Source organism: Paenibacillus sp. SZ31, from assembly GCF_012912005.1.
Lineage (GTDB): Bacteria > Bacillota > Bacilli > Paenibacillales > Paenibacillaceae > Paenibacillus.
Map to the genome: position 1 here is coordinate 1 of NZ_JABBEA010000018.1, position 115343 is coordinate 115343.

Consider the following 115343-nt stretch of genomic DNA (forward strand, 5'->3'; position numbering starts at 1 on the left):
ACGAAAATGCTTGGGTTGGAAGACCGCTCACGAATCTTTCGCAGAAGAACTGTCGCACTTGGTTTGACAATCCGTCAAGATTATATAATCACCTTCGGGTATTCCACTAATCTTGTACTCACCTTTGCCATTCACTTTTGCATAATATATACCAACTGAACTAGCTTTTATCTTTTTGTCAGAAATATCAATCATCTGTTGTGTAGTAATTGAAGCTTTCTTTTGTTTTTTTGGAATTAAGTAAACTACTGCTCCAACATCCGATTTAGTTCCAATAAACTTATTATATTGATATGTAACTGCCCCCTCTAATTTACCGACTACTAGTTTTTTTGTAGTCTTTGTGGCTGCATCAACACCTGATGAAAATAATGTAGTTAACATAAAGACTGTGATTACAAGTAACATAACTTTACGCATGCTAAACCCCCGTTAATTTTATTTGACTTTATTATTTAATTAACTTAGCTTCACCAAGAACAATATCGAGTTGTTCCCCTTTATTCAAAGCTGCTTCAAAGAAAATTTGGAGTTTTAGCACACCTGTAACATCAACGTTAATTTTTTCAGGTACATCTCCGCCCTTCATTTCATCTTTTCTAAATAATTCTTCGCCATCGCCTTTTATCACTAATGATCCTAAATTTTTAGAATTACGTGTGTAATCATCAATTCCGATAAATCCGGTTAGCTTTTTATATCCACCATTTAAGTTGTAATCTACAGATACTATTTCATCATCGTTGTAGAACGAATAACTATCTAGTATAGCACCAATCCCATGTAAATATTTTTGATTAGCTATAGTAAATTTCAACCCATCAGGATGCTTCCAATTCTTAAAATATACATTATCTACTCTACCATCGATCCTAGCATAAGAGACCTCGTCCAAATACTTAAATGTTCCAGCTTTAGTACCGAATGAGGCTGTTTTACTCTTTCCGTCATAAGTAAAAGATTCACCCATAGTTTGAGCTGCTGTTTTAGCAGGTACGTACAAATTACCATTATAAACGATTGATTGGGTCGTGCTTTTATGTACTCCGTTGAACATCATCTTAACGTTCTCCATAACTACACTAATCTTAGTATTAGTTCCCGCAAAAGCTGTTGCTCCTGTTAATAATGAACCTATTAATACACCTATAACTAAACCTTTCACTTTGTCTTTCATGTCTTCTCTCCTTTTTGGGTATTATTGAATTCTTGATAAGCATTCCAATAATACCCAAAATGGTGGACGTTGTATATAGTATTGTTGTTAGATGAGACACTAGCTTTAATCGTTCTTCTATTATATCCCCTCCAACATCACCCGATACCGTCCAATCTGCTCCGCCGTCGCCTCTTCCCGCAATGATTCCAACAATGCCGTGCACCTTATAAAATACCGATCCATCCCAAGCTTATCCGCTAACCGAATAGCCTGCAAAATGAACTCCAATGCCTCCTGTGGTCTTCCCATCCACTGTTCATACAAAGCCCGCTGATAACAGTATTGGTACATATCATCGTTGTTTGAAGAATCTATTTCTCTGCCAACACCCTGTATCTGATCCTCAAACACCTGTAAAACCCGATCAATCTGCCACCTATGCCGCACTGCTGCTTCTGTAATCACTTTCAGACCCACCAACCATTCCTCCGGATGCTCAAGCAAAAAGTTCACAAACTCCTCCAGCAGTTGCACCTGCCCGGCTTCAATCTCAAGAACATACCGATTCACCTGTGCCTTATGCCTAAACTCCTGCATCACCTGCATACCTACCTCATCCAGATCCTCCATCCATCTCAGATCTGCATATTGATCGATACATGCCCGCGCCTGATCTACCTGTCCCATCTTCTGGTGAGCCATACCCCGCATTAAGTGACTGAACCCGTAATAGTAGACCAATGGGCGCTCGGTATGTATATACGGAGTAGGTATTCCCTTTGACTGATACTCCTGCCGCTCTTCATGGATAGACTGCACACATTGATATAACATGTCCGCCCTCTCCATCACCTTGTTCCAATTTTCAAAGGCCACAGCCATGTCCAACATTTCAACAATGATGTCCGGTTTGAGTGATTTTAGGATAGAAGATCGCAAAGATATCCTCCTTAATTATCCATTTTCTTATAATTGTATAGATAAATCAAAAGAAGATCAACCTAAATTGTACTTATAAGTACTTTTATTCAACAATACAGTTTGCACATATTAGTCTGTAAGGATTCTATAACCTCTTCTAACCTTAAGTGGAGGTGATAAAATGAGTTTACCAGAGGACGTAGGAAATCGGATACGTGAGTTAAGGAAGGCAAAAGGCTGGACTCAGGAACAACTGGCCGAAGCAGCAGGTCTTCATTACAGCTATATTGGTGGAGTTGAACGGGGAGATCGTAACATTTCTTTGGAGACTCTTGAGAAAATAATCAATGGATTGCAGGTCACTGCTGAACAAATCTTTAAATTCAAAGAAGAATCTGAGTACAAAAGAGCCTTGGACGAACATATAACTTTAATAAGCAGCAAAAGTACAGATACAATCGTATCATTGACCAAAATTAGCAAAGAAGTTTTAAATGCTATCGAAAAATCACATAAAAATTCCGATTAAATATATCTGCAACAAAATCATGCGCTAACACCAAAAAGAGTGGATTAATTCCCCCACTCTTTTTGTTATTCCTTATCAAATAACTCCCCGCTCAAACTCCGCAAACTCAATCCGATTACGCCCATTCTGCTTCGCCTGATACAAGGCCTTATCCACCGCTGCGAATAACTGCGTCAAATACCCCTCCGGATTCTCCGGCACATGCACAACTTCAAAGTCCTCAAAGGATAGAATCCCAATACTAATAGTAATGGACACCTGCATAATCTCGTGATCCACCATAATGTGGTTGGACTCCACAGCTGTTCTCACACGCTCCGCGATTTGGTTCGCCAAGTCATGCTCCGTATGCGGAAGATAGATCATGAACTCTTCCCCGCCATAACGCGTCAAGATATCGGTACTGCGAATCGATTGTTTGACCGCCTCCGCCGTGCGGACGAGCACCTCATCCCCGATGACATGCCCATAGCGATCATTGATCGCTTTGAAGTAGTCGATATCAAGCAGCAGGAGTGAGAATGGTGTTTTGTATTGAATATTGGTAATGACCTCGTGATTCAGATGTTGGGTCAGATAACGACGGTTGTAACAGTTGGTTAAACTGTCCGTCAGCGCGAGTTCCTCCAGTTTGCGATTGGCCTCGGATAACTCCTGACGGATCAAGTCTAGCGCCTGATTCCGCTCCTGAAGCGTTACGTTCTGGCGATTCATCTCTTTCACATAGAAACGCTCCTGCGAGACATCCTGGAACGTGAGAATATGACCGATCGGCACAAGAGCCGAATCCACAATCGGAGACGATTGCAGGATATAGTGCCGGATATTGTTGTCCCGCTCCACGATCACTTCAATGTGGGAGAGGGTATTTTCTTTTTTCTTATAGTGATTCACGAACTCCCGACAGCTGCCCACAACATGAACAGATTCCAGAAAGGCTTCCAGATCAAAAGAATCCCCCACATGCAGATCCATAAAGGATCGTGAGGCTTTGTTTGCTTCAACAATGACTTCATTCTCATCCAGTACCAGGATGCCATATGGAATGGTATTGATTACATCCTCATGGGCGATGGAGACCAGATCGAATACATTGTATCTTTTGATCACATAGACGAAGAAGAGGTCCGACAGAAAGATCCCCAGCGAAGTCATTCCAGGAATGATCGGCAACCAGCGGGCTAGAACGACATTCAGAATCGCATCAATCGTTGCAAAAACAGCCAACACCAAGATGCCCCACAGAGTGATTCTCACCTGTTTTTTGATCATGGCAGACGTCTGCGAAGAATACACCGCCCGGAACAGAATGACGAGGGAAGCCAAGAAATAGCTCACCAGAATAATCATCACAACCCAGAACCAAGGGCCGTAAGCCCGCTCGATATACCCTCCCTCCAGCGGGATGACGAACTCATTCCATGGATTTGCGACCACACCTATAGCCCCGATCACTGCAGGGACAAATAGCAGGAACGTTCCTTTTGCACTCAAACGCTCTGAATAGCCGGTAATGAATATCGTCAATAGAAGCCACCCGCTCCCAAGCAGAGAAACCGCGACGAAAGATAACGTAACGTAGAACAGCTGTAAGCCGGAATCATCCGTGAGCGTACTCGCAAATTGACAGAAAGGCCAGAGCATCATCAACCCGTGGAATAAAAAGTACACCTTATGTAAGTTCGTAATTCTAACCGTAGCAAACACATATACACCTACACCAAACAATAGGACAAATAAAAAGAGATCATACCATACTAATGGGTTCACGAATCTTCTCCTTCTTAGATGCGACAATGACAACATGATCGTTCATATTTCTGAGTGACGCTTATGTAAAACTTCAATAAACACTTATATTCAATACTGCTATGCCAATTTTATTGGTTAATTTAACCATATCTTATCACACCACCAAAAGGGTGAGTAGCCCATACACTGGAAGTCCGACCAACCTCTGATCGAAATGCTGATCTATTTTACTTCTTTTGTGATGGAATCTGACTGTTTAGGAATTGTTGTTTTATTGAGGACCATAGATCCAATTCCAATCCCGAAATCAGCTAAGGTTATCATCAGAGGTAATGCAGAGCGAAATTAAATGATTATTCAAATATTCAAATCACATAATATTATAATTCATTTCACACAACAGCTATAATATCCCACCAGATGTCATTTTTTTGTTTTTACATATTTACAAAATCATTCCAATGGAATATTATTAATTTATTACATAAATATTTCTTTTTTTGATTGTTTTGCTGGCCAGCATTCAATATATCTATTTTATACTAGGAGGAACAATATCATGAATAAAAAGAAAATTGCTATTGTAACACTATTGGGTGTTCTTAGTATCGCATCAGCGGCTTACGCAGGTAGTGGAAAAGCTAGTAATGTATCTATCAGCTACTACCAAACATACTCTGAGGGTAATCTGGTTCCTATGTACGAAACAGTATCTGTATCTGGCTATGTGAATCCAACTCATTCAGATAACTCTGTTTGGTATGAACTCCATAAATCTAGTGGCAGCATCGTCCGCGAAGCTGAAGCACAAGTTGGATTCAGTGGTACTTTATTTAGTACCGATGTTGCGACTGCAGATTATAGACTTGATCTTAACCCTGATGGACCGAACTATTATGGTGTAGTTGCAAACGGTAAAGCACAAAACTAAAAGAATAGACGAAGCTGCAGACTTAGTTCTCTCTGCAGCTTTGTTTTCAATGAGGTGCATGTATGTATAAGCTTATAGATAGTATAAAAAATGAATTACTTCTATTACATCGCAACAGATGGAGTTATCTAATCGTATTGAGTTCACTTTTATACTTTGGATACCGATCTCTAGACTCTATACGATCCTATCAGCCAGGTGAAGCGGTAAATGCCACTGCGTACATAATACAAGCAGCTATATTTATGTTCCTTATCTACGGAATCTTACTCGCAAGGCAAGAAACTACCGATGAATCTGAAGAATTATTCCGGACTATCAATAACGCATATGAAATAAAATTGGTAGGAAAAGTAATACATCTTATTATTATCTCTTTAGCTTTTAGTTCATTGCATATACTAGTTTTATTTTCCTTATTTGCTTTATTTGGCGTTCCATCACAATTTTATTATGCGTCATTAATGTATTTTCTCTTATACTGGGTTCTTAGTTTTATTGTATGCGGTATTTTAGGCATTGTACTTGGTACAACAATTAGATCTAAACTAGTATTCCCAATAATGATTATTGCAGGGATATTTCTCGGTCCACTAAATCAGATTGTATTCATTGCAGCAACTAAAACAATGCCTGTGTGGATGCAAAAATTAATGTTTTTAATAAACTTAGGCCAATCAGACCCTTTCAGGGTATACCATATCGTCTATGGGTTCCCAGTGGAATCCTTTAGATTTATTTCAAAATTATTTATTTTTATAATGGCAATAATTTTAATTACATTCGTGATATTTAATTTGAATTCCCGGAAAAATAATAAAACAGTTAATACTGTTTTATTAACTGTTTTATTATTAAGTGCTGTAGGAAGTTGGAGTGCCATGTCCCCACATCTGGAGGAACTGACCTCCAAGCAGGCGATAAAATCAGATAATGACTATTACAAAAATTTGACTGTAAAAAAATACACCGAGGGCACCCAATTTATTGTTAAAAACTACAATATGGATATTTCAATTAACAACGGTTTAAATAATAAATTAAGTATTCTTCTAGAACCAAAAGCAAACTTAAATCAACTTGTTTTTTCCTTATACCATAACTTCAAGGTAAACAGCATACGTTTTAATGGTGAAAATATTGAATTTAGCCAAGAGGTTGATTATCTTATTGTTCCATTGTCTCAACCTTTAAAACAAAGCGAGGATTACGTTATTGAGATTGATTATAGTGGCTATGGTCCTCAACGATTCTTTTCTAATCAACAGGCAGTTATGTTACCTAGTTTTTTAGCTTGGTACCCCGTTCCAGGCAAACAACCTGTCGCAGAATTTATAGATAATTATATGACCATCTTCCATACCTACACACCTGAAGATCAGGCGAGCTTCTCTTTGAACTATTCAGGTCCAGAACCACTATATACAAACCTAATTTCACGATCAAACGGAAAATGGGAAGGGAACAGCTCTTCAGGAGTGACCTTGATTTCTGGTGACATGGAAGAAATCCAATTTGATAATTTAAGAGTTGTACGTCCATTCGCCCTTTACAATATGTCTGATCATATTTATAGAGATATTTCAAATTTTATTGAAGTTTATAAGGACATCAACCAACAATTCGAATTTACTCCAAATGAATTAAATACACTATTCTTCATTGAAACAAGAATGAATGAAGAAGCCATTTGGTTGGAAGATAACTATGCCATCATAGACATTGATATTCTTTCCAACTCTAACAACGCTTTTCGTAATAGAGAAAGGATGATCCAACGTCTCTTAGTAGGAATAGTTAACAATTACAAATGGGATACACAGGATAAGCTGTTAAAAGACCTCCTGACAAACAGCTATTCGTATTGGTATGAGCAATATATCTATGATGAAGATAAGACAACTACTTCACTTTCTCGCATTTATCCAGACTTAGTATCAAGCTACTATCCGACTCATAGCGAAGAATTTAATGAATTAGTGACTTTCCTAGACCGCTATATTAATAACAAAGATCTGATCATTTCATTCTTTAAAGATTGGATTGCAGGTTTACAAAGCTCCGATAAATTCAGTTGGAATGAATTGCAGAAAATAATAATTAAATATGAAAAGGATTGATCGGAGAATGACCAACCTAATAATCCAGAATATCTCCAAAATGTATGGTTCAAAAACTGTCCTGAATAACATCAATCTCGAAGTTCAACCAGGAATCTTTGGTTTGCTAGGTCCAAATGGCGCAGGGAAATCTACTTTAATGAGAATACTAACAACAGTGGAATCCTATGATGATGGGACTATAGAATTTGGAGTTCTGAACTGGAAGCAAAAGCAAAAAGTTAAGAATTTGATTGGATATCTTCCTCAAAACTTTTCATTATATAAACAGTTAACCGTTATAGAATGCTTGCTTCATATTGCTGGCTTAAAAGGTATCAGAAAAGATCGTGCTGCAAAAGTTTTGAAGGTACTGGAGCAAGTTAATTTATTAGAAGTGAAGGATTCCAAAATCTCTAAGCTATCAGGAGGCATGGTACGTCGTGTAGGGATTGCGCAAGCCATTTTAGGAGATCCAAAAATTATTATAGTAGATGAACCTACAGCTGGATTAGATCCTGAAGAACGAATTAGGTTCAGAAACATCTTGCATAAAATTGGTCAGAAAAATACGGTAGTTATATCCTCTCATATTGTTGAGGATATAGAAACACTATGTACCAAAGCTGCGATATTGCACAAAGGTTCGGTTCTAAGAAATGAAGAAATTAATGCTTTAAGAGAAAGTGTTAATAAATTGATTTGGTCAACTGAGGTTGACCAAAAGGAACTGAATCTTATACAAGATGAATTAAAGGTAATACGTCAACAATCCATAGGAAATAGATTTAAGATCAGATTTCTATCGAAAGAACCGCCAGTAGATAGTGTAGTTGAAATCCCAACACTTGAAGACGCTTATTTTTATTATATGCAGAGGGATGAAGAAAATTGAGAACACGTTCTCCTCTTATCTATACTTGGAAGGCAATGAGCTTTAATGCTTACATGCCTATCTTAACAACACTGCTACTAATTTTGATTCTTATATTTAATGATGGAGATCTAACGCAAACTATGCCTGTTATCGAATTGATTTTCCCCTTATTTGGTAGCTGGTGGAGCATTTTCGTCTTACAAGATTTATTATCAGAACATGGTAATGAGCTGTTATTTTCCCTGCCAGTGAGTAGATTCAAAATCGGAATTTTTAACGTGCTCTTATTCTTTTTCTTGTATGTAATTCTCCTGACAATAATGCTAATTGTCTTAATGAAATGGATTAACTTGAACGCTGCTATCTCCTTGGTGCTTCAACTATCTGCTCAGGCTTTCTTTTATGCAGGGCTGGGATTCTTGGCTATGGTCTTGACCCGAAATACTGGATGGTCTTTGCTTGTTGTAACTTCTTACTTATCCTTTCAGTTACTAACCACCCAAACGAGTGTAGGTTTCATTAATATTTATTTGGGGAATTCAATCCCTATTCCCATTTCAGAACTGAAGTATTTCCTTCGTAAAATTTGGGTACTAAGCCTTATATTGTTTATAAATGCACAATATTGGCTATCTACGACAACTAAGTTTAAGTGATTGTAGTGTAGAGGTTTTAAATATGTAAAGAGAAAGGAAATATTAGCTTCTCTCTTTACATATTTACTTTCAGTAGATGTCGCATTTCATATTACAATCCGTTATTCATATACATCATCCAAAGGCAAATTGTCTGAGAACAACTCCGAATTGTCCTTCAGCATCTCTGTAATTACCTCTGCTGTCTTATTCGCATCACACACTCTAACAACCGCATCACCGAGTTGTCCTTTACGCATCGCACCTTCGCGAACCAGTACCTCGTCTACTTTCCAGAAATGCTCCGACCATGGCAACCCACAATGTCTGCGGGATGGTACTGAAATCTGGCTTCCATCTGGTAAAACCGTATACAGCATCTCATGCTCGTCCGTCATTCTGCCAGGGATGTCCACCCACTCTTCGACCCCATGGATAAATGTATTCCGCTTCAAGTCAACGCCTACTAACAAGATCGTCACTTTCCGATCTAACAGTTTCCCCCATGCTGAGCCTCTCGCACACGGTGTATCGAAGAGATGATCGTCCTTCGTAAATGCCTCTGCGTCCCTTCCCAGTGCCGCTACCGAGTGCGTCGGGTGCCACGAACGAACGACGCCCGGACGTTTACGAAACAGTTCAGGCAGAATGCCCACGCAACAGGTAGAATTTTCCACGTGAAACAATGGGTTATCCGCATTAATGGTAGACCATGTATGGGTGGGAAGCACCAGCAATCCGTCCTTCATATAGTCGCTAAAGGCATCCAACACCGTGTCTGCTCCACCTTCAACCTCGCCTAAACTCTTCATTGAAGAGTGAATAAGCAACGTGCCATGCCTATCAACATTAAGCTGCTCTAATTGCTGCATTAAGCTTTCTTTTGTATACATATCTATCCTCCTCCATTTCTTATCCCATCTCTATGTAAAAGCAAATCCTTGCTCAGCTTCACATCATGCTTCTCAGCACTAGAGTAAAGGGCTGGATTCAAACCAGTCCCTCCTCATCAAACCGTACGTGAGGTTTTCCCTCATACGGCTTTCCGATGTTCGTCATTCATGGGCATGCAGAGACTACAATAGCGTTTTTAATCCATACATATTGGCAATATACTTGACTTCCGATCGTGAACTCATCCAACTCCTACGTTGTCTCTTCTTCGCGTACCACCGTGTTAATCGTTGCAGAATATACCAGTCCAACTTAGCTAATCTCTTTTGGCTGTAGCTCGTGTAGTAATAATTTCTCCATCCTTGAATCTTCGGATTGAGCCAGTTCACATGTTCCGCAAACGATCTAGATCGCATACTCGGTGGAGACAATCGCTCTTTAATGACTCCACGAATACGTTCTTCCGCCTTTTTGGTTAGCCATTGCTGCGTGGTGTGATATACCTTCCCTTGCGACGTTTCTGCTTTCGTTTTTCGGTGGTGCATTCCTAGGAAGTCGAATCCCTCGTCTCCTGTCCATAGACCTACAATGCGAGTTTTGATCGGGTGCAGGGTTAGCTCCAGACGTTCCATAATTTTGCCTATGAGTTCATACGCATGCTCGGCATCCTTTTTGGTTTTACAGATTACTACAAAGTCGTCTGCATACCTTGTCAGTTCTCCCAGACCTCTTCCATGTTTCTCCCATAGTCGGTCAAAATAGTTCAGATAGATATTCGCCAGAAGCGGTGAAATCACACCACCTTGCGGTGTTCCTAAATCGGAGCGCCTTTCGTTTCCTTCTTCCATCACTCCCGCCTGAAGCCACTTCCGTATTAATTTCAGTATCCGCCTGTCGTTGATGCGCATCTGCACCAATTTCATAAGCTTCTCTTGATTAATGTTATCGAAGTAACCTTGGATATCGACGTCGATTACCCAATTCCCTTTGCGGTTGCAGGCTTTCCGAATTCGTTCCAGCGCTCCTTTTGCACTTCGTTTCGGGCGAAATCCGAAGGATACGTCCTCAAAATCCGCTTCAAAGATAGGTTCAATCACCAGTTTCGTTGCCATCTGTATGACACGGTCGCGCACGGTGGGTATGCCCAGCGGTCTTTGCTTCCCATCTTTCTTGGGAATATAGTGCCGCCGTACAGGCTGCGGATGGTAGGTGCCTTCTTTCAATGCTCGTTCGCAGTCCTCGAGGAAGTTCATTTCTCCTTGTTCCTCCACATCCGCAAGCGTCATGGCATCTACACCTGCCGCTCCCTTGTTCGCTTTCACTCGTCTCCAGGCTTCGCACAAGACATCCCACCGGTAGACTTTGTCGTACAAGGCATGGAATTTACGCTTGCTGTTCTCCTTGGCCACATGGCCTAGCTTTTCTTGGAGTTTTTGAACTTTTTCCTTTGGTGTTGTTAGCCGGTTGGCATTCACTCACTCGTACCTCCTCCAAAAGCATAAACAAAGCAGGGCTCCTTCCCTCCCCAAGGTTATGTTGTCCTTGGGTTCTTCGGTACTATGAGCCCCTCGAACTCCCTTCCCACAGACGTTTCACTTCGTCTTTTGGACTTATAGAGCATCTCTTTACGGAATTCCTAAAAAAAAAAAATCCGTGTGGGGGAGGGTCTCCCCAGTTCACTGTATCATCTTTCAAGCCATGCCGTTCCCTTTACGCCGGAGGGTTCTTCACTGTTGTCCCAAGTTCTGCACAGCTTCCTTGGCCTTCGTCCATTGTCACAAGACTCGGCTCCCTCTTTTCCCCTTCGCAGGGCCCTTTTGACGACGCGGCAGGATTCACTTGATGTTGCGGCCTGGATTGTCGCTCGCCCGGTCTCTGACCGGTACTTTTGTCGATGCGCTTTTACACACAGATCTCGCCATGTGCAAGCATCCTAGCTACAAAGGTGGCTTGGCCCCTCCTTTGATTGGACTTTCACCAACTAGATAATGCGTGCCTCTGGGCACACTAACAAACAAAGGGCCGAGGGTTAACCCCCGGCCGCAGAGAAAGAATTTGTATGAGTTCAGGCAGTAGCTGCCAATCCACTTTTACTTAATAATAACGTACTCCAGGTTCACCAGCTTCGCATACGTCACGATCTGGTCTGTGGTCAGGTTCAAGGATACAACCGTATGGTGACCACCACCATTTTCGATCCATGCTTTCACTCCATCTTGGAAGTTCGGCTTAACGCTCCACAGAACACGCGCTACCGGCAGATTAGGTGCTGGGACGGTAGGCTCGAATGCAGAGACTTCATTGATCAGCAGTTTGTAATGTGTACCGAAGTCTGCCATGGATACCACGACACCTTCACCTGCTTTGCCATCGAACACAAGACGTGCCGGATCTTCACGATCGCCAATACCCAGTGGGGACACGATGATTCTTGGTTTCGTGCTAGCCAGTGTAGGATCTACTTCAAGCATGTGGGATTGTAGGATCGCCTCCTGTCCAGCAGCCATCTCGTAGGTGTAATCTTCCATGAAGCCTGTGTTCTCGTTATGAGCCATAATTTTCAGCAAACGATCCAGTGCAGCTGTTTTCCAGTCACCCTCACCGGCAAATCCGTACCCTTGCGCCATCAGGCGTTGCACGGCCAGACCCGGAAGCTGCTTCATGCCATGCAGATCTTCGAAGTTTGTAGTAAAGGCGCTGTAACCACCTTCGTCCAGGAAACGTTTGATCGCAATTTCATAACTCGCTTGCACACGTACGCTAGCTTCCCAAGCTTCCTTGCTGTTCGTGCCATAATCGAATTCGTAGAGGTCTCCATACTGAGCGATCAAATCATCGATTTCCTGCTCTGTTACAGCGTTCACGTATTGCACGAGGTCGCCAATTCCAAAGTAATCAACGGTCCATCCGAATTGGATCTGTGCTTCCACTTTATCACCTTCGGTTACGCCCACGTTGCGCATGTTATCACCGAAGCGAGCTACTTTGATGTTAAAGCTTTCATTATAAGCTACCGCTACGTCCATCCAGTCAGCAACCTGTTGTTGCACTTCTGGGCGCTCCCAGTAACCAACAACGATTTTATTTTGTTTTCTCAGACGGGCATTAATGAAGCCATATTCACGGTCACCGTGTGCCGCTTGGTTCAGGTTCATGAAGTCCATATCGATGGTTGTCCACGGAATGCTTTCATTAAATTGCGTCGCCAAGTGCAGCAAAGGTTTTTGTAGCAATTTCGTACCACGAATCCACATTTTCGCCGGGGAGAATGTATGCATCCATGTGATGACACCTGCTACTTCGTCACGATAGTTCACTTCTTTCATCGTGCTTGTGATTTTATCTGCGCTTACCGCCAAATCCTGCAATACGAGCGGGTACGGCAGTACGCCACTTGCATTAAGAGCATCCGTAATTTTCTGTGCGTTGGCTTTTACTTCGCCCAGTGCTTCTTCTCCGTACAAGTGCTGTGAACCGACCACAAACCAGAATTCTTTTGCTGCTGACATATAATCATCCTCATTTCATTATTTTATAGTTGAATAAATGGGTTACACTGGATCACTGCGCAGCCAGAATAATCTTCCGATCACTGTTATCCCCAGATTTTTTTTGATTCCCTTTTCTAAAGGGAAAATCCGGGGATAAAGGTGAACGCTCCGCTTCTCCAGCTTTCTTCTGTCTTCTCCGTTATCGTGTAAAAGTTTTATACAACTTCGTTGGCAGTAGTAGCACAAGACCTATTCGATTGGATTAGTGTCATCCTATCGATACACAAACTAATTACTTTTGTCCGTAATACGCGTCTTTTCCGTGTTTTCGCAGATAGTGTTTATCCAAAATGCCTTGCGGCAGTTCTTTAGCGAAGTTATTCAACTGCCGCGCGTACAGGTTCATTTTGCATACTTCCTCCAGCACGACGCTGTTCACCACCGCAGACTTGGCATCTTTCCCCCACGTAAACGGTGCGTGACCATGGAGCAACACTGCCGGAACAGCCATAACATCAATCCCACGCTGTTCAAACGTTTCAATAATGACGCGTCCCGTCTCCGCTTCGTATCCGCGATCAACCTCATCCTGGTTCAGGAAACGTGCACAAGGCACTGCTCCATAGAACGTGTCCGCATGTGTTGTTCCCATTACAGGTACGTCCAGTCCAGCTTGCGCCCAGATAGTCGCCCACGTGGAGTGTGTGTGCACAATGCCACCAATCTCCGAGTAATGCTTATATAGTACGGCATGTGTTGCGGTATCCGAGGAAGGTCTCATCTCACCCTCCACCACGTTACCGTCCAGATCAACCACAACCATGTCGCTTGCTTTCATCGTATCGTAGCTGACGCCACTTGGTTTGATCACGAACAGACCGCTTTCCCGATCGATTGCGCTGACGTTACCCCATGTGAATTTTACAAGTCCGTGCTTCGGCAGTTCCAGATTCGCCTGGAATACCTCTTCTTTCAGTTGTTCTAACATGTTATTCCCTCCCGTTCTCTACCAGATGATCTACGGCTGATTGCTCAATTGTGAGTCCATTCCGATAGCGTTCGATAAATGCTTCAAACCCTTTTACATCCGATGCATCCGGTGCCACTTCGACACCCTCCACATCGTTAAAGACTTTCTGCTCCAGGAACACATCCAGGCTTTCCTCTTGATCCTTGTTGATCATGTACGAAGCCAGAAGCGCCATGCCCCATGCGCCGCCTTCACCAGCGGTAGACATTACCGACACCGGTACGTTCATCGCAGCAGCTACAATACGTTGTCCGACGACAGGAGTCTTGAACAGGCCACCGTGAGCCAAAATGCTGTCAATGGCTACATTCTCTTCTTCCGTCAAAATGTCCATACCCAGCTTGAGTGCACCGAAGGCACTGAACAGATGTGTCCGCATGAAGTTTGCCAGATTGAAGTTGCTTTCCGGGGAGCGGACGAACAATGGACGGCCTTTCTCAAGTCCCGTAATGTTCTCACCCGAGTAGTAACCGTAGCTGAGCAAGCCACCACCATCAGAGTCTGCCTCCAAGGCCTTGTTAAACAACACGCTAAACAACTTGCCGTTATCCACTTCATATCCCATCGCTTGAGAGAATTCGCGGAACAATCCAACCCATGCGTTGATATCACTGGAACAGTTGTTGGCATGCACCATCCCTACTGGACTGCCATCCGGCGTGGTGACCATATCGATCTCGGGATACACTTTGGATAATTCCTTCTCCAGTACGATCATCGCAAATACGGATGTTCCGACGGAGATGTTCCCCGTACGTTTTCTCACGCTATTCGTTGCCACCATACCCGTTCCGGCATCGCCCTCTGGCGGGCAGAGCGGAATGCCTGCTTGCAGATCTTGCGAAGGGTCGAGCAACTTGGCTCCCGCTTCCGTCAACTCACCTGCATTCTCACCCGCGAGATATACCTTGGGCAGAAGGTCCTCAACTTTCCACGGATAACCTTTGCCTGCGATCTGTTCGTCGAACTGTTGGATCATGGATGGGTGATAGTTATGTGTAGACTCGTCAATTGGGAAAATCCCTGAAGCATCGCCGATCCCAATCGCCTTATTGCCTGTCAGCAACCAGTGGATGTATCCAGCCAAGGTTGTCAGGTGATCAATCTGTGGCACATGCACCTCTTCGTTCAAAATCGCTTGATACAAGTGGGCGATACTCCAACGTTCAGGAATATTGAATTGCAGAAGATCCGTTAGCTCTCTTGCAGCTGCTCCTGTAGTAGCATTACGCCAGGTGCGGAAAGGTACCAGCAGTTCGCCAGCGCTATCCAACGCAATGTATCCGTGCATCATGGCCGAGAAACCGATAGAACCGACCGTGCGCAGCGTAATTCCGTATTTCTGTTCCACATCTTGCTTCATCTCACGATAAGCCGTTTGCAGACCTGTGATGATATCCTCCTGGTTGTACGTCCAATATCCATCTTTCAGGAGGTTCTCCCATTCATAACTGCCTGACGCGATGGTCTCAAAACGTTCGTCAATCAACACCGCTTTAATCCGCGTTGATCCAAATTCAATTCCAAGCGAAGTAGCGCCCTTGGTAATGGCTTCTTTCAAATCCAATTGACTCATAATCACGTGTATCCCCTCTCCGGTCGCGATTTCACATCCCAAAGGATGTATATATAAATTGATGCTTCTACTCATGGCAGTGACTTATCACGAATTTTGTATAAAAGCTTCCTGTTGTGTTTTCAAAGAATGCGCTTTCCTTTTCTGACAGCCTTAGTATATTTTTTGTACGTACATTTGTCAATAATATATAATAGTTATACTTACAAAGAGCACATATCGTGCTCTATTTGATCAATAAAAGGACTTAAATCGCTATAAATTGGCTATGCTGTAAGGTACACCTCTTTCTAAAAAGACCTGATATGTACGGTTTATTTCAAAAATTGTGCTGTTTTATATGCATTCAAACTGAATCATGCTAAAATATGTACGTACAACTATTTGAACAACAACGTTGATATAGATGAGTAACGATGAAAGAAGTGGACTACGTGAAGCCAAAATACCAGGTCATCATTGATGATATAAAGAGTCATATCCTCTCGGGGACATATAGCATAGGTGAACAGATCCCTACGGAGTCGGCATTACAGGATAGCTACAACGTGAGTCGCCAGACGGTGCGGAAGGCTATTTTGGAGTTATCGAACGAAGGGTTTTTACGAAGCGAAAAGGGTTCAGGAACCTACGTTAGCAATCAGTACCGATCACGCTCAGGCGGCCATACGTCGAAGAAAACGATCGGTGTGATCACGACATACATCTCGGATTACATCTTTCCGTCCATTATCCGCGGTATCGAGAGTCGTCTGAATGAGGACAACTACTCGTTACTGCTGGCCAGCACCAATAATGATGTGGCACAAGAGAAAAAAGCACTCGAAATGATGCTATCCTACGGCGTGGATGGCCTGATTGTCGAACCGACCAAAAGTAATCTCTACAATCCCAACATTGCGTACTACCTGTCGTTCAAAGAGCAGGATGTGCCGTTTACGATGATTAATGCGTTCTATGAAGAGTTGGAGGTTCCGTTCTTCTGTCTGGATGACGTGCAATCCAGCTATCTTGCCACTCGGGAATTGATCGCCAAAGGCCACACCCAGATTGGCATAATTGCCAAAATGGATGACCTACAAGGCAAGTACCGTATGAAGGGGTACATCAAAGCACTGGGTGAAGCGAAGTTAAGGTTCCATCCTGAGCAAGTACTTTCCTTTGATACCGCATCGAAACAAGAACTTTCCTCCAATGTAGCAACGTATCTGGACGAAAATAGGGATTCGCTCACCGCGATCGTCTGTTACAACGACGAGGTAGGACTGGAGGTTGTGCACGCCTGTAGGCATCTCGGCATCTCGATCCCGGATGAGTTATCCATCATTGGACAAGACAATTCGTACATCGCCAAGAACGCCAACATAAGGCTAACAACACTAACCCACCCCCAAGAGCAAATGGGCCGCGATGCTGCTGACTGGGTAATCAAGAACCTGCAAGGCAAAAAGGATCTGCCAACGAACACCTACTATCAGCCCGTGCTGGTTGAGGGAGAGACGGTGAAGGAGATCGAAGTGGAATAATATTGATGCGGAACTGGGCGATAAGGTGTTGCCACGCATTGCTTTCCAGCACATATAAATAAGGCCGTCAGAATATCTGCGGCCTTATTTGTTATTGTTCAATATAATGAGGAATTCGTACATAACATCTACTCTAATAGAAACTACTTAGTCTGATCCGCTTCATCACTCACCAAACTTACAATGACGCCTTTCTTCCCCAAGTTTTTCCGTTAAGAACGGATATTAGAATACCTCCCTAACAAATGTGGCCCTAATATGATATGAACGTTTACAATTTTTTCATTGACACTGCCTTTGAAAAAAAGATATATTTATTGATGTTGATAATCATTATCAGATATATAAAACGTTTTATATATCTACTTTTTACATCCCAATGGATGTAATTGTTCAACCAAGATGTTCAGCACTATCAAATACATTTTAAGATTCAGGAAGGGGAAACACATGAATACAAAGAGAAAGTTTCCATTAACAGCGTTACTGATTTCACTGATCTTTATCCTGGCATTGGTAGGTTGTGGCAACCAAACAGCTGAGCCAGCAGCAACTCCTGCTGCAAGTGATTCGGCCGCTCCAGCTACAGATGAGAATGCCGGATATCCAATTACAATTAAACATGCTTTGGGCGAAACGGTTATTGAGAAAAAACCTGAACGTGTAGCTACAGTACAATGGGCGAACCAAGATGTCGTTCTCGCGCTTGGACAAGTTCCTGTAGGCTTCTCGGCTGCTAACTTTGGTGTTCAGGATGACAGCGGACTGCTGCCTTGGACTGCGAAGAAACTCGATGAACTCGGTGTAACCGACCCGAACGTTTTCCAAGATACAGACGGACTTGATTTTGAAGCGATTTCCGATTCCAATCCGGATGTTATTCTTGCAGCATACTCCGGTATCACTCAGGAAGACTACGATCTTCTTAGTGAAATTGCTCCGGTTGTAGCTTACCCAACGGCTCCATGGGCAACGACATGGCGCGAGCAGGTTACTTTCAATGCGAAGGGTATGGGTATGGAAGCAGAAGGCGAGCAACTGATCAAAGAGACTGAGGCTATGGTCAACGAGAAATTAGCCGCATATCCTCAGATCAAAGACAAAAAAGTAGTTTGGGTTAACTTCTCCGCTGAAGACATGTCCAAACTTCATATCTATACACCTGTAGATTCCCGTGTATCTTTCCTGGGTGAGCTGGGATTGGTTATTCCAGATAGCATCACTAGCCAAATTACAGACCCTAACAGCTACTCCCTGAGCTTAAGTGCAGAGAATGCTGAAGCCCTTAATGATGCAGATATTATTGTTGGATACGGAAATGCCGAGTTGCTGAAAGCCATTCAGGCTGATCCGCTGCTAGGTAAAATCCCTGCGGTTAAACGTGGTTCCGTAGCATTCATTGAAGCAGATACACCTTTGGTTGCTGCTGGAACGCCAAACCCACTTTCCATCTCTTATACTATTGATGATTACCTGAAATTGATTAGTGGAGCAATCGACAAGATCAATGAATAGTACATCGCTTTCGAACGATAATCGAATACGAGCACATGTCCCCAAGAACTTCATCTTGGTGTTAGTCATTTGTTTTATTCTGCTCGGTGCAACTATGATTGCCTCACTGGTCTTTGGCTCTAGACCCGTGAGGTTTCATGAGTTAATCGACGGATTATTTCACCCGGAAGTAGACTCTTATGGGGCAAACATCGTGCGCAAACGGATCTCCCGAACAGTCTTCAGCTTGTTATGCGGGGTAGCACTCGGCGTATCAGGAGCACTTATGCAAGCCGTTACCCGGAACCCACTTGCCGACCCAAGTATATTGGGTGTCAATACAGGGGCATCCCTATTTGTGGTGATCGGTATTGCATTCCTGAACATCAGCAGTGCCAATCAATATATCTGGCTGGCACTGGCCGGGGCTGCAATAACAGCTGTGTTCGTATTCGGAATCGGCTCAATGGGGCGTGGCGGAGCCACGCCCATTAAGCTTGTTTTGGCCGGAGCGGCCATCAGTGCCGCGCTCTCCTCACTCGTCACTGCCATTATGATCCCTCGCTCTTATGTCATGGACCAGTTCAGGTTCTGGCAAGTGGGCAGCGTAGGATCGGCAACCTGGAGTGGAATCAGTACTTTCATCCCGTTCCTGCTCATTGGCATACTCATTGCATTTCTTACGGCCCCGGCACTGAACGCCTTAGCTCTGGGTGACGATGTTGCAACAGGACTCGGTGTTCGAACAGGAACACTTCGATTCATCGCGGCTCTTGCAGGGGTTCTATTGTGCGGTGCAGCTACTGCACTGGCTGGACCTATTGGTTTCATCGGATTGTTATCTACCCACGTCATACGCCTTATACTGGGCCCCGACTTACGTTTTGTCATACCCATGTCAGCCATAGCTGGAGCGATCATTCTAACGATATCCGATGTCGGTGGCAGACTCATCAGCAACCCTGGAGAGCTTGAAGTCGGCGTCGTTACCGCCTTTATAGGTGCTCCAATATTAATCATCCTCGCGATGCGATCGAAAGTGCGTTCATTATGAGAGATCAATCGATTGAATTTATTATGGCGGGCAGACGTCATCGACGTCGCCGCTGGATACTTGTCACCAGTCTCCTTGCCATACTTGCATGTGCTCTTTGCTGCGCCATGCTTTTGCTCGGCAACACAATCTATCCGGTCAAAGATGTGATTAGCTCCCTTTCGGGAGAGAAGATCAAAGGTGTATCTTTTGCCGTGAATACGATACGTTTACCGAGAATGCTTACAGGTCTCTTTGCCGGATTTGCCTTCGGTATTGCAGGTTATACCTTCCAGACCATGTTGCGGAACCCGCTGGCGAATCCTAATGTTATCGGGATCACGTCAGGTTCAAGCGCTGCGGCTGTGTTTTGTATCGTCGTGCTTCATGCAAGCGGAGCCATTGTTTCCCTGGCTTCAGTGATTGCAGGTCTGGCTACGGTGTTGTTCATATATGTACTCTCCAGAGGAAAAGTGTTCTCCATCGGAAGGTTAATACTTATCGGGATCGGTATTCAAGCTATGCTTGATGCGGTCATCTCCTATCTCCTGCTGGTTAGTTCTGAAAAGGATATTCCTGCCGCAATCCGCTGGCTCACAGGTAGTCTGAACGGTTCTCAGATGAGTGCACTACCGCCTCTCGTGATTACCGTACTCATCTGCTCACCCATCATCATGATGCTGGGCAAACACCTCAGTATATTGGAACTCGGAGAACAATCGGCATTTTCACTAGGTGTAGACACGGACAAGACCAGAATTGCACTTATCGTGAGCTCGGTCTGCATGGTTGCCATTGCTACGGCGACTACAGGCCCGATTGCCTTTGTCTCCTTCCTTGCGGGACCTATTGCGAAGAGACTCGTAGGTGTTGGCTCTTCGAACATTCTCCCGGCAGGTCTGGTTGGCGTTAATCTGGTTCTTGCCTCAGATCTCATCGGACAGTTTGCTTTTGAGTACAGATTCCCCGTAGGCGTCATTACCGGATTACTCGGAGCACCGTATCTGATCTTCCTGTTAATCCGAATGAATCGTAAGGGGGAGTTATAATGAAACCGACACATGTATTTGAAGCGAAACAACTCGTTGCCGGATATGAAAATAAAACCATTATCCACGGCGTGGATATCGTTATACCGAGCAACCAAATAAGCGTCATTATTGGCTCTAATGGCTGCGGTAAGTCTACCCTTTTGAAAACGATGGCCAGGCTCATTAAGCCTACATCTGGCAGCATTACGTTGGACGGCAAAGCCATTAGCAAGATCCCACCCAAGCAATTGGCTCGCGTGATCGGGTTACTGCCGCAGTCTCCCATTGTTCCGGAAGGCATTTCAGTAGCCGATCTGGTTGGCCGTGGAAGGTTTCCACACCAATCCTTGTTCAGTGGCTGGACCAAAAAGGATTACGAGGCCGTGGCCGAAGCCATGACCATTATGAACATCACCGAGTTTGCCAATCACAATATAGATGAGCTTTCAGGCGGACAACGTCAGCGTGTGTGGATTGCCATGGCGCTAGCGCAACAGACCGATATCCTTTTTCTCGATGAGCCGACGACTTTCTTGGATATTACGTATCAAGTTGAGATCCTGGACCTGCTTACCGAGCTGAATCGCAAACATGGAACGACCATTGTGATGGTACTGCACGATATCAACTTATCGGCGCGATATGCGGATCATATCTTTGCACTTCACACCGGAAAACTTGTGGCTGAGGGTAAGCCCGCAGAGGTCATAACCGCACCACAGGTCAAAGACATTTTCGGATTGGAATGTACGGTCATTGAAGATCCCGTTTCAGGATCACCGATGGTGGTGCCCAAAGGGCGATATCATGCGAAATAGACAAATAGCGGCAGTTGCGACAAAGATCCTTTGTCCCGACTGTCGCTATCTTATTTTTGACCTAATCCGTTTTAGCTAAAAAACGAATAGTCACCGAGGTCCCCTGACCTTTGGCGCTGTGATATTCGATCGTTCCTTCATACTTTTCCACGATGTTATAACAGATCATTAATCCCAGTCCCGTCCCATTCGTTTTCAATGAATAAAATGGAGTCCCTAGTGACTTTACCTCTTCCTCTGTCATGCCGCTTCCCTGATCCGTTATTCTCATCTCCACCCACTGCTTCACTCGCTTCGCTGTTACTCTAACGGTTGTGCCCGCATCCGAAGCTTCCAGTGCATTTTTGATGAGATTGATCAGCAACTGCTTGAACTCAATCGTATTAATAAGAATTGTACAGCCCTCTTCCACCTGCATATCCATATGTTTGTCCGACAACATCGCATAGGAGCTGAGCAGACCTGTCACACCCTCTAGAACTTCCTTAACATCCACCTTCTCTGGTCTCAGTTCTCTATTAGGTTTGGCAAGGGTCAGAAATTGAGAGGTCACCTGTTCGACGGTATTCAACTCATCAATCATTAAAGCAAACTTATTTCTCACCGGTTGCTCAAAAGAGGTGTCTTCTCGATACAGCTGCAAAAAACCTCGCACAACCGTCACTGGATTTCGAATTTCATGTGCAACGGCAGCCGTTAAATGGGCGATCATTTTCAAACGCTCTGATTGCTGCAATTGTTCAAAATACAGTTGTTGCTTCCTCATCCGAGAAAAGGTCAGGTGGAAAATAAGAAATAGAATGATTTGGCTCGCCATAATATTGATAAAATTGCCGACCACATCCGTATGTATATATGCATACTCTTTCCCTTGGTTATACAGAAGATTGTAACCAAACGTAATGAGGATCAAAATTCCGTTTAGAATCAACGAACAATAGAATAATTTCAGATCATAGAACAGGATCGCGAGGGCTGGAAGAAGACAAATGAGAATATAGGTTGTCCACGACTGGGGATATAGAAAAGCAAGCGTATAGAAGTATGCAAACCCGATCAGAATGATGCTTAATCTAAAGGAAAACGTCTCCACCTTTGGATACAGCAATAAACATACGGCCAGAACGGTTACGCATAGGCAATGGATCACATACCCCACCGTAATCCCGTTCAATTCAGTCGTGGACAGGATTAATCCCGATAACATCAGAGCAATGATCGTAAGCATTGAGATGTAATACGTTTTCCGATTGATCTGATTGTGCAATTCTTTCATGAATTCACCACTTTTAGATGGATTTAGACGCAGGTAGGCGACTTTGTTCTAAAATGTTGGAAATTCCTCTGGTATGCCGCTGTCCGCTTTCTACATTATTATTGTATCTTATTTAACAACCTGCATACTACGGGCTCTGATTAAACATCCACTCATAAAAGCGGACTACACTAAAAAGCCATACGGATGATTGTCCGTACGGCTGAATTAACACTTTGTTTTTACTTATGCATAACACATGCGTGATTGATGAATAACGGTACGAAGATTACTTCCAGAGCTCTTCGGCAATTTCCTTAATGAACGCAATCTTGCGCCATTGCTGTTCCTCGGTCAGATGGTTACCTTCTTCCGTGGAAGCGAAGCCGCATTGCGGGCTCAGGCAGATTCGATCCAGATCAACATATTGTTTGGCTTCCTCGATCCGTTTCAGAATATCTTCCTTATTCTCCAGCTCTCCAAATTTGGAAGAGAAGAGGCCCAGCACGACCTGCTGATTGTCCTTCAGGAAACGAAGTGGCTTGAAGTCACCAGCCCGTTCTGTATCGAACTCCAGGTAAAAGCCAGAGTAGTTATCGATGCTCAGAAGTGTCTGCGCAATCGGCTCGTAACCGCCACCGACTCCTGCAAACGTTGAAACATAATTACCGCGGCAGACATGAGTGGTTACCACGAGGTCTTCCGGCAGGCCGGATACCACTTCTTCGTTCAGTTTTGCAAGTTCGTTTGCATACTCTTCCACATTGACGCCAATCTGCTCCATCACTGTGATGAACTGTTGGTCACATAGTGCGCCCCATGTGCAATCATCAATCTGAATGCTGCGGCAGCCGGCTTCATAGAAGGCCAAGATGGATACTTTGTATGCCTTAGCAATATCCGAAAGAAGCTCTTGGCGGTTCGGATAGACGGCCTGTGTACTTTCCTTATTATCTGCCCGATCCAATTCGAATAGGAACTGTGCAGCCGCTGGGATGGATTGACGGGCAACAACGTCCTCGCCAGCCGTAGCTTTCAAGAAGGCATAATGCGCTACAAATGGATGACTGCTGTAACTAATTTTACCGGTCAGACGAGCTGTTTCCGGTCTGGATGTCGCACCGTTGAATCGATAACCCTCATCAATAATTGTCCGCTCTACACCATCCAGTCCCCAGAAGAAGTCCAGATGCCACCAAGAGCGGCGGAATTCGCCGTCGGTTACAGCTTGAAGGCCAACCTCTTTTTGTTTTTGTACGAGTTTCACAATCTCGGCGTTCTCTACTTCATTCAACTGTTCCGTGGTGATTTCGCCGTTCTGGTATTTTAATCTGGCATCTTTCAACGCACTCGGGCGCAGGAAACTACCAACAATATCATAACGAAATGGAGTGACGGTTCGCTGTTTAGGTTCTGTTTGTGTGCTCATATAGGTTAATCTCCCCGTTTATCATTATAGAATTAAATATAACATATCTGATCGGAATAACCGTTCTACGAAAGAGTTATAGCCCGTTATAGTTATTAGCTATAACGGGCTATATTTTAGGAGACTCTATATAATCATCAAGTATTCAATCTAATCTTACCTGACTCGATGTCCAGAACAGGATCTCAACACCTATGATCTCACGTCAACGTAAGAACGATCTGATCCCCGGAACGGGTGATTTTGTAGATACCCTCCTGCATGTCGATGCCATAATGCTTTTTCAGCAACCACTTGGCGTTGAGATCCGTCTCCACGACCACCAGATAATCATAGCCGCTCAGCAGGTTGTCCATATTGTCCTCATAGAACAACACAATCCCGTCTACATGTGGAGCATACAAGAAATACTTCCCGACATATTGCATGTAATAGTTCGTGACCTGCTGGTCCCTGTCTGAGGCGTAGAAGAGATATCTGTTAGTATCCTCCTGCCCATTTGAGTACCACCGATCACCAGTAACCGCATGAATCTTGGAAGGGAGCGTTGTATCATAGCTTTGGGCGATAGAGATGATACCATTGTATTCAGACAAAAGAATGGTGGCCGCAACCGCCATACAGCCGATAATGCCTTTTTGATAATGCCCCTTCGTCTTGACCGTCTTAAAGGATTGATAATCAGGCACTTCACCAATCCGATAGTGGAATGAACGCTCCAGGTCGATCGCAGCACACAACACTAGCCCCCCGGCAAACAGCACCACGATACTCGATGCATACCGCTCAAATCCAGCCAGCACAATCGCTTCATCCAGTGGCATGGAGAAGAGATACAACGCCAGAATACCCGCATAGTACAGTAACAGTACAACGTCCAGCGCAATCAATGCTTTCCACAGGTTCCACTTCTTCTTGAGCACCACAACGGCAAATACCGAAGCTCCGATCGCGATAAGCTGGAAAATTACAATGCCGAGCACAGGCCTGGACGTGATATCTATGCTTGATTTCAGGAACAGCATCAGAATTTCCCATTTCTGTTCCCCCGTCTTGCCCGCTTTGATCACCGAGGCTGTTCCCTCGAACTTGTTATCAATTCCTCGGAATACTGTCGCCATTCGCCAGCTCCAGCCGAAATACGGAAGTAATGAACCACCAATGGTACCAAGCACAGCCAGTCCAACTTTCCAGTTCGAGCGCTGCCCATTTCTCAGCCAAGTGTACAACAGGAAGATCAGGCCGATCGCTGCGAAAATAATACCCGTACTTTTGATGATCATCAGCAATCCTGCCAGTGGAAGAACAACAATACATGCGTTTTTTATGTCATTACGATACTGGTAGATGACTGCCAAGATCGCAAGCGCATAAATTGGAAGCATGAAGTCCACGAGCAGATTGGTAATCCGAATCGTAAGGTTGAAGAACGATAGCGTAGATAACCCGAGTCCGAGAAAAGCATATAGCAGAAAGCGTTTCTTCTCCGATACGATGCCAAACATAGCATAGAAACAGGAAAAGATCAGCAGACCTTGTGCCAAGAGCATCACGGATTGGGAATGCCCCATAAAGCGACAGACATAATAAATGAAAGACGAAGTTCCCAACGGGTAATTTTTAAAATCAATCAGGGTGGAGTCTGCTGTCGGAAAGGCATTCGTACTCAGCATCTGTTTCAACACAATGGCCCAGTGCGAGAAGTTATCGTAGTGTGTCAATTCATTTTGGAACAGAATCAGCAAAAAGATGAATGTTCCGCCCAGAAAAGAAAACTGAAATAACGAGAACAATAACTGCGGCTTTGTCCCTCGTCGGACAGCTTGAACCAGCGTACTCCTAAACAGCACCAAGCCTACGATCAACACAACAATACTTCCTATAAAGAGCTGACCTGCCAAGCCGGCGAAATATACGATACAGGCTATCGCAGAAAACACAAATACGGGGATGAACTCCCACCGTAGTGCAAGTGTCTTCCGAACAAACTGCATATAACCAACAAAGGAGAATATCAATAAAACTCCCATCACAAATTGAAGCACAATGAGCATCTTTATCTCTCCTAACCCTCTCTGGTGGAACGATCGGAATGTGGCTGAATCAAATCAGTCAGCAATTGCTCGATCAGGCCCTTCTCCACAATATCATCGATATTCTCCACCGAGAGAAGCACTTCGCGCTCACGGGCTGTCGTTTTTCCCGTATGTTTCAAAATAACTTCAATATTACTCTTCGTATAAAAAGTAACGACCGCTCCTGCCTCAATATCACCATGGAAACCCGTCGCGGAAAAGAAACGATAATTGAAGCTGCGCAGCGTACATCCAGCATCATTGGTGAAATGCACTGGAAGCTTAAGGGAAAGCCGCGGCATTTTCCGCTGATCCGATTTCGGTTGAACAATACGTTTTTTCACATTGCGAAGCATATCGTCATAAGCCGTATCCCACAGATTCATCTGCTCTGGCAACGAGTGTTTACGATCGTAGATGATTTGCATATATTGGCGGTTATCATTCTCATCAATTGGTTGAACCGTTGCGGAGTAACGCCAGCCCTCTCCATCCTGTTTCACATAAACGATGACTGCATCGAGGTTGGCCTCATACCGGTCGGTTTTGACGACCAGAGAGATGATTTTCTGTTCAGCCAAATAAATGGGATAAGGGACATAGAAGGCAATACCTTGTTCGGATACATCAACCGTTTTGGCCTGATATCGCAGATTGTTGGCTTGGTCGTGGATTGTGACATCCTCCTGCGCTCGAATCCGTTCTGTCTCCCGATAAGCACGGCGACCGACCATGAAGAACAGGGCGTAACATAGCGCAATCATATTATGAATGAGCCAGAAAATAATGATACTGCTGAAAAATAGCGCAATGCCATACTTGCCATTTACATACCGAATCACGGCTGCGATGGAAAGCAACAGCAGGAAGATATGCGGTAGTGCATATAACAGCGCAGACATCCATTGTCGACCACTCGCTCTGCTTTTGTTGGTAACCTTGAATTTTTTCTCTCGAATACCCAGCGTTTCAAGGAGAACCGGCCAGATCAGATAAGGCATAAATATGGTATCGATAACCTGACTCCAGCGCTGATTCCGAATATTGCTGGACAGATATCGCATGGATACACTGTAGAAGAAATAGGATGGAAGCCAGAATATTAAGATTTGCCAGAAGGTTGTGTTCACAATCTGGAAGTCGAATAACGCAAATAAAATAGGCGCCAAAATGAAAATCAACCGGTTAAAGAAGGACCACCAGTATAAGAAACTACTCAAGTAGGTCACTCTCGTCCAGAAAGGAAGCTTCCCGGATAAAGGTGCACGCGTATTCTGCAGGCTCTGAATGATACCCCTTGCCCAGCGAATCCGCTGCTTAATCATGCTCTTCACTGTTGTTGTCGTCTGCCCGGCAGCTTGAACCTCTTGAGTCGCATAGGTAATATAACCTTCCTGCTGCAAGCGGATGCTTGTCTCAAAGTCCTCGGTGATTGTATTGAGCGGAAAACCTCCGATGTCTTCCATACCTTGGCGGGAAATAATCGTATTGCTTCCTGTATAGGCTACCGCATTGGAGGCATTACGCAGGATGTTCACTTCTCTGGAGAAGAAATCCTGTTCATTCGGAATGCCTTGCTCTGCATACAGGTTAAACTGGAATAGATCCGGGTTGTAGAAGCTCTGCGGGGTCTGTACCAGACCAAGCTTGAACTTAGGGTCCATTTCATCCTGCCTACGAGGACGCCATTCTTCATTCTCCTTAATGAACGTGGAGAGCAGGAAATAAGGGACCGTTTTCATCAAAAAGGTATGCTGTGGAATCATATCTGCATCAAACGTTGCAATGAGCGGAGAAGAGCTTTTGCTCAGTGCATTGTTCAGATTACCAGACTTGGCATCTTTATTCCCCGGAAACCCCAGATATCCGATACCAAACTGTCTGGCAAGTTCCTCCACCTCAGGCCTTGCTCCATCATCACAGATATAGATATGAACCTTCTGCTTGTCCGGATAATCCATGAACGTACAAGCATTAACGGTTTTATATAACAGGTCGACGGGCTCATTATGGGTAGCGATAAATACATCCACATCCGGATAATACTCCGGCGGAACGGTTGGAAAGTCGAGCTGTGTACGTTCTTTTTGCATCTTTTGAAAGAATAATTCAAAGGTTGTCAGTACGGTGACCGTTTCAGCCACAATCAGCAGCATACCGAAAATGACGTTTAGAACGCCTTCCCCCCATGGCAACGTAAAGAACGTACGCCAGACCAAATAAATCGACATCAGAATCATCGTGATGACAAAAAAGATATTCTGCCTTTTTTCGTTTTGCACTACAGCTGCTTCCTCCTTGCTGCAAATACCCATCTTCGCTGCAATTGGAAACTGAGCAGGAACAGCAAGGCATCACAGACGAATTTCGCCAATTTCTCATCTACGAAGAGAACGGTATGGAATATATATACTCCGGTACTGGAAAGTAAGATTACCACTCCGCATAATGTCAGATAGCGCCATAGACTGCCCTGGCTATCCTCCTTGCGGAATACAAAATGTCTGTTCAGTACATAGTTGACTACAATAGAAATAATTCTCGCAATCACGGTTGCGAGCAGAATTCTTAAATAGTGCTGTTCACCCAACACGGGCCGCAACGCGTCGATCAAAAACCAGGCGATACCCAAATCGACAACCGAACTGGCCACCGACGATGAAATGAACCGCAGGAAATTGGAGAACAACACCCCCATGACCCGAGCACTATCCTGGATCGCTTTAAAATGAGTACCCGCATTGCCATTTTCATAAATGACTTGAATCGGCATCGTATGAATCGGTATGCCAGACTGAATGCACGAGATGAGCATTTGCAGCTCATATTCAAATCGAGTGCCGCGAACATCCTGCATAAACGCAAGTAACCCCGGACCGAAGGCACGAAGCCCAGTCTGGGTATCCGACAGCTTTTTACCATACAGCATGGCAAAAATAAAGGAGGTCATCCGATTGCCTAACAGGGACTTTGGAGGTATGTTCCCCTCGCTGAAATTCCTTACGCCGAGAACCAATGAGTCCGGATGAAGCCTGGCTTCTTGAGCAATCCGGTATACATCTTCCGCTGCGTGCTGTCCATCTGAATCAGCGGTTACGACGAAGGAAGATACATCGAATTGCTTTCCAATATACTCAAATCCGGTCTTGAGTGCTGCACCCTTCCCCTGATTTTCCGCATGCGTCAACAGAGCACAGCCGTTCTCACGGAGCTCCTCGAAAATCGACTGGTAAGCCTCACCAGATCCGTCGTCCACAATAACAATATTCGTCAAGCCATACTCTCGCAATTGCCGTACATAGGCTGGAAGTCTCTCATCCGGTTCAAGCGATGGAATGAGGATGATCGTTTCGCCGTTTTGTTTACCCTTAATCATCCTAATGAGCCTCAATTCGACATATTTTCACAAATTCTTTTGGAATATTGTGAGTATAACATCGAAAGGGGGGTCAGTAAACGAGCAAATTTGTAACCTACTGGTAAAAAAGTTGTATTATTATATGTCCTCATATATAGGTGAAAAATACTAGTCAAACGTTAGTCTAGCACTACTCAAATAACTGCATATTCGGCTCTCGTTTCAGCACATGTACCAGCATGGCATGCAGTTGTCCACGGTGGTGATAGAAGTGTGCCTGTGTGTCTAGGAGCCACTCGAAGCGTGAATGGATGCCTCCCCAGAATGCAGTTGTTTCTCGCTCGGTCTGATGCTCAGGTCTTCGTCACTCAGTGTACTCATCAGGTTGATAACCGATTGGACATGCTTGGACTTACAAATCTAGACGAATGGTAGGTTATGCGCATCACGAATTTGAATTAGAATTACCGTAGACGATTGAAAAAGGCTGTGATTCCAATGTTATTCGAAAGAGACAAATGGTTGCAGTATGGCATTCTGCGCGATGAGCCCTCTCTCGTAGCACGGTTGCCAGAAACACAGTTGCTTGAGAAGGATACGTTAACGAAGATGCTTCTTCAATATCCCAGCGTTGTACTAAAGCCCCGCAATGGCAGTTACGGAAGGGATATCCTGTTCATTAGACGAGACGGTGCGAGCGCCTATCGTATTCAAAATGAAAATAACACAGTCACCATGAGAGACAATGATGAGTTACTCGAATGGATGGAACAGACCAACAAAAGTGATGAATATATTGTCCAAAAGCGTCTGCAGCTTGCTCAAATTAAACACAGGCCGTTCGACATTCGGATCATGGTTCAGCGCAAAAAGGGCTCCTCGTCCACTTGGAACGTGACAGGTTCCTATGCTAAAGTTGCGGCACAAGGATATCAAGTCACCAATGTGAATAACCGACCCATTCCAGTGCTTAAGGCACTGAGACTAGCTCGTATTGGAGGTCGGCGCTTACTTGTCAGAGCGGAACAAGTTGCACAATTAGCTGCTAAACGCTTGGGAGAGCATTACCCCATGCTTAGACAAGTCGGGTTCGATATAGCCGTCGATAAGAAACGGCGAATTTGGATCATCGAAGGCAATTATCAACCGGATGTGCGCCCTTTCCGGCTTATGAAAGACACCTCGATGCACCGCAGAATATTATGGTACAAAGAACATTAAAGCAAAAAAAGACGACCTGCCTTCTATCCCTGGCAAGTCGTCTCTTCATGTTTGATAGCTAATCTCGATATTGACCCACTTGGGTTATTTCCGACAGTTTCTAGTCGCGCTTGTAACACGCGTCACTCGGAACTGATTTACCCCTACCTGTATAATGGCGAACTGGCTGTACGACGTACCTGAAGAGGTATACGGCTCGGCTTCAATATTTCCACTCGGTGTTCTAACCGTCGCGGTGATTCTAGTTACCAGGCACACACCACGGTCGGAAGATCTCCAAGTCTCGTCACGCTGAACACTATATCTATCGTTGCTACAAAAGATGGATGCATACTCCACTACTCCACTCGCATTAAACGAAGTAGAGTTATAGATCTGAACAGGGTCATAACCACCTCTAGGTGCTCCAGGTCTTCTATTTCCCATTCTCAAAACCTCCTTATTATTGATAGTCTATTAAATGCAAATTAATCGTTTTGGTAAGGTATAAATGTGGACAAGGCAGAAAAAGTGTGTTTGTACAGTGGTAGAGGGGCGAACTGGTAGCTTCTGATGTCGTAGCTCAAACACGAAAAAGAACCCCCCTTTAATGTACAAAGGTGGTTCGGGAAATTGGATCGTCTTCTATATCTCTGATTCAGTAAGATTGTCGAGATTAAGTCGTATGTACACCTTGCGAGCATCGTAGTAACGCTCCTGATGCCCTTATTCTGCCGCCTCCGCCAACCATGCTTGCATAGCAGGAGATCCCGCCTGATTCAAACGTAAAGCAATCTCGGTGTTAATCTTATCCGGCGGCATGACTTCAACAAGGACACATATGGACTCTCGCATTTGATTTAAGGCAAATATGCCTTCATCATCAAGCATTTTCATCGCCAGCTCCATGGCTTTCAGCCTCACATCCAACTCTCGATTCCAATCATCATGCTCCAGATCCGCAATGAAAGGGCGCTCGTTATATCGTTGTTTGACACCTTCAAAGTTATCATCCCCAAAACAACAATAGGGCGAATCCGCATACGACCACTTGATGAGTTCCGCAATCGTTGATACCGACGTGTCACTTTCCTCTGCTTGCCTAGCCGATTCCAACGCCAAAGCTTCCCACGACCAGGCAGAGATGCTTGGCGCATGTCCTTCTCCAGTAGTGTATAGCGTACAATAATAGTACCGTTCACCATTTTCAAAAAGAGTACAAAAAGACGTTCTGGCAGCAGCGGCGATCTCTATAGCCAGTGTCTCTATATCTTGTATTGGCTTCATGATTAGAGTTCTCCTTTCCATTCGTCGATCATCGGCCACTTCGATATGAATTGGCTATTTGGACTAGGTACCAGACACCCGCACCCACCAGGGTAGCCAACACCAGATTGATGAAGCCGAACACGATGAGTGACTTCGCTTGGCTTGGACCGATCCGGAAAGCGGTCGCGAGCTGGAAGACAGCGGGTAGTAGAAACGCCAGCCATGAGATCGTTATAAGCTTTTCTGTTCTGAAGCTCCACCATACTGCAGAACATGAGGCAGCCAGCAGTACCCAGGTACAGATAATCTTTAGGGCGAACATCATTTCGGCCCCCTCCTATTTGCCATGAATCACAAGTCCATATTTACTGAATATCCACGATTGGCTCAATTCGTTCATTGCATCCTGGCTTATACGCACAGAGGGCTTCTGTTCCTTCATCGCATCTGCATCATGGGCTGAGAAGCGAAGTAGCTTTGTTATTTTTTTGATAGAGTCTCTTATCTCATTGAAAAGTGCATAGGTCAGCGGCTTATGGTCCCGGATATCCTCATATATATAGTACTTCCCTTTTTCATCTTCCAAATCCACTTGAAAGCCTTTCGGAAATGAAAGCATGATACACGGCAGTTCATCCTCTGCCCATTGTCCGTGATATGGAAAAGAAATATCTTCATTTCTCACAAAAAATCCTGAACTTTCTTCGTCTGACGCAACAGAAATAGAGTATACAAAGAAGGGATGAACGTCATTTTTCTTTTCTCCTGCCACATAGTACTGATAAAACGTCTGATATGTCTCGTACACCTGATTATAATCATGCTCTGTCCGGGCAGAATTGGTACGATAGAATTGCACTTGCCGATGCTCCAAAAGCTGCAAAAGGCTTTTAAACTCTTCAGGAGTGATGAAGAATCTCAGTTTATAGAATCCGCTGTTCTTTAATTTGTCCATTTCTTTTCGCTCACCACACCTCATAGATTTCTGAGACTCATCGTGATCTGAGAGTTTCGTACAATATCCGTTCTATATATGTATCTTATTTCCATTATAGTGTTTACTTTAGATGAGTCTACCTACTTTACACCTGAATTTCGAAAATGAAATTTACGCTATCAGCAAAATTGCTATAGCTTTCGCCCTATGTGACCATGAAAAAACACATCCTAAATCAGGATATGGCATTCTCCTGATTTAAGAGATACGCTCATTCACCCAATAGAGATTAAGAAGTTTTTGTATAGAAAATTATGGATTTTACATTTTTTAGTTGCTATAATGGAAAATAAAGTAACTCCATCTCTGAAGTGCCTTTTCCTACATGCATAAATCAAACTACATAATCTGTACCACGAGCATTTACATCATCTAACAAAGGAGGTCGCCTGAGAGGATTTTAACTCTACACTCCCGTTTTTAGCCTCAACCATTATAAGGAACATAGGAGCGTGTCCAATGATCAAACAACTTTTCCCCAGATCTATTCGTATTTTTATGGCTTGCTTGTTGATTCTTGCATTTGCCGTACCAGCGACGGCTTCCGCCGGCTATCTTGGAGATAAGCTCACAATCGGCCAAAGCATGGCGAAGGGTGACTATCTCACCTCCCAAGACGGTAGATTCTCAGCCATTTGGCAGAATGACGGGAATTTTGTCATCTATCAGAATGGTTCTTCTCTTTGGAGTAGCGGTACCAGTAACAGTGGGGCTCTTTCGTTCAAGTTTGAACCACAATACGGGAGACCTGTCATCTATAAATATGGCATGAAATATCAAGATGTTTACCAATATGGTTATCGCTTTGGATTCAACCATGCCACAGGTAAATTCGAATATTACACCGGTTGGGGATGGGATAAAGTTTTGATGATTGATACTTCTGTACAAACTGAGGCTTGGTCTGCCAATACCGCCGCTTGGATTCCAGGTCATCACGGGAGCAGCTTACCGGCTAGCACAACGGGTGACACACTGGTCATGCAAAGTGATGGTAATCTAGTTCTCTATAACACAACCCTGACCAATAGCAATTATCCGAATAGTTGGATTCCTGTCTGGGCTTCCAATACGGGCGGGCGCTAAAATCAGATGAAGAGCCGCGTGATGCGCGGCTCTTTTTTTGTTTTCCGAGGAAGTTGATAGCTTCACCACTTATCCAAAAGAGGTCAGCCGGTAAAAATCGGCTGACCTCTTAAATATGACGGATCCGTTAGTGTTGTATGACAATTCCCAATGGTTGAGAAAGAGATCATCGATATCTTTCATATAGCTGGTGAATAGACGATGAAGGCTGTAGTCCGAGTTCTTGAAGCAGAAATTGCGTATATTGCTCATAGTAATTATGTAGTGATTGTCGATCTCCCATGGCTCCCAATATATTCAACAACAGCAGTGTCGACTCTTCATCAAACTCATTACGCAGTATAATTCTTCTGGAAATGCGCGCGGCTTCATTGAATTGCTTCTGATCGAGCAACCATCTTGCAAGACGCTTGGCGTAAGAAACATATACCATCGACAATCTCTCACGTTCCGCTGTCGCCCACTCAAAAGGTTTACCCTCAAACAACTCGCCTGCAAATTGTGTCTCCAATGCTATGGCTTCCGCTTCATTGGCTGTATTGATTTCGTTCAACTCCGACATAGCCTGTTCGAATCCAATAAAATCAACATCGACTTGATCCAAATCTACCCGATATTGCTCTTGCGCTGATAGGATCATCTCTTTGAACCCATGCTCCGATAACACCTTCCTAAGCTGATAGACTATCGTATTCAAGTACGCTTCCGCTTGCTTAAGAGGCCTACCTGGGAAAATATCCTCCATAATTCGGGATTTGGTTACACTTCGCCCCCGATGAACAAGCAGATAGGCAAATAGCTCCATGCTTTTCTTGGATCTCCATTTCACTGTACCCGCTTGCTTGCTGCTCGCCTCAAAGCAACTCAATCCATGAACCGTCAGCCGATCAGGTACAAGGTCATCAGCACGATTAGAAGAAGATCTGCGTCTGCTAGCTGCCTTGGTGAGCGTCTGAGCCAGTCGTATTCTGGAAATGGGTTTAACCATATAGTCCAATGGATAAACATCGTAAGCGTGAATCGCATATTCTGCATGCGAAGTTGTAAACACAATGTCAAGATCATTACATACTGAGATCAAGCTGCGGGCAAGCTCTAATCCATTGTCCGCAGCGATCTGGATGTCCAGGAATGCGAGATCCACTTCCCTGTTCTTAACGAAATCGAGTGCCTCTGCCGTATTCTGAAAGCTTCCAACAATCTCCACGTCTTGCATATTCGACAGCATTCGCTTCATTGCCAACAGCATGGCAGGCTCATCATCCACGATGAGAACTTTCATCTCTCTGTTCCGCCTCTCAAAGTGAAGTGAAATACGCTTCCTTGTCGCACTGTGCTTTCCGCCCACAAATTCCCACCACTTCGTTGTACGAACTGCCGACTTACGAGTAATCCAAGCCCTGCCCCTTTTTCCCCTAATGTGCCCGCCATGGAGTTGAGTTGCTTCTCGCCAAATAACTGACCAACTCGCTCCTCTTCCATGCCTACTCCGTTATCACGAACAGATACGATCACCATGTCTCCCGACAACTGAGCATACACTTCGATTAAACCACCCAATTCGGTGAATTTAATGGCGTTGGTTAACAAGTTACGAATAATTAAACCAACGGTTTCCCTGTCCGCATATACTTGGGTGCCTACAGCAATCTTATTTATCACACTAATATGTTTGCTCTCACTTTTGATGTGTAACATATGACAACATTCCTCAACCACGTCAGACAGCTCCAGTAATTCTGGACGAAGTGCCATGTCTTCAACTTGGCTACGAAACCACTCCAACAAGTTATTAGCCATTCCAAGTGTATTACGAATCTGGTCACCCAGTTGCTCAATGATCTCCTGATGATCAGCAGCGAACGACTGTCTGTCCGCCTCCAGTAACTCCACGAGTTGAAACTGCAGTGCCAGCGGACTGCGAATATCATGCGATATGATTGTAAACAGCTGATCCTTCATCTGGTTCAACTGAGCCATCTGCTCCAGATGCCGTTGTTTCTCCGTAATATCGAAAATAAGAGAAATATTGCCCTGCGCTTTGCCCAGCGTATATAACGGATATACGTTTACACTATAGATTCTTCTTTCTCCATTCAGCCATTTATCAATCTCTACACTCCCTGCTTGCATAGACTTGCTCAGCTTATACCATTCTGGCCAAAACGCTAGAATTTCCGATATATTTCGACCCGAAATAGCCCCATAACCCAATTCTGAGAACCACTGTGAAGCCCGGTTATTACTGTCGATGACCTTTCCTGAACTATTCACAATCACAATACTCTCCTGTAGCGTATCGAGCACAATATTCCTGGCAATCGGAACAGTAGAGAAGAACTTAATCCGCAGTATAATCACCAGCATGATGGTCCCTGTAGAACCGCAGTAAACCGTTAATGGCAGTAACCAGGATGACCACTCGGGATTCACAAATTTGATAACCTCAAGGATAAAAGGTAACGTTGCCAGAAGGAGAACCCACATCCCCGGCTTCCGATAATCACTCCTGATGTTCCTTATATACTGAAACAAAAAATAAAGGCAAATAACGACTGCACTATAGCAAATGAGGCTGAATGCTCTGGAATAGAGGGTTTTCGTTGTAACTAGGTGCCCATTATAAAGCTCAATCGTCAGATATATAATATGAAGGTTTGGGTCAAGCCACATAAGCAACGACCACGATGCGAACACGGCAAACAATAGGGCCTTCCATCGGGTCTTCAGCAGCTTGTCTCGACCGACTAAGTGATAAACGAATAAGATCAAGAAAGGGACCATTACATTTTGCGTCGTATTCTGAATATTGCGAAAAATGAATTTAGTCATTAATACATCGCTATGTCTCTCTAAAAGGATACTACTTGAGTACATCATTCGGCATATGATCAAACCGACGAGGTAAATGACTCCGCGCTCTCGTCTAAACCCGTATACCGTGAATAAAATGATACCCGTCATGATCAATGAAACAATCATAAGGATGAGTTCTACCGTGGAGTTCATACATCAGGTCCCTTTACATTTGGCTTAAAAATAGGCATCTTGTGCCTTTTCTATCCATCATAGTAGAGGAAATTATGGATTACAAGCATATCTCCTATCAGACTTCAATAAAAAAATGCCCCTGATATCATTCTAATGACATCGGGGCATTCCTTGGTGTTGCTTATTGTATAGATTTCCAAAGTCGCAAGAGTACAACCGCTGCTTCAGCTCTTGTTGTTCGTCCATCCGGGACAAATCGCTTACCTTCTTTTCCTTCCAAAAGTCCGTGCTCTCGAGCAGCTTCGACATAAGCTTTGGCCCATGTTGGAATGTGTGCATCATCAGAGAAGTAGGGGCTATCCGTACTGCCAACCTTCCATTCCATGGCCTTGGACACCATCGTAGCCATCTCTGCACGGCTTACCGTTTGCTTCGGTCTTAATGTTCCGTCGGGATATCCTTGCAGAACGCCCTCCGCCACGGCTGTCTGGATCGCCAGACGCGCCCATGCCGGAATGCTCTCTGCATCGCTGAAAGATACCTCACTTGATTCGGTGCCTATCGGGATCTGAAGTGTCCGCATCAGCATAACAGCGAACTCCGTTCGTGTTACGTTGCCTCTTGGTACAAAGGTCTGGGCATCCATCCCCTCCACAATACCCAATTCGGCTGCCTCGCATATATCTGATGTTGCCCAGTGATTCTCGATATCCGTGAACCGACATACCGGAGCTGAAGGAACATGATGTTCATCATGGGTCATACGATTAATGGTGACGGTATACGTCTTGATTGTTCCGTCCTCAGCTTGAACCGTAAGGGTTAATACATTGGCACCCATCACCAAAGGTACAGTCGTCATCTCACTTATCCGTTCTCCCAACAGCTTCACAACCGCCTTGGGATGGGCTGAAGCTACTTCCAGTTCAACCTGCGCAGCGTCTGTTTCTACTGTATACGTCGTAGTCCCCGACGTGAACTTAGGAGATAATTCTAATGTCTTTCCGGAATGATAAACATTTATTTTAGCTAAAGCTGCCTGGTTAGATCGGGATGGGGTTACCGAAGGCGCAACAGGTGAACTACCGCCTTGATCTATTGGGCTCGGTGCTGGTGCCGGCGTTGTGTTATCCAGTAGAAACGGATTCGAAACAGCCTCCTTAACATTCCCTACTTTGTCTATTGCGCGAATGTGTAAGTACCATCTTCCATTCCCGCTAGTCTGACTCAACGTATCGCCGTCTCTAAAGGACAACCAGCCCATTGCCGGAACGGCCGTACTTTGCGTCCACACATATTGTAGTGAATGATCATCTATTCCGCTTTGTAGATCGCTGACCGTTACGATGCTTGCTGCAGTTTTCGCTGCGACTACACCACCATTCGTACCAAACTGTACTTCCGGAGACGTTGAATCAATCGCCAGCGTAATGGTATACGTTTGACCGGGTAGCATATAAGGCTTCACTTGAACAGGAATGACCGTATCTGTAGTTGCTCCCGCAAAGTTTATCGTCTTCGTGCTGCCAGACGGCAGAATCTCACCGTTCACATACATAACTGTCTGGTCCGTGCTTGCCATTGTCGACGTTACATCTACACTGGACAGCGATCGACCGTCGTAATAATACGTATAGTCCATGACTGAAGGATCAAAGGATTCTGTGAAATCCCCTTCCTGTAGCTTAAGATCGCTCAGATTGGCATTCCCAGGTACATTCATTTGTCCATCCTGATTATATCCCCAGGTAATTACGGTACCATCTGACTTTAAGGCAAGCGAATGAAAATGACCTGCAGCGACCGCTACTACTCCTTCTAAGTCGGCTGGTACATTGGTTTGACCACTATTATTGTATCCCCAGGCAACTATGGTACCATCTGACTTTAGCGCTAATGAATGATATTCTCCTGCAACAATCGCCACTACTCCGTCTAAGCCCGCTGGCACATTGGTTTGACCGTCCTGATTAGATCCCCAGGCGACCACTGTGCCATCTGACCTTAGCGCTAGTGAATGAGTTTCTCCTGCAGCGATCGCCACTACTCGGTCTAACCCTACGGGCACATTGGTTTGACCCCTATTGTTGCCTCCCCAAGCGACCACTGTGCCATCTGACTTCAGTGCAAGCGAGTGGACGTTTCCAGCAGAAATCGCCACTACCCCTTCTACAATCACTGGTACATTGGTTTGACCGTCGGTGTTGCCCCCCCAGCCGATAACCGTGCTGTCTGACTTCAATGCAAGCGAATGGCTGCTTCCTGTGGCGATTGCCACCACATCATTCAAGCCCACTGGCACATTTAGTTGACCAAAGCTATTGTCCCCCCAGCCGACCACCGTGCCATCTGATTTCAATGCAAGTATATGAAAATACCCAACATCAATTGCAGCAACTTCGCTGAGTCCTAAGGGGACGTTTAGTTGACCTGTCCCCCAGCTAACCACGGTACCATCTGACTTTAACGCCATTGAAGCATTCCCTCCTGCGTCTATTTTCACCGCTTTAACAGGTGAAGAAGGGTCTGCAGCATATACTGATCGCACCTCGAACGGAACGATTGTGCTGAATAACAATACGAAGCTTATAACAAGATAAACCGTCTTTTTCCAATTAAACGATAACAATATGTATCCTCTCCTTCATCCCTTTGACTAGGTGACTAATCCTTGATTATTTTCTATCGGCATATGTCAGAATGATAGCCTTGCTAGAGCATGCTTTTAACCCAGATCCGAGAACCATCACTCCTATGGATATTAACAGAGGGCTATGAAAGAATAATGAAAGAACGTAGCGATGATGGAACCACGATCCATCCCTACTTCTAACGTATACACTTGGCTCGAACCAAACTGATCCCCCAGGAAGCAGAAAAAACCGATTAGAGACAACTTTACTTGCAGCTGTCTCTAATCGGCTTCAACATTTCGCTCTATCAAATCACTTCAATTCATAAACGAAATCACAATACTTTAGAGTTGATTCTCGATGAGATGCAATGATAACAGTCTGATTATTTAATCTAGACACTGCTCTCATCACTTCCTCTTCAAGGCATTCGTCTAATGCGGATGTTCCCTCGTCCAACACCAAGATATCCGGAGAATCGTACACCGCCCTCGCTAGGCCTACGCGTTGGCACTGTCCCCCGGAAAGAAAGATTCCGTTCTCACCAAGATTGGTGTTTTCACCTTGACCTAACCCTGCAATCATATCTGCTATTTGAGCCACCGATATAGCATGCGTCATTTTTTCTTTATCATAGTCCCGATAGAAAACAATATTTTCCTTCAGGTTTGCATTCAACAAAAATACTTTTTGGGGAAGATATCCGAAACGAAGCTTTGCCTCGCTAAGTTGCTCCGTCGTTCCATCTCCATGCTCGATATCGAGTCTTCCGTCATTTGGCACAAGAAGACCCGTCAACAGATTTAACAGTGTACTTTTGCCTATTCCGGAGGGGCCCCTTAAACCGACAATAGCACCACAAGGAATCTCAACGCTTATTTTCTTCAACACTTCTTTTCCATTCTCATAGGAAAAAGACAGGTTACTACATACAATTTTGCTGCCCTGATTAAATCTGCCTGTAGTATGTGTATCTTTGTCTTGAACATCTGCGGCATGCGATTTGCTTTGTGTGTCTTCTTTTAATATCCCTTGAATCTTCTCGTAGAAACCTCCGTCCATTCGATCCAAAACCGAGGAGTTCGCATACAAAGAAGACAAATAACCATTTATTCTGGTCACTCCTGGCATAACTCTAATTAAAATCAAGGCTAGAATGGCCATTTTCGACATGACGTCCTCGGATGAGCCATTCGTTACATAAACAGCAAGAAACGCCATCAACATACAAGCCACCGTAATCAATTCAATCAGATGTCTAGGCAATGTGGAATAGACAGTTTGCTTTACTTCTAAGGTTACATTTTCCTCGATGTACCCTTCATAGAGATGCTCCACTGCGTCTTTTGCATGATACAATTTCACTTCCTTGATACCATTTATGGCCTCTCTTGTGACGGCACTCATTCGGTCGAAGCTGTGATTGGAACGTTTTCCGGTCTCTCGCACTTTAGTATAAATAAACCGATGGAACAAGATCATGATAAGAACATACACCAGAATCAAAGCCGCTGAAATATTGACATTTAGGACGCACATGTAAGCCAAAAGCATGAGAATGACGACAGATTCTGCAATAAACTCCAGCATGCTCTGTATACTCAGGAAGATGGAACCCGTGTATTTGTTAATATTATTAATAAGAGCCGACGAATCTTCATCAGTGAAAGATTGATAATCTTGATCCAGGTGCATGCGCAACAATGACTTGCTTGTATCCTTATATTGGTTAACGATATATTTGCGCTTTATAATTCCTAACCCATATACAAACACGTTTTTTACTAGAAAACATATAAAAACAATTCCCGCAAAAAAAGCAACTTTGCTAATACTCTCATGATCCCCTTCTAGAATAGTAGAAACAAAAGGAAAAATAAGTGAAATGCTTGCGGTCTCTAACACTGCACCGATCACATAGAAAAAGACAAGCACGCCAAATTGAATCTGTCGCTTTCGACCAAACAGATTCCATAATGTAAGTAAATTTACTCCGAGTGATTTATTCAAGGCAAGTCGCCGCTTTCTTCGTATAGTCCATCAAAACTACTGCACAGTAATTTCAGTCTTCACTCGTTGCTCGTTCTATTTCTTGCTATCATGGCCGTAGTTTGCATTAAGGTCTTCTTAAATGCAGCAATCATATGTTCCACTTCTTTGTGATAATACTCTTGATCACATTCACAATAAGGCAAAATACTTAAATAAAGCTGCTTGATATCTTCTATCCGTTTCATAGTCTCCGTGAAACTACGCTTCGTACTAGAATGACCGCTACTTCTCCTGCAATATACATGCAGCTCCTCGTTTAGATAAGCACACTTGCTTCTGCTCGCGATTGGAAGTAGCAGCTGCGGATTCTGATCCACAGTGGATGCCGGAATCTGACGATTCGGATAACAGGAAAACAAGGCTTCTGTTCGCACCATAAATCGGCCCGCAAGTTCCAAGATACGTTCATGGAACAAATCATCAAATATATCGGACAAAAACGGCTGATTATTTTTTTCTCTATACATAATCGGATTCTCTGTCTCATCTTTGATTAATCCGTTGCTTCGCACCATATTAATATCAGGATGAGTTAGAAGACACTCTACCTTCTTTTCAATACTGTCATCCGTCCAGTAGTCATCCGCATCGCACCAGGTTAATAGTTCGCCGTGGACACTCGGAAGTGCTAGATTTACAGCAGCCACCTGTCCTGCATGGTTTTGGGATAGAACTTTCACCGATATACCTTTTTCTTCCATTATAACTGCCCGCTCTGTAAGGACCGAGAGTGAATCATCGGTAGACCCGTCATCTACCAAAATAAGTTCTAACGGCGCATAGGTCTGGTTTTCTACAGAATCTAAGAAGGTGTTTAAATATGGCATGGCATTGTAGATTGGCGTTATGATGGATACTAACGGTTTCATTCTTTTGACATCCTTTTCCTTAAAATAGCTGCATAATTTTTCATTTCTTCTTCACGTTTTAAACGTCCTGTATTGGTCATATGAAGGCGTCGCCTTAACGTTACTTGATTGATTTCCCGAACCACGGCTCGTGTTTCCTTCAAACTCATCATCCAATCTACCGTTTCTCCACTTGAAAGATTTTCATCGAAGTATCCGTTCCGATCAAAGACTGATTTTTTGATAAGCGCGCAGCCCGGCAATACACCGCCATAACCGTTTTCTCTTGCCTTCAGTTTCATCCTTTGTTCACTCGATAACTCCGGCGAAATAAAATCTTTTGCCTTTCCATATACAACAACACAGTTCGATTCATCTTCCATGGCAGTAAAAAGATTATCCAATGCATCCTGAGACAAAACATCATCTGCATCCAGAAATAATACATAATCCCCACAAGCCATCTTGAGTCCGACATTCCTTGCTTTTGCTGCACCACCATGTTCCACCGAGATCACACGATCACCTAATCTTTGGGCAGTCGCAAAGGATTGATCTTCTGATTGATCATCTACAATAATAATCTCCTTCTCGCCATTCCAGGTCTGGTTCGATATCGATTCCACTGCTTCTTCTAAATAATATCCCGCATTATATACAGGCATAATAATGGATAGCCTCATTGTATTAATCCTCTTCTTTTAGCTTAGGCCATCCCATATCTGCTTCCACATCATGTACAGGGTCTGCCAACAGAAGATCTTGAACCTCCGCGAATTCATTCAACTCAAGGCTGTAATCTCCATGAACCACGACAAAATCGCCCAATGATTCTTGGCTGTAAGGTTGATCATCTAAAATAAATATTTCCTTTTCCGTAAGCGCAGCAATAAACCGCTCTACACGCTGATCAATATCCACTACACAGTCTTCATTATTTTTAATTGTATCGACAATCTGCTTCGGGTCCTTGCCTTGCATCAACGCATCTAAAACCATCGATCCAAGAGCACTTGCTCCATAATACATTCCAGTAACAAAATTGATTATAATGGCTTGTCCGTCAGCAATATCATAAAACATCTTCTCATCATTTAATTTATACATGTTAAAGTCCCTCCATAAAGTTTTGCAATACGATTACATTCTTCTTAAGGTCTTTACTTAAACGGAACTCATAAACGGGTAAATCCTTCAGTCTGTCCATCATTCTCTTAACCATTTCTGTATCTCTTCGTCCGCCAATCTGACTTACACTGGAATGAACCAATTTTACCAATACTGAACCTCGGTCCGTCGGCACAATCATTGGATCGCTTCCCTCTGTAACAGTTGGACACAAAATAGCTTTAATCGGTAATTCTTCCTGAAAAGGATAGGCGGATGCATCAAAGAACTTCTTCCCGTTTCGCTTTTCCTCCGTCTTGATAACAGGCATGTTCGGTTTCAAAATCTGATACATATCCGAATTCAATCCAACCATTGTATATAGTGGAAGTGCATTTCGTTCTCCCACTTCATGCATCATAACATAATCATCTGCCACAAAATCTAACCCCTCAAGCAAGCAACTCACCGATAAAGTTGACTTCCCAGCACCACCCCGCGCACTTATCAATACACCCTTATGATTAAATCCGACTGCAGCGGAATGCAGAATCAATATGTTCTCCTGCTCTGCCCAAAAATAAAAACATCTTATAAGTGGATGTCCCAACATGCAATCATCATAATCAGTGCCTGCTTGTCTGCAGAAATAATAGGTCTTCCTGATGTAGTCGGCACCCTCCATCTCCGTACTTCTAGTAACCTTGATGCTTCCCGTTGCATCCTTTCCCTGATATACATCGGTTATTGCTCCTTCTGGCAGCGGCTTATCGCGAAACGAATCGGGAATATAGACATTAACATCATCCGTATAGCACCAGATTACTGCATCCGGCACTACGTATTGCTCATTTGAAAGGACTCTTCCCAAAAGAGATGATCGTATTAATGAAACCTCTATCTCATCCCAATATCGAATTTCGAGAACCTTACCTGCTAATCTGATTTGCATATTCTTATAGTACATCCCGTTTTTCTTCAAAATTCGCTTATTAACATCTTCGAAGAAAGTGGAAATTGTAGCTTTTTCATTATCCATCCATTATTCTCTCTTTTCTCGCATAGTATTTGTTCTAATCAACGAAGTCTTAACCGTGAGAGAAATTTCTGATACAATTTCACGGGTCTATTTAAGTGGTAAAGTTCGGCAACATATTTTGCAAAACACATACCAGATTCTACTTCCTTTAATTCATGAGAATAATATCTATACTCCTTTCTGATAGGTTTATATTTTATTCTTAAATGTATTACCCGCAGCGTGATTGAACTATTTTCGTCCGCACGGCGTTCTTTCATATAAGGCACAATCGTCTCATAAAAATCCATTGCGTCTTTTAGCCATTTGCCATATCCACTATCCACTGCAAATAAAATTTCTGCATCCTCTAACGAAATGTCCTCTGGAAAACAGGTTGCAAATAATTTCATCATCAAGTGAACCCGATAACTACAATGCAGTTCACTCGCGCGCTTTGCTATTGCTGTCCAGTCCGTGTCAGGCATCATTTTCAAGACCATTTTTGCATCAAATAACCACTTCATCCGTCGTTCCGGCATCTCATCAACAAATATGCATCTGGATTGCGAATCTAATATATGGACAAACATGTCTAGCGGTGATAATACTCTGAATTTACAGCTATTCACCTCAACCTGTTCAACTCTCTCCCAAATATCACTGCCCTTTTCAAGATTGTTCTTAAATATGACATGATGAATATCAAACTCCGTCTTTCCCAACTTATATGTAATGGAATGCTTAGCTTCTACTATATACTCCGCACCCATATCTTGAAAAATCGAAACCGCTTCTTCATATTGTTCGCCCTCGAGCGCAAAGTCTAAATCAGCCATCATTCTAGATACTCCTGAGGCAAAATGTAGACGCATCGCGGCTCCCTTTAAAAGCAAAGGGTATATATTCTTTTCATTCAACTTCTGTGTACTCATAAAAAGTTTCTGTAGCATCAGGGCATTCTCCACCTGATAATAACGATAGATGCCTTTTAATTGCGGGATGACATGCTTCGGAAATCCCATCCAATCGACGTTATACCCAAAATGAGCTAACATCAGCAGATAATTATGATTACCCGTATCCATATTCAGACCCTGAAGCTGATCCTCTATTTCTTCTATATTCACGTGTTCCTTAAATAGGAGTGACAGTAATCTTTGCTCGCACGGAACAAGTAGCCGTTTTTGCAACTCTTTCTCTATCGCTATATTCATATCTATTCTTTTTATCCTTTCATCTTTATTGGCTTTAATGTACAGTCAAAAACTTATTGAATTTCGTTTCATTTTTCCCAGCCGGTTTGTTCCATTTTGATTACTTATTTTTGAAATTATAACAGAGTGCTATGAAAGAATAATGAAAGAAATAAACCTGTGGTTTGGTTCCTACTCATTGGGCAAGGCATCATTATTATTAATGGATGCAGTCAGGGAGGTCCATTAGTTCGAATCACATAGGGATTCGCAGGGGTAACTAATTCTTATTTCGTTTGTTAACTTCAATCGCAATGAATTCCGGCAAATAATTTGGAGTACAGCCCTTTGATACCATTTCACCTTTATAAAGGCACGTTATCTCACCTAGTTTGATACAACGTGCACGATACTTTTCATCAAAAATGCCTATCCAGGCTGCGGTGAAATTCATAGCCCATTGAACTTCCGGTTCCTCCTGCGTAATATTAGCTTCTATTGTAGATAGTAAGTCTTCGGTGTTATCAGGCGGCGTTTGCCCAGTCCATCTCAATCGCGCTTGATAATACCAGAAAACTCGCCTTTGAAGAACAGAAGGGCTATTTTCCCATGACTCCATCAATGCAATTGTCTTCTTGTCTTTGGTGAGCTGATTAGCCATTAACCAATCCATCAAGTTATTTCGCTCATCAAAAGTGTGCGTCTGCATATCCTCATCCAGCCTATTTAGCACTTCTTGTGAAAGAAGTTTTTTATCCATAATTAAGATTGCTAATAGTCTGGGTAAAAACGCTTCGGTTGACCACAGTTCCATCGCTAGTTCGTGATCTTTTTTTATGTCCTTGGCGATTTTTCGTAAGTCGCCTAGCTTAGTTTTACTATTGAGCTGTTGTAGAATGTTTTCTGCGTTTGAAGAGAATTTCATTTCTGTACTTTTATTATTATTCATTTGATACAGCTCCTTTATTAAAGCGCTATTTCATAATTGTTCTGGGTGCAATATATCAATAACTTAATTTCGTTATAAGTATTATTGCATCTATTCTCCCATACCAATCCTTCTCGCAGCAAGATAAGCTTATTTTCATATATTGACAATTAAATGTGTTAGACTACTAAAAGAAGAATTGCCGATCTATACTAAACGTCGTTAGAAAGGAAACCACATGAATAGTTCCTTGAAGCAACGAATGAAATCATTATTAGCACCAGCGTTTCCCGGTGGAATCATAACCATTCTTATATTTTATCTTGATTACTTCCAATTCGAACTTGTTGAAAAGTTTCTACTGTTTGCTTCTTTCGTCATTGTACCTCTTGTGATTTTACTTTTGAACTATGACGCAAAGAATAAATATCAACGAATGATTTATGTTGCTATTAAATGGCTTCAATTTCCTGCTGCGCTTCTTACCCTGGTCTCGGTAATGAGTAGTAGGATGTGGGGGTTAGAAAGTACGGCAATCCCAGGGATTCTGTCCCTTGGGTGGCTACTGTTCACACTGCTACTTGGCATCTATGGCTTGACCACGATTGTCATCTCTAAAGGAAAAGCAGCGGAAATAGCGATTGGTGCGGGGCTCGTTTATTTTTTTGTCGGGGGCATTTGGTTTACCTTATATCAATATCAATTGGACCTCTTCCAAGCTAATCCTGCAACGCACGCGTTAAGCTCGCTCCACTTTCATTTCTCATCTGCTATTGTTCCGATTTTTATTGGTGCACTGGGACGCATCATGACGAAGAAAAGCTGGTATCCTTGGGTTGTTGCCATCGATATCATCGGACCTATATTGATTGCTATTGGTATGATTTTCTCCAAGCCAATTGAATATATCGGTGTCACTTTGTTCGCCTGTAATATTGTGGTTTACACCGCTTATCTCCTTACTTACTTGAGAAAAAATGCTTTGGATATTAAGGCAACCATTTTTTTAGGCCTTTCTTGCCTAGCTTTCTACACGGTTGTTGTCATTTCCATCTTCTATCCGTTACTGAAAAATATGTACTCCTTAACCATACTCGATTTTATTCCCATTTACGGATCTCTGTATGCATTTGGTTTTGTCTTATGTGGACTGATTGGTTGGGTGTTTATGGTGGACTTCATTAAGGAAAAGGCTAGCCAATCGGCTTCATAGGAGTAGTTTAGTCAGGTTCGTGCTATAATAGTGATCACATAAATAACATTCATCATTCTGCCGAGATGGCGATGATTAAGGAGATTGAATTTTGACGAACAACCATGATGTTGGAGCAGTGAACGAACTACCGGAAAACTTTGAAGAGCTCAAAAGAGCGGCTAATCGGACGTCAAGCTGGAGAGACAGACTGAATGCGGTGAACGAATTGGGAAACTGGGATACAGCCCCTACCATTAAGTTGCTGCAGCATGTTTTGAAAAATGATCAAGTGTTTCAAGTACGTGAAGCTGCATATCTTAAGCTTAAGCAGTTGGATGAAGATGTACAAATGCCTGCCAAAAACAAAGGCGAGCTGTTTAAAGGTACTAACAAAATTTTGCTACGGATTAAAAAAAGCCTTCCTGAAGGTCACACATTTGAGCAATTTAAGGAAAAACTGCAAAAGACACGTCTGGATATCTATGATACTTACGAGGGCGACAAAGATGCTGAGTTCGATTCCTGGCTCCATGGCATTTGGGAGACACTAGGCAGAAGATAACCGCCGTTCACCGTATAATAGTTGAATACAAAGCCACTCCATCAATGGAGTGGCTTCTTTATTTCTTCAGGCTCACCTCCATCAGATATGAGTTGTTTTTTTCTGAAAAGTTGCTGCGGTCAAACTTATCTGACAAAAAAACGCCCCGTCTACTGATTCTTAAAGATCAGTAAACAAAGCGCATAGTTAGAGCCTACCTTCAATTTCACATGTACATACCTCGTACGATGTCAAAGTTGTGTGCTATAAGATTTATTCGGGTATATAAGGAAGATCCAATGTCTTCGGAACGTTGATGACATGTTTTTCTGTATATGTGCGGATACCTTCCGCGCCATATTCACGGCCAATACCAGATTGCTTGAAGCCACCGAAAGGAAAGCGAACGTCGAGCCCCTGCACAGCAGCCGTATTGATCATTGTCGTTCCAGCTTCCAGTTGACGTGCGACGGAGATGGCATCCTCTTCTTTCCCCCACACAGAACTCGTCAATCCATATATGCTTTCATTGTGTAGATGAATAACCTGCTCTTCATCGTCAAATGGCAGAATCGGAACCGTAGGGCCAAACTGTTCCTCTACTACAATTGGATCATGAACATCACAACCCAAAACAAGCGTAGGTTGTAAGTAGTAACCCTGGTCAAACAGCTTCTGATCCAGAATTTGCTCGAGAGGGATGACCTTAGCCCCGCGCTTTTGCGCATCTTCCACCAAACCAAGCACATAATCTTTCTGCTTCAGGTTATTAACCGGGCCTACCGTCGTATTTGAATCAAATGGGTCACCAATTCGAATCCAGCGATTTGCCGCCTCTATATATTTTTTCACAAACTCATCATAAATAGAACGGTGTACATACACACGTTTGGCGATCATACAGATCTGGCCTGCTGTCAAAAAATTAGAAATGACAATCCGACGCATGGCTCGCTCATCATGAACATCAAAGCTTTCCAAGAAGATCGCCGCATCATTACCGCCAAGCTCAAGCGTCATATCCTTAATCGTTTCCGAAGCTGCTTTGATAATATGCTTAGCGGTCGCGGTGCCACCTGTGAAGGTGATCTTTGTGACATGACGATTGGTAGTCAGTTCAACGCCCACATCCGCATCACCATGGACGACATTGATTACACCAGCCGGGAACTCACTCGCAATAATCTCTGCCACCTTCGCTGCCGCCAGTGGCGCATATGGGCTTGGTTTAAGCACAATGGTGTTGCCCGCAAGTAAGGCAGGAGCGATCTTAATCGTAGATAAAGCAATGGGATAGTTCCATGGACTAATCGCTGCCACCACACCAATTGGATCATAGGAAAGAATCGTTTTACCATTCTCATGCGCTTTGATCTCTTCCTGTAGAGCCGATTTGGCTTCATTACAAGCAAACTCCATCCACATTAACGAAACATAAATTTCACCGTGTGCATCATACAGGGGCTTGCCATGCTCTCTGGACAGCAAATGAACAATTTCATTCTCAGCTGCTCTAATCTTCTCGATCGCCTTACGCATCATTATAATGCGTTCATCAATGGAGGTCTGCTTCCATGTTTTAAAAGCCTCTGCCGCCGCTTCAATCGCTTCAACGGCTTGTTCTTTCGTAGTGACAGGGAAATAGCCTACGATCTCAGTTGGGTTTGCCGGATTCTCTTTTGCTAACTGCGTCTCTATAAAACAACTCAACAATAAAGAGAGAACTTTACTGATTAAAACTTCCGCATCTGAAAAACGTTCATTTTTCAACAATGCACTGACTTCCGGAAGAATCTCCATAAGCAATTGGTGAAGTAAACCATATGCTCTCTGATAACGATCTCCAGGTGACTTTGCCAGGACTTAAGAATTACCGTTTCAAGCGGCTCTTCTAGCTCAGATCGAATTTCAACCAAGGGATGAGGAGACTCTGAAATATGTACAGAGCCCCAATCATTCCCGTCTTCTATTTGAAAAGGGAGCTGACCCTTTCATAAAAAATAACGCCTAGTACAGAGATCACTGCGTTGATCTGGTGTGCGATTCATTCTCCCTGTTTGTTCAGGAGATTTATAAACAAAAGTTGACTCGACAATCCCACTTTACCAAACAAAGCAGTGTTTTCTATGTGGGCAAGACCCTTACTAAAACGGACACATCTTAACCCCCGCTTGGAGTCAACTCGATTTTGACTCTGCGAAAGTTGAGATAATAACATCAACACGAAAGGAGTACGAAATTTATGTATGCATTTTTGCCTATTTCAATTAAGACTCATTATACTTCACTGTGTATATGCCGATATATATTCATATAATATTTTGTGAAAAGGAGTTAATTATTTTGTACAACTCAGTAGTATCATTAGGATGGTTTTGTGCTACATCTGCATCTTTATCCAAAAATGGATTTAGAAGTTTTTCTGGACCTTTTGATTGGTGTTTTTCTGAATACGAAAGCGTACTCCATTTTATTGAGAATGATTTTAAAGATTTTCTATCTATTGAAAATATTGAAACAATTGATGACAAACCAAAGGAGTTTAAGGATTTCAAATATAGCATGATTTTTAATCATGATATTCATAACTCATTTGCAGAAGACTTTCCGACCATAAAGGAAAAGTATATTCGAAGAATCCATCGATTCTTACAAGAAACTAAAAATGGAGTTTGTTTTATACGAGCTGTTAAACATCAACAAGAGCTAGATTACATTGCTTGTAACCATAGTAAAATACACAAAATTATAACCAAAAATAACATTGATAATACTGTGATTTACCTTATTCCTAAATATCTATCTACACCAAAAAATTTCCATGAAAAAAACTATATATTAAACATCAACGTATATCAGGGAAATTTCCGCGAAGCGCTTAGAAGTCTTTTTGATACGATTCAAGATGATAGTTTGCTGTTACATTTGAAAAATAATTATCCAGAGACAATATATAAAGATAATCTCATCTTTGATTTACAATCCGAACTCAAGATAGCCCAAAGCGGAAATTCTTCTCATGTAATACAATTACAAGCTATTAGAGATGTGGATAATGCTTACCGTCAAATGAGTATAAATGAAACTAGATGGCAACGACTTATGAAATTACATCGCGCTAATTTCTGTCATCTAACACTACCTTCTTCCATTGCAATATATGGAGCTGGTGATATAGGAAAGGTCTTCTATGACAGAGCAAAAGATTTCACGAACATACAATGTTTTATAGACAAGAATCCATGTGAAAAAGAATACATGGGCGTCCCTATTATTAAATTAACAAATTATAAGCCAGAACCTGACACAACTATAATTGTCATCCCTACATATGCATATACAGAAATACGTAATGACCTAACCTCAATATGTAATGTAAAAATATCTTCTATAGTTGCGCTTGAAACAGTTTTTGATTAATAAAATCTTTTCTAACCGATCCATACTCAACTTTCGTAGCTCATGTCTTTAACAAACCTTTGATGTAGATATGCAACATATATATATTAATGTAAAAATAAAGAATTTTTATTTGTTTTTTCCTGAGACATTTTTGTGGTGTAGCTAATCAGTTGGTCAAAAGAGCGTTCTTGATATTTCCTCGCTAGATGCGGTTGATGCCTTGCAGGCACTGGCCTTACTTGCAGGATCCAACATCGACTATAGCTTATGGAAGTGAGTCGTCAGCGTTGAGCTTGCATTCAACGAGGATAGCGAGAAGCATTTTTTAGCCTAGCCCCTTCTGCCAATAATAATATGGTGGGATGGGCTTTTCCTTTGCCTGGAAAAGTCTAAAAATCAGTTCAAAACCTCAACTTAATCATCTATAAAAAAAACTATATTTTTCTATTTAACCATCATATTCTTATAGAGAGGTTGATATACATGACAGATGATTCGAATGATTTTAAAAAATTTAAGTAAATCAAATCTTTGAGCTAGCAATGATAAACAGATTATCGATACATTTGAAACAAGTCTCATATTAGATGATGAAAAGAAAAGTTCCATTCCACTTTCCAAAGGAAAATATGATGAGTTAAAGGGGACCTTAGGTATTAAAATGTACCCTATAAGATAGACACTTTAAAAAAGGTCATCTTGTAGGGTCTTTTTGTGTACAATGAATAAAAAAACGAGAGGTGGTCAAGCGAATGTAAAAAAAATACTTTACAACTCCAGAGCAAGATCAGTTAAGAAGAAATCTGGAGCTAGAATAAAAAGTGGACACCCGTTAACGGACAGAAGGATAATAAGACTAACGAAGGTGTGTCCACATGGGAGAACAACGGCAACGATACAATGAAGAATTCAAAAAGCAAACGGTCAAGTTTATTCAAGAACAGACGAAGACACTCAGTGATTTGGTGGAAGAGCTTAACATCCCGAAAAGTACGTTACATCAATGGATGAGCCAATATCGCGAGCTCAAAAACGAACCCGCTGCCAGTATGGACCGAGTTAAGGAACTCGAAGCAGAGCTGAAAGAGATGCGTCGCATGCTCCAAGAAAAAGAACATCGACTTGCCGATACAGAAGAGGAACTGGCTATTGTCAAAAAAGCGGTGCACATCTTCAGCAAACCAAAGAACTGAGATTCCAGTTCGTGGAGAACCATTGCTCCGAGTTCCACTTGGAGAAGATGTGCGAAACCCTGCAGGTCTCACGGAGCGGGTACTACAAATGGCGAATGAACAAAACAAGCATGCAGCAGCTTCGGAAATCTCAGATCATGAAGCGAATTCAGTACCATTTTTCCGACCACAACAAGCGATATGGTAGCCCCAAAACCACCCGGTTGCTTCATCTGAAAGGGTTTAAGATTACCGAACGTACGGTAAGTGTGTACATGCGCCAAATGAAGCTCCGCTCCGCCGTTAGCCGGATGTATCGTGTCCAGACCACAGACTCCAAACATAACCATCCGGTCGCACCCAACACGCTGAATCAACAGTTTAAAACGCTCAAACCGAACAGCGTCTGGGTTACAGATATCACATACATCCCGTGCCGAGGAGGACGCTTATATCTCGCCAGTGTCCTGGATTTGTGCACGCGTGAAAATGTTGGTTGGCGTTTGTCGAATCATATGGAAACTAGTTTGGTGCTGGATGCTTTACAGGCTGCTTACACTGCCAAACGACCTGGTCAGGGTCTGCTCCATCATTTGGATCGCGGATCCCATAGACCTCCAAAGAGTATGTCGAGCAATTAAGTGCCTACGGTATGGAATCGAGCATGAGTCGCCGGGGAAACTGTTACGATAACGCCTGTATCGAGTCTTGGCACAGTATTTTGAAGAAGGAACTCATTTACTGTAATCCACGCTTTAAAGCACCGGAAGAGGCCTACACGGCCATCTATCAATACATTGAGTTTTATTACAACCGCAAGCGAATGCATGGCTCACTGGGGTACCTTTCCCCTGCCCGTTTTGCACAGCAATTTACCGGAAAATCCGTAGCGTAAATGTCTACTTTCTTGACAGAGGTCCATAAACAAAACACCCTATTACTAATGGAGTGGCTTCTTTATTTCTTCAGGCTCACCTCCATCAGATATGAGTTGTTTTTTTCTAAAAAGTTGCTGCGGTCAAACTTATCTGACAAAAAAACGCCCTGTCTACTGATTCTTAAAGATCAGTAAACAAAGCGCAAAGTTAGAGCCTACATTCAACTTAACATGTACATTCCTCGTACGATGTGAAAGTTGTGTACTATAAGATTTATTCAGGTATATAAGGAAGATCCAGTGTCTTCGGAACGTTGATGACATGTTTTTCTGTATAAGTTCGGATACATTCCACGCCGTATTCACGGCCAATACCGGATTGCTTAACCCCACCGAAAGGGAACCGAACGTCGAGCCCCTGCACAGCAGCTGTATTGATCATTGTCGTTCCAGCTTCGAGTTGACGTGCGACGGAGATAGCATCCTCTTCTTTCCCCCACACAGAACTCGTCAATCCATATATGCTTTCATTGTGTAGATGGATAACCTGCTCTTCATCGTCAAATGGCAGAATCGGAACCGTAGGACCGAACTGTTCCTCAACCACAATCGGATCATGAACATCGCAACCTAAAACAAGCGTAGGTTGTAGGTAGTAACCTTGATCAAACAGCTTTTGATCCAAAATTTGGCCGAGAGGGATGACCTTAGCCCCGCGATTTTGCGCATCTTCAACCAAACCAAGCACGACATTTTTCTGTTTCAAATTATTAACCGGGCCTACTGTCGTATTTGAATCAAATGGATCACCAATTCGAATCCAGCGATTTGCCGCCTCTATATATTTTTCCACAAACTCATCATAAATAGAACGGTGTACATACACACGTTTGGCGATCATACAGATTTGACCTGCTGTCAAGAAATTAGAAATGACAATCCGGCGCATTGCTCGCTCATCATGAACATCAAAGCTTTCCAAGAAGATAGCCGCATCATTACCACCAAGCTCAAGCGTCATGTCCTTAATCGTTTCCGAAGCTGCTTTTATAATATGCTTAGCTGTTGCAGTTCCACCTGTAAAGGCGATTTTAGTAACAAGAGGATTACTGGTCAGTTCAACGCCCACATCCGCATCACCATGAACGACATTGATTACCCCAGCCGGAAACTCACTCGCAATAATCTCTGCCACCTTCGCTGCCGCCAGTGGCGCATATGGGCTTGGTTTAAGCACAATGGTGTTGCCCGCAAGTAAGGCAGGAGCGATCTTAATCGTAGATAAAGCAATGGGATAGTTCCATGGACTAATCGCTGCCACCACACCAATTGGATCATAGGAAAGAATCGTTTTACCATTCTCATGCTCTTTGATCTCTTCCTGTAGAGCCGATCCGGCTTCATTACAAGCAAACTCCATCCACATTAACGAAACATAAATTTCACCGTGTGCATCATACAGGGGCTTGCCATGCTCTCTAGACAGCAAATGTACAATTTCATTCTCAGCTGCTCTAATCTTCTCGATCGCCTTGCGCATCATCATAATGCGTTCATCAATGGAGGTCTGCTTCCATGTTTTAAAAGCTGCCGCCGCCGCTTCAATCGCTTCAACGGCTTGTTCTTTCGTAGTGACAGGGAAATAGCCTACGATCTCAGTTGGGTTTGCCGGATTCTCTTTTGCTAACTGCGAAAGGGATTTTACATTCTGACCATTAATGAACGCTTCAACTATAATTGTCTCTTGGTCTGCTTGGATCGTCATTTTGAATCCCCTCCGTTATTTAGATGGATTAATTCCAAACTTCTTCTGCAATTTCCTTCACATAACGAAGTTTACGCCATTGTTGTTCTTCCGTTAAAATATTGCCTTCTTCTGTAGATGAAAAGCCACATTGTGGACTCAAACAAAGTTGCTCAAGTGGTACATAGGTTGCCGCCTCTGCAATCCGAGCTTTAATGTGTTCTTTATCCTCTAACTCGCCTGTTTTCGATGTAAGTAAACCCAGCACGATTTTCAAATCTTTTCGATTCACATATTTTAATGGCTCGAAACTACCTGAGCGCTCATCATCAAATTCTAAAAATAATCCATCTACGTTTAAGCCACCAAAAATAACTTCAGAAGCATAATCATAACCACCCGTTGAGAAATAGTTCGATTTATAGTTACCACGACAAATATGCATCGTCACAACTAAATCTGCCGGTTTTTGAGACAAGGATTCATTAATCATGCGCTGCATTGTTTTCAACTCTTCCGCCGGTTCTAGACCTTTAGCACGTAACTTATCGTGACCAGCTTCTGAGAATAGGTCTGCCCAAGCTGTATCATCTAATTGCAGATATCGACATCCTGCATCATAGAAAGCTTGAATGGCTTTTTGATACGCCGCAATCGTATCCTGAAGGAATTGCTCTCGGTCCGTATAGATATTAGCGTCATTTTCCAATCGATATAGAAGCATGTTGGGACTTGGAATGGTCTGTTTCGCTACTGCGTCACCTGCATGCTTTTTCAAAAACTCAAAATCCTGAACAAAGGGATGACTCGAGAAATCAACTTTACCAACAACACGAATCCCACCCTTGCGCGTTTGCATATTATGGAATTTCGGTCCGTCTATTTGCTCATACAACTCTACGCCATCCAAGCCACCCAGAAAATCAAAATGCCACCAGCTTCTGCGGAATTCACCATCCGTAACTGCAGATACACCATTCTCCTTCTGCTTTTCAATAATTCGAATAATCTCTTTATCTTCCACAGCTCTTAATTCTTCATATATGATGTTACCTGATTTATATTGTTCACGTGCCTGACTTAAATCTGCAGGACGTAGAAAGCTACCTACATGATCATTACGAAATGGTATCATAACTATTTCTCCTTCTAACTTTTTAGTCTAATGAGTATAGCATGATGAAAAGGAATGCTTGTTATATGAAAAAAGCATGGCTAGTCATAGCTTTTAACAATATCTAAAGTTTCGAAAAACAAAAAACCACAACCTCATAGGGTAATGATGTAGCTTACCTTATATCAGTATACCTTTAGCCCGACACCTGACTTCCTATCTCTCCCAATACATTTTTTCTAGTATAATAACGAGATACATCAAACATTTTTAAATAGAAGGAGAGTTGTTATGGAATATCATGTATCCAACCATGGGAATGATCAAGGAAAAGGAACAGCAGATCAATCCCTTCGTACCATATCACGCGCTGCGGCTCATGCCATGGCTGGTGATACCGTTATTGTTCATGCGGGAGTATACAGGGAATGGGTTAACCCGGCGAATGGAGGAACAGCGGAGCATCGAATCGTATATCGATCCGCAGGAGACGGGGAAGTTGTGATTACAGGAGCTGAGCGAATTACCAACTGGAAGTCTGAAGGAGACCATGTTTGGAGCACAGAAGTGCTCAACTCTATCTTTTCCGTTCGTAATCCCTTTGAGGTGGAGCTCAGTGGAGACTGGTTGTTTGATGGGCCTTTCCCGGTTCATCTCGGCGATGTCTATCTGGATGGCAAATCATTAAATGAGTGCAATAGTGTTGAAAGCGCTCACAATCCTGAAGTTTGGCCCGAAGCCAAGTATCCCAAGGATTCATTGTTAAAATGGTATGCCGAAGGTTGGTTCTACGACAACCAAAATCTGGCCCAACTTTGGTGGAAAAGACCCTCGTAAGGAAAATGTAGAAATTAATGTTCGTCCTTATTGCTTCTAGCCTGAGAAATCGGGAATCAATTATATAACCGTAAGTGGTTTCACACTTCGTCAAGCTTCTCCTCAATGGGCACCACCTACCGATTACCAGGAAGGTTTGATCGGACCTCACTGGAGTAAGGGCTGGATTATTGAAAACAATATCATCAGTGAATCCAAGTGCGTTGGTATTAGCCTGGGTACCGAAATCGGTACAGGTCACAGCAAGTCTTTAGAGAAGCATAGTAAAGGCGGTACTCAACGAGAGCAGGAGGTTATTTTACGAGCATTACGCTCCGGCTGGCATAAGGATAACGTCGGCAGTCACATCGTTCGAGATAATGTAATTCATGATTGTGAACAGGCAGGCATTGTGGGTCATATGGGAGCAGTCTTCAGCCGCATTTATCAGAACCGTATTTATAATATTCACCATAAACGACTCAGACACGGTGCCGAAGTAGCAGGGATCAAACTGCATGCTGCACTAGATACTCAAATTAACGAAAATATCATCTATAGCTGTTACCGTGCGCTTTGGCTTGACTGGCAGGCACAGGGTACCCGCATCAGTCGTAATGTATTTTTTGACAACATTTCAGAAGACCTCTTCGTCGAGGTGTGCCATGGTCCGTATATGGTCGATCACAACCTATTTCTCTCTCCGATGAATTTCAGAAATATGGCTCAGGGAGGGGCATTTGCTCATAATTTGTTTGCAGGCCGATTTGTCGTTCGTTCCGAAATTACCCGTGTTACACCATATCACTTCCCTCACGAAACGGCCATGGCCGGATACTCCAATATCACTGGAGGCGATGACAGGTACTACAACAATATCTTCTTGGGTGATAACGATGCGAATAAAGAACCTGTTCCTATTATCTTCTTTGAGCATCTTCCCCTTAAACCAAGGGATGAAGTTGGAGAGGACGGGAAGACGGTCATGGACGGGGTTCCGGATAATTCCATATGTTATCTGCATGCTGTTGGACTTGGCGGCTACGATCAACATCCTAATGTGAAAGATAAGAAATGGTGGGAATACACCAAAGAGGAGCTTATGGAGCTTGGCGATGCCGCAAAGGATTTCTTTATAGGCAATGCCGTACTTCCGGTAGCTATGGGTGGCAATGTATTTCTTAACCATGCAGTTCCAAGTACTCATGAATCCGATGCGACTATAGTTGCACAGAAGGGCGTAAAAATTGAGATGAATCCTGCACTAGGCAAAGTGCACATTCAGATCCATGATCCCGAATTACTTCGGGGAACCTCTGCAATGTTAGTTACCACGGATCTGCTTGGAAAGACTTATCACGCCAATATGAAGTTTGAGAAGCCGGACAGCAGTCCATATTATTTTGACTCCGATTTCTTCGGAACAAAGAGACCGGATGCAGATGTTACATCTGGTCCGTTTGAAATAACCGAACAGGGTACGATTAATTTTGAAATTTAGTTTATTCTTGAGGATCCAGTCATTTCAGGTGACTGGATCTTTTTTGTGTGTAAAGCCTCTATTCCGCTAATCGGGATAGAGGCTTTTAATTGGTGAACGATGCTCTGTTTTCTTTCGGGTGAGCTTTGTTTTATCAAAAGTATTCCGCTGTTACTTATGATACGGTTCACCGTATCACTTTAAAAGCGAATCATAGTTATTTCAAATTTGTTCTTGGAGCACATTAAGAAAAGTTGGTAACAACTCATCTATAATCGTAAAAGGAGCATTTGCAATAAAACGTTAGCTGCGCATCTTATCGCAACAGGCATTCGATATAGGAAAGTAAAAGGTTGTCGGCTTTGTTCTCGACCGATAGCATGGCATGAACAGCCTCATCGATACAATGCTTCTAGTTGTCCTTATTCAATTAATGCTAAGATGGGGAGGATGTAGCTCATGTTGGACTATCTTGTTCAAAATGGTTATGTGGTGACTCCCATTTTAAACGAAGTCGGCATGGGTCTTTTTATTTCTGTTGTTATGCTTCATCATTACAATCCGTAATTGTAAAATAAAACCACTTCCAATATAATACGAAGTGGCTAAGTTAATTTATAATTTTTTATTTAATCCCAATCTAAGTCCTTAATCATCTTTATAAACTTTGCACCCTTTACTGGATCAACCATATAAATAAATCGTGCTAATCCAATTAAATACCCCTTATAATTAGCAATAGTGATGAGCCCTTGATATTTTAGATGTCCATTAACTCCGAATTTACGACAATAATAAATTTCTTTATTGAGTCTACGAATATATTTTTGTGGAATCCTTACACCTTGTGAAGTAACAACTAAACCCGTTATAATTTTGGGATGTTTACCCTTCATTAATCGGGTTTTCGCTTCGTTGACTATAAAATTATGTTTGCTTAGAACAGATGTCACAATTTGTTTTAACTTTTCAGAAAGTACAAGGTAACCCTTTTTTTGAACACCTGAAAAAGTAATGTCATCTGCATATCTAGAATATCGAATATGGTACCGACTAGCTATTTGTTGAAATTCTTCATCTATATCTCGAAAAAAAAGGTTGGACAGCATCGGACTGGTAGGAAAACCCTGCGCTAACTTCCCATGAACAGTCGTTAACAAGCTAAGTGCCTCACTAACCTCGTTTGAATAGCCAATCCCCATAAAAATTCTCTTAACTTCGTGATACTTAATAGACGGAAAGAAATCTTTAATATCCATTGAAAACACCCAAAACTGTTCTTTATATTGATGGGTTTCGGCGTTCGTTAGAATGGACTTAGATTTCACAAATCCGTGGGCACATTCTGACACTTTTATCTCATTTAAAATATTTTTCAGAATCCATTTTTGAATCGTCTTTAGTTTATAGTTTGGCTTCCAAACTTCTCTTAAATCACCATTTCGTTTTTTGATAGAATAATGATTCGTGTTTTCAGTCATGAATCTTTTTAGATCATGATCCTGTAACTCAAATAACTTCATTAAATGTTGATTGTCGAAAATAACTGGACATTGCTTAAAATATAAATTTTCAGCATAGTAAATGAGATCCTTCTTCTCTTGTTCAGGTAAATCGCTTAACTGAATATTAAATATAACTTGCTTTATCATATTCTATATGTTTAGTGACTACCTCACCTTTAAATTAAGGAGACTGCTAGATTTTAGTTCTTAATTTAAAGGTGATGATGATTCTGCGGTTTTTGCAGAATTATCATTATGGTTTGAAGTAAGAAATAAAATAGATACTTACTTCGATTAGCACTTGCTAAAAGTCTAGTCACAGCTAAACATTATACCTCCTTTAAAGCTTTTTTGGAACATAATTTCCCAATACACTTTCATCGACTACATACTTTAATTCATTCATCCCCTCAAACGAAATTGAATCAAGATTTGAATGTTCTAATTTGCTGGTACCCTCCAACGTTATTATTAGTCTACCTTCTTTAAAATCAACCCATTTCGAAGCAATAAGATAATCAATACTATGAAACACTTGCTCTGTTGTAATATTTAAATACTCCTTTATCGTATCTATAATCAGATCCATATCATAGTCTCTTATAATTATTAACAAAATGTCCCTTTTTAAAGAAGAAAACTTCATATGGTACCTCCCCCCCTTACTCCCGTAAATACTGATAAGTATCTCTCATATCTTTGATACTCACTTCTCTTTCGACCTTATTCCTTTTGGTTCTAAGAAACAGAGCTTTCCAAGTTGGACTTTCCTCTGAAAGTAAGGTTAAGTTGTTATTTGGTGCATTTACAAACGAAGCAATGGCATGATTCTTACAATACGGACTTGGTTTCAGTCGATTTTGTTTATTTACTTTTTCTATGAGTGCTTTTACTTCCTCTATATTGTCTCTGGAAAATATTATATCTCCCGCTAATACATCTATTGTTTTCTTGTAGAAACTAATATGAATCTCAATTTCTAATTCTTTTACTGTATCTTCGATTGCTTCCATTCCTGACTCACTTGCTTCGATCACCCACAAAAATAAGTTAATAGTAATTTTACTTTCTCTTATAGTTTTATCTAATTTTTTTAAAAATTGGACTACAGAGTCACCTGTCCCAATAAAGTCGTCAATGATAATCAGATTTTTAATTGAATAATAGTTTTGATGAAACTCTTTAATTGATTTATCTATACGTTCTTTTTTTCTAGCTTTAATTGCTTGTAACTTGCTAATCTGTTTTTCTATTGAAGAACGTATCTTTCGGTTTGCTCTATAGGCTTCTAACTTAGTTTGTAAACCGTGAATTGAAACTTCCCCTTTAACCACTTCTTGATCAAATTCTTTAATAGCTTTGCTGTTAAATTCTTTACTTGCTTTATACTTTTCTAGATAGTCTACTGCACCATTTACATGAGTCTTATTAGCATCTATTCGATTAGCTAATCTAAAGATTGAAAACATATCTACAGATGATTCAATTCTTTCTTTCCTTCTTAAGGGTAGAAACAAAGATTGTTCAAAAAATGGTGTTTCACTGTTGTTTTTATTAAAAATATCTTTATACGCCAAAGATGTTACACCCTCGGAATAATAAATAAAATTACTACATATCTCTAGTATTGTTTTAAAGTCATCCTTCCCAAGCTTAGTCTCCCACATATTTAAAATTTCTAGTTTTTCATCTCTTTGTACTTGGTTTAAATCCCAATTGTTTACAATTCTAATGCTATCTTTAGTTTGATTTACCATATTGTTATTCCTCGGAACACGCTATCACTACCTCCTTATTATTTTAAAGCATCACTAAACAAAAGTGAAAGAATGCCCTGTTAGCAAACCCATAGTTAACATATTCTGTTGAGAGAGGTATTAAAGAAATTAAGCTAATCTTATCTTTAATACCTCTCTCAATAATGATAACTTTAATGTTTGCTTGTGGTACCGTTTACCGCACTCTCTGTAACGGCAAGTTTAGTGAATTCTACTTATAATACCTGCAAAACACAAACTAGACCACATATGAGTGATCTAATTTTGTTATTTATTTTCTTTAATATTTAGCAGTGAATAGGTGACTTTTTCTTCACTTGTTGTTGGATTTATCTCCAGAGTCTCCTCAATTTCTGCAATAACATTATATGTAGGGACTTTAAAGAAAACACCGCTGTCCACTTGGCCTAACAAATCATCAGATAAAGTACCTTTGTAAGTCTCTCCTTCAATTGATACGAATTCAAAACTGGAACGCTTCTTATTTTTATTTGTCTGAACACCTATTAAGCGTAGATCACCCATCAATTCTAACTTTTGAACAGTGTCCTCTCCCTCTAAGTCCATAATGCCTATAGCTGAACGAATATCCTGTATTGACAAGCTCGCTACTCTTTTCTCCCTAAATGGCGAACCCCACTCTGCTTTGAAAGAGATGTTTGCTTGTTCAAGCGCTTGTAGGAAAAAACGATATCGTGCGATGGATCTACTTTGCAATTTCTTTAATATTGCTAATAGATCTTCCTTACTAGCACCAGCTTCTATTAGGTCCATTAATGTACTCAATGCATCGTGTACAGAAGTAGGAATCAATCCATTGTGTTTTGCCTCTAGCCTTATGCCAACAGATGCTGCAAAATTACCAGCATAGTACATGGTAACTTCTTCCTTTGTAGATGCTGGAATTCTTCCTCTTGTTGCAGCATCCTTATGGGCTAATGTCTCTAGCATACCTTGAGAACGAAGTAGTATAAGACCTAAATCATTTGCCGGAATTGTTTGAGAGTGATGACCATCATTTAGGTAGAGCAAGAAAACATCTCTAAAGGTTTGTTCTGCATCTCTAGCTGCATCCAAATCTAAGACAGGAAGGCGTCTTTCAGGAAGATTTAAAAATACATCCTTTGCTGGTAAATCATGATCAGCCAATTCATTACATTAACGTATTTCTGCTGTACCTTTTGACTCATCAAATGGAGTAGTTATCTCCCAAATCCATCCTTGTTCGGCTAATAATAAAGAATCCCTCAATGAAATTTTACCGGTTCGAACAAACTCAACTCTTAATTCAGTTGAGGGTATAAGAAACCATTTCTCACAGAATTCATCATCATCAACAAGGTGAACAATGTATTTTGAATTAGTCTTATCGACACACAAAAAAATAAATGGTCTATCATAAAACAGAAAATGTTCAATAACACTCATGATTCCTAAAGGTGTAACGAAGGGTTCCATAAGATATCTCCCCTGTTAGATTACGCTAAAATGATCTGTTACGACTTTTTCCTTAAAAATCCAATATGTTAAATGTGATGTTCTTTCTTGTACAGGTGTATTTCTCACCATTCCATATTCTGGATTAGTCCTTCCAACAGCGATTCTTTTCTTCGGCAAGTTATTACGCTGAAAATAAATAGAACCTGCCAGCACCTCATTCTGTTGAACTGCATCGTCATACAACTCAAAGACAGATAATCCACACGCTTGACATGCATCCCCTCTTACTTTACGCCCTTGCTGGGATAAGGCAATAAAGTCACTTTCCAGAGGGGGATTGTTGTCAACTAAACGAAAAACTTCTACAAACTTCCCTTCAGCATTGATTGGACATCCTTCTGGGAAATGCTCCGGCCACATTATGATAGTATCCTCCAGATTGGTGAAATATTAAACATAGATTATTTCAATATTTTACCACAGACAATACCATAAGAATAGTATATTTGGCCTACACTAAAAAGATGAAATAAATTAATCGACATAAGAAAACCGGCTGCTTAATAAACAAAGTGGAATGTCTCAAAGGACATTCCACTTACACTAGCTATAAAGCATGCTGATAACATAATCTACAAGATCATCGTAAGTCCTAAAGGCCTTTTCACCCTTCTTGTCAGCAAATTTTTAGCCTTACTTATGGTACGGCTCCCCCCGATTTATCTTCACTGCACGATAAATCTGCTCCACCAACACCAGCCGCATAAGCTGATGCGGCAGGGTCATGCGCCCGAAGCTTAAGCGCTGCTTCGCGCGGCGCAATACCTCATCGGAGAGCCCGTGGCTTCCTCCAATGACAAACACGACATGGCTCGTCCCATACGTGCCGAGCTTGTCGATCTCCAATGCCAGCTCCTCGGAACTCCAGAGCTGGCCATCCAATGCGAGCGCGACAACGTGCGCCTCGCTCTTCACATGCGCGAGGATGCGTTCGCCCTCGCGCTCCTTTACCGCCCGAACCTCAGCTTCGCTCAAGGTATCGGGCGCCTTTTCGTCTGCGACCTCGATCATTTGAAACTTGATGTACGGGGCAAGCCGCTTGGCATATTCCTGAATGCCCAGCGTCAGATATTTTTCCTTCAATTTGCCTACGCCAATAATCTGAATAAACATAACAATCCATTCCTCCTAAATTGTCTTGCGAAATATTCTATAAGTAAGATGCTTCACAGCATCGTTCGTTCCAACTATATAACCTAAACTACGCATTTCTCCAAATTCTAACGAGATTCCCCGCACAAACACAAAAAGAGCGCTCATCACGCTCTCCTTGGCTTCTTGCTGTGATGTTCATACCGGATGGAAAGTCAGCCTGAAGCGCCACCTTAAGTCACGCCTCCAGCCGTCTAAATCCTACAGTACGCTAAACGACGAGAAATTCCGCGTGCTGTTCGCACTCAGCGCACTTCGCAGGCGGGTCCCAGTCGGCAAATTCCGTCTCCTTCAGATCAACGATATCTGGAGCGTCCTCATACTCATCGACAAACATATCGATGGCAATGTCCACGTGTTCTTTGCATACAACGTACATCCGTTATGCATCCTTTCTGTAACCAGCTATGTTCCCGATTCACAACCGCGTATCCCATTACAGGATAGCCACTTCTCAGTTCTATCACACCTGCCACTGAAAAGAAACCCCTAGCCCTAATTTATCGTACCCAACATCCACCAAACCTCTCCATACGCCGTAAAAGAACACAAAAAGCATCCCTTCCAGATACCTCTACGGTACCTGAAAAGAATGCTCCTGTAACAGTAACAATCCAATTCACATAGCGAATGAATCTTGCTCCGGCGCCTGAATTACGAAAACAGAGTTACTTATTCACCTGTTCCATTCCATGAATTGTCTGTAGTCCACGCTCTTTACTTCAACCCCGATTGCGCCTTCGTCAACAGCTTCCCGCCTTGAAAAGCAATAACCGCATTAGCACCATTGCCGGCTGTGCCTTTATAGTTGTACACCACCATATTCTCCGCTTCACTCAGCGCTTCACCTTCGCCACCAAGGATCTCGATGACATCTTCTACCGACATGCCGACCTCAAGCTTCTCATACTGAGCAAATGTAATCAGCACCCCATCGCCTTTCCCGGCCGAACCGTTGTTTCCCGATGCTACAGGTGTTTGACCACCTGTCTCACCTACCGCAATCACATTTGTACTCAGCTCACTCAACTTGGCCTCAAGCTCTGCGATCTTTTGCTCCTGCTCACTGCTCCTGGCTACCTGCTCCACCAGTTTCTTCTCAAGTCCTGCAATCTTCTCTTGCAGAGCACTTGTATCCACAGCAGCTCCTGTTGTAGCTACCTCAGATCCACAGGCAGTCAGCATAAAAAGGGACAGCGCCAAGCTCGTTCCCCCAAGCATCTTTTTCCTCAATCGTTTCATTAAAAATACCCCTTCCATTGTGAAATAAAATCAGATCGACAAACAGATGTTATTTGCATCAGCGACCGTCTCCAACATATTGACAACAGTTTACCACAGCCCGAGTCTTATGTATCTGCTCCTTTGGCTCCGGGTCTAACTGATCATAGGAACATAAAAATGGTTAATCTACTCATTTACTGTCGAACGAACTCGTCCGCCATAGCATAATACTGAACCAACAACTAAAAAAGAGTGGTCAGTTGATCTGATCACTCTTTTAGCATTCCCTATTTCAATCCACGCAACAGTAAAGGCTCGCTTGTTGAACTTCCCTTACTCCGGTTTATCCGTCAGCTTCACCGATACCTTCTCAGCTTTGCCATCCCGGTAGAAAGTCACTTCAATTGTATCCCCAATCTTCTTCTGATCGTACAGATACTTCCGCAGATCCAGCGTGGAGGTAATTTTTTGTCCGTCAAATTCCGTAATGACATCATTCAGCTTCATGCCCGCTTCGGATGCCGGACCGGACGCTTCCAGCACAACCACACCGCTATCCACGTGAGATGGCAACTTCAGATCCTTACGCTGCTCGTCATCCAGTGGTGCATAAGGGTTACTCAGATCCACCGTGTACACGCCCAGATATGGACGAGATACTTTGCCGTTTAGTAGCAGGGAATCGACCGTTCTCATCACTTCATTCATCGGAATCGCGAAGCCGAGACCTTCAACGCCCGTATCCGAGATCTTCATCGTGTTGATGCCGACCACTTTGCCGTTCAAATCGACCAATGCACCGCCGCTATTACCTTCATTAATCGCCGCATCCGTCTGGATCACGTTTTGCTCCCAGTCGTACACCCCGTCCTGATTAATCGATACAGGCAGAATACGATCCGTGTAACTGACAATACCGGATGTCAGCGTACCGCCCAGACCGAGCGGATTCCCGATCGCCAACACCGTTTGACCGCGTTGAAGTTTGCTGGAATCGCCGATCTCCGCCACTGCACCCAGCCCTTTGTCTTCTGCAGATAGTACAGCTATGTCACTCACACGGTCTTTACCGACCAGCTTCGCTTTATGAGTCTCCCCGTCCACGGTCACAATCTCCAGATCACTCGCACCCTCCACGACGTGGTGGTTGGTCATGATGTAGGCCTTGCCATCTTCCTTCTTGAAAATGACCCCTGAGCCCAGCGCGGAATCTTCCATCGACAGACTGCTACCCGTTTTATGGTTCACAATGCTCACCACGGAAGGACGAACATGAGCTGCTGCCTGGATAATCCGATCGTATGGATCAGCTGCCTGTGCTGTCGGTGCACCGCCTCCACCACCGTTGCCTGTAGCATTAGCCAGCGGTAACGATGCGGGCTGTGTAATGAAGCTAAACAGCGTGACGGTCACGATGGAACTGATCACCGAGCTGATCACGGCTACCTTGACTGTGGAGCTGATTCCCGTACGCGATCTGCGCGGATTGCTCCAGCGGTCACGTCCATGTGCCCTGCCTCCAGGGCGGATGATCTGAAGTTTGCCTTTCTGTTCAGGTTCGGCGCGTCTTGATACTTTGGTTGAATAAAAATCGTCTCCAAACAATCCCATCGTGATCCTCTCCCCTTCGTTGTCACGCATCAAGACCCTGACTGCCGCCTAAGTTGTCGCATGGATCAACGATGATGGTGTTCTTACGTTCCCCCACTCCAGCCACAGCCGAGCTTTCGATCGCTGTTACTCACAAATTCCCATCCCACTTTCAGGGTGAAATTTGTTCATCGCGTATGCTCTCGAAGTAGCTTTCCTTCAGAAAGCTTTCCGGCGAACGCTACGCTTCTCCAGCCTCGTTCTGTGTCTTCCGTTACGTGCGTACCGTAAATAACCTCTCGCTTTCCCATGCTTTTTTGCATTTTTATAAAATGGTCTTGCATATCGCCGCATCCCGGCATCAACTCAGGATACAGCGTCTATGTACAACAGAACGGACACTCCATTCTGTCAGTGACTCTATCAATCATGCTCTCGCATTCTATGACATGCCATTTCACACGCAAAACAGCCAAAATCACAATGCTCCTCATATACTAAACACACCAAATCACAAAAAGTTGCATATTTACGAAAATTAAAGCAAATTTCCGCTATAACGCGTTTAACAATAAAGGTCCATACTATCTATCACCACAAAATCCGGTTTGCTAAGCGCCGTTTTGGCCATTTTGAAGAAACTTTTTCACCCTTACATGGTCACAGGTTCAGCATACACGCCTTATCATACAAATGTTAGCGGCAAAAAGAGGAATGTTTTCCACTCATCCTGACTACAATAATAGTAAAAGACAATTCGAAGCTTCATAGAGGAGGATGTAACATGGATCGCACACGTACACTCACAGCCATGGATGAAGTTCATATGGCGGCCAAGCTGGCCGATCTCAAGGATGAACACTATCGCAACACCCTTGCACTGAGTACCATCATCGAACTGCTTATTGATAAAGGCATCCTAACCCGCGAGGAAGTCGAGCGCAAAGCCGCCGAACTGGACAGCTTTATGGCTCACCCACCCTATCCCATGGCGTAGGACGGTCGTAATACGTATCACAGAGTTTGAACTCATGATCCTGATAAAAGCAACCACGGCTCTCCATCGCGTCGCGCACGGTCATTTTCGCCAAGTCCATCATATTATGATCCCGGCTAAGATGTGCCAGATACGTGCGCTTGATGCGTCCATTCATCAGTTCACTAAGCGCTGCACCTGCTGCTTCGTTCGACAAATGCCCAATGTCGCTCAAAATCCGGCGCTTGGTGTTCCATGGATAACGCCCCATACGCAGCAATTCGACATCATGGTTCGCTTCCAGCACCAGCACGTCAGAATCGGAGATGGCATCGCGAACCTTGTCGCTCATGTACCCTAGATCCGTTGCAACAGACAGCTTCTCACTGCCGTCATCGAACGTATACCCTACCGGCTCAGCCGCATCATGCGAGATCCCGAAGGACTCCACGCGCAGTGACCCAAAATCATGCTTTTCACCTGTCTCAAATACCCTCCGGTTTTCCTCTGGAATCGCCCCAACTGACTTCTCCAGCGCCGCCCACGTATTCAGATTCGCATAGATTGGTAAATTATATTTCCGAGACATCGCGCCTAGTCCTTTAATGTGATCAGAATGTTCATGTGTAACCAGAATCCCGTCCAATTCTGCCCCAGAAATCTCCCTTTCCTGAAACAGTGCATCCAATCGCTTCGCACTAAGACCCGCATCAATCATGAGAGAGGTACCCCCATGTTGTATGACCGTAGCATTGCCTGTCGAACCGCTGGATAACACGGTAAAATATATCCCCATAACGCATTACTCCCCTGGTTTGTCTGTCTTGGGACTGAATACATCCCCACTGATGCCCTGCACGTACAACACTTCGCCATTTTCCAGCACGAACCGCCATGCCGGCATCGCTACCTGTATATCTGAATTGAACAACTGGCCGTAATAGCCCAGCTGAATATCTTTGACAATTGCATCATTTGGCAAAAAGTTCTCGATCAGCGTTCCTAGCGCCTTCGACGCCGGAAGCACCTGCTGATCGCTCTCCTCTGCGGTCGTAATCCGCACCGGAGTCTGACGGTAACCCGTTATTTTCTGGTCGCTGTAGAATAGCTCCAGACTCACATTGAAGAGCGGCCATTTGCCATCCACCAGTGGGTGAAGCACAAAAACCCCATCCTCAGCCATCAGCTGATCCAGCCGGTATGTCCCGATCTGTGGAATCTCACCCTGCAACGCATCCTCCAGCTCACTCTGCGAGAAGATCAACTTGCTATCTACAGTCTGTTCCAGTTCCATATCTACACCAGCCTTGTCCTCTTCAATGAACTCATAGGACAACTTTGGCAGCTTCGGCGTTTCATTCGGAATCGGAGCTAGCACCTGAATGCCCTTCTCTTCCATCGCCTGTTGTGTATTATCTGCTAGTGAGGTGAAGTCCAGATTGGCTCCGGCCGTCTCCCGCGCATCCATCCAGATCTGGTATCCCAGCACCAGATTGAGCAGCAGAAAGGCATAGATCAATACATTTTTCGCCCGTCCCCAATCCAAAACATTCACCTCCGTCCATTTGATAAAAGCAACTAATATCACACTGGCCCACTCCGCGGTCAGAACAACCTTCCGATCGCTGTTATCCCCAGATTTCTTGATTCCCTTTTCCTAAGGGAGAAATCCGGCGATAAAGGCGAACGCTTCGCTTCTCCAGCTTTTTTCTGCCCTCTCCGTTATCGTGTGACCTTACACCTCGCTCGGATATCGAATGACTCCATTACCCTACAACCCATCAAGAAACAGTGGTTTCCTCACCATTTCCGAATCGGATCACCCATACCGGGATCAGCTTCAGCCCGTCCTCAATCGTAGAAGGACGATACGCCGGATACACGTCCACGACCTGGCGATTCTCACCTGCCACCTTTTTAATAAGAGCCTTCAGCTTGTCTCCGCCAGGCAACTTTACCGATTTCTTCGTCTCTGCGCCTTCGTTTAGGTATTCGAGCGATCGTTCATAACTGGATACCGTCTCCTGCTGCATCTCCATGCTGATCGTGCCGAAGCGGAACTGCATGGAATCCATAATCGGATAACTGCCGTAATACTGCTGGAATTCAAGCTGTGTCTTGCTGTCAGCGGTCTCCAGCATCATGCGCGACCTGCCTTTCCAGCCGCCATGCTGATTCACAAAATCAACCGCAGATAGCGCATCCTTCGCGGGATCAATCTGTCCCGCAGGTGGTGCCGCCGGATCGGTATAACTGATCCAGCGTTGTTCCTGTTTAACTTGCAAGCTACGTTTACTGTCCGTGTAGATCTCTGACCCGTCTTTTTCCCGAATATTCCGAGTCATGCTTGGATCGAAGAACAGACTGCGTTGCATCTGCTCAACAGTGAACTGGCCTGTAGGCACATCCGCTTCAATCGTCTCCAAAGCTTCCGCCGGGATATAATACCCGCCATCCATCAACGTATATGGCGTCCAGTTCGTACCGAAGTCGACATGCTGCTGCACGTCCTGTACCGTCAAGTCAGCCTGAGTTGCTTCGTATACCACATCTCCCTTAGCGCTGAAGAACAGCGCATGGGCTTTCGTTTCATTTTTGGCTGTATAGATCGAGATTCGGTTAATCGTCTCCCCTTGGAATAAGGAATCCGTCCCGAGCCTCATCACCCGCTGTAATAACGCTACGGGGATACCTTCCTTGAACGATAGCTCAAATCCAGGGTTCTCCTTGCGAATCTGATCCCAGTTCACCGATTGCACACTGCGGCGCTGAAAATCATCGAACGCCCGCCCCTGTAACCGTGAATAGATCAACTGATAGAACGTATTGCCAGGGTAAAACACAGTATGTTTATCCTCGCCCAGATGAATAATCATCTGATCGGGGAAGATTAATTCTTCAATATTACGTTCCTGACCCATATTTTCCGTCTTCACATAGTTCGTCTCTGACGTCACAACGGAATCCCCGCCTCCGGGCAAACGGTAGATCAGGAAATAACTCTGCACCAGACTGGCTACGACAAGGGTAGCGAGCACCAGGGATTTAATCCGTTCCTTCACGGTGCTCACCCCCTTCCTCGCGCATCGGCAGTGTGAACGTTACTGTCGTGCCCACGTCCACCTCAGACTCCAGCGAGATGCTCCCATCATGCGCCTTCACAATTTCCCGGGCAATGGAGAGTCCCAGCCCTGTGCCTCCCATACTGCGGGAACGAGCCTTGTCCACCCGATAAAAACGCTCAAAAATACGATCCAGATCGCGCTGTGGAATACCCATTCCGGTATCCGATACCGAGATGGCAAGTGCATGCTCATCACTGCGTCTAGCGGCAATTGTAATGGTGCCGCCTTCCAATGTATATTTCAACGCATTGGACACGACATTATCCAGCACCTGATCAATCTGGTCGCGATCCAGCGGAACAGCAGGAATATCATTTTCCACAGACAGCACAGGTTGAATATCCTTCTGATGCATCTGGAACGAGAATCGATCCGTCACTTCCTCCAGCATTTCCAGAATATCGGTTGGCTGCTTGCGCAGTAAAGCTTCCTTCGAATCCAGCCGAGATAGATGCAGCAGATCCGTAACCAGCCTGATCATTCGCTCCGTCTCGTTCTGAATAACACCAACGAAACGACCAGCAAGCTGTGGATCTTCTAATGCACCGTCATCCAGCGCTTCCGCGTAGCTCTTGATCGTGGTCAGAGGTGTCCGCAGCTCATGGGATACATTGGCCACGAATTCACGTCGGGATGCTTCAAGTTCTTCCTGCTCGGTGACATCCTGAAGTACGGCAATGGTTCCCGTGATACCCAACTCACGCCGATGAACCGGAGTGAACGTCATGCGAATGACCACAGGCTCTTCTTGTCCCGCAGGTGCGATCTGCAGCAGCGTTGAACCTGTAAAGCCACTCGCGAGAGCTTCTGCATCCTCCGGATCAATGCCGAGCAATATGGCAAAATGCCTTCCTTCAATATCTGCAGGACGCATGCCCAGAATACTGCTGGCACGGCGGTTCACCAGAATGACTTTACCGTACTCATCCGTGGCTACCACACCATCACTCATATTGGTCAGAATGGAGGTCAACTTCTCCTTCTCCTCTTCATTCTGCGAGAGGGCATCACGAAGCCTGCTAGTCATATAATTAAAAGCCCGACTGAGCTGACCAATCTCATCCGTGCCGAATACAGGTGTCTGCTGATCAAAGTTACCTTCTGCGACCGCTGTCGCTCTCCGCGTCACTTCCTTAATCGGCTGCGTAATTGTATGGGACAGGATCACGCCAAGCACTGCCGTTAACACCAAGGCAATCAGAATGCCGGAGATAAAGATTTTGTTGATTCCCTCCATCGTGGAATACAACTCGTTCATGGATGCCGCGATGTAGACCGCACCAATGATCTTACCGCCGGACAGCACCGGCTTGGCGACGACCTTTTTGCGAACATTATCCTCGTCCACGATATATTCCTCATTGTCCCGAATGCCTTGTAGCGCACGGCTGACGACGGTCTGGGTGTTTTTGCGCCCGACATAATCCGAATGTGAACTTAGCGAGGTCGTGAGTACCTTGCCGCTGGCATCCAACACCTGAATCTCGGCACCATTAATGTTGAACAGATTGTTCACCAGCACACGCAGATTTTCCGTTTTATCCTCGCCTGCCTCTGCTTCTCCGCCCGCCATCGTCTCGCCCACGAGAACTGACAGCATCTCCGCACGCGCCTGCAAGTCTTCCGTAAAGTTGCTCGTTAGTGAGTTCTTCATCGCGCTCACAAAATAAACCCCGATCAATTGCATCGCAATCAGAATCAGCAGTACATAGATAATTATCAATTTCGCCTGAATCGTTCGGAAGAACGAGAATCGCGCGAATCGGCCCATTATATCCCCACGCTTTTGGCACTGCGCACGAGATAACCGAGCCCGCGGCGTGTCAGAATCGTTTCCGGTTTGCTTGGATTCTCCTCAATCTTCTCACGCAGACGACGGATCGTGACATCCACAGTACGTACATCGCCAAAATATTCATATCCCCATACCGCTTGCAGCAGATGTTCCCGTGTCATAACCTTGCCGGAATGCTTCGCCATATAATAGAGAAGTTCATATTCACGGTGGGTCAGATCGAGAGGTTCTCCGCCTTTGTAAGCCGTATACATGTCCATATCAAAAGCCAGATCAAAAAGTCTCATGACCTGCTTCTCTTCGTCTTCATGCGCTTCTGCTGTAATCGCAAGCTTTTGCCGTCTGCGCATCTGTGCCTTCACCCTTGCAAGCAACTCACGCGTACTGAATGGCTTCGTCACGTAATCATCCGCACCCAATTCGAGCCCGAGCACCTTGTCGATCTCGCCATCTTTGGCGGTAAGCATGATGATCGGCATCTCCAGATGAGCGCGCACCTCACGGCAGACATCCATACCGTCCTTGCCCGGGAGCATCAGATCCAGCAGCATCAGATCCGGTTTCTCGGATAACGCCAATTCAACCGCACGAATACCATCGAATGCACAGATGACCTCGTACCCCTCTTTTTCCAAATTAAACTTCAGAATGTCCGCGATGGGTTGTTCATCGTCCACCACCAAAATCTTCCCCTGCATCGGCTAAGTTCACCCCTATATCCTACTTAATCCGCGTTAGCGTCTATATCTCTCTTCTATGTTTAGCTTGTACCAAGCCTGCTTGATTTGTTTCTCTAGTTTGTTGTTTATATTCTCTAGTTTAACATACCTGAAGCACCGTCACATCCCGATCGGAGGGTTGGAAGGTCTTTCATCTGAAAATATTTTACAGCAGCAAAAAACAAGGCCAGCATCATAGCCAACCTTGCTCTCACTTTAGCTTATATTAGTTCAAATACGTCATTGGATTCTCCGCTGTGCCGTTCTTCAGGATCTCGAAGTGCAGATGGGTTCCAGTCGAGCGTCCTGTGTTGCCCATAACGCCGATGCTTTCCCCTTTTTCAACCACTTGTCCAACCTTCACACCGATGCTATCCAGATGACCATACAATGTTTCATATCCGTTACGATGGTTAATAATGATGACATTACCATAGCCACTCTTCTGTCCTGCAAAAGTAACCACGCCTTCGTCAGATGATTTCACATCCCGGTTACCTACCAGATCGACCCCTTTATGTTGACGACCCCAACGCTGTCCAAAGCTGCTGCTCATCGTTGCATTCGATACCGGCCAAGCAAATTCACCTGAGCCCTCACCAACGACTTTTGTTCCACTAAGAACCACTTCGGTTACGGCGACTTTGATCACTTCCTGGCCAAGCCACTCTTCCTGAACGACTTCACCATTTTCTTTCGTTATACGATACTGCATATTTTTCAGACCGCTTTGACCTGGACGCACGACTTTGGTTGTGCCTGCTTTCAGATCAGCACTTTTGCGAACTTCCACTTGCGGTTTAATCTCAATCTGCTCAACTACCTGCTCGACTGATTTAACGGTTACTGCTGGTTTAGGCACGGTCAGGGTCAGCTCGTCTCCAATTTGAAGCGATGTTTCCTTGATGCCCGGATTATGCTGGCGAATCTCACTTTGTGTAATTTCATACTTGGAAGCGATCGAAGAGATCGTATCTCCTTCACGAACCACATAAGTTACAGGCGCGTCTTTACCAACGGTTAACGCTTTAACCGCCTCGGACACATCCCATATTTTGTTTGGATCAGCCTTCACCACATCCGTCGCTACTTCTTCCTTGATACCTACCGACTTCAGGGTTGTACTCGGTCCCTCGTCTTTCTTCGAGGAGTTAGCCGATACCGACTTCGTCTTTAGCGAACTTCGCACTGCCGATGCCGATATGTACTTATTCTGCACTTGTTCCAGGATCGCATCAGCTGTTGCCTGATCCTTCACAATGCCAATGACTTCACCGTCTACCTTAAGCTCCACACCTTTGGCATAAGCTGTCAGCATGTCGCCTAGTTTATCTAGCGTTTCGTCACTGTTCACTTCAGGTTTGTACGCTTTTACCGTTTCGGTTGTGATGCCATCCGTGTTCAGCACCATTTCTGCATCCGGATATTTATGTTGATATTCCTCAGTTTTGTCTGTAAAGAGTTGTTGTAGCTGTGCTTCATCTGTAATGGTACCAATCTCGCTACCTTTAACCATCACTTTATAGTAAGGTACCGTATTTGCAGTAACATATTGTTTGCCTGCGAATCCGATCGATGCCGCGATGAACACACCGCATGCTGCTGTAATGATCCATTTGCGCGAGGCCAGAACGCGCTTCTTATTCACACTGAAGGTGGACATGCTCATGTTGTTTTTGTCTTCGGCCGTCCGGTTTTCCCCGGATTGTTCGTGTACCCGGTCTTTGCCCGGTTGGCGTATGCCTCTGAAACCTTTCATGATTCTCTCCTTTTCAGCACTTCTCAGTTCGCATTTCTGTCAAGACATCACCCATCGTGTCTATCCCATGCTAGTTGAATAATATATTTGGGTGTCCGCAAAATCAGGACTTTAGCTGCGCTCTTAAAAGTGTCAAAATTTTAACCTTTTATCACACCCGTATACTTTAACACAGGTTTTACACTCATTTCAACTTTACGTGTCACACCGCAAAACCACGCCCCGCTTGGTTTCCCTGAATTATCCATAAGATAGCACGACTGGTCCATCACCCATTATGCCTCAACATCGGCTGTACTATGTACTTTTATTCGCAATTTAAGACTAGGTTCTAAGACCCACTGAAATATGCTTTCTTTTTCATAAAAATACAAATAAAATCCCCCATCAGATCAGCTCTGATAAGGGATTACGTAAACAACCTGTTTATGGTTTATCTTAAACTGGATCTCATCTCATGCCACAATAGAAATGATCTTTCATATCTCTATTCATTGACTGCAAGAATGACAAATCGCTTCTGCTGAACTTCCCAGAATCCATTTTGCTCCATCTCCATATGAATCTCCATTAATGGTTCACGGAAATGTTCTACTTTGAAATCAGGTACTTGCCACGGGATGGTTTTTAGATAATATACCAGTGCGCCTATATCATAGAAACGTTGTGCAGGAGTTGCTTCACGTTGCTCCAGAATTCGGAATCCACACTGCTCCAGCTGAAAAACAGCACGATCCAGCTCCCATCCAGCGTAATCCGCTAGCATAGGAATGCCAAGTCGATCATTGATCTCCCGGCAATCTGACCAGCCAACCTGTTGGGTTAGAAACAGTCCTCCTGCGGATAGAATCCGCCTAACTTCCTTTTCATCATACGACTCATGCCGATTAAGAATCAGATCGAATTCCGCATCTTCGAAAGGAAGCTGCGAATCATCAGTCACCGGAAACACCTTCACACCCAGCCGCTGTAAACGTTCCTCTGCAATCGGTATATTCGGGAGATATCCTTCGGTCGCACATGTGTACGGAGGAAGCGGAAGTAGTCTGGACAGCATTTCTCCTCCACCAGTTCCCATGTCGAGCATTCGTTCTGTCTGATTCAACAATCGGCGCGCCATCGTTCCATAGGACCAAGGCAACATTCCGCTCTGGAGTCGGTCACTCCCTGTTACATAGCTAAAATCCCAACCACTAAACGGCTGATCCGCTTCTTGCAGCCCTTGCTCGTATCGCTCTTTATCCGCCTTAGTAAGCTGTATTACTGACTTTTCTGAATTAGAATGATATAAGTTCATGTTCAATAAAACCTCCAATTAGTGTATTCATAAACACAGATACTTCGTATCTCTTGAATCCACCCTATGAACGGAGGCCCACGAATTGGACTAATGGGTTCTGTACTCTTGCAAAAGCGTTTTTATATGTCGTGTTCTTTACCTTTATACTTCATATGGTGTTCCCTCCTGAATAGGCATATTTTCCATTATTTATTTAAATAGATTATATTCAATAGTCATCGACAAGTCCAATACAGTATGAATCAGGCGTTACTCGTCTATGAGCACGCCTGTCTTCCCTGCCTATCTTATTCTGTCTGCAGTACTTCCATCAGGTTGTCATACTCTTCACTGGTCAGGTACTTCGAGATCACCTGTTCAATCTCACGCAATTCCTGTTCCGTTAGTCCACCTTCCATGGCGCCTGAGATCTGCTGCATTTCTTTCTGCGGTAGCTTGTTCATGAGTAGGCTGAAGATCCGTTCCTTCTCCTCTACAGGCAGCTTATCCTTCGCTCCTGTAATATCATCCGGCGATACTACAATGGCATCATTGCCTGAAGAAGCACTGCCGCTGGTCGCTCCAGTTCCGTTCCCTGAAGCCGAACCACTCCCCTGTGCTGTTCCTGATTCATTACCCGTATCTGTATTTGCCCCATTGCCTCCACTTGCGCCTGAGTCCGATCCTCCGGTCGAATCTGTACCTGAGCCTTCTCCTGCACCCTCACCTGAGCCACTCCCCTGGGACGCATTGTTGCCTGAATCTACGCCAGATTCACCGCCTTCCGACCCGTTTCCCATAACTGAAACAGCATCTTCCGGAACCCGCTCTTTGTCCGCTCCTGTCGGCTGATCTGTTGTTCCATTTCCTGATTTATTCCCCTCACTGGTTTTACCACCCAAGGCTCCCTGGAACATGGCGGTTAACCCCATGGGTTGACCTTCCCACTGAATATTGAAACTCGCGAGTAGCGATTTCGCATAGGACTGTACAATTAATCCGGTCGTGAGCAGTGTCAGTGAACTGACCAGCAACACCGTTAGCACGATTTTGACAAACCACACAAGCAACTTCATTCCGTTCTCTCCCTCCGATTATCCCACCCGTCTAGCATGCGCATGCTGGGGTCTGTGACTCTACTGTTAACCAGTATTGACGGAAATCTCGGGATTATATCCGAAAAATATACAAAAAACCTCCAGTCATCGCTATAAAAGCAACAACTGGAGGCTTTCCCTGCCTGAGTCGGCAGATTATCCTATCTTATAATTCAAGAATCAATCTCTCTATTTCTTCGATTACTCGTAGATTGGAAGAACTTGATTCGTTTGCTCACGGTTACGACCAACAGAGAAGATGGCAATTGGAATGCCTGTCAGTTCAGAAACACGTTTTACATAATTCTGTGTGTTCACTGGCAGGTCTTCGAGTTTCTTCGCTCCAGTGATATCTTCGCTCCAGCCTGGCATCTCTTCGTATACCGCTTCACATTCTGCCAGCAATTTGAGGCTTGCCGGATAGTGTGTGATAATCTCGCCGCGGAATTTGTATCCGGTGCAGATTTTTACGGTTTCCAGACCTGTCATTACGTCCAATGAGTTCAGGGACAGACCTGTAATTCCGCTGACACGACGCGCGTGGCGAACAACAACACTGTCGAACCAACCTACACGACGTGGACGTCCAGTTACCGTACCGTACTCATGTCCAGTCTCACGGATTTGGTCGCCGATTGCATCATGCAATTCCGTAGGGAATGGGCCATCTCCTACACGGGTTGTGTAAGCTTTCGCTACCCCAATGACTTGCTGAATACGAGCCGGGCCTACGCCAGAACCGATACATACGCCACCTGCGGACGGATTGGATGATGTAACAAATGGATAAGTTCCTTGATCAAGGTCCAACATAACGCCTTGTGCGCCTTCGAACAATACTTTTTTGTCCTCATCAATATATTCGTTCAGCACAACGGATGTATCACGTACGTAAGGACGCAGAATTTCAGCATATCCGAGGTAATCTTGCAGAATCTCTTCCACATCAACAGGCTGTCCGCCGTAGACTTGCTCGATGACACGGTTCTTTTCTTTGACCAGATGACGCAGTTTCAGTTCGAAATCTTCAGCATCCAGCAGGTCAACCATCCGAATACCAATACGAGCTGATTTGTCCATGTAACATGGGCCAATTCCTTTGCCAGTCGTACCGATTTTGTTCGGGCCTTTGCTCTCTTCTTCGAGTGCATCCAGTACCATGTGATATGGCAAAATGATATGTGCGCGCTCACTGATGGACAGGTTCTTCGTTGTGAAATCATTGTCATGAATATAGTTAATTTCTTCGATGAGTGCCTTAGGGTTGATAACCATTCCGTTACCAATAACACACGCTTTATCCGTGTAGAAAATCCCTGATGGAATCATCGTCAGTTTATATTTTTTGTTATCAATCAGAATTGTATGACCCGCATTGTTACCACCTTGATAACGAGCCACCACATCAGCGCTCTCCGCCAAATAATCCGTGATCTTACCTTTACCTTCGTCTCCCCATTGCGTTCCCACTACAACTACCGTTGACATAGTTAACATTCCTCCGTGGGTGCCTTGCGCACCTTTGTATTGGTCTGTCCGTCCTCTATCCCGGCAGGCATGTTACGCAATAAACCGACTGAGAAGCGTGCTAACGGACAGTAAAAATCTCCTTCCGTTACATTCAAGGGAAGGTTTGCGCTGCTTTAACGCAGCAGTATTAGTGTACCAGTACCCTTTTTCAAAGTCAAATCAAATGGCGAACAATTAGATATAGTACAACCGTAATGTTCGGGATTTACCCATTATTTCAACACAAAAAACCGGAGACTTCAGTCCAAGCTTGCTTGACTGCTATCACCGGTTCAAGGATTCCCATTTCCATGCGAATCTATATCTGGTATTTATAACACATGTTTGAGTTATGTTTCTCTAATGGTTGATGTTCGGGACAGACGATTTTGCTTCCTGATCGAAGCCGTCAGCACCTGTCCGTTACATCGCGAAGGCGTCATTATGCGCCCTCTCGTAATTGACGAATTTATTAAAGTTTTTCAAAAAGACCAGTTCCACCGTACCTACCGGACCATTACGCTGTTTGGCGATAATGATCTCGATAATATTTTTCTTCTCGGTCTCTTGGTTGTAGTAGTCATCCCGGTACAGGAACGCTACGATGTCGGCATCTTGCTCGATCGAACCCGATTCACGCAAGTCACTCATCATCGGACGTTTATCCTGACGTTGCTCTACACCCCGGCTCAGCTGGGACAAGGCAATAACCGGAACTTCCAGTTCCCGGCCAATCTGTTTCAGTGTACGTGAAATCTCGGATACCTCTTGTTGACGGTTCTCCCCTGCTTTACCACGTCCACTAATCAGTTGAAGGTAGTCGATCAGGATCATGCCAAGGCCTTTCTCTTTCTTCAGACGACGGCATTTGGCACGAATATCTGCTACGGTAATGCCTGGCGTATCATCTATAAAGATGTTGGCTTCTGACAATGCTGCAATGCCCATCGTCAGCTTCTGCCAGTCTTCATCACCTTTGAAGTCACCCATACGCATCACGCTCGCATCCAGGTTGGCTTCCGCACAGATCATACGTTGTACCAGCTGGGCAGCTGACATCTCCAGACTGAAGATGGCTACCGTCTCCTGTGCCCGAATAGCCACGTTCTGAGCGATATTCAGGGCAAAGGCCGTCTTACCTACGGAAGGACGAGCCGCTACAATAATCAAGTCACTGCGCTGGAATCCGGCAGTCATTTTGTCCAAATCAATAAATCCGGACGGAATGCCCGTCGTTGTTCCCTTATTCTGATGTAGGGTTTCTACACGATCGAATACTTCCATCAGTACGTCCTGAATGGCTATAAAACCACTACTGGAGCGACGGTTGGAAATCTCCAGAATGCGACGCTCAGCTTCTCCGAGCATGGCTGCAACATCTTCGCCGCCTGTATATCCTTCGCTCACAATCTGTGTTGCTGTGCGAATCAGGCGACGCAGCATCGATTTCTCTTCGATAATCTGAGCGTAATAGTCTACGTTCGCGGCTGTAGGTACACCATGAGCCAGTTTCGCCAGATAACTAACGCCGCCGATGTCCTCCAGCTCACCTTTATCCTTCAGAAGCGAAGTCAGTGTCACGAGGTCAATCGGTTGATTTCCCTCACCGAGCTGGATCATCGCTTCAAAGATTAATTGATGGGGCTTATCATAGAAATCCTCGGTTTGCACCCGTTCCATCGCTGTAATCAGGGCTTCGCCCTGCAACAGGATTGCACCCAGCACGGCCTGTTCGGCTTCCAGGTTCTGCGGGGGAATCCGGTCGAATAACATTTCGCCGCCCATCTTACTCTTCCGTTACCTGTACCTTCAAGGTTGCCTTCACTTCAGGGTGAATCTTGACAGTTACTTGTGTTACGCCGAGTGTACGAATAGGCTCGTCCAGCTCAATTTTGCGTTTGTCTACTTTCAGACCCTTTTTAGACAAAGCTTCTGCGATTTGTTTGCTGGTAATGGCGCCGAACAGACGACCACCTTCGCCGGACTTGGCTTTCAGTTCAGTCACTTCTGCTTCCAGCTTCTTCGCGAGTGCTTCCGCTTCTGCTTTCTCTTCCTGCTTGATTCTTTCTTCAGCAGCTTTCTGGTTGTCCAGTGTCTTCATGTTGCCATCCGTTGCTGGACGTGCGATTCCCCGTGGCAACAGGAAGTTCTGCGCGTAGCCCTCAGATACTTCTTTCACTTGCCCTTTCTTGCCTTGACCCTTCATATCTTTTATAAAAATGACTTTCATTCGAACAGCCCCTCTTCCTTTTCGATTTCAGCCAGTACGTTCGTCAGCCGTTTTTCTGCCTCTCCAAGCGTTCCTTCAAGCTGCACGGCAGCATTCGTTAAATGTCCGCCACCGCCCAATCGTTCCATGACAACCTGAACATTCATGCGCCCCAGCGATCTAGCGCTGATGCCAATCAGTCCATCCGGACGCTCACTAATCACAAATGAAGCGACCACATCAGTCATGTTCAGCAATGTGTCCGCCACCTGGGCGATCATCATCTGTGAAATCTTGCTGCCAGGGTCCGTGACCGCCAGCGCAATGTTTCCATATACCATTTTAGCATGCTTTATGATTTCTGCCTTAGCAATATATTCTGACAGATCCTCTTTCATCAACCGCTGGACCATAATGGTATCCGCACCGCTACGACGCAAGAAGCCTGCTGCTTCGAACGTTCTGGACCCGGTGTGCAATGCAAAATGCTTCGTATCCATCGTAATTCCGGCTAGTAGAGCCGTAGCTTCGAGCGGAGTGAATTGTACCTTGTCATGAATATATTGCAAGAGCTCCGTTACCAGCTCCGCAGCTGAGGACGCGTAAGGCTCCAGATAGATCAACACAGCATCATTGATGAACTCTTCACCCCGACGATGGTGATCCACAACTACAACACGGGTTGCAGACTGTACCAGTTTCGGCTCCATTGTCATGGAGGCTTTATGCGTATCCACCACAACCAACAGCGTGTGCTCGGTCATCATCTGGGTTGCCTGTTCCGGTGAAACAAATGCTTTGGACAACTTCTCGTCCTTGTTCACCTGCTCCATCATACGTTCAATGGATGGATTAATTCCATCCAGAACAATTCGGGCTTCCACATTGTATAGACTGGCCGCTTTCCACACCCCGATGGACGCACCGATCGCATCCATATCCGGAATTTTGTGGCCCATGATGAGCACCCGATCGCTCTCCTGCATCAGATCACGCAGCGCGTGAGCAATAACCCGGGCTCTGACCCGTGTACGTTTCTCCACTGCGTTGGACTTGCCCCCATAGAAAGACAGGCGTTGCCCAGACTTCACAGCAGCCTGATCGCCACCACGTCCAAGTGCCATGTCCAGACTGGACTGTGCCAGTTCGCCCATCTCGCTGATGCTATCCGATCCAAACGCCAGTCCTACACTGAGTGTCATTGGCACCTTGAGGTCAGCAGTCATCTCCCGAACTTCATCCAAAATGACAAATCGGCTCTGCTCCAGTTCCTGCAAAGACTTATGATTCAGCATCAACAGATACCGATCAGAAGACAGCCGACGTAGGTACACCTCATACTGCTTGGCCCATGACGTAATCTCGCTGGTCACACGGGCAATCAGCGCTGTACGCTGCTGGTCGTCCATGCCCTGGGCAGCCTCGTCCAGATTATCCAGAACGAGAATACCCAATGCAAGACGTTCATTTTCATATTTATCACGAAGAATGGCCAGCTCCGTAATCTCGTATACATATACATACCGCTCCTGCGGGTTATGAATAACTCCATAATGCCGATCATCCAACTGGAATTCGTCATGGAACTCCTTGGATGAATGTTCCTTGGTCCCATCCTTCTTCTCTTTAGGTTGAGGAAGTTTGGGAAACAAATTAGGTAGCGGATTGCCTACCAATGTCTTCTCCTGGAACATCTCCGCAACGAAGCGGTTATGCCACTCTACCGTACGATCTTCGCTGTACAGCACAATTCCGAATGGAAGCATGCTGACCGCTTCCCCTTCCATCCGTTTGATCCGAATGGACAGGCCATTAATGTAGTCGTTCAGCTCACGGCGGAACGCGAGCTCCGCCTTAATCATGACGATTCCCAGCGCCGAAGCCAGTATCAGACTAATCAAACCAAGCGTCCAGTTATAGATGGTAACGAACATCACAAGCAACAGCAGCAGTATGAACGCCCATACGGTATAGTAGCCGTGCCAGCGTTTCTTCAGAAATTTAGGCATGACTCATCACCCTATCGTTTTGATTTCGATATTGCCTCACGAAGCGGGAACGCCAGATCGATAATTCCGATAATCCGAAGCGGACCAATGAAGAAGACCGCAACCGCCAGGAAATACGGTATAACCGGATTCCATTTCTTTGTATGTGAGAGAAAGAAGAAGAAGCCGATCGCTTGAATCATGAAGCCAAGATTGATTAACGGCGACAGATTCATGGCAATCATGGTCCAGTACGTTCCATCACTTTGTCTAGAGATGACTTCGATCAACAAGGCGAGGAAATAATACCAGATCAACGCACGCGGCATACGCCACTCTCTCGCTGGTGGAAGCTTCGATACCGTCACACCCATCACGTTCAGAATCGGACGAGCAATAACGTGTGTGATGAAAGCCATAACCATCGATGTCACGACCAGTGCAAAAGGAATCATAAGCTGCGTTTGTTTGGCAACATCCTCAGTCATCTCAGGCGTCCATGCAAACCCGTTGATCATCTGGTTGGATGTATTCGTTAACGGTTCAATGGTCAATCTGACCACATCTTCAATATAGCTGGACAGGTCGAATTGGAAAATGACACTGCCGACCAAGAGCAACAATAAGTATTCCGCCAGCATCGTGCCACTTCCCGCCATAAGCGTGAACAGGGCCGATTTACGTGTTTTATACGCGTGACCCATAACGAGCGCAGGCAGGGTAAAGACAAGCAATAGCAGCAGATAGATCGGATGGAATATCACCAAAATAACGGCCACCGGCACGAGATGCCATATAAATGATTTTAAAGATAATGAAGCATACAAAATAACTCCCGGAATCATCATAAAAAATATGGCAAGTACCGATAAAGGAGTTAACAGCGAAAGTAGCAGGAGCAGATAGACTGCACTCCAAACAGCTGATTTAAAGCTAAATTTCAACAAATTCACCTCTTACGCATATGATCTTCTAGCGCGGAAATATCCTGGTACCAGTCTTCAAGCTGGTGACCTTCCTGTTTATGCTTTTTCAACTTCTCAACAAGCAGTGCATCCAGATCCTTGAAAGGAATACCGAGCCTGCGGCCCAATATGTAACTACTCATAATCAAACTGGCAAGACTGTCCCCGATTCGAGTTGTACTGCCTTCCCATAACGCCTTGAATAATCGGGATACCTGATCAAGTACTTCGGTTTTAAGCCATTCAATCACTTTAGCGCGTTTGGCTACATCCAGTTCTTTAGGCATTTGGCGAAAGTCACTCTCCCCCGAAAAAGCTTTATTCTCGATTATAGCATAAAAAGAGGGCCCGCAAAATTACCCCAAAAAGCGGAGAAGTTCTCCGAAACTGATGTCAGGTACTTATGCGGAGTCCTCCGTACATCCAATCGACATATATACTTGTAAAAAAACTTCGAATGCGCCCTTGGTTCAGGACTTCTTAAGTTTAACATGATACCGGACGGCTGTGATTATCCCTGCTGTCACAATAATGTTTATATTCGTTACGGCTTACTTGGCCTTAATCGATTCTTTGGCTACAATGCCTTCGCAGTACTCAATAATCTGACTCCGTCTGACAATACCAATGAACCGTTCCATATCATCCACCACAGGAACAAAGTTCTGAACTTTGGCCAGATTAATCAGGTCTTCCATATTGGCGTCAATGGACACGGGCTTAATATCCAGGCGAAGCGGAACGTCTTTGAGCAAGAACTTTGAAGCGTTTTCAAATGAAATCTTTCCCTCGGCATTCTTCATATACCACAGTAAGTCGCCTTCGGTAACCGTACCAATGTATTTGCCTTCCTTATTCAAAATGGGCACCGCCGTAAACCGATGATACTCCATCCGTTCCAACGTTTGCCGCAGCGTAGAATCCGACGTCACGCACGTAACCTCTTGTTTGGGCAGCAAAAAAAATGCGATGTTCATACCCTTACGTATCCTCCTTGTGAATTTCTTCGTTCAACTTATCTCGCTCAACTTATATTATACGGATCAGAACGCAGGATGTTCCAAAAGGATCATGGATCTCACTACAAAGAAAAAAACAGCAGCCCGCGAATAAACGTACTGCTGATTGTGGTCTACAACAAACCATCGGTATGGAATTGATTATTCAATCATTTGCCGGTCAGGGATCATTACTTCACCGGCTGGGGTCGATTGATCCATCCAGTTGTTAATCAGCTCTTTGGCATATTGGACATCTTTCTCGTCAGCACGGCCATAATAGATACCGTCTTTGCGCATCCCCTCACCCAGAATGGTGAAGCTTGAGATCTGCGGTTTCTCCTGAGTAAGTACCTGTTTAGCCAGATCAATTATGAAAGAAGCTCGCATATCCGTCTGGAAGCTATCTCCCATGATCTGAATCAATTCCGGAATTTTGGCGATTTGATTCAAATTCAACATCTCATTCGCCATCGCGTTCAAGAAAATCTGCTGCCGCTTGGTACGATTAAAATCGCTATCCTCACGGTATCTTACATAATACAGTGCTTCCTGCCCGTCATAGATCGGCTTGCCGCCTTCAATCGTGAATTGCACATGATTCGGGTCCTTGTTCACAATGTCCTCATCAATCGGCAGTTTTACACCACCAAGCGCATCAACGACCTTTTTGATTCCGTCGAAGTTGATCGTTGCATAGTAACCTACATCAGCATCAAGGAACTTCTCTACGGTATTGATGGACATATTCTCCCCACCGAACGCATAGGCATGCGCCAGCTTATCATAATCATCTTGCCCATCCTTGTTCGCATCCCGTCCCACAATCTGCACATACGTGTCACGTGGAATGGATACCAGAAGAACACGGGATTCCTTGGGACGAACCACAGCGTAGATCACTGTATCCGAACGTCCACGCGTCTTCTCGTAAGCGCGTTTGTCCGAACCCAGCAGTAACACCGAGAAAGGTTCCTTGCGGTATACCGTTGGATCAGGCGTATTGTTGCCTTCCTGCGGTACATAAGAGCGGGATAGCTGATCTTCTACCGAACCGGCAAGAAACAGATCAAATGCCGCTACAGCCAGCTGTTGACGGAACAAATAGCCCCCGATTAACAAAACAACAAGTGAAACGAGCGTTATATATAGGCCTTTTCTTCTTTTCTTCTTCTTATCTTTAGTTCTGCTTTTCATCCATTGATTCCTTCTTCACTATCAAAATGATAATCCATAATACCAATTAAACGTCTGGGATGCCTTGTGACTCGGTGTTCTATGAAGTTTTCTCTCTCTGGCATCAAGACACCGCTTACGCTCGTTCTATTGTAATCATTGCGGGAAGATGAAAAGTTACAATCCGGTTAAATTGAAAAGAACAGCGACTCCTTTTTTAGTTACAAAAGGTACACTGTTCTCTTCATTTTCACACGCTATCGCATCAATTTGTGGATGTACTTTCTACATGATGGCTTTTCTCTTTTTGACGCAGACGTCCTGTTATAAGCGCAGCCACCAGCGTAAGCACACTGAATACGACCGCAGACCAGAATAGACCATTGTAACCCTGACCTGTCGTTTGATGCACTGCCTGAAGCAACACATCACGGATACCTTCATCAGGAATTTGGGACAGGCCCTCTGTCAGACTGGAGACATCACTCCCCGATGCTCCACCCGAGGCATATTGCTCCAGCATCTCCGGCGGCACCTGAATTCCTTTATCAGCGAACCCTGTCTGAATGTTGGATCCCAGATTAATAAAAGAACGTGCCAGGAATCCGGCGAAAATCGTAGGCGCAATAGCCATAGCCATCTGGCGGAATAACGAACTGGTCGCTACCGCGATGCCTTTGTTGTTCTCCCCCGCCTGTTCCGTGACAAGTACGTTAACTGGCGCACCGAGCATCATGCCGAAGCCGATACCTACGAGCGTACTCGCGATGACAAATTGCCAGATATGCTCTACCCATAGCGGGAACAGCAGGAATCCAATGGCGGATAACAGCCCCGCAACCGATAACGTCCAGATTGGCCCTTTGCGGTCAACGAGGTATCCACCTCCGCCTGCCCCAATGCCGGATGCCAGCGCGAGCGGAGTAAACCAGTACCCGGAGGCCGTATTGGATACGCCAAGATATTGCTCAACAAATCCGGGAATAAAGATCACTGAGGCCAGAATGGCTCCAGAGAAAAAGGCAATCAGCAACGTCCACCGAAAGGAAGCGATGCCTAGAAGCTGTGTCGATACAACAGGTTCACGTTCAGACCCTTCGAGTCTTTTTTCCATGAAGTAAAAGAGCACCAGAATGATCAAACCTGCCAAGAAGAAACCGTAAAACATTGGTGATCCCAGGCTTTGAAGCATGTTCACACCGTCCAGATTGCTGAAGCTATACATTAAACTAAGTACACCTAGCGTCAGGACAGCGATACCGCTCCAGTCCACTGCTGCACGGTTCAGTTCCTGCTCTTCATGAATAAATCGAATACCCGCAATGAATAGCAAAATGGCAATGGGTACGTTGATCAGGAACAACCAATGCCAGTTGCCCGTAACGTCCAGTATAAAAGCACCAACATTGGGCCCCAAAATAGCGGCAACACCATTCATCCCTCCGAGCAGACCCAAGGCTGTACCTTGTCGCTCCGCCGGGAACTTGCTTAATACGTATGAACTGGCAATGATAAATATCCCCCCACCGCCCAAAGCTTGAATGACGCGAGCGATCAGGAAGAAGGTAAACGATGTGCTTAGCGCAACCAGCAGCGAACCAATTCCGAACAACGCCACTTCAATCAAAAATAGTTTCTTGCGACCATAACGGTCCGACAGCTTGCCCGCAATAGGAACACTCACCGCAAGTCCAAGCGTGTAGAGCGTAATCGTCCACGCTCCCCACGTTGGCGACACACCAAACGATGCATTTAAGGTGGTCAATGACGAGGTGATAATCCCATTATCCAGCGCAGCCATAAATACCCCTATGGCAAACAGGATCAGCGGCCATTTCATTTGTTTTTGCATCCCATGTTACCTCCCGATCAGATCTTAAATTCAGTATCGTACAGTTGGTTTGGTACATATATATTAAACCGAATTGAATAATAATGACTCACTGGTCATTTTAAAACAAAAGAAATCCATATGTCAATTTAATAATATGGTTATCTGACTCATTTTACCTCTGATCCAATAAAATAAAGCTGCCCACAGATTCGGTTGAACCTGCGGGACAGCCCTCATATCTAACGAACTATGGCTGCATCAGATGACGATTCAGGAATTTCTCAATCGCACGGTACAGATCAAGCTGATTCTCCACGTTTGCGAAGCCATGACCTTCATTGGTCTTTAACATATATGGCACATCGACTCCACGCTTGCGTAATGCTTCAACGATCTGGTCTGACTCGGCTTGTTTGACACGTGGATCATTAGCGCCCTGAACCACAAATAATGGAGCCTTCATCTGATCGATGTGGAAGAGTGGTGAAATGGCTGTTAACAGTTCCTTGTCCTTCTCAGGATCTCCTACACGTTCATAGAACATGCTGCGCTCCGATTCCCAGTAAGGTGGCAGTGAATCCAGAAGCGTGAAAATGTTGGAAGGTCCGACATAGCTAATACCAGCAGCATAGACGTCCGGTGTGAATGCCAGTCCTGCCAGAGCCGCGTATCCGCCGTAAGATCCACCATAGATCGCTACACGCTTCGGATCAACCGTTCCCTCCGCAACCAGCCAGTTCACGCCGTCTGTGAGGTCATTCTGCATGGCTTTACCCCACTCTTTATTACCTGCATCCAGGAATTGCTTACCGTACCCCGTAGAGCCACGGAAGTTCACCTGTAGAACAGCATAGCCGCGACTTGCCAGGAATTGAATCTCAGGATTGAAGCCCCATGAATCACGAGCCCAAGGACCACCATGTGGAACAACAACCAGTGGCAAGTCGGAAGCCTCCGCTCCTTGAGGCAGTGTCAGATAACCATGAAGGATTAGACCGTCACGTGAATTATACGTAATGGGCTTCATGTCCGACATTTGGCTCTCATCAATCCAAGGTGCAGCGTCAGCCAACTTATCGAGTTTGCCTGTTTTGGAATCGTAGAAATAATACGTACCCATTGCTTTGTCACTATACGCTACGAACAGTACCTGGCCTTCCTCGCTTGCATTGCTAATGCTAACTTCCTTGCCTGGTACTTTCGCTTTGATATCCTGCATTAACGTTTTGAACTCTTGATCAAAGAATTCATAGTTCACTTTGTCTGTCTCATACACAGCAGCGAGAATGGTTCCCTTTTCTTTGGAAGGGATGAAGCTGCTTACATCCACATCTTTATTTTCATAAACGGTTTTGGTTACCTTCTTGCTGCTTGGACTGTACTCTACAATTGCCGTTTTGTCTCGCTCCAAGTTGGATACAGCATAAATGTTTTTATTATCGTACGTGAACATGACTGGAGCAAAAGTCTCTCCCAGCTTCGTAGTCAGTAGCGGCTCAAACGGCTGATTCTCTGATTCACGATACAGTAACGAAGACACATTTCCATCGCTGGATACAGCCACACGAATTTTACCTTCGTGATCCGTCAGCCAGCCCGTAATATTGCCTGGATTCTCTGCCGCAAGCACAGCCTCTCCTGTCTTGATATTAATACGGTATACGTCGAAGATGCGTGGATCACGCTTGTTCATACCTACCAGAATCTCATCCGGGATATTCTCAAGCGGATCTACCAGGATGGCTCTTGTGTTAGGATACGGCGTCAGATCCTTGCTGTTTTTACCATCGATATCCGTAACATACAAGTGATAATTCTCATCCCCTGCCTTATCTTGCACGTAGAGCAGCTTGTCATTGGTTGCCCATGCAAATCCTGCGATGTTACGTTCTGTTTCGCTCGTAATGCGTACAGGCTTATCCTGACCGTTTGCGGTAACTACGATATTCATGCGATTGTTCCATGGCTCCAGGTAAGCGAGATGTTTACCATCCGGCGACATCTGGAACCCTGCCTGAGCCGGCTGTTTGAAGAAGTCCTCCAGCGGTGCAAGTCCCTCTGACTTCACATCGAGTCCGAGCGCAAGATACAGCGCATCTGCGAATTCGCCATGAGTCACCGATTGTTTGGCTTTGAATGCGCTACCTTCGATAATAAAATGCTGCTTAACCCGTGCGGCGTCATTCGCATGCACAGCTGGAATCTGATCAGAATCGCTGTATACTACCTGGATTCCGTTATCCTTCAGTTCGAATGCACGCGTGAACAACGATGCCATTTGTGCACGTGTAAGTGGTGCATCCGGGGCATAGCCTTTGGCCTTCCCTTGAATGAGCCCACCTTGCTTCAGAGCGTAGATCGCAGGCGCAGCTTCATTCTCCGGCAATACATCTGCGAAACCTGTAAGTGATGCAGGCTCATCCAGTTTAAGTACACGTTGCAGAATGACTGCCGCTTCGGCACGAGTGATCGGAGTCGTTAATTCTGTGATTTCATCTATGTATCCCAGTTGCTGTAGTGTCTGCGTAGCCTTGGATGCGATGGCTTCCGAGACTGCCGCTGTTGGTTTTACGGCTTCTGCCGCCTGTACAGCTGGTTGAATCAGTGCAATGGACATGGCCATGGTAAGCGTGAGAGCGTATACCTTTTTGCTAATCGCGTTCAAACGATTTCCCCCTTTAAAGTGAATTACATAATAATATGGAATTATACGTAAGTCATTTTACCATGATTAACCACGAGATAACAGCGAGAAGAGTCTCCTTGATGATATCCATGTTCGCACATTATTTTGAACCCGAAAATCCATAGTTGAACAACTTACGTGTCTCCACAAAACGCCCTTCACGAGTATCTGTTCCAAATACAACGGAGATCAGTCTTTTGCCATCACGTTCAGCTGTCCCAACAAAATGATATCCGGAATCCTCATCATACCCGGTCTTCAATCCGTCATTCCCATCGTAAGCATACGGCCCACCAATGGAGGACAACATCCAGTTCGTGTTACTCATGTACATTCCTTTTTGATGCATCGATACTTGCATTTGACTGGAGACTCTTAAGATCTCGGGATGGTTATTCAACAGATGTCGCGCAAGCTTGCACGCATCTATAGCCGTCATTAAGGTCTGCCCTTGTATTTCCGTCGGTCGGTTAGGACCAAGCAACTTTTCACTGAGACCCGTAGAATTTGTGAATTGTGTATCCTCAGACAGTCCAATCTGAGTTGCTTTTTGGTTCATCTGTTGCACAAACTTATGCTCTGTACCACTGATATGTTCAGCCAGAGCAACCGCTGCATCATTTGCTGAATAGACAGCTACAATCTGGAATAAATCCTTTACTGTTAATTGCTCACCCTGTTTCAGGGTCAGTTGACTGCCCCCCACCGAGCTGGCGTACAGACTCACATTCACAAGATCATCCCAGCTTATATCTCCATTAATCACAGCTTCCATCACAAGCAGTTCTGTCATCAACTTACTGACGCCCGCCGGAGCAATTTCTTCTGAGCCGTTAAAATCCATTAAGATCTGTTCGGAGTTCATATCCATCAATACAGCAGATTCAGCTTTAATTCCCGGTTTGCCTACCAGCATGTCCGGTTTCACACCCAAATATATAATGAGTAGCAGAGCCAGCAGCATACCTGTCCGTTTCCACCATTTTTTCATAAGATAATCACCTCTTACCTATATAGACGAAGTGAAGAGGCATTTTGTCTGCACTTTTTTGAAAAAAAGTTAAATTTTTTTTATTTTTTGGTTACAAAAAAAACATGAACCCCATACACCCATGCCAGAGTGTACAGAATCCATGTTTTGAAAGACACTTTTGTTCATTCTCCCAAGAGAATTCTTCATGATAATCTAGCAACCGACTTCTTAAAGGACCCCAATCCTTACAGTTGCTAATTTCAGAATGTATTACTCAGCTACAACTGCTTTGTCTGCATTGACTTGCAGGTCGCTTAGATAAACGCCTGTTCCATCACCGATTGCATAGTTCAGCACACGTTTGTTAACCGGTGCTACAACTGCACGATACAGTGTTGGGAATACAGGAACTTCATCTACCATGTATTGCTGCCATTGATTGTAGATCTCTTTACGCTTGTCTACATCGAACGCTTCAGCAGATACACCTTGTGCCAGCAATTTGTCGTTTTCTTCGCTAGAGAATCTAGAGAAGTTATACAGTGCATCACGGCCGTACAGACCAGATGGATCTACATCAATACCAACGCCCCATGCTGCTTGATACACATCAACGTTCGGATCATCTTTACCTGAGTTACCTACACGGTCATAGAAGCTGTTGAACTCAACCATTTCCAGGTTTACTTTCAAACCAATAGCAGCCCATGATTGAACATAATATTGAGCCAGTGGTTGTGCAATATCTCCACCCGTCATAGAAACAAAGTTGATTTCGAGTGGTGTTCCATCCGGATTAGTACGGAATTCACCATCCAGTTTGTAACCAGCTTCTTCAAGCAATGCTTTCGCTGCTTCTGGATCATACGTTACACCCGGATTGCTGGAATCATGGAACTCTGGGTGAGACGGCGGAATCAGAGTTGTAGCATTCCAACGCAAACCGTTATAGAAACGTTTACCTACTTGATCGTTATCTACAGCCATCCACATTGCTTTACGCAGGTTTTTGTCACCCATTTTTGCTTCAGCATTACTTTCAACTTTTCCGTTTTCTTCATCCCACGTACCCAGTTTGAAACCGATGTACGTATAAGCACGATCGATTGCGCCCAGGAATTCTACGTTGGACAGGTTAGCATTGTCTTTGTATTGATCTGTCGGGAATGCATCTACAAGGTCTACCCCGCCAGATTTCAGTTCTTGAACAACCGTTGTCGGGTTGATAACTTTCAGAGTCACTTTGTCCAGTTTTGGAGCTCCACGCCAGTAGTCTTCGTTCTTAACATAAGTTACAGACTCACCCGGAGTGATGACATCCACTTTAAATGGACCAAAACCAATTGGTTTTTCACGTACTTCTTTGGAAGAAGACATTTTCGCTACATCCATATCTCCGAAGATATGTTTAGCAAGTGGATACGTCCATACGCCACCTGTCAGCAGGGACGGAGTGGATTCTTTATACGTAATGCTGATTTGTTTGTCGCTCAGCACTTCAATACCCGAGATTGTTTTTGCTGTTCCCGCATGGAATTCTTCCATACCTACTATGCTAGTAAAGTTGGAGTCATAACGTGGACCATCATACGCTTTGTTACCAATAACCTCATAAGCAAATTGCAGATCTTCAGCCGTTACCGGCTTGCCATCATGCCAGTTTACATTGTCACGAATGGTCAGTGTAAATGTTTTTCCATCTTCAGACGTCTCATATGTTGCTGCACCATCATTGGTGTACACATAGTCTTTGTCCCATGTAAGTAATGGCTCATCGAACCATTGCAGTACCTGAACATCCGGGTTACCGGAATAGAAGTTGTAGTTCAGTGTACCTTCAAAAGCAGTATCCGATACAAGTCCGAATGTAATCGATCCACCTTCGATCGCAGTACCTTCATTCGTTTTGACATTGTTGAAGTCTTCAATGGAGTAAACGCCCTCTTCATTAGCAGGTTTTTCCTCTGTTTTTCCCTCTTCTGTGTTTGTAGTTGGAGCTGGAGTAGCTGCTTCTTTCTCCGAGCATGCTGCGAGCACCAATACAAAGACCAGCATCATCGTGAAAAATAGTCCCCGTGAAAATAATCCCTTTTTCATGAACCTTTCCTCCCTTTTTTTAACCTCTTCTTTGTCTTGCATCAGTCGCACGCTTTAGGGCTTGACCGACATTATTTATACTCAACATCAATACCAGGATCAGCACCGATGCGGGTAGCCATATCCACCATCTGGATTCCAGGGTTTGCGGATTACGTGCATAACTTACGAGTGTTCCAAGACTGGGTGTGCTTTCGGGAAAACCAAACCCGAGGAAAGACAGCCCGGATTCGAGGCCAATGTTGGCAGCGAGATTCAATGTCATCGTTACGATGATAATGGAGCTCAGATTCGGAAGAACCTGTGAGAGCATAATCTTCAGATGAGAAGAGCCCAATGTTTTTGAAGCTTTTACATAGTCCAGCTCCCGTTCCTGTAACGCTTTGGAGCGAATTAGTCTGGCAATACCCATCCAGAGAAACGCCGTCATGATTAGAGAGAACGAGATGATATTGTATTTCGGTACTGCTGTAACAAACGCGATAACAATCATCAGCATGGGAAGGATCATGAAGAAATCAACAACACGCATAAACAGGTTGTCAATCATTCCACCGAAATAACCGGATAAAAGGCCAATTAAGATACCTATGAAGCCAGTCATTAACGTTACGATAATTCCAATGCTCAGCGAGTTACGTGTACCGATGACCAGTTGGCCGAATACATCACGACCTCCATAGTCTGTTCCAAGCCAATATTTCGCGGATGGCGGTTCATATAAGGCAAACAGATCCACGCGTACGATATCATCCTGATTCAGAATGAGAGACGTGCCATATACCAGCAACATGACCAAGCCCAAGAAAATGAGCGAGATTAGTGCCACCTTATCTCTGACAAGCTCCCTCCATAAAATATTTAAGCTAGAGGGGCTTTTATCAACCTTTTGTGAAGTTACAACTACCTCGTTGGCCTTGCTCATCTTGTTTTCACCCCGAAATCTTCAAGTTCTTACTTGATCCGTATACGTGGATCTACAATTCCTAGAATTATGTCAGACAGCAATGCCCCGAGAATGGAGGCTACGCCATATAACAATACGAGTGCAGTCACAACGCTGAAGTCACGCAATGAGATGGAACTCAGGAACAACTGCCCCATACCTGGATAACTGAATATGCTTTCTATAAATACCGTACCTCCGATAAGTCCTGTGATCTCATATCCGAAGAATGCAGCGATAGGTAATAGCGAGTTCCTCAAGATATGTCTGTTGTAGATCCGGGATTCCGAGGCACCTTTGGCTCTCGCAGTAATAACGAATTCCTTATGCTTGATATCAATGATCTCACTACGCAAATATTGAACGGTAGATACCGTTGTAATCAGTGCCATGGATAGTGCTGGTAATAACAGATGGTAGAACTTACTCATGACGTAGCTGAATGTACCTGGTGTAAGTCCAGGTGCAACACTTCCTCCTGTTGGGAACCAGCCGAAGTGGAATCCGAAGATCCATACCATCACCAGTGCGAAAATAAACAATGGTGCAGCAAAGCCCAGGTAGGTGTAACCCGTGATCAACCGGTCAGACCAGGTATCGTTGTAACGACCACTGATGATACCCAGTGGAATCGCGATCAGGTAAGTCAGCACAAGTGTCGCCAGTGCAAGCCAGAATGTGTTTGCTACACGCTGACCAATCAGGTCAGTAACCGGCATTTTGAAGCGGAAGGATTGTCCAAAATCACCTTGTACGGCGTTTTTGATCCAGTCCCAATATTGCACGTACCAGGGATTATTCAATCCCAATCTCTCTCGCTGGGCTTCCAATGCTTTGGGATCAACGCTTGGATCAAGCAATCCGGTTAACGCGTCGCCCGGCATGGCCTTGGCCATCAGAAAGACTAAAAGACTTAGTAAAAAGATCTGAGGGATCATTATGATAATTCTGCGTACTATCGTTTTCCACATATGGCCTTCAACCTTTCTGAGGTAGAGCTACTCGGTGAGTATCGGAAATGGATTTGAGCGAGTATGCAAGCCCTTCCTCATCAAAGAAATTTCGGTATGAATGTTCATACTCCGTTTTGACCTGTTGACGGAAGGCTACCATTTCCTCTCGTTTGGTTGGGTCCATATCCGGAATGGCTGCAATAAGACGTTTGGTGTAGATGTGCTGCGGATTCTCAAAAATATCATTCGTTGTTCCCTGTTCCACATATCGACCTTTATACATAATCCCAATCTCATCACACATATGGCGGATGATGCCGAGATCATGACTGATGAACAGGTACGTCAGATTCAGTTCTTTTTGAATTTCCTGCATAAAATTGAGTACTTGGGCCTGTACCGATACATCCAGTGCAGATACAGGTTCATCAGCAATGATCAGCTTCGGTTTTAGTGCAATAGCACGTGCAATGCCGATCCGTTGACGCTGCCCGCCTGAGAATTCATGGGGATATTTGTAGATTGATTCCGGACTCAAACCAACCTTTTCAAGTAATTCTCTTACTTGTCTTTTCTCCTCGGTAGCTGTCAGACGCTCATAGTTACGAAACGGCTCAGCGATGATATCAATAACCCGCTTCTTCGGATTCAGTGATGAATATGGATCTTGAAAGATCATTTGTACATCCCGTTGAAGCTGCCTGTTCTTCCGTCGCTCGGTAGCCAGATTCTTACCGTTAAACAGGATCTTTCCATCAGTGACATGATTCAGCCCAATAATGGCTCTTCCTGTGGTTGTCTTGCCTGAACCGGATTCACCAACCAAACCGTAGGTCTGTCCTTGTTCAATGGAGAAGCTAACACCATCAACAGCCTTTACACTGCCAATTTCCCGTTTGAGCAATCCACCGCGAATCGGAAAATGTATCTTGAGTCCTTCTACTTCGAGTAATGCCATTATGTTATTCCTCCTCAGCTTGGTCAGGGAAATGAAAGTGCTGGTAACAGGTACACCGTACATAGTGGCCTGGTGCAATTTCATGCATCTGTGGGTTCTCTTCATGAGCCGAATCACTAATCCATGGAATTCGGGCTTTGAATCTGCACCCTTTGCGAGGAAGATTTTTGAGTGAAGGCACGATGCCTTGGATGACATGCAATTTGGATCCTTCTTCAGATAGGGTGGGAATCGAGTTCAACAGTGAACGTGTATACGGATGCTTCGCATCATTCATCAGTGTGAAGATATCTGCGATTTCAACAATTTCTCCTGCATACATAACTGCAACGCGATCAGCCATCTCGGCTACGACACCCAGGTCATGTGTAATCAGAATAATGCCTGCGTTAATTTCGTTCTTCAGATCACGGATCAGCTCCAGAATCTGTAGTTGAATCGTAACGTCAAGCGCCGTCGTAGGTTCATCGGCTATGAGTAGTTCTGGTTTGTTGGCAATCGCGATGGCAATGACAATTCTCTGTCTCATACCACCAGATAATTCGTGGGGATACTGCTTGTATATTTGTTCGGGACGTGGAATCCCTACCTGATTCAATAAGTGAATAACCTTTTCTCTCTTCTCTCTGGAAGACAGCTTGGACTGATGAAGTGTAAGAATCTCTTCAATCTGTTCACCAATAATCATTAGAGGATTTAGTGCGGACAATGGGTCTTGAAAAATCATGCCCATTTCTTTGCCGCGTAGCTTGTTCAACTTGCTTGGGGAGATGTTGGCAATATCTTGTCCTTTATAGAGAATCTGGCCTTCAATTTTTGCTTTGTTATGCAAACCCATAAGAGAGAATGCAAAAGCACTTTTGCCTGACCCGGATTCGCCTACAATCGCCAACACTTCATTTTTCTTCACCTTAAGGTTAACGTGATCCACTGCTGCGTAATAGTCATCTTCAATTCTGAATGATGTTGTTAGATTTCTGACTTCCAATAGCTCTGTATTCAAATCAATCACCCTAACCCCATAATTTCCGTAGATTGTATTCGTGTGTAGAAGAATGCATCCACTGTATATTTCCAAGTTCTTGAAGATAACGAACAATAGCTTATACAAAATACCAAATCTTTAGGAGAAACAAGTTTAAGAGACTTTTATTTAGACCATTGGTCAATTAATGTTGATAAATCCTAGCGGAATTATATTACAAAATAATTAATGTAATCATACGTGTAATTTTATCTGACGTCAATGCTTATTTTGAGATTTTTGGTATAAATGTTTTTTATACCACAGATTTGGATATTAGTAATATTATAAAGGTATATGGCAAGGGGTTTGAGAGATTCTATCCTACTTTTAACTATGAGGTGTATATGATCAAATAATCATTTCAATATATACATTACATAATAGTTACATAAGATGTATATGTATATGTTGTAGTCAGTAGGAAAATTAAAGTTAATGTGAGGTAAATGTTATATATTTTAGTTTTAACTATTTTCAATCGATAGCTTAACTCTATTTAATCGGAGCCATTATTCTTACATTTGATATAATAAGTTCGACCAAAGTAAAAAATCTAGTTATTATAGTATAGTTTCATTTATTTGCTGATGTAAAGACCAAATTGTCATCTTTTATCATTTATTTTACAAAAGAAAGAAAAAATCCCTGCAAAATGCAGAGATTTTCTAATATTTATTCATATAAGTGTATATTAAGTACATTTTTATTGAGAGTCTGGAGGTCTTTTACCTCGTTTTAACTCATTGATACTCAAACCAAAATCCATCTGCAAGTGAGGATAGTCCGGAAAGTTAGCCCAGTCACCACCCCAAGTGAAACCCAACTCTTTCGCGAGATCCACGACTTCCATCCAGTCTGCCTTGCCATTCCCGTTATCATCCCGTTCCATATCCCACACCACATCACCCTCAGGCGTTCTCAGTGCAAAATCAATAGCTAATCCATAGTTATGATATGATTCACCACCACGCGCATTCGTAACGATACTGCCTGTACTTGAGCGTCCTTGGTTAAATAGTGCATCTTGCTCCTCGGAACTTCGGTAGCCGTGGGTTATAACAATCTCTATTCCACGTCTGGCTGCCTTACGTACCAATAATTCCTCATTCTCTGCTACCACAGGATGAAGGCCGGTGATCGGCACAGCATCTTGAAGCGTTGTTCCTGGCCACATATTATCTATATCACCTTTTTGCTGTAACCATACATATATAATGGAAAGTAAAAGAGTAGCTACAATCCAGGTTTTTAGACTTTTCCTTTTTCTCTGCTTGCCTTTACGTTGTGATGTATTCATATCCACTCCTGATGTTTATTCTGAAATAAACAGCTATTCATGCTGCCTGACCTTTTCAGTAGATTAGACTCTATTATAATTCATTTGAGCCTTGAATGCCTCTATCACCACAATATTTGATTCTCTGAATTGTTAGAGTGAACATGTTATTTCAATTTATACATACAAAAAAAGCACCCGGCTATAAGCCGACTGCTTCGTATGCAAGCTGAGTAAAAACTACTCAGTTGTGTATGGCAATAATGCGATTTGACGGGAGCGTTTGATTGCAATCGTCAGAGCACGTTGATATTTAGCGCTAGTACCTGTTACACGGCGTGGCAAAATTTTTCCACGTTCGCTGATAAATTTACGAAGCAAGTCCGTATCTTTATAATCGATGTGAGTAATTTTGTTAGCTGTGAAGAAGCACACTTTACGACGTTTATTACGGCCGCCACGACGTGCCGGTCTTTTATCGTTGTCTCCGCCTTCTCTTTGCTTGAAGCCCATGCTTTTCAGTCCTTTCCTATCATGTAACCCATATCCTCAAGAGAATATCAGCTCATGTTAAAATGGCAAATCATCATCCGATATATCAATCGGTTTTCCGTCATCGGAAAAAGGATCCTGATTGTTGCTACGCGAATTATTGTTATTGTTCGCGCGTCCGCCGCCTCCATAAGAAGGCTCTTCACGCATTGGTTGCCCACCGCCGCCACCGCTATTATCACGGTTAGCTGACTCCAAGAAACGGACATTATCGGCAATGACTTCGGTCACGTATACACGTTTTCCTTCGTTATTCTCGTAGTTCCGTACTTGAATGCGTCCTTCGACTGCAGCCAGGCGTCCTTTGCGCAAGTAGTTCGCACAGGTCTCGGCAAGCTGTCTCCAGGTTACGACCGGAATGAAATCGGCTTCCTTTTCTCCCCCTTGGCTTGTAAACGGTCTGTCCACTGCCAAAGTAAATTGCGTAACTGCCACTCCTGCTGGAGTGTAACGCAACTCAGGATCCCGGGTTAACCGTCCGATCAGAATGACACGGTTCAACAATGTAATCCCCTCCTTCAGAGCGTATTGGTGCGTTAATCACGAGTAGTCTTAAGCAGACTTAACGTCGTTGGTAATGAGATAACGAATTACTTCGTCAGAAATCTTCATGAGACGCTCAAGTTCAGTTACAACTGCTGGTTCAGCAGTGAAATGTACCAGAACATAAAAACCATCACGGAATTTCTTGATCTCATACGCAAGACGGCGTTTACCCATAACGTCGTGAGCTGTAACTTCACCACCGCCGTTGGAGATGATGCCTTGGAATTTATCGACTGTAGCTTGAACAACTTCTTGCTCAATGTCAGGACGAATAATGTACATCACTTCATATTTGCGCATAATTTTCACCTCCTTATGGACTCTGGCCCTCAATCTAGGTTGAGAGCAAGGAACGAGCACAAACTCGAACTATATTAATATAACAAATACCGAGTCAAAGTGCAAGCAAACGTTCCCTGTACATATTGGCACATGATCACCCCAGCTATGGAGCACACTACAGATGCAACAATGTAACATATTCTGCAGAGGAGGTTTTATCATGGGTGAAAAAACCGAGTTTGAGCCCGGAGACAAAGCACCAAATGATGGAGAGTACACGGAAGTCGGGGAAAAAAGCTTTGTCTCGGAAATTCAGAACCCGAAGCGGGTAACGCTGCAAAAAGGCGAAGCTTTTCCCGAGACAAGCAATCATAATCGCAAGTGGAAGAAGCTAACCAAAGCCCGCGTCCACTAATCGCAATACCTTTTTTTAAGATCCATGTATATAAAACGGAATAAAGCACATAATACAATCAGGCGGTGCACGAGAGAGGTGTGGTTCCGTTGGACAACGAAGCCGATCATTCGCTGTTGGAGATTCATCACGTAATTTAAGAAGCAAGTGGTTATGTGTTGTAAGGCCCTTCGTCTGAAAAACACGTATTGCTACGTGCAGTACACCAGGTTTCTGATTGTTACGACCGATTGTTTTCTAACAAACAAATGCACCGCCGGATAAAGAGCCCTTCGGGGCTCTTTATTTTTCGTTTAAGTAGTACTGATCCAGCTAATAAGTATAAATACATGTTCATTTCGTAGTCGATATATTCGTATTCAATATAACGATAAACAAAAAAGACTTCCCTAATGGAAGTCTTCTTATCGATCTTTTTATTGAACTCAATGTGTATTGAGTAAATTGTAAATGAAGTGGCGGAAAGGGTGGGATTCGAACCCACGCACGCTGTGACACGCCTAACTGATTTCGAGTCAGCCCCCTTGGGCCTCTTGGGTACCTTTCCGCAGCAATATTGATTATAGCATGATCATTTACAGAACGCAACACCCGTACGGAGCCTGCATGTAAACGTTATTTTGAGTACCGAATTCCGAATCATTCCAAGGTCAGGATTCAGTGGAATCTTCCGCTGAGCGGAGTACCTTCTTCATGTTTTTCTCGAATTTTGCTCTTGGAATCAACACACTGTGTTTACATCCAACACACTTGATCCGAATATCCATACCCATTCGAATGATCTCCATCTCATTACTGCCACAGGGATGCTGCTTCTTCATCTGCACGATATCCCCAAGCTGGAAACTTTTACGCTCCACCTGTGCCATCCCCCTCATCTTTCTCCAAAGCTACCGCCTGTTCCAATGCTGCTTGATTACTCATCTCATGATACTCCAGCGTTTTTTTCACATCGCCCTGAATCTGACGTTCCACAGAAGCACGAGAGTTAGGCATACATTCAGCCACAATTCGCACCACATATTCTGACGTAGACATCGACTGTATACCGAGTACATCTGGGACCTTCACAATATTTAGATCACGCTCTTCAATCCCAACCAAAGACTTCTTCACCAGGTGTACAGACTCATCGAGACTCAAGTCCGCCTTCATCGGAATATCCACTACAGCTAGCGAATTCGACATGGAGTAGTTCGTTACACTTGCAATCGCGCCGTTGGGGATAATGTGCACCTCACCTTGCCAGCTAACCAGTTTGGTAGTTCTAAGTCCGATCACCTCAACCGTTCCCTTGTAGGTTCCCGTCTGAATAACATCCCCCACAGCGAATTGATCCTCCAGTATAATGAAGAAACCCGTAATAACATCCTTGACCAAACCCTGTGCACCGAAACCAATGGCAAGCCCTAGCACACCAGCACTCGCTAGTAGCGGCCCAACTTGGATATTGATCTCAGATAACAGTAGCAGAATCATAATAAAATTACATGTTATGGAGGTCGCATTTTTCAGCAGTTCCCCTACAGTTACGAATCTGCGCGGATTCACGCGAATCTTGCCTTCCTGCTTACGTTCCATGGAACGATCTATAATTCGATATACAACCTTTATGACGATACGGGTGATGATAAAAATAATGATGATTCGGATTGAACTGAACATAATATTAAGCCACATATCGGGATCAGCAATTTTGTTCCAGATTTGATCTGTCCAACGAAGAGCTTCATCCACGGCCGCTACCGCACCGCGACCACCAATCCCTTGAACAAATTGAAATGGCAACATCCATCATCTCTCCTCTACATCGGTATGTTATCATAGCTGTCTTCTGTTTTGAAATAGAGGCCTCGGATCTCTACGAACTCATTACGAATGATCTTTTGCACTCGCTCCAGATCCTCTTTTGGAAACTGGATACATAGTGCACAACCTGCTGTAATTTCTTTTGGCGTAGGGAACAAATCGATCTCTATCTCGGCAAATTCCAGCAGCATTTCAGCACGCAGTGCCTGCTGGGTTGAATCAAACGCTATCAGCATCCAATCATTAATCCATTCGTCCATGTCCGGCTCCTTTCGCCATGCGTCCAACCCTTGAGAAAAAGCTTGTCCTCGTGAAGTATAAAACGCTCTACCTTTCCATATACTGTTACTACTATTCCAAGGGAAAGGATAGATCCTATGAATCCTACTTCGCGTTCCTTTTCATCACAAGACATGACCAGTCTGAAAATCCCCCATACCGATCCAGGCATTCACTCAGCCATTACCCATCGTTTAATGTTCCACCTCTATAAAGCCCATTCTCTGCAAAATGTAGTGATCGTCTGCATCGGCACAGATCGCTCAACAGGCGACTGTCTTGGTCCTCTGGTCGGATCAGCACTTTCCAAGTGGGACAGCCCTTTATTCCATTTGTATGGTACCTTGGATGAACCAGTCCATGCGATGAACCTTCAGGATACGCTCCACAACATACAGAAAACACACCATAACCCTTATGTGATTGGCATTGACGCCTGTCTTGGGCAGTCATCCAGTGTAGGCTGCATTCAAGTCGTGAATGGTCCACTCAAGCCGGGTGCAGGGGTAAATAAAGAATTACCGCCGGTCGGCGATATCCATCTGACAGGTATCGTTAACGTCGGCGGCTTTATGGAGTACTTTGTTCTACAGAACACGCGGCTCAGTCTCGTTATGCGCATGTCCGAAATTATATCCAGCAGTCTATACTCGGCCATCCGGGAATGGCATACACGTTCTACTCTGCTTGCTGTGCCAGAGTAATAGCTTCCTTTTCCTCTGGGGACAGAGTGTACGTGGACTCTCCCCCTTTAAGAGGTTTTGCATATACATAAGAACCGTCGCGGTTATATATCCCCGTAAGAATCATGCCATCCTGGCTATCGTTAATCATGGCCATCGAGAAGCTCAGATCACTACCATTCTCTCCATAAGCATTGTATCTTTTTACGCCAACTTTACCTTGAATGCGGGTCAGCTTTTGCATGACAACTTGCAGCTGATTCGTTTGCAGTTTGTGTTCATCCTCAATGCTGTCCATCTGAATTTTCAGATTAATGAGCAGCGATTCCAGGTCCTCTACTCCACTGCCAGCCATCATGGCTTCATATTTACGTTTAAACTTTCGTAACTTTGCCCCTTGAGCAATACTCACAATCAGCAAGATCACCGTAAGTAATGCCATTCCGCCAATAATCCATAACAGCTGTTCCAGAATCAGCTCGTTTAATTCAGCCATGTAATTGCAACTACCCCTCTATATTTTTGATCAGATTAACGTCTGTCTGTATTATTATCATTCATTATAAATCAACCCGATATTCATCAGATTAATCATGCAGCTCTGTACCAAATGAGTTCGCCATTTCAACTCTAAACTAGTCTTTGTCTACCCGTGTCAACTCCAACACTGCCTTAACGAGTGTATCCACATGTTCTCTGGTCGAATTGTACCCCACACTGGCCCTTACCGCTCCAGTAGCGGTTGTACCAGCAGATTCGTGTGCAAGCGGTGTGCAATGAAAACCAGAGCGAACCGCAATTCCATAATTCCGATCTAATCGGAAGGCGAGTTGTGCTGGATCATACCCATCCACAGTAAAGGATACTAATCCGGTACGTGGCTGTCCAATCTCTGGACCGAGCATTCGAATGCCCTTAACGGATGACAACCCAGCCATCATATGTTGGGTCAACTCCCACTCATGTTGGTAGATGAGCGCTGGTGTCATCTCAAGTACATGCTTCACACCCGCATTCAGTCCTGCAATCCCAACGGTATTCGGCGTCCCCGCTTCATACCGATCAGGACGCACCTTCGGCTGCTCCAGCGCTTCTGACTGACTTCCTGTTCCTCCATGAAGTAAAGGCTCTATATCGAGCTCAGGAGCAATGTACAAGCCTCCTGTCCCCTGAGGACCAAGCAATCCCTTGTGTCCCGGGAATGCAAGCATATCAATATTCAGTTGTTGTACATTCACAGGCATAACCCCAGCACTTTGAGCTGCATCTACCAACAAGATCGCTTGATGTTTACGACACAGGAGCGAAATTTCACCAATAGGAAGAATACTGCCAAGCAGATTGGAACTATGTGTACATACCACTAATCTGGTATTCGAACGAAACATACGTTCCATTAGCTTCAGATCAATAGCTCCCGCAGCATTAACAGGTACATAATCAATCTCCACATTTCGGAGTCTGCGCATATACTCTAGTGGTCGTCTGACTGAGTTATGTTCCGCCATGGTGGCAATCACATGATCGCCTTCCTTGAGCGAACCTTGAATAGCCAGATTTAGCGCTTCTGTCGTATTCGATCCGAATGCAATATCATTCGCATTCTTAATACCAAAAATATTAGATATAGATCTTCTGGCCTCGAACAGTACACGACTTGCCTGAACAGCCATCCGGTGACTGCCTCTGCCAGGATTGGCTCCTGCAATCTCCAGTGCACTCAGCATCGCATCACCGACAGCAGGTGGTTTCGGCCAAGATGTTGCTGCATGATCTAGATAGATAACTCCCTCCACCTTACAACCACCTCTGTCCCATTAATTAATTATTCGCCTGCACATACTGCACATCTAACTCTGTAAAAAAAGAATGACATATCGTTTCTCCATGGTACAGAGGCGATATGTCATGACATGAGTAAGCCCCGCATGTTGTTATGAATCATCGATCCGACTATTATTGTAACAATTCCAATAGCCGTTCCAGATCCTGTTGACTGTAGTAGTTGAGCTCAATTTTACCTTTATCTTTGTTGTGCTTAATTTTCACTGTTGTTTTGAAACGTTCACGCAGTGACTCTTCCACCGTATCAATGAACGGATCTTTCTTCTTCAACTTCGATTTGGCTTTTGCCTCACCCATCTTGGAACGATCCAGTTGTTGAACAGCTTCCTCCAACTCACGCACACTCCATTGCTGATCAATGGTTTGTTTGGCAAGTTGCTTCACCATAACCTCATCTTTAACACCCACGATCGCACGTGCATGTCCCATAGATAATGTTCCACGTGAAACATGATCTTTTACTTCTTCCGGCAATGATAACAGACGCAAGAAGTTAGCAATGTGAGAACGTGATTTACCAACTTTTACAGACAACTCTTCTTGAGTCAACGCGAATTGGTCCATTAACCCTTGATAAGCAACTGCAACTTCCATGGCATTCAGATTCTCCCGTTGCAGATTCTCGATCAATGCAATCTCCATTACCTGCTGATCACTGAAGTTGCGGACTACAGCGGGTACGGTGGCATTACCACAATATTGGGATGCTCTGAACCGCCGCTCTCCGGCAATAATCTCATAACCTCGCAATACAGGACGTACAATAATGGGTTGTATGACACCATGCTGCCGAATGGACTCAGCCAGTTCATGTATTGCGCCCTCATCAAACACCTTACGTGGTTGATAGGGGTTAGCCCGCAGTTGACTAATCGGGATTTCTACGACTTTATCATCGTCATTAATTGAAAGCGAAGGAATGAGGGCATCAAGACCTTTTCCAAGCCGCTTACTCATAAGAAATCACTTCCTTTGCGAGCTCTAAATAAACTTCCGCCCCTCTTGACCGAGGGTCATACGTGATAATCGATTGACCATGAGATGGTGCTTCACTAAGCCGTACGTTACGCGGAATAATCGTTTGATATACTTTTTGTTGAAAATACTTCTTCACTTCTTCAATAACCTGTATCCCCAGATTGGTCCGTGCATCAAACATCGTCAGCAATACCCCTTCAATCTGCAGGGATGTATTCAGATGTTTTTGTACCAGACGAACCGTATTAAGCAACTGGCTTAATCCTTCAAGTGCATAGTACTCACACTGAATCGGAATGATCACCGAATCGGAAGCGGTTAACGAATTGATCGTCAACATACCAAGAGAAGGTGGGCAATCGATCAGTATGTAATCATAGTTTTTTTTCACCATGGCGAGTGATTTTTTCAGGCGAACTTCCCGTGATATCGTGGAAACCAATTCAATCTCGGCTCCGGCAAGCTGAATCGTTGCAGGTATGATATGAAGGCCTTCAATCTGAGTCTCCACAATCGCTTCTTGAGGAGGAACCTCATTAATAATGACATCATATATACAATTAGCCACATCTGCTTTATTGATTCCGACTCCGCTGGTTGTATTCCCCTGAGGGTCAATATCGACAAGCAATACTCTTTTCCCGAGTGAAGCCAGTCCTGCACCCAAGTTAACAGATGTCGTCGTTTTCCCCACACCGCCCTTTTGATTTGCTACGGCCATAATCTTAGACAATTACTTCACCTCAAATAAAATAGGAGTCTTTTCTTGTAGGTTGTGAGATATTGTTAACAAAAAGCAGGCGGCTATCGTCCACACAAACAACAACTACCGTTCCATCAATATACCGTTCTTTAAAAATCCAGGCCTATCTTGCTTTATAGACATAAAAAGCGGCTCATTGCCGCCATAAGCTTCAATTATTTACGTTTTGGAATATGGATAACAATCTCGTAATGATCCTCATGGTCTGCTTCTTTTGTTTTAATGTCCAGACCAGAGCCAGTTACCATATCAATGGATTGACGAATTGTATTAAGTGCAAGTCTTACATCCTTGGTAAAGGAAACACGTCTAGATTTTTTAATCTTGGAAGATTCCTTGTAAAAGGCCACACGTGCCTCTGTCTGTTTCACATTCAATTCTTTTTCAATAATCTCACCGAGCAACTTCATCTGCAGTTCTTCCGTATCGAGAGAAAGTAATGCTCTTGCATGCCGTTCAGAAATTTTGCGTTCCATTAATGCAGCCTTAATGCCTTCCGGAAGCTGTAACAACCGAATTTTGTTGGCGATGGTTGACTGGCTTTTGCCGAGTCGTTGTGCAAGACTTTCCTGTGTCAGTTGATGCAAGTCGATCAGCTTCTGATAAGCGACGGCTTCTTCAATGGAGGTCAATCCTTCACGCTGCAAGTTCTCAATCAGTGCAATGGATGCGGCCTGAGAATCGTTGAATTCACGCACAATGGCTGGAATCGTATCCAAACCCAGTTTTCGAACTGCACGCCAGCGACGTTCCCCGGCAATAATCTCATATGATCCATTTCGCACGCGAACGACAATAGGCTGAATTACGCCATGTGTTTTGATCGTCTGCAACAACTCATCAATTTTATCATCATCAAAAATAGTACGGGGTTGATATGGGCTGCTCACAATTTCATTAACCGGAATCTGTTTGATCTCATCTCCGTTATTGCGCTCCGCCAAACCAAACAACTTCGAAAATTGTTCTTTCATTCCGCAGATTACCACCTAGTTTCGTAATAGCTCCCACAATCTTTGCAGGTGCTTCTTATTCAATAAACGACCCTTCAATTGCATCGTTCTTGGAATAAGTTTTGCCTTTCATAACGCTTCCTGTCATGCAACACTGAACGCGTATCCATCTATCTATACATATACTCTATGATCGCTGTAACCCAGGATCGGATACTTCTATTCTATCATCTTTTCTATCATAATCCTATGCTTACCTATTCTTTAAACTCTGCTTATTTTCCTGCTTTTTCTTTGTGAATATTGGAAATATGGCGACTTGTACACATATAATTCTTGAAAATGTTCATGTGTTACTACGCGTTGAATTGATCATTATGCATGATTAAAGAGATATGTAATAGGAAGTATCCATGATGTTGATCCAGTCCTCTATTTCAGAAGACAAAAAAAAGAAGATGTTTCACGTGAAACATCTTCTTTTTCCATGGCTAAAATTATATTTAGTTTTGACTACCTTCAAAAACCCTCATCCAACTATACCAGTGGAGTCTTCATTGGAGTGCCTGGCTTACGCGGGTACTTATAAGGTGTCTTATCAAATTTCTGGATCAGGATGATATGGCGCTCTGATTCTTCAACCGGCAGCTGGAAAGGATGAACGGCTTTCACCCGTCCTTTCAGCTGATTGAAGCTGAACTCCGCTTCCTTCATTTCCTCACGTGGGTCTCCGCCCTTCATCGCAGCGAACATTCCACCTTTGCGAACAAACGGAAGACAGAATTCATTCAGTACAGCCAGCTTGGCTACTGCACGCGCCGTAACGAGATCGTAACTGTCACGATACCCTTCTTTGCGTCCGATCTCTTCAGCACGTCCATGGACCAACTCCACGTCTGTCAGGCCAAGGATATCTACCACATGCTGTAGAAAACCAATACGTTTATTCAATGAGTCTATGATCGTCAGCTCAATGTGCGGGAAAAAGATTTTCAGGGGTAATCCAGGAAAACCCGCTCCTGAACCAATGTCAGCAAGCCTATTTACTTTAGTCATGTCTGTATAAAAAGCCAGCGATACCGAATCATAGAAATGCTTGGTATACACTTGCTCCCGATCCGTAATTCCGGTCAGATTCATCTTTTCATTCCAGGATACCAGTTCCTGATAATACAGTTCGAATTGCTCCAACTGGAGTTCGCCCAGCTCTAATCCATGTTTCTTTAAGCGCCGCTGCAGTTGCTGTTGAATATCGTCCATTATTGTCCCCTTGCTGCGGTTACACGGTTATAATGCTCCAGGTAGACCAGCAGAATGGAGATGTCGGCAGGAGTAACTCCAGCAATACGAGAAGCCTGACCAATCGAGATTGGACGAATCGTAGTGAGCTTCTGCTTGGCTTCCATAGCAAGACCATGAATCTCATCATATACGATGGTGTCCGGAATTTTCTTTTTCTCCATCTTTTGCAAACGTTCCACGTGGATCAATTGTTTCTCAATATAACCCGCATATTTAATTTGTATTTCCACTTGTTCTTTCATATCTGCTGTCAGTTCTACCTCAGATGGTGAGAGCTGTTCAATCAGTTCATACCCCAGCTCCGGGCGACGCAGCAAGGTAAGCAACGTACTGCCATCCTGAATAGGTGTAGATCCGTACTCTTCCAGCTTTGCGTTCACTTCAACCGGGCGAGCTTTAGCCACTTTCAGACGCGCGACTTCCTGCTCGACTTTCGCCTTTTTATCCAAGAATTTCGTATAACGATCTTCAGGGATCAGTCCAATATCATGTCCGATTGCCGTCAAACGCATGTCTGCATTATCATGGCGAAGCAACAGGCGATACTCGGCACGTGAAGTCAACAGACGATAAGGTTCATTCGTACCCTTTGTTACCAGATCATCAATCAGCACACCAATATATCCTTGCGAACGATCAAGCACAATCGGCTCTTTGTCTTGTACTTTGCGTGCTGCATTAATGCCGGCCATAACGCCTTGTCCAGCCGCTTCTTCATAACCCGAAGTACCGTTAATCTGACCCGCTGTGAACAGACCTGGCAGACGTTTGGTTTCAAGTGACGGCCACAATTGTGTAGGCACCATCGCATCGTATTCAATTGCATAACCGTTACGCATCATTTCTACTTTTTCCATACCTGGAATCGAGCGCAGAACCGCAAGCTGAACATCTTCTGGCAGACTCGTAGATAGCCCCTGCACATAATACTCCGATGTATTTTTGCCTTCCGGCTCCAGGAAAATCTGATGTTTCGGTTTGTCGCTAAACCGGACAATTTTATCTTCAATGGATGGACAGTAACGCGGTCCAGTCCCTTCAATCACACCCGAAAACATCGGTGCACGATGCAGATTATCATTAATAATCTGATGTGTTTCCACAGATGTATACGTCAACCAGCAAGGCAGTTGCTCATTATCGGAAGATTCTGTTTCATAGGAAAAGAACTTCGGCTCATCATCACCAGGCTGAATTTCGGTTTTGCTAAAATCAATCGTATCCTTATGCACACGTGGAGGTGTACCTGTTTTGAAACGAACCAGATCGAAGCCCAGTTCACGCAGATGCTCTGACAATTTAAGAGATGGTTGTTGATTGTTCGGTCCACTCTCATACATCAACTCACCCATAATTACTTTACCGCGCAAGTATGTGCCTGTCGTCAGAACGACGGCTTTGGCCCGATACTCTGTTCCGGTCTGAGTCACGACTCCTACACACTTTCCATCTTCAACGATCAGGCGATCAACCATACCCTGACGCATCGTCAGATTACGTTCATTCTCCATCGTTTCCTTCATTTTATGCTGGTAGGAGAATTTATCTGCTTGAGCACGAAGCGCGTGAACAGCAGGCCCTTTACCCGTGTTGAGCATCCGCATCTGAATAAAGGTCTTATCGATATTCCGTCCCATTTCTCCACCAAGTGCATCAATCTCACGGACAACATGTCCTTTAGCCGGTCCCCCAATGGATGGGTTACAAGGCATAAAGGCCACCATATCCAGATTGATGGTAATCATTAGTGTTTTGGACCCCATACGGGCTGCGGCCAGCGCGGATTCCACACCAGCATGTCCTGCACCAACGACGATTACATCATAACTGCCGCCATCAAAAGCCATTCCTGTTTACCTCCTTATAATGAAAACGAAATACTTCTAACCGTTCATCGGAACTTGCATTCCTATCTATATGAAACCAACACGTAATGGCTACAACATCATTCCATCCTTTGACAACAGGCAGAAATTGTACCTCTCCATCATACACTACGATTCAAGCTTATCCGCAGTATATTATTTTTACTTTCCTAGACAGAATTGGGAGAAGATCTGATCAATTAATGCATCATGTGCCGTATCTCCAACAATCTCGCCCAAATGCTCCCACGCTAAACGAACATCAATCTGAATCATATCGATTGGAATGAACTGCTCTGCCGCTTCATAGGCATCCACCAGGGACTGCTTCGCTTTTTTGAGCAAAGCAATATGACGCACATTACTGACATAAGTCAGGTCTGCGGACTCCAGCTTACCACTAAAGAATAGCGTAGAGATGGCATCTTCCAGTCGATCTACACCCAGATCATCTTTCACCGACATCGGTACAAGCCGCTCTTCCGGAATGTAACGAAGCAGCACGTCACGTTCTACCTGTGGCGTTAAGTCCATTTTATTCATAATGATTATCGATTGTCTACCGCGGATTTGTTCCAATAATTCAATCTCATCGGGATGAAGTGGCTCAGCAGCATTCACAACCATCAAGATCAGATCAGCTTCGCTTACCGCAGAACGAGAGCGTTCTACCCCGATCTTCTCTACAACGTCCATCGTTTCCCGAATTCCTGCCGTATCAAGTAACTTCAATGGGATATTATTAATCGTAATGAACTCCTCGATCACGTCACGAGTTGTTCCTGGAATGTCCGTGACGATGGCTCGATTGTCTTGGGCAAGTGTATTCATCAATGAGGATTTACCTACGTTAGGTCGTCCAACAATAGCCGTCGTGATACCTTCTCGCAGGATCTTTCCTTGCTCTGCTGTGGTAAGCAATTTATCGATCTCAGTCATAACCTGACTGGACTTTTCCTTAATGAAATCAGACGTTAACGACTCCACATCATGCTCGGGGTAATCGATATTCACTTCAATGTGAGCCAGTGTTTCCACCAATGTATATCGTAGATCACGCAGTTTAGAGGATAGTTTGCCTTCAACCTGTTTCAATGCAACCGAGAAAGCTCGGTCCGATTTGGAACGAATAAGATCCATGACACCTTCAGCCTGAGACAGGTCAATCCGCCCATTGAGGAACGCACGCTTCGTGAACTCACCCGGTTCAGCCAGACGAATATCAAGCTGCAACAGCAGGTCCATGACCCGTTTTACCGACACCACACCGCCATGCGCACTGATCTCCACGACATCTTCTGTTGTGAATGAGCGTGGTGCCCGCATGACCGTAACCAGCACTTCCTCGATCTTCTCGCCGCTCGCCGGATCTATGATATGACCATAATGAACCGTATGGGATGCTGCCTGAGTTAAAGGGGTTTTGCTGCGAAAAATCTTTTCCGTCTCCGACACTGCTTCCGGGCCGCTGACCCGGATCACGGCGATCCCCGCCTCTCCGACAGCTGTTGATATCGCTGTGATCGTATCACTGAACATGGTTATCTCTCCTTGCTCTATTTTAAAATTGCCGCCCCTCGGGGGACGTCATATCCATTTTCAACTCTATTGATGATATATCATATGACATGCTGCTTATCGTATTAAGTTCACTATTTACCTGTGTTACGCATCTTATCAAATTGCTTCTGTACGAAAAAAGCAATGGCTTCTGCACCGGGCAGGAAGCCATTGCGTCTTCAATTTCGTGTTATTTCGTGGTAATGACCACACGCCGATTGGGCTCTTCGCCCTTACTTAACGTCTTAATCTGCGGGTGATTTTGCAGTTTTGCATGAATGACTTTTCGTTCGAGCGGAGGCATTGGCTCCAGTACAACTTCCTTGCCGGTACGGATTGCTTGTCCAGCCAACCGTTCAGCCAGATCCTCCAGCGTCTTCCGCCGACGTTGACGGAAATTCTCCGCGTCGAGCACAATTCGAACGAAGCTTTCCGAGTATCGGTTCGCTACAATGTTCGTTAGATACTGAAGCGCATCCAGCGTCTGTCCACGTCTGCCAATAATCATGCCCAGGTCTTCACCGGCAATATTGAAGATATGTCCATCCCGCTGTTTTTTGATATGCACTTCAACATCCAGTCCCATACCTGCTGCGACCTCTTTCAAGAAAGCAGCCGCTTCTTCATAGGGATTTTTAGCTGCGACACCCTCAAGTAATGCATCTACTTCAGGTACGTGCGCGGCTGGCTTGATCGGCTGTTGAACAACTTCGGGTACAGGCAATAGTTTTACTTCAACTTTGGCCGCCTTCACCCCGATCAAACCCAGGAATCCTTTTGACGGCTGCTCTAACACTTGTATCTCGACCTTGTCCCGACTTACGCCAAGCTCGGTCAA

At 44.2% G+C, this 115343-nt stretch carries 104 protein-coding genes and 1 tRNA gene (1 of these 105 running past the window's edge); 23 read left to right on the top strand and 82 right to left on the bottom strand.

All coding sequences use genetic code 11. From position 1 onward, the window contains the following. Positions 1–27: 27 nt before the first annotated feature. The 3 genes from HF638_RS24415 to HF638_RS24425 all read right to left on the bottom strand — a co-directional run bounded on the left by HF638_RS24415 (position 28) and on the right by HF638_RS24425 (position 2098). The gene (locus HF638_RS24415; RefSeq protein WP_169482572.1) at positions 28–420 is read right to left on the bottom strand and encodes a hypothetical protein; all 393 of its coding nucleotides are present in this window, start codon (positions 418–420) and stop codon (positions 28–30) included. A gap of 31 nt (positions 421–451) precedes the next feature. Continuing rightward, positions 452–1177 (bottom strand): NPCBM/NEW2 domain-containing protein, encoded by a 726-nt coding sequence (locus HF638_RS24420; RefSeq protein ID WP_169482573.1) that lies wholly within the window; start codon positions 1175–1177, stop codon positions 452–454. A gap of 120 nt (positions 1178–1297) precedes the next feature. Next, the gene (locus HF638_RS24425; RefSeq protein WP_169482574.1) at positions 1298–2098 is read right to left on the bottom strand and encodes a DNA-binding protein; all 801 of its coding nucleotides are present in this window, start codon (positions 2096–2098) and stop codon (positions 1298–1300) included. Positions 2099–2261: 163 nt separating this feature from the next. On the opposite strand from HF638_RS24425, the gene HF638_RS24430 reads away from it, so the two are divergent. Beyond that, positions 2262–2609, top strand: coding sequence for a helix-turn-helix domain-containing protein (locus tag HF638_RS24430; RefSeq protein WP_169482575.1), 348 nt, complete (start codon positions 2262–2264; stop codon positions 2607–2609). Positions 2610–2684: 75 nt separating this feature from the next. On the opposite strand, the gene HF638_RS24435 is transcribed toward HF638_RS24430, so the two are convergent. Next, positions 2685–4379, bottom strand: coding sequence for a diguanylate cyclase (locus tag HF638_RS24435; RefSeq protein WP_169482576.1), 1695 nt, complete (start codon positions 4377–4379; stop codon positions 2685–2687). 541 nt (positions 4380–4920) lie between these two features. On the opposite strand from HF638_RS24435, the gene HF638_RS24440 reads away from it, so the two are divergent. The 4 genes from HF638_RS24440 to HF638_RS24455 all read left to right on the top strand — a co-directional run bounded on the left by HF638_RS24440 (position 4921) and on the right by HF638_RS24455 (position 8924). After that, on the top strand, positions 4921–5292 hold the full coding sequence (locus HF638_RS24440) for a hypothetical protein (RefSeq protein WP_169482577.1): 372 nt from the start codon (positions 4921–4923) through the stop codon (positions 5290–5292). A gap of 62 nt (positions 5293–5354) precedes the next feature. Beyond that, entirely contained in the window at positions 5355–7412 is a 2058-nt protein-coding gene (locus HF638_RS24445; protein ID WP_169482578.1) for an ABC transporter permease, read from the top strand. Positions 7413–7419: 7 nt separating this feature from the next. Beyond that, on the top strand, positions 7420–8286 hold the full coding sequence (locus HF638_RS24450) for an ABC transporter ATP-binding protein (protein ID WP_169482579.1): 867 nt from the start codon (positions 7420–7422) through the stop codon (positions 8284–8286). Then, positions 8283–8924, top strand: a complete 642-nt coding sequence (locus HF638_RS24455) for a hypothetical protein (RefSeq protein WP_169482580.1) — start codon at positions 8283–8285, stop codon at positions 8922–8924. Before HF638_RS24450 ends, HF638_RS24455 begins: the two co-directional genes overlap by 4 nt. Before the next feature lie 101 nt (positions 8925–9025). Here the strand turns inward: HF638_RS24455 and HF638_RS24460 are convergent, their stop codons facing one another. The 5 genes from HF638_RS24460 to HF638_RS24480 form a co-directional block, all read right to left on the bottom strand. Next, positions 9026–9796: an AAC(3) family N-acetyltransferase gene (locus HF638_RS24460; protein WP_169482581.1), complete on the bottom strand. Its 771-nt coding sequence runs from the start codon at positions 9794–9796 to the stop codon at positions 9026–9028. A gap of 183 nt (positions 9797–9979) precedes the next feature. Further along, the gene (ltrA, locus tag HF638_RS24465) at positions 9980–11272 is read right to left on the bottom strand and encodes a group II intron reverse transcriptase/maturase (RefSeq protein ID WP_169482583.1); all 1293 of its coding nucleotides are present in this window, start codon (positions 11270–11272) and stop codon (positions 9980–9982) included. A gap of 615 nt (positions 11273–11887) precedes the next feature. Further along, positions 11888–13306 carry an L-arabinose isomerase gene (araA, locus tag HF638_RS24470; protein WP_169482584.1) on the bottom strand — a complete coding sequence of 473 codons (1419 nt, stop codon included), beginning with the start codon at positions 13304–13306 and terminating at the stop codon, positions 11888–11890. Between the two features lie 274 nt (positions 13307–13580). After that, complete coding sequence (locus HF638_RS24475; RefSeq protein WP_036611813.1) at positions 13581–14276, bottom strand: L-ribulose-5-phosphate 4-epimerase; 696 nt, start codon at positions 14274–14276, stop codon at positions 13581–13583. 1 nt (position 14277) lies between these two features. Beyond that, positions 14278–15894, bottom strand: coding sequence for a xylulokinase (locus HF638_RS24480; RefSeq protein ID WP_169482585.1), 1617 nt, complete (start codon positions 15892–15894; stop codon positions 14278–14280). Positions 15895–16328: 434 nt separating this feature from the next. Between HF638_RS24480 and HF638_RS24485 the strand changes: the two genes are divergently transcribed. The 5 genes from HF638_RS24485 to HF638_RS24505 all read left to right on the top strand — a co-directional run bounded on the left by HF638_RS24485 (position 16329) and on the right by HF638_RS24505 (position 21796). Next, positions 16329–17420, top strand: a complete 1092-nt coding sequence (locus HF638_RS24485; protein ID WP_169482708.1) for a substrate-binding domain-containing protein — start codon at positions 16329–16331, stop codon at positions 17418–17420. 450 nt (positions 17421–17870) lie between these two features. Then, a complete protein-coding gene (locus HF638_RS24490) occupies positions 17871–18935 on the top strand; it encodes an iron-siderophore ABC transporter substrate-binding protein (RefSeq protein ID WP_169482586.1) in 1065 nt (354 codons plus the stop codon). Beyond that, complete coding sequence (locus HF638_RS24495; RefSeq protein ID WP_169482587.1) at positions 18928–19968, top strand: FecCD family ABC transporter permease; 1041 nt, start codon at positions 18928–18930, stop codon at positions 19966–19968. The genes HF638_RS24490 and HF638_RS24495 overlap by 8 nt, the downstream gene beginning before the upstream one ends. After that, the gene (locus HF638_RS24500) at positions 19965–20996 is read left to right on the top strand and encodes a FecCD family ABC transporter permease (RefSeq protein ID WP_169482588.1); all 1032 of its coding nucleotides are present in this window, start codon (positions 19965–19967) and stop codon (positions 20994–20996) included. Before HF638_RS24495 ends, HF638_RS24500 begins: the two co-directional genes overlap by 4 nt. After that, the gene (locus HF638_RS24505; protein WP_062836569.1) at positions 20996–21796 is read left to right on the top strand and encodes an ABC transporter ATP-binding protein; all 801 of its coding nucleotides are present in this window, start codon (positions 20996–20998) and stop codon (positions 21794–21796) included. The genes HF638_RS24500 and HF638_RS24505 overlap by 1 nt, the downstream gene beginning before the upstream one ends. A 61-nt stretch (positions 21797–21857) precedes the next feature. On the opposite strand, the gene HF638_RS24510 is transcribed toward HF638_RS24505, so the two are convergent. The 5 genes from HF638_RS24510 to HF638_RS24530 form a co-directional block, all read right to left on the bottom strand. Next, positions 21858–23072, bottom strand: coding sequence for a sensor histidine kinase (locus HF638_RS24510; protein ID WP_169482589.1), 1215 nt, complete (start codon positions 23070–23072; stop codon positions 21858–21860). A 268-nt stretch (positions 23073–23340) separates the two neighbouring features. Then, positions 23341–24480 carry a 5-methyltetrahydropteroyltriglutamate--homocysteine S-methyltransferase gene (locus tag HF638_RS24515; protein WP_169482590.1) on the bottom strand — a complete coding sequence of 380 codons (1140 nt, stop codon included), beginning with the start codon at positions 24478–24480 and terminating at the stop codon, positions 23341–23343. Positions 24481–24680: 200 nt separating this feature from the next. Then, a complete protein-coding gene (locus tag HF638_RS24520; protein WP_169482591.1) occupies positions 24681–26534 on the bottom strand; it encodes a hypothetical protein in 1854 nt (617 codons plus the stop codon). 11 nt (positions 26535–26545) lie between these two features. Further along, positions 26546–28837 (bottom strand): glycosyltransferase family 2 protein, encoded by a 2292-nt coding sequence (locus HF638_RS24525; RefSeq protein WP_169482593.1) that lies wholly within the window; start codon positions 28835–28837, stop codon positions 26546–26548. Continuing rightward, positions 28837–29931: a bifunctional glycosyltransferase family 2/GtrA family protein gene (locus tag HF638_RS24530; protein WP_169482594.1), complete on the bottom strand. Its 1095-nt coding sequence runs from the start codon at positions 29929–29931 to the stop codon at positions 28837–28839. Before HF638_RS24530 ends, HF638_RS24525 begins: the two co-directional genes overlap by 1 nt. 480 nt (positions 29932–30411) lie before the next feature. Here HF638_RS24530 and HF638_RS24535 point away from each other — a divergent pair, with 480 nt between their 5' ends. Next, on the top strand, positions 30412–31134 hold the full coding sequence (locus tag HF638_RS24535) for a YheC/YheD family protein (protein ID WP_169482596.1): 723 nt from the start codon (positions 30412–30414) through the stop codon (positions 31132–31134). An 84-nt stretch (positions 31135–31218) separates the two neighbouring features. Here HF638_RS24535 and HF638_RS24540 read toward each other — a convergent pair whose 3' ends face one another. The 4 genes from HF638_RS24540 to HF638_RS24555 form a co-directional block, all read right to left on the bottom strand. Further along, the gene (locus tag HF638_RS24540) at positions 31219–31560 is read right to left on the bottom strand and encodes a hypothetical protein (protein ID WP_169482598.1); all 342 of its coding nucleotides are present in this window, start codon (positions 31558–31560) and stop codon (positions 31219–31221) included. A gap of 279 nt (positions 31561–31839) precedes the next feature. After that, positions 31840–32400: a DUF4303 domain-containing protein gene (locus HF638_RS24545; protein WP_169482600.1), complete on the bottom strand. Its 561-nt coding sequence runs from the start codon at positions 32398–32400 to the stop codon at positions 31840–31842. Between the two features lie 28 nt (positions 32401–32428). Further along, complete coding sequence (locus tag HF638_RS24550) at positions 32429–32707, bottom strand: hypothetical protein (RefSeq protein WP_169482601.1); 279 nt, start codon at positions 32705–32707, stop codon at positions 32429–32431. A gap of 12 nt (positions 32708–32719) precedes the next feature. Next, entirely contained in the window at positions 32720–33337 is a 618-nt protein-coding gene (locus HF638_RS24555; protein ID WP_169482603.1) for a hypothetical protein, read from the bottom strand. Between the two features lie 501 nt (positions 33338–33838). On the opposite strand from HF638_RS24555, the gene HF638_RS24560 reads away from it, so the two are divergent. After that, positions 33839–34465, top strand: a complete 627-nt coding sequence (locus HF638_RS24560; RefSeq protein WP_169482604.1) for a hypothetical protein — start codon at positions 33839–33841, stop codon at positions 34463–34465. A gap of 166 nt (positions 34466–34631) precedes the next feature. Here the strand turns inward: HF638_RS24560 and HF638_RS24565 are convergent, their stop codons facing one another. From HF638_RS24565 to HF638_RS24610, 10 genes are all read right to left on the bottom strand, one after another. Next, entirely contained in the window at positions 34632–35747 is a 1116-nt protein-coding gene (locus HF638_RS24565) for a response regulator (RefSeq protein WP_169482606.1), read from the bottom strand. Further along, the gene (locus HF638_RS24570) at positions 35744–37474 is read right to left on the bottom strand and encodes an ATP-binding protein (RefSeq protein WP_169482608.1); all 1731 of its coding nucleotides are present in this window, start codon (positions 37472–37474) and stop codon (positions 35744–35746) included. Before HF638_RS24570 ends, HF638_RS24565 begins: the two co-directional genes overlap by 4 nt. A gap of 163 nt (positions 37475–37637) precedes the next feature. After that, entirely contained in the window at positions 37638–39929 is a 2292-nt protein-coding gene (locus tag HF638_RS24575; protein WP_169482610.1) for an S-layer homology domain-containing protein, read from the bottom strand. Positions 39930–40401: 472 nt separating this feature from the next. Next, entirely contained in the window at positions 40402–42099 is a 1698-nt protein-coding gene (locus tag HF638_RS24580; RefSeq protein ID WP_169482612.1) for an ATP-binding cassette domain-containing protein, read from the bottom strand. 59 nt (positions 42100–42158) lie between these two features. Continuing rightward, positions 42159–43010 carry a glycosyltransferase family A protein gene (locus HF638_RS24585; RefSeq protein ID WP_076252131.1) on the bottom strand — a complete coding sequence of 284 codons (852 nt, stop codon included), beginning with the start codon at positions 43008–43010 and terminating at the stop codon, positions 42159–42161. Further along, positions 43007–43672 (bottom strand): glycosyltransferase family A protein, encoded by a 666-nt coding sequence (locus HF638_RS24590; RefSeq protein WP_169482614.1) that lies wholly within the window; start codon positions 43670–43672, stop codon positions 43007–43009. Before HF638_RS24590 ends, HF638_RS24585 begins: the two co-directional genes overlap by 4 nt. 4 nt (positions 43673–43676) lie before the next feature. Beyond that, complete coding sequence (locus HF638_RS24595) at positions 43677–44096, bottom strand: hypothetical protein (RefSeq protein ID WP_076252136.1); 420 nt, start codon at positions 44094–44096, stop codon at positions 43677–43679. 1 nt (position 44097) lies between these two features. Further along, a complete protein-coding gene (locus tag HF638_RS24600; protein WP_169482615.1) occupies positions 44098–45135 on the bottom strand; it encodes a phosphoenolpyruvate carboxykinase (ATP) in 1038 nt (345 codons plus the stop codon). Positions 45136–45173: 38 nt separating this feature from the next. Next, positions 45174–46331 carry a nucleotidyltransferase family protein gene (locus HF638_RS24605; protein WP_169482617.1) on the bottom strand — a complete coding sequence of 386 codons (1158 nt, stop codon included), beginning with the start codon at positions 46329–46331 and terminating at the stop codon, positions 45174–45176. A gap of 259 nt (positions 46332–46590) precedes the next feature. After that, positions 46591–47259, bottom strand: coding sequence for a DNA alkylation repair protein (locus HF638_RS24610; protein ID WP_169482619.1), 669 nt, complete (start codon positions 47257–47259; stop codon positions 46591–46593). Between the two features lie 217 nt (positions 47260–47476). Between HF638_RS24610 and HF638_RS24615 the strand changes: the two genes are divergently transcribed. Together HF638_RS24615 and HF638_RS24620 are read left to right on the top strand one after the other, a co-directional pair. Next, positions 47477–48451, top strand: a complete 975-nt coding sequence (locus HF638_RS24615; protein WP_169482621.1) for a YndJ family transporter — start codon at positions 47477–47479, stop codon at positions 48449–48451. Positions 48452–48542: 91 nt separating this feature from the next. Continuing rightward, entirely contained in the window at positions 48543–48995 is a 453-nt protein-coding gene (locus HF638_RS24620) for a HEAT repeat domain-containing protein (RefSeq protein WP_169482622.1), read from the top strand. A 252-nt stretch (positions 48996–49247) separates the two neighbouring features. Here HF638_RS24620 and HF638_RS24625 read toward each other — a convergent pair whose 3' ends face one another. Further along, on the bottom strand, positions 49248–50708 hold the full coding sequence (locus tag HF638_RS24625) for an aldehyde dehydrogenase family protein (protein ID WP_348982134.1): 1461 nt from the start codon (positions 50706–50708) through the stop codon (positions 49248–49250). Between the two features lie 609 nt (positions 50709–51317). Here HF638_RS24625 and HF638_RS24630 point away from each other — a divergent pair. The 4 genes from HF638_RS24630 (at position 51318) to HF638_RS24645 (ending at position 54443) form a co-directional block, all read left to right on the top strand. Beyond that, on the top strand, positions 51318–52394 hold the full coding sequence (locus tag HF638_RS24630) for a DUF1796 family putative cysteine peptidase (RefSeq protein ID WP_169482624.1): 1077 nt from the start codon (positions 51318–51320) through the stop codon (positions 52392–52394). 857 nt (positions 52395–53251) lie between these two features. Further along, a complete protein-coding gene (locus tag HF638_RS24635) occupies positions 53252–53569 on the top strand; it encodes a transposase (protein ID WP_169482626.1) in 318 nt (105 codons plus the stop codon). A gap of 11 nt (positions 53570–53580) precedes the next feature. Then, the gene (locus HF638_RS24640; RefSeq protein ID WP_348982127.1) at positions 53581–54189 is read left to right on the top strand and encodes an IS3 family transposase; all 609 of its coding nucleotides are present in this window, start codon (positions 53581–53583) and stop codon (positions 54187–54189) included. An 11-nt stretch (positions 54190–54200) separates the two neighbouring features. Further along, positions 54201–54443 carry an integrase core domain-containing protein gene (locus tag HF638_RS24645; RefSeq protein WP_169482628.1) on the top strand — a complete coding sequence of 81 codons (243 nt, stop codon included), beginning with the start codon at positions 54201–54203 and terminating at the stop codon, positions 54441–54443. 256 nt (positions 54444–54699) lie between these two features. Here the strand turns inward: HF638_RS24645 and HF638_RS24650 are convergent, their stop codons facing one another. Both HF638_RS24650 and HF638_RS24655 read right to left on the bottom strand, forming a co-directional pair. Continuing rightward, positions 54700–56190, bottom strand: coding sequence for an aldehyde dehydrogenase family protein (locus HF638_RS24650; RefSeq protein WP_169482629.1), 1491 nt, complete (start codon positions 56188–56190; stop codon positions 54700–54702). 28 nt (positions 56191–56218) lie between these two features. Beyond that, positions 56219–57304 (bottom strand): 5-methyltetrahydropteroyltriglutamate--homocysteine S-methyltransferase, encoded by a 1086-nt coding sequence (locus HF638_RS24655; protein ID WP_169482631.1) that lies wholly within the window; start codon positions 57302–57304, stop codon positions 56219–56221. Between the two features lie 270 nt (positions 57305–57574). Here HF638_RS24655 and HF638_RS24660 point away from each other — a divergent pair, with 270 nt between their 5' ends. Next, positions 57575–58120 (top strand): hypothetical protein, encoded by a 546-nt coding sequence (locus tag HF638_RS24660; protein ID WP_169482632.1) that lies wholly within the window; start codon positions 57575–57577, stop codon positions 58118–58120. Between the two features lie 136 nt (positions 58121–58256). Next, positions 58257–59600, top strand: a complete 1344-nt coding sequence (locus HF638_RS24665) for a right-handed parallel beta-helix repeat-containing protein (protein ID WP_169482634.1) — start codon at positions 58257–58259, stop codon at positions 59598–59600. 608 nt (positions 59601–60208) lie between these two features. On the opposite strand, the gene HF638_RS24670 is transcribed toward HF638_RS24665, so the two are convergent. The 10 genes from HF638_RS24670 to HF638_RS24715 all read right to left on the bottom strand — a co-directional run bounded on the left by HF638_RS24670 (position 60209) and on the right by HF638_RS24715 (position 68349). Continuing rightward, on the bottom strand, positions 60209–61231 hold the full coding sequence (locus HF638_RS24670) for a reverse transcriptase family protein (RefSeq protein WP_169482636.1): 1023 nt from the start codon (positions 61229–61231) through the stop codon (positions 60209–60211). Positions 61232–61424: 193 nt separating this feature from the next. After that, the gene (locus HF638_RS24675; RefSeq protein WP_169482637.1) at positions 61425–61730 is read right to left on the bottom strand and encodes a hypothetical protein; all 306 of its coding nucleotides are present in this window, start codon (positions 61728–61730) and stop codon (positions 61425–61427) included. Positions 61731–61746: 16 nt separating this feature from the next. Beyond that, a complete protein-coding gene (locus HF638_RS24680) occupies positions 61747–62841 on the bottom strand; it encodes a phosphoribosyltransferase-like protein (RefSeq protein ID WP_169482639.1) in 1095 nt (364 codons plus the stop codon). A gap of 288 nt (positions 62842–63129) precedes the next feature. After that, the gene (locus HF638_RS24685; protein ID WP_169482640.1) at positions 63130–64011 is read right to left on the bottom strand and encodes a hypothetical protein; all 882 of its coding nucleotides are present in this window, start codon (positions 64009–64011) and stop codon (positions 63130–63132) included. A 9-nt stretch (positions 64012–64020) separates the two neighbouring features. Beyond that, positions 64021–64320 (bottom strand): DUF6575 domain-containing protein, encoded by a 300-nt coding sequence (locus tag HF638_RS24690; protein WP_169482642.1) that lies wholly within the window; start codon positions 64318–64320, stop codon positions 64021–64023. Between the two features lie 15 nt (positions 64321–64335). After that, positions 64336–64722: a hypothetical protein gene (locus tag HF638_RS24695; protein WP_169482644.1), complete on the bottom strand. Its 387-nt coding sequence runs from the start codon at positions 64720–64722 to the stop codon at positions 64336–64338. 273 nt (positions 64723–64995) lie between these two features. Continuing rightward, positions 64996–65475 carry a 23S rRNA (pseudouridine(1915)-N(3))-methyltransferase RlmH gene (gene rlmH / locus HF638_RS24700; RefSeq protein WP_017691463.1) on the bottom strand — a complete coding sequence of 160 codons (480 nt, stop codon included), beginning with the start codon at positions 65473–65475 and terminating at the stop codon, positions 64996–64998. A 250-nt stretch (positions 65476–65725) separates the two neighbouring features. Next, positions 65726–65893 (bottom strand): CxxH/CxxC protein, encoded by a 168-nt coding sequence (locus tag HF638_RS24705; RefSeq protein ID WP_017691462.1) that lies wholly within the window; start codon positions 65891–65893, stop codon positions 65726–65728. A gap of 338 nt (positions 65894–66231) precedes the next feature. Further along, positions 66232–66756, bottom strand: coding sequence for a hypothetical protein (locus HF638_RS28700; protein WP_248278260.1), 525 nt, complete (start codon positions 66754–66756; stop codon positions 66232–66234). Positions 66757–67071: 315 nt separating this feature from the next. Continuing rightward, positions 67072–68349, bottom strand: a complete 1278-nt coding sequence (locus HF638_RS24715) for a S1C family serine protease (protein ID WP_169482645.1) — start codon at positions 68347–68349, stop codon at positions 67072–67074. 763 nt (positions 68350–69112) lie between these two features. Here HF638_RS24715 and HF638_RS24720 point away from each other — a divergent pair. Further along, positions 69113–69325, top strand: a complete 213-nt coding sequence (locus tag HF638_RS24720) for a hypothetical protein (protein WP_017691458.1) — start codon at positions 69113–69115, stop codon at positions 69323–69325. On the opposite strand, the gene HF638_RS24725 is transcribed toward HF638_RS24720, so the two are convergent. From HF638_RS24725 to rpsF, 28 genes are all read right to left on the bottom strand, one after another. Further along, complete coding sequence (locus HF638_RS24725; RefSeq protein ID WP_169482647.1) at positions 69294–70100, bottom strand: MBL fold metallo-hydrolase; 807 nt, start codon at positions 70098–70100, stop codon at positions 69294–69296. The genes HF638_RS24720 and HF638_RS24725 overlap by 32 nt on opposite strands. 6 nt (positions 70101–70106) lie before the next feature. Next, positions 70107–70850, bottom strand: coding sequence for a two-component system regulatory protein YycI (gene yycI, locus HF638_RS24730; protein WP_169482648.1), 744 nt, complete (start codon positions 70848–70850; stop codon positions 70107–70109). Between the two features lie 235 nt (positions 70851–71085). After that, the gene (locus HF638_RS24735; RefSeq protein WP_169482650.1) at positions 71086–72366 is read right to left on the bottom strand and encodes a two-component system activity regulator YycH; all 1281 of its coding nucleotides are present in this window, start codon (positions 72364–72366) and stop codon (positions 71086–71088) included. Further along, positions 72350–74200, bottom strand: coding sequence for a cell wall metabolism sensor histidine kinase WalK (walK, locus tag HF638_RS24740; protein ID WP_062836543.1), 1851 nt, complete (start codon positions 74198–74200; stop codon positions 72350–72352). Before walK ends, HF638_RS24735 begins: the two co-directional genes overlap by 17 nt. Next, positions 74200–74922 carry a response regulator YycF gene (gene yycF / locus HF638_RS24745; RefSeq protein ID WP_017691453.1) on the bottom strand — a complete coding sequence of 241 codons (723 nt, stop codon included), beginning with the start codon at positions 74920–74922 and terminating at the stop codon, positions 74200–74202. The genes walK and yycF overlap by 1 nt, the downstream gene beginning before the upstream one ends. Before the next feature lie 247 nt (positions 74923–75169). After that, on the bottom strand, positions 75170–76702 hold the full coding sequence (locus HF638_RS24750) for a peptidoglycan DD-metalloendopeptidase family protein (protein ID WP_169482652.1): 1533 nt from the start codon (positions 76700–76702) through the stop codon (positions 75170–75172). Between the two features lie 487 nt (positions 76703–77189). Further along, a complete protein-coding gene (locus HF638_RS24755) occupies positions 77190–77999 on the bottom strand; it encodes a class I SAM-dependent methyltransferase (RefSeq protein ID WP_169482654.1) in 810 nt (269 codons plus the stop codon). 290 nt (positions 78000–78289) lie between these two features. Beyond that, positions 78290–79057 carry a hypothetical protein gene (locus HF638_RS24760; protein ID WP_169482656.1) on the bottom strand — a complete coding sequence of 256 codons (768 nt, stop codon included), beginning with the start codon at positions 79055–79057 and terminating at the stop codon, positions 78290–78292. A 222-nt stretch (positions 79058–79279) separates the two neighbouring features. Continuing rightward, positions 79280–80566 (bottom strand): adenylosuccinate synthase, encoded by a 1287-nt coding sequence (locus HF638_RS24765; RefSeq protein ID WP_169482658.1) that lies wholly within the window; start codon positions 80564–80566, stop codon positions 79280–79282. Between the two features lie 444 nt (positions 80567–81010). After that, on the bottom strand, positions 81011–82372 hold the full coding sequence (dnaB, locus tag HF638_RS24770) for a replicative DNA helicase (RefSeq protein ID WP_036611922.1): 1362 nt from the start codon (positions 82370–82372) through the stop codon (positions 81011–81013). Position 82373: 1 nt separating this feature from the next. Then, positions 82374–82817, bottom strand: coding sequence for a 50S ribosomal protein L9 (gene rplI, locus HF638_RS24775; RefSeq protein ID WP_169482660.1), 444 nt, complete (start codon positions 82815–82817; stop codon positions 82374–82376). After that, positions 82814–84805 (bottom strand): DHH family phosphoesterase, encoded by a 1992-nt coding sequence (locus tag HF638_RS24780; protein WP_169482662.1) that lies wholly within the window; start codon positions 84803–84805, stop codon positions 82814–82816. Before HF638_RS24780 ends, rplI begins: the two co-directional genes overlap by 4 nt. An 11-nt stretch (positions 84806–84816) precedes the next feature. Then, on the bottom strand, positions 84817–85728 hold the full coding sequence (locus HF638_RS24785) for a DUF2232 domain-containing protein (protein WP_169482664.1): 912 nt from the start codon (positions 85726–85728) through the stop codon (positions 84817–84819). Positions 85729–85733: 5 nt separating this feature from the next. Further along, entirely contained in the window at positions 85734–86036 is a 303-nt protein-coding gene (locus tag HF638_RS24790; protein ID WP_017691445.1) for a MazG-like family protein, read from the bottom strand. A gap of 264 nt (positions 86037–86300) precedes the next feature. Further along, on the bottom strand, positions 86301–86726 hold the full coding sequence (locus HF638_RS24795) for a CBS domain-containing protein (RefSeq protein ID WP_062836539.1): 426 nt from the start codon (positions 86724–86726) through the stop codon (positions 86301–86303). A 183-nt stretch (positions 86727–86909) separates the two neighbouring features. Further along, complete coding sequence (locus HF638_RS24800; RefSeq protein ID WP_169482666.1) at positions 86910–87944, bottom strand: LCP family protein; 1035 nt, start codon at positions 87942–87944, stop codon at positions 86910–86912. A 244-nt stretch (positions 87945–88188) separates the two neighbouring features. Next, the gene (locus tag HF638_RS24805) at positions 88189–89775 is read right to left on the bottom strand and encodes an MFS transporter (protein WP_169482667.1); all 1587 of its coding nucleotides are present in this window, start codon (positions 89773–89775) and stop codon (positions 88189–88191) included. A 229-nt stretch (positions 89776–90004) separates the two neighbouring features. After that, positions 90005–92422: a S9 family peptidase gene (locus HF638_RS24810; protein ID WP_169482669.1), complete on the bottom strand. Its 2418-nt coding sequence runs from the start codon at positions 92420–92422 to the stop codon at positions 90005–90007. Between the two features lie 121 nt (positions 92423–92543). Further along, positions 92544–93434, bottom strand: a complete 891-nt coding sequence (locus HF638_RS24815) for a D-alanyl-D-alanine carboxypeptidase family protein (protein WP_169482671.1) — start codon at positions 93432–93434, stop codon at positions 92544–92546. 252 nt (positions 93435–93686) lie between these two features. Beyond that, positions 93687–95513 carry an oligopeptide ABC transporter substrate-binding protein gene (locus HF638_RS24820; RefSeq protein ID WP_169482673.1) on the bottom strand — a complete coding sequence of 609 codons (1827 nt, stop codon included), beginning with the start codon at positions 95511–95513 and terminating at the stop codon, positions 93687–93689. Positions 95514–95532: 19 nt separating this feature from the next. Further along, a complete protein-coding gene (locus HF638_RS24825) occupies positions 95533–96438 on the bottom strand; it encodes an ABC transporter permease (RefSeq protein WP_169482675.1) in 906 nt (301 codons plus the stop codon). A 29-nt stretch (positions 96439–96467) separates the two neighbouring features. After that, entirely contained in the window at positions 96468–97430 is a 963-nt protein-coding gene (opp4B, locus tag HF638_RS24830) for an oligopeptide ABC transporter permease (protein ID WP_169482677.1), read from the bottom strand. A 7-nt stretch (positions 97431–97437) separates the two neighbouring features. After that, positions 97438–98370: an ABC transporter ATP-binding protein gene (locus HF638_RS24835; protein ID WP_211175779.1), complete on the bottom strand. Its 933-nt coding sequence runs from the start codon at positions 98368–98370 to the stop codon at positions 97438–97440. A gap of 4 nt (positions 98371–98374) precedes the next feature. Then, positions 98375–99373 (bottom strand): ABC transporter ATP-binding protein, encoded by a 999-nt coding sequence (locus HF638_RS24840; protein WP_169482679.1) that lies wholly within the window; start codon positions 99371–99373, stop codon positions 98375–98377. 727 nt (positions 99374–100100) lie between these two features. Further along, positions 100101–100694 (bottom strand): M15 family metallopeptidase, encoded by a 594-nt coding sequence (locus HF638_RS24845; RefSeq protein WP_169482681.1) that lies wholly within the window; start codon positions 100692–100694, stop codon positions 100101–100103. A 219-nt stretch (positions 100695–100913) separates the two neighbouring features. Beyond that, positions 100914–101186 carry a 30S ribosomal protein S18 gene (gene rpsR, locus HF638_RS24850; protein WP_056697535.1) on the bottom strand — a complete coding sequence of 91 codons (273 nt, stop codon included), beginning with the start codon at positions 101184–101186 and terminating at the stop codon, positions 100914–100916. 57 nt (positions 101187–101243) lie between these two features. Next, positions 101244–101729, bottom strand: a complete 486-nt coding sequence (gene ssb, locus HF638_RS24855; RefSeq protein ID WP_017691432.1) for a single-stranded DNA-binding protein — start codon at positions 101727–101729, stop codon at positions 101244–101246. A gap of 48 nt (positions 101730–101777) precedes the next feature. Continuing rightward, positions 101778–102071 (bottom strand): 30S ribosomal protein S6, encoded by a 294-nt coding sequence (rpsF, locus tag HF638_RS24860; protein WP_036611944.1) that lies wholly within the window; start codon positions 102069–102071, stop codon positions 101778–101780. Between the two features lie 202 nt (positions 102072–102273). Here rpsF and HF638_RS24865 point away from each other — a divergent pair, with 202 nt between their 5' ends. Then, a complete protein-coding gene (locus HF638_RS24865) occupies positions 102274–102468 on the top strand; it encodes a YjzC family protein (RefSeq protein WP_105406420.1) in 195 nt (64 codons plus the stop codon). A 456-nt stretch (positions 102469–102924) separates the two neighbouring features. Here the strand turns inward: HF638_RS24865 and HF638_RS24870 are convergent. The 4 genes from HF638_RS24870 to HF638_RS24885 all read right to left on the bottom strand — a co-directional run bounded on the left by HF638_RS24870 (position 102925) and on the right by HF638_RS24885 (position 104537). Beyond that, positions 102925–103015, bottom strand: a tRNA-Ser gene (locus HF638_RS24870). Positions 103016–103118: 103 nt separating this feature from the next. After that, positions 103119–103328, bottom strand: coding sequence for a DUF951 domain-containing protein (locus HF638_RS24875; RefSeq protein ID WP_036611950.1), 210 nt, complete (start codon positions 103326–103328; stop codon positions 103119–103121). After that, positions 103318–104259, bottom strand: coding sequence for a mechanosensitive ion channel family protein (locus tag HF638_RS24880; protein ID WP_169482683.1), 942 nt, complete (start codon positions 104257–104259; stop codon positions 103318–103320). Before HF638_RS24880 ends, HF638_RS24875 begins: the two co-directional genes overlap by 11 nt. Positions 104260–104273: 14 nt before the next feature. Next, positions 104274–104537 carry a putative Se/S carrier protein gene (locus HF638_RS24885; RefSeq protein ID WP_017691427.1) on the bottom strand — a complete coding sequence of 88 codons (264 nt, stop codon included), beginning with the start codon at positions 104535–104537 and terminating at the stop codon, positions 104274–104276. A 117-nt stretch (positions 104538–104654) separates the two neighbouring features. Between HF638_RS24885 and yyaC the strand changes: the two genes are divergently transcribed. Then, positions 104655–105260, top strand: a complete 606-nt coding sequence (gene yyaC, locus HF638_RS24890; protein ID WP_036611957.1) for a spore protease YyaC — start codon at positions 104655–104657, stop codon at positions 105258–105260. On the opposite strand, the gene HF638_RS24895 is transcribed toward yyaC, so the two are convergent. From HF638_RS24895 to jag, 9 genes are all read right to left on the bottom strand, one after another. Further along, a complete protein-coding gene (locus tag HF638_RS24895) occupies positions 105235–105735 on the bottom strand; it encodes a DUF4446 family protein (RefSeq protein WP_169482685.1) in 501 nt (166 codons plus the stop codon). The two genes, yyaC and HF638_RS24895, sit on opposite strands and share 26 nt — an antisense overlap. A 139-nt stretch (positions 105736–105874) precedes the next feature. Beyond that, positions 105875–107035: an aminotransferase class V-fold PLP-dependent enzyme gene (locus tag HF638_RS24900; RefSeq protein ID WP_169482687.1), complete on the bottom strand. Its 1161-nt coding sequence runs from the start codon at positions 107033–107035 to the stop codon at positions 105875–105877. Positions 107036–107195: 160 nt separating this feature from the next. After that, on the bottom strand, positions 107196–108041 hold the full coding sequence (locus HF638_RS24905; protein ID WP_169482689.1) for a ParB/RepB/Spo0J family partition protein: 846 nt from the start codon (positions 108039–108041) through the stop codon (positions 107196–107198). Beyond that, positions 108034–108795, bottom strand: a complete 762-nt coding sequence (locus tag HF638_RS24910; protein ID WP_024629525.1) for a ParA family protein — start codon at positions 108793–108795, stop codon at positions 108034–108036. Before HF638_RS24910 ends, HF638_RS24905 begins: the two co-directional genes overlap by 8 nt. 185 nt (positions 108796–108980) lie before the next feature. Then, positions 108981–109799 (bottom strand): nucleoid occlusion protein, encoded by an 819-nt coding sequence (gene noc, locus HF638_RS24915; protein WP_091012196.1) that lies wholly within the window; start codon positions 109797–109799, stop codon positions 108981–108983. A gap of 516 nt (positions 109800–110315) precedes the next feature. Then, complete coding sequence (rsmG, locus tag HF638_RS24920) at positions 110316–111038, bottom strand: 16S rRNA (guanine(527)-N(7))-methyltransferase RsmG (protein WP_169482691.1); 723 nt, start codon at positions 111036–111038, stop codon at positions 110316–110318. Further along, positions 111038–112927 (bottom strand): tRNA uridine-5-carboxymethylaminomethyl(34) synthesis enzyme MnmG, encoded by a 1890-nt coding sequence (gene mnmG, locus HF638_RS24925; RefSeq protein WP_169482693.1) that lies wholly within the window; start codon positions 112925–112927, stop codon positions 111038–111040. Before mnmG ends, rsmG begins: the two co-directional genes overlap by 1 nt. 180 nt (positions 112928–113107) lie before the next feature. Continuing rightward, positions 113108–114484 (bottom strand): tRNA uridine-5-carboxymethylaminomethyl(34) synthesis GTPase MnmE, encoded by a 1377-nt coding sequence (gene mnmE / locus HF638_RS24930; protein ID WP_169482695.1) that lies wholly within the window; start codon positions 114482–114484, stop codon positions 113108–113110. A 211-nt stretch (positions 114485–114695) separates the two neighbouring features. Further along, positions 114696–115343 carry the 3' portion of an RNA-binding cell elongation regulator Jag/EloR gene (gene jag, locus HF638_RS24935; RefSeq protein WP_076332219.1) on the bottom strand. The gene runs 54 nt beyond the window's last position, so the window shows 648 of its 702 coding nt (coding positions 55–702); its start codon lies beyond the right edge, outside the window; the stop codon is at positions 114696–114698.

What these genes read in the sequence shown, in the direction of transcription:
- HF638_RS24415 (WP_169482572.1), bottom strand. Translation starts at nt 420, where the DNA reads ATGCGTAAAGTTATGTTACTTGTAATCACAGTCTTTATGTTAACTACA.
- HF638_RS24420 (WP_169482573.1), bottom strand. Translation starts at nt 1,177, where the DNA reads ATGAAAGACAAAGTGAAAGGTTTAGTTATAGGTGTATTAATAGGTTCA.
- HF638_RS24430 (WP_169482575.1), top strand. Translation starts at nt 2,262, where the DNA reads ATGAGTTTACCAGAGGACGTAGGAAATCGGATACGTGAGTTAAGGAAG.
- HF638_RS24440 (WP_169482577.1), top strand. Translation starts at nt 4,921, where the DNA reads ATGAATAAAAAGAAAATTGCTATTGTAACACTATTGGGTGTTCTTAGT.
- HF638_RS24445 (WP_169482578.1), top strand. Translation starts at nt 5,355, where the DNA reads ATGTATAAGCTTATAGATAGTATAAAAAATGAATTACTTCTATTACAT.
- HF638_RS24450 (WP_169482579.1), top strand. Translation starts at nt 7,420, where the DNA reads ATGACCAACCTAATAATCCAGAATATCTCCAAAATGTATGGTTCAAAA.
- HF638_RS24460 (WP_169482581.1), bottom strand. Translation starts at nt 9,796, where the DNA reads ATGTATACAAAAGAAAGCTTAATGCAGCAATTAGAGCAGCTTAATGTT.
- araA (WP_169482584.1), bottom strand. Translation starts at nt 13,306, where the DNA reads ATGTCAGCAGCAAAAGAATTCTGGTTTGTGGTCGGTTCACAGCACTTG.
- HF638_RS24475 (WP_036611813.1), bottom strand. Translation starts at nt 14,276, where the DNA reads ATGTTAGAACAACTGAAAGAAGAGGTATTCCAGGCGAATCTGGAACTG.
- HF638_RS24480 (WP_169482585.1), bottom strand. Translation starts at nt 15,894, where the DNA reads ATGAGTCAATTGGATTTGAAAGAAGCCATTACCAAGGGCGCTACTTCG.
- HF638_RS24490 (WP_169482586.1), top strand. Translation starts at nt 17,871, where the DNA reads ATGAATACAAAGAGAAAGTTTCCATTAACAGCGTTACTGATTTCACTG.
- HF638_RS24495 (WP_169482587.1), top strand. Translation starts at nt 18,928, where the DNA reads ATGAATAGTACATCGCTTTCGAACGATAATCGAATACGAGCACATGTC.
- HF638_RS24500 (WP_169482588.1), top strand. Translation starts at nt 19,965, where the DNA reads ATGAGAGATCAATCGATTGAATTTATTATGGCGGGCAGACGTCATCGA.
- HF638_RS24505 (WP_062836569.1), top strand. Translation starts at nt 20,996, where the DNA reads ATGAAACCGACACATGTATTTGAAGCGAAACAACTCGTTGCCGGATAT.
- HF638_RS24510 (WP_169482589.1), bottom strand. Translation starts at nt 23,072, where the DNA reads ATGAAAGAATTGCACAATCAGATCAATCGGAAAACGTATTACATCTCA.
- HF638_RS24515 (WP_169482590.1), bottom strand. Translation starts at nt 24,480, where the DNA reads ATGAGCACACAAACAGAACCTAAACAGCGAACCGTCACTCCATTTCGT.
- HF638_RS24520 (WP_169482591.1), bottom strand. Translation starts at nt 26,534, where the DNA reads ATGCTCATTGTGCTTCAATTTGTGATGGGAGTTTTATTGATATTCTCC.
- HF638_RS24530 (WP_169482594.1), bottom strand. Translation starts at nt 29,931, where the DNA reads ATGATTAAGGGTAAACAAAACGGCGAAACGATCATCCTCATTCCATCG.
- HF638_RS24535 (WP_169482596.1), top strand. Translation starts at nt 30,412, where the DNA reads ATGTTATTCGAAAGAGACAAATGGTTGCAGTATGGCATTCTGCGCGAT.
- HF638_RS24540 (WP_169482598.1), bottom strand. Translation starts at nt 31,560, where the DNA reads ATGGGAAATAGAAGACCTGGAGCACCTAGAGGTGGTTATGACCCTGTT.
- HF638_RS24545 (WP_169482600.1), bottom strand. Translation starts at nt 32,400, where the DNA reads ATGAAGCCAATACAAGATATAGAGACACTGGCTATAGAGATCGCCGCT.
- HF638_RS24550 (WP_169482601.1), bottom strand. Translation starts at nt 32,707, where the DNA reads ATGATGTTCGCCCTAAAGATTATCTGTACCTGGGTACTGCTGGCTGCC.
- HF638_RS24555 (WP_169482603.1), bottom strand. Translation starts at nt 33,337, where the DNA reads ATGGACAAATTAAAGAACAGCGGATTCTATAAACTGAGATTCTTCATC.
- HF638_RS24560 (WP_169482604.1), top strand. Translation starts at nt 33,839, where the DNA reads ATGATCAAACAACTTTTCCCCAGATCTATTCGTATTTTTATGGCTTGC.
- HF638_RS24565 (WP_169482606.1), bottom strand. Translation starts at nt 35,747, where the DNA reads ATGAAAGTTCTCATCGTGGATGATGAGCCTGCCATGCTGTTGGCAATG.
- HF638_RS24570 (WP_169482608.1), bottom strand. Translation starts at nt 37,474, where the DNA reads ATGAACTCCACGGTAGAACTCATCCTTATGATTGTTTCATTGATCATG.
- HF638_RS24575 (WP_169482610.1), bottom strand. Translation starts at nt 39,929, where the DNA reads ATGGCGTTAAAGTCAGATGGTACCGTGGTTAGCTGGGGGACAGGTCAA.
- HF638_RS24585 (WP_076252131.1), bottom strand. Translation starts at nt 43,010, where the DNA reads ATGAAACCGTTAGTATCCATCATAACGCCAATCTACAATGCCATGCCA.
- HF638_RS24590 (WP_169482614.1), bottom strand. Translation starts at nt 43,672, where the DNA reads ATGAGGCTATCCATTATTATGCCTGTATATAATGCGGGATATTATTTA.
- HF638_RS24595 (WP_076252136.1), bottom strand. Translation starts at nt 44,096, where the DNA reads ATGTATAAATTAAATGATGAGAAGATGTTTTATGATATTGCTGACGGA.
- HF638_RS24600 (WP_169482615.1), bottom strand. Translation starts at nt 45,135, where the DNA reads ATGGATAATGAAAAAGCTACAATTTCCACTTTCTTCGAAGATGTTAAT.
- HF638_RS24605 (WP_169482617.1), bottom strand. Translation starts at nt 46,331, where the DNA reads ATGAATATAGCGATAGAGAAAGAGTTGCAAAAACGGCTACTTGTTCCG.
- HF638_RS24610 (WP_169482619.1), bottom strand. Translation starts at nt 47,259, where the DNA reads ATGAATAATAATAAAAGTACAGAAATGAAATTCTCTTCAAACGCAGAA.
- HF638_RS24615 (WP_169482621.1), top strand. Translation starts at nt 47,477, where the DNA reads ATGAATAGTTCCTTGAAGCAACGAATGAAATCATTATTAGCACCAGCG.
- HF638_RS24635 (WP_169482626.1), top strand. Translation starts at nt 53,252, where the DNA reads ATGGGAGAACAACGGCAACGATACAATGAAGAATTCAAAAAGCAAACG.
- HF638_RS24645 (WP_169482628.1), top strand. Translation starts at nt 54,201, where the DNA reads ATGGAATCGAGCATGAGTCGCCGGGGAAACTGTTACGATAACGCCTGT.
- HF638_RS24650 (WP_169482629.1), bottom strand. Translation starts at nt 56,190, where the DNA reads ATGACGATCCAAGCAGACCAAGAGACAATTATAGTTGAAGCGTTCATT.
- HF638_RS24655 (WP_169482631.1), bottom strand. Translation starts at nt 57,304, where the DNA reads ATGATACCATTTCGTAATGATCATGTAGGTAGCTTTCTACGTCCTGCA.
- HF638_RS24660 (WP_169482632.1), top strand. Translation starts at nt 57,575, where the DNA reads ATGGAATATCATGTATCCAACCATGGGAATGATCAAGGAAAAGGAACA.
- HF638_RS24670 (WP_169482636.1), bottom strand. Translation starts at nt 61,231, where the DNA reads ATGATAAAGCAAGTTATATTTAATATTCAGTTAAGCGATTTACCTGAA.
- HF638_RS24675 (WP_169482637.1), bottom strand. Translation starts at nt 61,730, where the DNA reads ATGAAGTTTTCTTCTTTAAAAAGGGACATTTTGTTAATAATTATAAGA.
- HF638_RS24680 (WP_169482639.1), bottom strand. Translation starts at nt 62,841, where the DNA reads ATGGTAAATCAAACTAAAGATAGCATTAGAATTGTAAACAATTGGGAT.
- HF638_RS24690 (WP_169482642.1), bottom strand. Translation starts at nt 64,320, where the DNA reads ATGGAACCCTTCGTTACACCTTTAGGAATCATGAGTGTTATTGAACAT.
- HF638_RS24695 (WP_169482644.1), bottom strand. Translation starts at nt 64,722, where the DNA reads ATGTGGCCGGAGCATTTCCCAGAAGGATGTCCAATCAATGCTGAAGGG.
- rlmH (WP_017691463.1), bottom strand. Translation starts at nt 65,475, where the DNA reads ATGTTTATTCAGATTATTGGCGTAGGCAAATTGAAGGAAAAATATCTG.
- HF638_RS24705 (WP_017691462.1), bottom strand. Translation starts at nt 65,893, where the DNA reads ATGTACGTTGTATGCAAAGAACACGTGGACATTGCCATCGATATGTTT.
- HF638_RS28700 (WP_248278260.1), bottom strand. Translation starts at nt 66,756, where the DNA reads ATGAAACGATTGAGGAAAAAGATGCTTGGGGGAACGAGCTTGGCGCTG.
- HF638_RS24715 (WP_169482645.1), bottom strand. Translation starts at nt 68,349, where the DNA reads ATGGGATTGTTTGGAGACGATTTTTATTCAACCAAAGTATCAAGACGC.
- HF638_RS24720 (WP_017691458.1), top strand. Translation starts at nt 69,113, where the DNA reads ATGGATCGCACACGTACACTCACAGCCATGGATGAAGTTCATATGGCG.
- HF638_RS24725 (WP_169482647.1), bottom strand. Translation starts at nt 70,100, where the DNA reads ATGGGGATATATTTTACCGTGTTATCCAGCGGTTCGACAGGCAATGCT.
- walK (WP_062836543.1), bottom strand. Translation starts at nt 74,200, where the DNA reads ATGGGCCGATTCGCGCGATTCTCGTTCTTCCGAACGATTCAGGCGAAA.
- yycF (WP_017691453.1), bottom strand. Translation starts at nt 74,922, where the DNA reads ATGCAGGGGAAGATTTTGGTGGTGGACGATGAACAACCCATCGCGGAC.
- HF638_RS24750 (WP_169482652.1), bottom strand. Translation starts at nt 76,702, where the DNA reads ATGAAAGGTTTCAGAGGCATACGCCAACCGGGCAAAGACCGGGTACAC.
- HF638_RS24755 (WP_169482654.1), bottom strand. Translation starts at nt 77,999, where the DNA reads ATGAACTTATATCATTCTAATTCAGAAAAGTCAGTAATACAGCTTACT.
- HF638_RS24760 (WP_169482656.1), bottom strand. Translation starts at nt 79,057, where the DNA reads ATGAAGTTGCTTGTGTGGTTTGTCAAAATCGTGCTAACGGTGTTGCTG.
- HF638_RS24765 (WP_169482658.1), bottom strand. Translation starts at nt 80,566, where the DNA reads ATGTCAACGGTAGTTGTAGTGGGAACGCAATGGGGAGACGAAGGTAAA.
- dnaB (WP_036611922.1), bottom strand. Translation starts at nt 82,372, where the DNA reads ATGGGCGGCGAAATGTTATTCGACCGGATTCCCCCGCAGAACCTGGAA.
- rplI (WP_169482660.1), bottom strand. Translation starts at nt 82,817, where the DNA reads ATGAAAGTCATTTTTATAAAAGATATGAAGGGTCAAGGCAAGAAAGGG.
- HF638_RS24780 (WP_169482662.1), bottom strand. Translation starts at nt 84,805, where the DNA reads ATGCCTAAATTTCTGAAGAAACGCTGGCACGGCTACTATACCGTATGG.
- HF638_RS24790 (WP_017691445.1), bottom strand. Translation starts at nt 86,036, where the DNA reads ATGCCTAAAGAACTGGATGTAGCCAAACGCGCTAAAGTGATTGAATGG.
- HF638_RS24795 (WP_062836539.1), bottom strand. Translation starts at nt 86,726, where the DNA reads ATGAACATCGCATTTTTTTTGCTGCCCAAACAAGAGGTTACGTGCGTG.
- HF638_RS24800 (WP_169482666.1), bottom strand. Translation starts at nt 87,944, where the DNA reads ATGAAAAGCAGAACTAAAGATAAGAAGAAGAAAAGAAGAAAAGGCCTA.
- HF638_RS24805 (WP_169482667.1), bottom strand. Translation starts at nt 89,775, where the DNA reads ATGCAAAAACAAATGAAATGGCCGCTGATCCTGTTTGCCATAGGGGTA.
- HF638_RS24815 (WP_169482671.1), bottom strand. Translation starts at nt 93,434, where the DNA reads ATGAAAAAATGGTGGAAACGGACAGGTATGCTGCTGGCTCTGCTACTC.
- HF638_RS24820 (WP_169482673.1), bottom strand. Translation starts at nt 95,513, where the DNA reads ATGAAAAAGGGATTATTTTCACGGGGACTATTTTTCACGATGATGCTG.
- HF638_RS24825 (WP_169482675.1), bottom strand. Translation starts at nt 96,438, where the DNA reads ATGAGCAAGGCCAACGAGGTAGTTGTAACTTCACAAAAGGTTGATAAA.
- opp4B (WP_169482677.1), bottom strand. Translation starts at nt 97,430, where the DNA reads ATGTGGAAAACGATAGTACGCAGAATTATCATAATGATCCCTCAGATC.
- HF638_RS24835 (WP_211175779.1), bottom strand. Translation starts at nt 98,370, where the DNA reads ATGGCATTACTCGAAGTAGAAGGACTCAAGATACATTTTCCGATTCGC.
- HF638_RS24845 (WP_169482681.1), bottom strand. Translation starts at nt 100,694, where the DNA reads ATGAATACATCACAACGTAAAGGCAAGCAGAGAAAAAGGAAAAGTCTA.
- rpsR (WP_056697535.1), bottom strand. Translation starts at nt 101,186, where the DNA reads ATGGGCTTCAAGCAAAGAGAAGGCGGAGACAACGATAAAAGACCGGCA.
- rpsF (WP_036611944.1), bottom strand. Translation starts at nt 102,071, where the DNA reads ATGCGCAAATATGAAGTGATGTACATTATTCGTCCTGACATTGAGCAA.
- HF638_RS24865 (WP_105406420.1), top strand. Translation starts at nt 102,274, where the DNA reads ATGGGTGAAAAAACCGAGTTTGAGCCCGGAGACAAAGCACCAAATGAT.
- HF638_RS24880 (WP_169482683.1), bottom strand. Translation starts at nt 104,259, where the DNA reads ATGTTGCCATTTCAATTTGTTCAAGGGATTGGTGGTCGCGGTGCGGTA.
- HF638_RS24885 (WP_017691427.1), bottom strand. Translation starts at nt 104,537, where the DNA reads ATGGACGAATGGATTAATGATTGGATGCTGATAGCGTTTGATTCAACC.
- yyaC (WP_036611957.1), top strand. Translation starts at nt 104,655, where the DNA reads ATGAATCCTACTTCGCGTTCCTTTTCATCACAAGACATGACCAGTCTG.
- HF638_RS24895 (WP_169482685.1), bottom strand. Translation starts at nt 105,735, where the DNA reads ATGGCTGAATTAAACGAGCTGATTCTGGAACAGCTGTTATGGATTATT.
- HF638_RS24905 (WP_169482689.1), bottom strand. Translation starts at nt 108,041, where the DNA reads ATGAGTAAGCGGCTTGGAAAAGGTCTTGATGCCCTCATTCCTTCGCTT.
- noc (WP_091012196.1), bottom strand. Translation starts at nt 109,799, where the DNA reads ATGAAAGAACAATTTTCGAAGTTGTTTGGTTTGGCGGAGCGCAATAAC.
- rsmG (WP_169482691.1), bottom strand. Translation starts at nt 111,038, where the DNA reads ATGGACGATATTCAACAGCAACTGCAGCGGCGCTTAAAGAAACATGGA.
- mnmG (WP_169482693.1), bottom strand. Translation starts at nt 112,927, where the DNA reads ATGGCTTTTGATGGCGGCAGTTATGATGTAATCGTCGTTGGTGCAGGA.
- mnmE (WP_169482695.1), bottom strand. Translation starts at nt 114,484, where the DNA reads ATGTTCAGTGATACGATCACAGCGATATCAACAGCTGTCGGAGAGGCG.